The sequence below is a fragment of the Sphingobium sp. TCM1 genome (assembly GCF_001650725.1).
In the GTDB taxonomy this organism is placed as follows: domain Bacteria; phylum Pseudomonadota; class Alphaproteobacteria; order Sphingomonadales; family Sphingomonadaceae; genus Sphingobium.
Map to the genome: position 1 here is coordinate 225,215 of NZ_LXVX01000002.1, position 104,109 is coordinate 329,323.

The 104,109-nt window shown below is 64.3% G+C and carries 114 protein-coding genes, 1 tRNA gene and 1 pseudogene (1 of these 116 running past the window's edge); 62 read left to right on the plus strand and 54 right to left on the minus strand.

Annotated features, from left to right (window positions below; translation table 11 throughout):
• Positions 1 to 142, plus strand: the 3' end of a protein-coding gene (locus A7Q26_RS02215) for an alpha/beta hydrolase (RefSeq protein WP_021319762.1). Its footprint begins 515 nt before the window's first position; the window shows 142 of its 657 coding nt (coding positions 516-657); the start codon falls outside the window, past its left edge; its stop codon occupies positions 140 to 142.
• 152 nt (positions 143 to 294) lie between these two features.
• Here A7Q26_RS02215 and A7Q26_RS02220 read toward each other — a convergent pair whose 3' ends face one another.
• The 4 genes from A7Q26_RS02220 to A7Q26_RS02235 form a co-directional block, all read right to left on the minus strand.
• Positions 295 to 843, minus strand: coding sequence for a hypothetical protein (locus A7Q26_RS02220; protein ID WP_066856269.1), 549 nt, complete (start codon positions 841 to 843; stop codon positions 295 to 297).
• A 158-nt stretch (positions 844 to 1,001) separates the two neighbouring features.
• On the minus strand, positions 1,002 to 1,382 hold the full coding sequence (locus A7Q26_RS02225; RefSeq protein WP_066855909.1) for an STAS/SEC14 domain-containing protein: 381 nt from the start codon (positions 1,380 to 1,382) through the stop codon (positions 1,002 to 1,004).
• A gap of 52 nt (positions 1,383 to 1,434) precedes the next feature.
• A complete protein-coding gene (locus A7Q26_RS02230; RefSeq protein ID WP_066855912.1) occupies positions 1,435 to 1,689 on the minus strand; it encodes a hypothetical protein in 255 nt (84 codons plus the stop codon).
• 81 nt (positions 1,690 to 1,770) lie between these two features.
• Positions 1,771 to 1,980 carry a hypothetical protein gene (locus A7Q26_RS02235; protein ID WP_198162807.1) on the minus strand — a complete coding sequence of 70 codons (210 nt, stop codon included), beginning with the start codon at positions 1,978 to 1,980 and terminating at the stop codon, positions 1,771 to 1,773.
• Between the two features lie 155 nt (positions 1,981 to 2,135).
• Between A7Q26_RS02235 and A7Q26_RS02240 the strand changes: the two genes are divergently transcribed.
• The 3 genes from A7Q26_RS02240 to A7Q26_RS02250 all read left to right on the plus strand — a co-directional run bounded on the left by A7Q26_RS02240 (position 2,136) and on the right by A7Q26_RS02250 (position 5,196).
• On the plus strand, positions 2,136 to 3,245 hold the full coding sequence (locus tag A7Q26_RS02240) for a sensor histidine kinase (protein ID WP_066855918.1): 1,110 nt from the start codon (positions 2,136 to 2,138) through the stop codon (positions 3,243 to 3,245).
• 6 nt (positions 3,246 to 3,251) lie between these two features.
• Positions 3,252 to 3,995 (plus strand): LytR/AlgR family response regulator transcription factor, encoded by a 744-nt coding sequence (locus A7Q26_RS02245; protein ID WP_066855921.1) that lies wholly within the window; start codon positions 3,252 to 3,254, stop codon positions 3,993 to 3,995.
• Positions 3,996 to 4,062: 67 nt separating this feature from the next.
• Positions 4,063 to 5,196, plus strand: coding sequence for an HPP family protein (locus A7Q26_RS02250; protein ID WP_066855924.1), 1,134 nt, complete (start codon positions 4,063 to 4,065; stop codon positions 5,194 to 5,196).
• Here A7Q26_RS02250 and A7Q26_RS02255 read toward each other — a convergent pair.
• A complete protein-coding gene (locus A7Q26_RS02255; RefSeq protein ID WP_066856272.1) occupies positions 5,150 to 5,341 on the minus strand; it encodes a hypothetical protein in 192 nt (63 codons plus the stop codon). The genes A7Q26_RS02250 and A7Q26_RS02255 overlap by 47 nt on opposite strands.
• A gap of 104 nt (positions 5,342 to 5,445) precedes the next feature.
• Between A7Q26_RS02255 and rpiB the strand changes: the two genes are divergently transcribed.
• The 4 genes and pseudogenes from rpiB to A7Q26_RS02275 form a co-directional block, all read left to right on the plus strand.
• A complete protein-coding gene (gene rpiB / locus A7Q26_RS02260) occupies positions 5,446 to 5,883 on the plus strand; it encodes a ribose 5-phosphate isomerase B (protein WP_066855927.1) in 438 nt (145 codons plus the stop codon).
• Positions 5,884 to 5,894: 11 nt separating this feature from the next.
• Positions 5,895 to 7,214 carry a serine hydroxymethyltransferase gene (glyA, locus tag A7Q26_RS02265; RefSeq protein WP_066855930.1) on the plus strand — a complete coding sequence of 440 codons (1,320 nt, stop codon included), beginning with the start codon at positions 5,895 to 5,897 and terminating at the stop codon, positions 7,212 to 7,214.
• A 6-nt stretch (positions 7,215 to 7,220) separates the two neighbouring features.
• Positions 7,221 to 7,682 (plus strand): transcriptional regulator NrdR, encoded by a 462-nt coding sequence (gene nrdR, locus A7Q26_RS02270; protein ID WP_066855933.1) that lies wholly within the window; start codon positions 7,221 to 7,223, stop codon positions 7,680 to 7,682.
• Between the two features lie 14 nt (positions 7,683 to 7,696).
• A pseudogene (locus A7Q26_RS02275) lies at positions 7,697 to 8,404 on the plus strand (RNA methyltransferase); the annotation flags it as partial.
• A gap of 6 nt (positions 8,405 to 8,410) precedes the next feature.
• Here the strand turns inward: A7Q26_RS02275 and A7Q26_RS02280 are convergent.
• Positions 8,411 to 9,172: a competence/damage-inducible protein A gene (locus A7Q26_RS02280; protein ID WP_066856279.1), complete on the minus strand. Its 762-nt coding sequence runs from the start codon at positions 9,170 to 9,172 to the stop codon at positions 8,411 to 8,413.
• Positions 9,173 to 9,251: 79 nt separating this feature from the next.
• Between A7Q26_RS02280 and map the strand changes: the two genes are divergently transcribed.
• The 4 genes from map to A7Q26_RS02300 all read left to right on the plus strand — a co-directional run bounded on the left by map (position 9,252) and on the right by A7Q26_RS02300 (position 13,320).
• Positions 9,252 to 10,082: a type I methionyl aminopeptidase gene (gene map, locus A7Q26_RS02285; protein WP_066855939.1), complete on the plus strand. Its 831-nt coding sequence runs from the start codon at positions 9,252 to 9,254 to the stop codon at positions 10,080 to 10,082.
• Between the two features lie 241 nt (positions 10,083 to 10,323).
• Positions 10,324 to 10,662 (plus strand): P-II family nitrogen regulator, encoded by a 339-nt coding sequence (locus A7Q26_RS02290; RefSeq protein ID WP_006953025.1) that lies wholly within the window; start codon positions 10,324 to 10,326, stop codon positions 10,660 to 10,662.
• A gap of 91 nt (positions 10,663 to 10,753) precedes the next feature.
• Complete coding sequence (gene glnA / locus A7Q26_RS02295) at positions 10,754 to 12,166, plus strand: type I glutamate--ammonia ligase (protein ID WP_066855942.1); 1,413 nt, start codon at positions 10,754 to 10,756, stop codon at positions 12,164 to 12,166.
• Between the two features lie 146 nt (positions 12,167 to 12,312).
• Entirely contained in the window at positions 12,313 to 13,320 is a 1,008-nt protein-coding gene (locus A7Q26_RS02300) for an NAD(P)H-dependent flavin oxidoreductase (protein ID WP_066855945.1), read from the plus strand.
• Between the two features lie 82 nt (positions 13,321 to 13,402).
• On the opposite strand, the gene A7Q26_RS02305 is transcribed toward A7Q26_RS02300, so the two are convergent.
• Positions 13,403 to 14,050 (minus strand): histidine phosphotransferase family protein, encoded by a 648-nt coding sequence (locus tag A7Q26_RS02305; protein WP_066855948.1) that lies wholly within the window; start codon positions 14,048 to 14,050, stop codon positions 13,403 to 13,405.
• A gap of 98 nt (positions 14,051 to 14,148) precedes the next feature.
• Positions 14,149 to 14,550 (minus strand): Mov34/MPN/PAD-1 family protein, encoded by a 402-nt coding sequence (locus A7Q26_RS02310; RefSeq protein WP_066855951.1) that lies wholly within the window; start codon positions 14,548 to 14,550, stop codon positions 14,149 to 14,151.
• 17 nt (positions 14,551 to 14,567) lie between these two features.
• Here A7Q26_RS02310 and A7Q26_RS02315 point away from each other — a divergent pair, with 17 nt between their 5' ends.
• The gene (locus tag A7Q26_RS02315; RefSeq protein ID WP_066855954.1) at positions 14,568 to 15,521 is read left to right on the plus strand and encodes an RluA family pseudouridine synthase; all 954 of its coding nucleotides are present in this window, start codon (positions 14,568 to 14,570) and stop codon (positions 15,519 to 15,521) included.
• A gap of 77 nt (positions 15,522 to 15,598) precedes the next feature.
• The gene (rpoH, locus tag A7Q26_RS02320; protein ID WP_066855957.1) at positions 15,599 to 16,510 is read left to right on the plus strand and encodes an RNA polymerase sigma factor RpoH; all 912 of its coding nucleotides are present in this window, start codon (positions 15,599 to 15,601) and stop codon (positions 16,508 to 16,510) included.
• Between the two features lie 87 nt (positions 16,511 to 16,597).
• Here the strand turns inward: rpoH and A7Q26_RS02325 are convergent, their stop codons facing one another.
• The 4 genes from A7Q26_RS02325 to A7Q26_RS02340 form a co-directional block, all read right to left on the minus strand.
• Complete coding sequence (locus tag A7Q26_RS02325) at positions 16,598 to 17,335, minus strand: peptidase (RefSeq protein WP_066855960.1); 738 nt, start codon at positions 17,333 to 17,335, stop codon at positions 16,598 to 16,600.
• A gap of 70 nt (positions 17,336 to 17,405) precedes the next feature.
• Entirely contained in the window at positions 17,406 to 18,278 is an 873-nt protein-coding gene (locus A7Q26_RS02330; RefSeq protein ID WP_066855963.1) for a transglutaminase family protein, read from the minus strand.
• Between the two features lie 22 nt (positions 18,279 to 18,300).
• A complete protein-coding gene (locus A7Q26_RS02335; RefSeq protein ID WP_066855965.1) occupies positions 18,301 to 19,233 on the minus strand; it encodes an alpha-E domain-containing protein in 933 nt (310 codons plus the stop codon).
• A gap of 133 nt (positions 19,234 to 19,366) precedes the next feature.
• Positions 19,367 to 20,776 carry a circularly permuted type 2 ATP-grasp protein gene (locus tag A7Q26_RS02340; protein WP_066855968.1) on the minus strand — a complete coding sequence of 470 codons (1,410 nt, stop codon included), beginning with the start codon at positions 20,774 to 20,776 and terminating at the stop codon, positions 19,367 to 19,369.
• Between the two features lie 273 nt (positions 20,777 to 21,049).
• Between A7Q26_RS02340 and A7Q26_RS02345 the strand changes: the two genes are divergently transcribed.
• A tRNA-Met gene (locus A7Q26_RS02345) sits at positions 21,050 to 21,126 on the plus strand.
• A 98-nt stretch (positions 21,127 to 21,224) separates the two neighbouring features.
• Positions 21,225 to 22,451, plus strand: a complete 1,227-nt coding sequence (locus tag A7Q26_RS02350; RefSeq protein ID WP_066855971.1) for an NAD(P)/FAD-dependent oxidoreductase — start codon at positions 21,225 to 21,227, stop codon at positions 22,449 to 22,451.
• A 16-nt stretch (positions 22,452 to 22,467) separates the two neighbouring features.
• Here the strand turns inward: A7Q26_RS02350 and A7Q26_RS02355 are convergent, their stop codons facing one another.
• A complete protein-coding gene (locus tag A7Q26_RS02355) occupies positions 22,468 to 22,947 on the minus strand; it encodes a 2'-5' RNA ligase family protein (protein WP_066856282.1) in 480 nt (159 codons plus the stop codon).
• Between the two features lie 165 nt (positions 22,948 to 23,112).
• Here A7Q26_RS02355 and A7Q26_RS02360 point away from each other — a divergent pair, with 165 nt between their 5' ends.
• Entirely contained in the window at positions 23,113 to 23,535 is a 423-nt protein-coding gene (locus tag A7Q26_RS02360) for a sugar transporter (RefSeq protein ID WP_066855974.1), read from the plus strand.
• A gap of 3 nt (positions 23,536 to 23,538) precedes the next feature.
• Here A7Q26_RS02360 and mltG read toward each other — a convergent pair whose 3' ends face one another.
• From mltG to A7Q26_RS02375, 3 genes are all read right to left on the minus strand, one after another.
• On the minus strand, positions 23,539 to 24,537 hold the full coding sequence (gene mltG / locus A7Q26_RS02365; protein WP_066855977.1) for an endolytic transglycosylase MltG: 999 nt from the start codon (positions 24,535 to 24,537) through the stop codon (positions 23,539 to 23,541).
• 220 nt (positions 24,538 to 24,757) lie between these two features.
• Positions 24,758 to 26,017 carry a beta-ketoacyl-ACP synthase II gene (fabF, locus tag A7Q26_RS02370; RefSeq protein WP_066855980.1) on the minus strand — a complete coding sequence of 420 codons (1,260 nt, stop codon included), beginning with the start codon at positions 26,015 to 26,017 and terminating at the stop codon, positions 24,758 to 24,760.
• 179 nt (positions 26,018 to 26,196) lie between these two features.
• Complete coding sequence (locus A7Q26_RS02375; protein ID WP_007689016.1) at positions 26,197 to 26,430, minus strand: acyl carrier protein; 234 nt, start codon at positions 26,428 to 26,430, stop codon at positions 26,197 to 26,199.
• 206 nt (positions 26,431 to 26,636) lie between these two features.
• Between A7Q26_RS02375 and A7Q26_RS02380 the strand changes: the two genes are divergently transcribed.
• Positions 26,637 to 27,890 carry a glycosyltransferase family 87 protein gene (locus A7Q26_RS02380; protein WP_066855983.1) on the plus strand — a complete coding sequence of 418 codons (1,254 nt, stop codon included), beginning with the start codon at positions 26,637 to 26,639 and terminating at the stop codon, positions 27,888 to 27,890.
• Here A7Q26_RS02380 and A7Q26_RS02385 read toward each other — a convergent pair.
• On the minus strand, positions 27,859 to 28,317 hold the full coding sequence (locus A7Q26_RS02385; RefSeq protein ID WP_157102428.1) for a hypothetical protein: 459 nt from the start codon (positions 28,315 to 28,317) through the stop codon (positions 27,859 to 27,861). The genes A7Q26_RS02380 and A7Q26_RS02385 overlap by 32 nt on opposite strands.
• 127 nt (positions 28,318 to 28,444) lie before the next feature.
• Here A7Q26_RS02385 and betI point away from each other — a divergent pair, with 127 nt between their 5' ends.
• From betI to A7Q26_RS02410, 5 genes are all read left to right on the plus strand, one after another.
• Positions 28,445 to 29,083, plus strand: coding sequence for a transcriptional regulator BetI (gene betI, locus A7Q26_RS02390; protein WP_066855990.1), 639 nt, complete (start codon positions 28,445 to 28,447; stop codon positions 29,081 to 29,083).
• 142 nt (positions 29,084 to 29,225) lie between these two features.
• Positions 29,226 to 29,789, plus strand: coding sequence for an alkyl hydroperoxide reductase subunit C (ahpC, locus tag A7Q26_RS02395; protein ID WP_066855993.1), 564 nt, complete (start codon positions 29,226 to 29,228; stop codon positions 29,787 to 29,789).
• Positions 29,790 to 29,963: 174 nt separating this feature from the next.
• Positions 29,964 to 31,547 carry an alkyl hydroperoxide reductase subunit F gene (gene ahpF / locus A7Q26_RS02400; RefSeq protein ID WP_066856285.1) on the plus strand — a complete coding sequence of 528 codons (1,584 nt, stop codon included), beginning with the start codon at positions 29,964 to 29,966 and terminating at the stop codon, positions 31,545 to 31,547.
• Between the two features lie 149 nt (positions 31,548 to 31,696).
• A complete protein-coding gene (locus A7Q26_RS02405; RefSeq protein ID WP_066855996.1) occupies positions 31,697 to 32,845 on the plus strand; it encodes a ribosomal protein uL16 3-hydroxylase in 1,149 nt (382 codons plus the stop codon).
• Between the two features lie 4 nt (positions 32,846 to 32,849).
• Positions 32,850 to 33,401, plus strand: a complete 552-nt coding sequence (locus A7Q26_RS02410; RefSeq protein WP_066855998.1) for a pseudouridine synthase — start codon at positions 32,850 to 32,852, stop codon at positions 33,399 to 33,401.
• A 15-nt stretch (positions 33,402 to 33,416) separates the two neighbouring features.
• Here A7Q26_RS02410 and A7Q26_RS02415 read toward each other — a convergent pair whose 3' ends face one another.
• From A7Q26_RS02415 to glmM, 5 genes are all read right to left on the minus strand, one after another.
• Positions 33,417 to 34,067: a L,D-transpeptidase family protein gene (locus tag A7Q26_RS02415; protein ID WP_066856001.1), complete on the minus strand. Its 651-nt coding sequence runs from the start codon at positions 34,065 to 34,067 to the stop codon at positions 33,417 to 33,419.
• Positions 34,068 to 34,148: 81 nt separating this feature from the next.
• Positions 34,149 to 34,748: a ribonuclease HII gene (locus A7Q26_RS02420; protein WP_066856004.1), complete on the minus strand. Its 600-nt coding sequence runs from the start codon at positions 34,746 to 34,748 to the stop codon at positions 34,149 to 34,151.
• Positions 34,741 to 35,628, minus strand: coding sequence for a bifunctional hydroxymethylpyrimidine kinase/phosphomethylpyrimidine kinase (gene thiD, locus A7Q26_RS02425; RefSeq protein WP_066856007.1), 888 nt, complete (start codon positions 35,626 to 35,628; stop codon positions 34,741 to 34,743). The genes A7Q26_RS02420 and thiD overlap by 8 nt, the downstream gene beginning before the upstream one ends.
• Entirely contained in the window at positions 35,625 to 35,849 is a 225-nt protein-coding gene (locus tag A7Q26_RS02430) for a DUF1272 domain-containing protein (RefSeq protein ID WP_066856010.1), read from the minus strand. Before A7Q26_RS02430 ends, thiD begins: the two co-directional genes overlap by 4 nt.
• Positions 35,849 to 37,189 carry a phosphoglucosamine mutase gene (gene glmM / locus A7Q26_RS02435; protein ID WP_066856014.1) on the minus strand — a complete coding sequence of 447 codons (1,341 nt, stop codon included), beginning with the start codon at positions 37,187 to 37,189 and terminating at the stop codon, positions 35,849 to 35,851. The genes A7Q26_RS02430 and glmM overlap by 1 nt, the downstream gene beginning before the upstream one ends.
• Before the next feature lie 95 nt (positions 37,190 to 37,284).
• Here glmM and A7Q26_RS02440 point away from each other — a divergent pair, with 95 nt between their 5' ends.
• A complete protein-coding gene (locus tag A7Q26_RS02440) occupies positions 37,285 to 38,652 on the plus strand; it encodes an alanine/glycine:cation symporter family protein (RefSeq protein WP_066856017.1) in 1,368 nt (455 codons plus the stop codon).
• A gap of 98 nt (positions 38,653 to 38,750) precedes the next feature.
• Here the strand turns inward: A7Q26_RS02440 and A7Q26_RS02445 are convergent, their stop codons facing one another.
• The 5 genes from A7Q26_RS02445 to A7Q26_RS02465 form a co-directional block, all read right to left on the minus strand.
• Entirely contained in the window at positions 38,751 to 38,933 is a 183-nt protein-coding gene (locus tag A7Q26_RS02445; RefSeq protein WP_066856020.1) for a CsbD family protein, read from the minus strand.
• 402 nt (positions 38,934 to 39,335) lie between these two features.
• Positions 39,336 to 39,869 carry a 30S ribosomal protein S9 gene (rpsI, locus tag A7Q26_RS02450; protein ID WP_084438943.1) on the minus strand — a complete coding sequence of 178 codons (534 nt, stop codon included), beginning with the start codon at positions 39,867 to 39,869 and terminating at the stop codon, positions 39,336 to 39,338.
• The gene (rplM, locus tag A7Q26_RS02455; RefSeq protein ID WP_084438944.1) at positions 39,869 to 40,348 is read right to left on the minus strand and encodes a 50S ribosomal protein L13; all 480 of its coding nucleotides are present in this window, start codon (positions 40,346 to 40,348) and stop codon (positions 39,869 to 39,871) included. Before rplM ends, rpsI begins: the two co-directional genes overlap by 1 nt.
• Positions 40,349 to 40,483: 135 nt before the next feature.
• Positions 40,484 to 41,608 carry a dihydropteroate synthase gene (gene folP / locus A7Q26_RS02460; protein ID WP_066856023.1) on the minus strand — a complete coding sequence of 375 codons (1,125 nt, stop codon included), beginning with the start codon at positions 41,606 to 41,608 and terminating at the stop codon, positions 40,484 to 40,486.
• Positions 41,609 to 41,731: 123 nt separating this feature from the next.
• Entirely contained in the window at positions 41,732 to 42,859 is a 1,128-nt protein-coding gene (locus tag A7Q26_RS02465) for a site-specific DNA-methyltransferase (RefSeq protein ID WP_066856026.1), read from the minus strand.
• A 291-nt stretch (positions 42,860 to 43,150) separates the two neighbouring features.
• Here A7Q26_RS02465 and A7Q26_RS02470 point away from each other — a divergent pair, with 291 nt between their 5' ends.
• Complete coding sequence (locus tag A7Q26_RS02470; RefSeq protein ID WP_066856029.1) at positions 43,151 to 43,486, plus strand: ArsR/SmtB family transcription factor; 336 nt, start codon at positions 43,151 to 43,153, stop codon at positions 43,484 to 43,486.
• Positions 43,487 to 43,549: 63 nt separating this feature from the next.
• Here the strand turns inward: A7Q26_RS02470 and fabG are convergent, their stop codons facing one another.
• Together fabG and fabD are read right to left on the minus strand one after the other, a co-directional pair.
• Entirely contained in the window at positions 43,550 to 44,290 is a 741-nt protein-coding gene (gene fabG / locus A7Q26_RS02475; protein WP_066856032.1) for a 3-oxoacyl-[acyl-carrier-protein] reductase, read from the minus strand.
• Positions 44,291 to 44,308: 18 nt separating this feature from the next.
• Entirely contained in the window at positions 44,309 to 45,244 is a 936-nt protein-coding gene (gene fabD / locus A7Q26_RS02480; protein WP_066856291.1) for an ACP S-malonyltransferase, read from the minus strand.
• Between the two features lie 160 nt (positions 45,245 to 45,404).
• On the opposite strand from fabD, the gene A7Q26_RS02485 reads away from it, so the two are divergent.
• The 7 genes from A7Q26_RS02485 (at position 45,405) to A7Q26_RS02515 (ending at position 51,745) form a co-directional block, all read left to right on the plus strand.
• On the plus strand, positions 45,405 to 46,877 hold the full coding sequence (locus tag A7Q26_RS02485) for an efflux transporter outer membrane subunit (protein ID WP_198162815.1): 1,473 nt from the start codon (positions 45,405 to 45,407) through the stop codon (positions 46,875 to 46,877).
• A complete protein-coding gene (locus A7Q26_RS02490; protein ID WP_066856036.1) occupies positions 46,867 to 48,393 on the plus strand; it encodes an efflux RND transporter periplasmic adaptor subunit in 1,527 nt (508 codons plus the stop codon). The genes A7Q26_RS02485 and A7Q26_RS02490 overlap by 11 nt, the downstream gene beginning before the upstream one ends.
• 5 nt (positions 48,394 to 48,398) lie before the next feature.
• Entirely contained in the window at positions 48,399 to 49,112 is a 714-nt protein-coding gene (locus A7Q26_RS02495) for an ABC transporter ATP-binding protein (RefSeq protein ID WP_066856038.1), read from the plus strand.
• Positions 49,112 to 50,317 (plus strand): ABC transporter permease, encoded by a 1,206-nt coding sequence (locus A7Q26_RS02500; RefSeq protein ID WP_066856041.1) that lies wholly within the window; start codon positions 49,112 to 49,114, stop codon positions 50,315 to 50,317. Before A7Q26_RS02495 ends, A7Q26_RS02500 begins: the two co-directional genes overlap by 1 nt.
• A 112-nt stretch (positions 50,318 to 50,429) precedes the next feature.
• Complete coding sequence (locus tag A7Q26_RS25480) at positions 50,430 to 50,594, plus strand: hypothetical protein (RefSeq protein ID WP_198162808.1); 165 nt, start codon at positions 50,430 to 50,432, stop codon at positions 50,592 to 50,594.
• A 204-nt stretch (positions 50,595 to 50,798) separates the two neighbouring features.
• Positions 50,799 to 51,176, plus strand: a complete 378-nt coding sequence (locus A7Q26_RS02510; protein WP_066856047.1) for an RcnB family protein — start codon at positions 50,799 to 50,801, stop codon at positions 51,174 to 51,176.
• Between the two features lie 149 nt (positions 51,177 to 51,325).
• Positions 51,326 to 51,745 (plus strand): BLUF domain-containing protein, encoded by a 420-nt coding sequence (locus tag A7Q26_RS02515; RefSeq protein WP_232313643.1) that lies wholly within the window; start codon positions 51,326 to 51,328, stop codon positions 51,743 to 51,745.
• On the opposite strand, the gene A7Q26_RS02520 is transcribed toward A7Q26_RS02515, so the two are convergent.
• Positions 51,724 to 53,124 (minus strand): GntP family permease, encoded by a 1,401-nt coding sequence (locus tag A7Q26_RS02520; RefSeq protein ID WP_066856050.1) that lies wholly within the window; start codon positions 53,122 to 53,124, stop codon positions 51,724 to 51,726. The two genes, A7Q26_RS02515 and A7Q26_RS02520, sit on opposite strands and share 22 nt — an antisense overlap.
• A 256-nt stretch (positions 53,125 to 53,380) precedes the next feature.
• On the opposite strand from A7Q26_RS02520, the gene rpsF reads away from it, so the two are divergent.
• From rpsF to A7Q26_RS02565, 9 genes are all read left to right on the plus strand, one after another.
• Positions 53,381 to 53,803, plus strand: a complete 423-nt coding sequence (rpsF, locus tag A7Q26_RS02525) for a 30S ribosomal protein S6 (RefSeq protein ID WP_066856054.1) — start codon at positions 53,381 to 53,383, stop codon at positions 53,801 to 53,803.
• A gap of 13 nt (positions 53,804 to 53,816) precedes the next feature.
• Positions 53,817 to 54,041 carry a 30S ribosomal protein S18 gene (gene rpsR / locus A7Q26_RS02530; RefSeq protein WP_004212076.1) on the plus strand — a complete coding sequence of 75 codons (225 nt, stop codon included), beginning with the start codon at positions 53,817 to 53,819 and terminating at the stop codon, positions 54,039 to 54,041.
• Between the two features lie 13 nt (positions 54,042 to 54,054).
• Positions 54,055 to 54,651, plus strand: coding sequence for a 50S ribosomal protein L9 (gene rplI / locus A7Q26_RS02535; RefSeq protein ID WP_066856057.1), 597 nt, complete (start codon positions 54,055 to 54,057; stop codon positions 54,649 to 54,651).
• Positions 54,652 to 54,847: 196 nt separating this feature from the next.
• Positions 54,848 to 55,915: an extracellular catalytic domain type 1 short-chain-length polyhydroxyalkanoate depolymerase gene (locus A7Q26_RS02540; RefSeq protein WP_066856060.1), complete on the plus strand. Its 1,068-nt coding sequence runs from the start codon at positions 54,848 to 54,850 to the stop codon at positions 55,913 to 55,915.
• A gap of 129 nt (positions 55,916 to 56,044) precedes the next feature.
• Positions 56,045 to 56,377, plus strand: a complete 333-nt coding sequence (locus tag A7Q26_RS02545) for a hypothetical protein (protein WP_066856063.1) — start codon at positions 56,045 to 56,047, stop codon at positions 56,375 to 56,377.
• On the plus strand, positions 56,374 to 56,607 hold the full coding sequence (locus A7Q26_RS02550; protein WP_066856066.1) for a hypothetical protein: 234 nt from the start codon (positions 56,374 to 56,376) through the stop codon (positions 56,605 to 56,607). Before A7Q26_RS02545 ends, A7Q26_RS02550 begins: the two co-directional genes overlap by 4 nt.
• A 103-nt stretch (positions 56,608 to 56,710) precedes the next feature.
• Positions 56,711 to 57,640: a DUF808 domain-containing protein gene (locus tag A7Q26_RS02555; RefSeq protein ID WP_066856069.1), complete on the plus strand. Its 930-nt coding sequence runs from the start codon at positions 56,711 to 56,713 to the stop codon at positions 57,638 to 57,640.
• Between the two features lie 126 nt (positions 57,641 to 57,766).
• The gene (locus A7Q26_RS02560) at positions 57,767 to 59,077 is read left to right on the plus strand and encodes an MATE family efflux transporter (RefSeq protein ID WP_066856300.1); all 1,311 of its coding nucleotides are present in this window, start codon (positions 57,767 to 57,769) and stop codon (positions 59,075 to 59,077) included.
• Positions 59,078 to 59,168: 91 nt separating this feature from the next.
• Positions 59,169 to 59,489 (plus strand): hypothetical protein, encoded by a 321-nt coding sequence (locus tag A7Q26_RS02565; RefSeq protein WP_066856072.1) that lies wholly within the window; start codon positions 59,169 to 59,171, stop codon positions 59,487 to 59,489.
• 44 nt (positions 59,490 to 59,533) lie between these two features.
• Here the strand turns inward: A7Q26_RS02565 and A7Q26_RS02570 are convergent, their stop codons facing one another.
• Genes A7Q26_RS02570 through A7Q26_RS02585 form a run of 4 tightly spaced genes read right to left on the minus strand, consistent with a single transcriptional unit; the run spans position 59,534 to position 62,863 of the window.
• Positions 59,534 to 60,304, minus strand: coding sequence for an ABC transporter permease (locus A7Q26_RS02570; RefSeq protein ID WP_066856075.1), 771 nt, complete (start codon positions 60,302 to 60,304; stop codon positions 59,534 to 59,536).
• Entirely contained in the window at positions 60,301 to 61,233 is a 933-nt protein-coding gene (locus A7Q26_RS02575) for an ABC transporter ATP-binding protein (RefSeq protein ID WP_066856078.1), read from the minus strand. Before A7Q26_RS02575 ends, A7Q26_RS02570 begins: the two co-directional genes overlap by 4 nt.
• 59 nt (positions 61,234 to 61,292) lie before the next feature.
• The gene (locus A7Q26_RS02580; protein ID WP_066856081.1) at positions 61,293 to 61,922 is read right to left on the minus strand and encodes a class I SAM-dependent methyltransferase; all 630 of its coding nucleotides are present in this window, start codon (positions 61,920 to 61,922) and stop codon (positions 61,293 to 61,295) included.
• 38 nt (positions 61,923 to 61,960) lie between these two features.
• On the minus strand, positions 61,961 to 62,863 hold the full coding sequence (locus A7Q26_RS02585; RefSeq protein WP_066856084.1) for a LysR family transcriptional regulator: 903 nt from the start codon (positions 62,861 to 62,863) through the stop codon (positions 61,961 to 61,963).
• 106 nt (positions 62,864 to 62,969) lie between these two features.
• Here A7Q26_RS02585 and A7Q26_RS02590 point away from each other — a divergent pair, with 106 nt between their 5' ends.
• Genes A7Q26_RS02590 through mmsB form a run of 5 tightly spaced genes read left to right on the plus strand, consistent with a single transcriptional unit; the run spans position 62,970 to position 67,862 of the window.
• The gene (locus A7Q26_RS02590) at positions 62,970 to 64,469 is read left to right on the plus strand and encodes a CoA-acylating methylmalonate-semialdehyde dehydrogenase (RefSeq protein WP_066856087.1); all 1,500 of its coding nucleotides are present in this window, start codon (positions 62,970 to 62,972) and stop codon (positions 64,467 to 64,469) included.
• Between the two features lie 4 nt (positions 64,470 to 64,473).
• Positions 64,474 to 64,713 (plus strand): hypothetical protein, encoded by a 240-nt coding sequence (locus tag A7Q26_RS24995; RefSeq protein ID WP_198162809.1) that lies wholly within the window; start codon positions 64,474 to 64,476, stop codon positions 64,711 to 64,713.
• A complete protein-coding gene (locus A7Q26_RS02595) occupies positions 64,710 to 65,852 on the plus strand; it encodes an acyl-CoA dehydrogenase family protein (protein WP_066856091.1) in 1,143 nt (380 codons plus the stop codon). The genes A7Q26_RS24995 and A7Q26_RS02595 overlap by 4 nt, the downstream gene beginning before the upstream one ends.
• 29 nt (positions 65,853 to 65,881) lie before the next feature.
• Positions 65,882 to 66,949: an enoyl-CoA hydratase/isomerase family protein gene (locus A7Q26_RS02600; protein ID WP_066856093.1), complete on the plus strand. Its 1,068-nt coding sequence runs from the start codon at positions 65,882 to 65,884 to the stop codon at positions 66,947 to 66,949.
• A gap of 7 nt (positions 66,950 to 66,956) precedes the next feature.
• Complete coding sequence (gene mmsB, locus A7Q26_RS02605; protein WP_325230173.1) at positions 66,957 to 67,862, plus strand: 3-hydroxyisobutyrate dehydrogenase; 906 nt, start codon at positions 66,957 to 66,959, stop codon at positions 67,860 to 67,862.
• Between the two features lie 143 nt (positions 67,863 to 68,005).
• Here the strand turns inward: mmsB and A7Q26_RS02610 are convergent, their stop codons facing one another.
• From A7Q26_RS02610 to folE, 3 genes are all read right to left on the minus strand, one after another.
• Positions 68,006 to 68,785 (minus strand): enoyl-CoA hydratase-related protein, encoded by a 780-nt coding sequence (locus A7Q26_RS02610; protein ID WP_066856303.1) that lies wholly within the window; start codon positions 68,783 to 68,785, stop codon positions 68,006 to 68,008.
• A gap of 141 nt (positions 68,786 to 68,926) precedes the next feature.
• Entirely contained in the window at positions 68,927 to 69,766 is an 840-nt protein-coding gene (locus A7Q26_RS02615) for an SDR family oxidoreductase (protein ID WP_066856099.1), read from the minus strand.
• Positions 69,763 to 70,368 carry a GTP cyclohydrolase I FolE gene (gene folE / locus A7Q26_RS02620; RefSeq protein WP_066856101.1) on the minus strand — a complete coding sequence of 202 codons (606 nt, stop codon included), beginning with the start codon at positions 70,366 to 70,368 and terminating at the stop codon, positions 69,763 to 69,765. Before folE ends, A7Q26_RS02615 begins: the two co-directional genes overlap by 4 nt.
• Before the next feature lie 149 nt (positions 70,369 to 70,517).
• Between folE and A7Q26_RS02625 the strand changes: the two genes are divergently transcribed.
• A complete protein-coding gene (locus tag A7Q26_RS02625; RefSeq protein ID WP_066856105.1) occupies positions 70,518 to 71,096 on the plus strand; it encodes a nucleotidyltransferase family protein in 579 nt (192 codons plus the stop codon).
• A gap of 3 nt (positions 71,097 to 71,099) precedes the next feature.
• Here the strand turns inward: A7Q26_RS02625 and A7Q26_RS02630 are convergent, their stop codons facing one another.
• Both A7Q26_RS02630 and A7Q26_RS02635 read right to left on the minus strand, forming a co-directional pair.
• Entirely contained in the window at positions 71,100 to 72,770 is a 1,671-nt protein-coding gene (locus A7Q26_RS02630) for an MFS transporter (protein WP_066856108.1), read from the minus strand.
• Between the two features lie 39 nt (positions 72,771 to 72,809).
• Positions 72,810 to 73,544, minus strand: a complete 735-nt coding sequence (locus tag A7Q26_RS02635; protein ID WP_066856306.1) for a metallophosphoesterase family protein — start codon at positions 73,542 to 73,544, stop codon at positions 72,810 to 72,812.
• Between the two features lie 230 nt (positions 73,545 to 73,774).
• On the opposite strand from A7Q26_RS02635, the gene A7Q26_RS02640 reads away from it, so the two are divergent.
• The 5 genes from A7Q26_RS02640 (at position 73,775) to pgl (ending at position 79,497) form a co-directional block, all read left to right on the plus strand.
• On the plus strand, positions 73,775 to 74,983 hold the full coding sequence (locus tag A7Q26_RS02640; RefSeq protein WP_066856111.1) for an acetyl-CoA C-acetyltransferase: 1,209 nt from the start codon (positions 73,775 to 73,777) through the stop codon (positions 74,981 to 74,983).
• Positions 74,984 to 75,064: 81 nt separating this feature from the next.
• A complete protein-coding gene (locus A7Q26_RS02645; RefSeq protein WP_066856114.1) occupies positions 75,065 to 77,242 on the plus strand; it encodes a 3-hydroxyacyl-CoA dehydrogenase NAD-binding domain-containing protein in 2,178 nt (725 codons plus the stop codon).
• Between the two features lie 68 nt (positions 77,243 to 77,310).
• Positions 77,311 to 78,312 carry a UDP-glucose 4-epimerase GalE gene (gene galE / locus A7Q26_RS02650; protein WP_066856117.1) on the plus strand — a complete coding sequence of 334 codons (1,002 nt, stop codon included), beginning with the start codon at positions 77,311 to 77,313 and terminating at the stop codon, positions 78,310 to 78,312.
• A gap of 10 nt (positions 78,313 to 78,322) precedes the next feature.
• Positions 78,323 to 78,799 carry a YbaK/EbsC family protein gene (locus A7Q26_RS02655; protein WP_066856121.1) on the plus strand — a complete coding sequence of 159 codons (477 nt, stop codon included), beginning with the start codon at positions 78,323 to 78,325 and terminating at the stop codon, positions 78,797 to 78,799.
• A 5-nt stretch (positions 78,800 to 78,804) separates the two neighbouring features.
• Complete coding sequence (gene pgl / locus A7Q26_RS02660) at positions 78,805 to 79,497, plus strand: 6-phosphogluconolactonase (RefSeq protein WP_066856125.1); 693 nt, start codon at positions 78,805 to 78,807, stop codon at positions 79,495 to 79,497.
• 139 nt (positions 79,498 to 79,636) lie between these two features.
• On the opposite strand, the gene A7Q26_RS02665 is transcribed toward pgl, so the two are convergent.
• Positions 79,637 to 79,900, minus strand: coding sequence for a hypothetical protein (locus A7Q26_RS02665; RefSeq protein WP_066856309.1), 264 nt, complete (start codon positions 79,898 to 79,900; stop codon positions 79,637 to 79,639).
• 58 nt (positions 79,901 to 79,958) lie between these two features.
• Here A7Q26_RS02665 and A7Q26_RS02670 point away from each other — a divergent pair, with 58 nt between their 5' ends.
• Positions 79,959 to 81,095 (plus strand): aminotransferase class I/II-fold pyridoxal phosphate-dependent enzyme, encoded by a 1,137-nt coding sequence (locus tag A7Q26_RS02670; protein WP_066856128.1) that lies wholly within the window; start codon positions 79,959 to 79,961, stop codon positions 81,093 to 81,095.
• 21 nt (positions 81,096 to 81,116) lie between these two features.
• Here the strand turns inward: A7Q26_RS02670 and A7Q26_RS02675 are convergent, their stop codons facing one another.
• Positions 81,117 to 81,413, minus strand: a complete 297-nt coding sequence (locus A7Q26_RS02675; protein ID WP_066856131.1) for a chorismate mutase — start codon at positions 81,411 to 81,413, stop codon at positions 81,117 to 81,119.
• Between the two features lie 190 nt (positions 81,414 to 81,603).
• Here A7Q26_RS02675 and rpsD point away from each other — a divergent pair, with 190 nt between their 5' ends.
• Positions 81,604 to 82,218 (plus strand): 30S ribosomal protein S4, encoded by a 615-nt coding sequence (gene rpsD / locus A7Q26_RS02680; protein ID WP_066856133.1) that lies wholly within the window; start codon positions 81,604 to 81,606, stop codon positions 82,216 to 82,218.
• 111 nt (positions 82,219 to 82,329) lie between these two features.
• Here the strand turns inward: rpsD and A7Q26_RS02685 are convergent, their stop codons facing one another.
• Positions 82,330 to 84,309, minus strand: coding sequence for an alpha/beta hydrolase family protein (locus tag A7Q26_RS02685; protein ID WP_066856136.1), 1,980 nt, complete (start codon positions 84,307 to 84,309; stop codon positions 82,330 to 82,332).
• A gap of 134 nt (positions 84,310 to 84,443) precedes the next feature.
• Between A7Q26_RS02685 and A7Q26_RS02690 the strand changes: the two genes are divergently transcribed.
• Positions 84,444 to 86,114 (plus strand): M28 family metallopeptidase, encoded by a 1,671-nt coding sequence (locus A7Q26_RS02690; RefSeq protein ID WP_066856138.1) that lies wholly within the window; start codon positions 84,444 to 84,446, stop codon positions 86,112 to 86,114.
• Positions 86,115 to 86,144: 30 nt separating this feature from the next.
• Here the strand turns inward: A7Q26_RS02690 and A7Q26_RS02695 are convergent, their stop codons facing one another.
• Positions 86,145 to 86,588 carry a DUF6265 family protein gene (locus A7Q26_RS02695; RefSeq protein WP_084438945.1) on the minus strand — a complete coding sequence of 148 codons (444 nt, stop codon included), beginning with the start codon at positions 86,586 to 86,588 and terminating at the stop codon, positions 86,145 to 86,147.
• 100 nt (positions 86,589 to 86,688) lie between these two features.
• Here A7Q26_RS02695 and A7Q26_RS02700 point away from each other — a divergent pair, with 100 nt between their 5' ends.
• Both A7Q26_RS02700 and aguB read left to right on the plus strand, forming a co-directional pair.
• On the plus strand, positions 86,689 to 87,687 hold the full coding sequence (locus tag A7Q26_RS02700; protein WP_066856312.1) for an agmatine deiminase family protein: 999 nt from the start codon (positions 86,689 to 86,691) through the stop codon (positions 87,685 to 87,687).
• Between the two features lie 17 nt (positions 87,688 to 87,704).
• On the plus strand, positions 87,705 to 88,553 hold the full coding sequence (gene aguB / locus A7Q26_RS02705) for an N-carbamoylputrescine amidase (protein WP_066856144.1): 849 nt from the start codon (positions 87,705 to 87,707) through the stop codon (positions 88,551 to 88,553).
• Between the two features lie 30 nt (positions 88,554 to 88,583).
• Here aguB and A7Q26_RS02710 read toward each other — a convergent pair whose 3' ends face one another.
• The 8 genes from A7Q26_RS02710 to uvrC all read right to left on the minus strand — a co-directional run bounded on the left by A7Q26_RS02710 (position 88,584) and on the right by uvrC (position 97,625).
• Positions 88,584 to 89,375, minus strand: coding sequence for a LysR family transcriptional regulator (locus A7Q26_RS02710; RefSeq protein WP_066856148.1), 792 nt, complete (start codon positions 89,373 to 89,375; stop codon positions 88,584 to 88,586).
• Positions 89,372 to 89,770: a Co2+/Mg2+ efflux protein ApaG gene (gene apaG / locus A7Q26_RS02715; protein WP_066856315.1), complete on the minus strand. Its 399-nt coding sequence runs from the start codon at positions 89,768 to 89,770 to the stop codon at positions 89,372 to 89,374. The genes A7Q26_RS02710 and apaG overlap by 4 nt, the downstream gene beginning before the upstream one ends.
• Before the next feature lie 37 nt (positions 89,771 to 89,807).
• Positions 89,808 to 91,016, minus strand: coding sequence for a trans-sulfuration enzyme family protein (locus A7Q26_RS02720; protein ID WP_066856151.1), 1,209 nt, complete (start codon positions 91,014 to 91,016; stop codon positions 89,808 to 89,810).
• Positions 91,013 to 92,011, minus strand: a complete 999-nt coding sequence (locus tag A7Q26_RS02725) for a threonine dehydratase (RefSeq protein ID WP_066856155.1) — start codon at positions 92,009 to 92,011, stop codon at positions 91,013 to 91,015. Before A7Q26_RS02725 ends, A7Q26_RS02720 begins: the two co-directional genes overlap by 4 nt.
• 61 nt (positions 92,012 to 92,072) lie before the next feature.
• Positions 92,073 to 93,116 carry a 3-isopropylmalate dehydrogenase gene (gene leuB, locus A7Q26_RS02730; RefSeq protein WP_066856157.1) on the minus strand — a complete coding sequence of 348 codons (1,044 nt, stop codon included), beginning with the start codon at positions 93,114 to 93,116 and terminating at the stop codon, positions 92,073 to 92,075.
• Between the two features lie 63 nt (positions 93,117 to 93,179).
• The gene (recO, locus tag A7Q26_RS02735; RefSeq protein WP_066856160.1) at positions 93,180 to 93,926 is read right to left on the minus strand and encodes a DNA repair protein RecO; all 747 of its coding nucleotides are present in this window, start codon (positions 93,924 to 93,926) and stop codon (positions 93,180 to 93,182) included.
• Between the two features lie 49 nt (positions 93,927 to 93,975).
• Positions 93,976 to 95,547, minus strand: a complete 1,572-nt coding sequence (locus A7Q26_RS02740) for a methyl-accepting chemotaxis protein (protein WP_232313645.1) — start codon at positions 95,545 to 95,547, stop codon at positions 93,976 to 93,978.
• 164 nt (positions 95,548 to 95,711) lie between these two features.
• Positions 95,712 to 97,625 carry an excinuclease ABC subunit UvrC gene (uvrC, locus tag A7Q26_RS02745; protein ID WP_066856163.1) on the minus strand — a complete coding sequence of 638 codons (1,914 nt, stop codon included), beginning with the start codon at positions 97,623 to 97,625 and terminating at the stop codon, positions 95,712 to 95,714.
• 161 nt (positions 97,626 to 97,786) lie between these two features.
• Between uvrC and A7Q26_RS02750 the strand changes: the two genes are divergently transcribed.
• Entirely contained in the window at positions 97,787 to 98,839 is a 1,053-nt protein-coding gene (locus tag A7Q26_RS02750; protein ID WP_066856166.1) for an NAD(P)-dependent alcohol dehydrogenase, read from the plus strand.
• A 98-nt stretch (positions 98,840 to 98,937) separates the two neighbouring features.
• Here A7Q26_RS02750 and A7Q26_RS02755 read toward each other — a convergent pair whose 3' ends face one another.
• Genes A7Q26_RS02755 through epsC form a run of 3 tightly spaced genes read right to left on the minus strand, consistent with a single transcriptional unit; the run spans position 98,938 to position 100,367 of the window.
• A complete protein-coding gene (locus A7Q26_RS02755; protein ID WP_066856170.1) occupies positions 98,938 to 99,267 on the minus strand; it encodes a YnfA family protein in 330 nt (109 codons plus the stop codon).
• Positions 99,268 to 99,315: 48 nt separating this feature from the next.
• Positions 99,316 to 99,654, minus strand: coding sequence for a DUF2794 domain-containing protein (locus tag A7Q26_RS02760; RefSeq protein ID WP_066856173.1), 339 nt, complete (start codon positions 99,652 to 99,654; stop codon positions 99,316 to 99,318).
• Complete coding sequence (epsC, locus tag A7Q26_RS02765) at positions 99,654 to 100,367, minus strand: serine O-acetyltransferase EpsC (protein ID WP_066856176.1); 714 nt, start codon at positions 100,365 to 100,367, stop codon at positions 99,654 to 99,656. Before epsC ends, A7Q26_RS02760 begins: the two co-directional genes overlap by 1 nt.
• Positions 100,368 to 100,544: 177 nt before the next feature.
• Between epsC and A7Q26_RS02770 the strand changes: the two genes are divergently transcribed.
• The 4 genes from A7Q26_RS02770 (at position 100,545) to A7Q26_RS24415 (ending at position 103,952) form a co-directional block, all read left to right on the plus strand.
• On the plus strand, positions 100,545 to 101,318 hold the full coding sequence (locus A7Q26_RS02770; protein WP_066856179.1) for a sulfite exporter TauE/SafE family protein: 774 nt from the start codon (positions 100,545 to 100,547) through the stop codon (positions 101,316 to 101,318).
• 39 nt (positions 101,319 to 101,357) lie between these two features.
• Positions 101,358 to 102,287 (plus strand): hydrogen peroxide-inducible genes activator, encoded by a 930-nt coding sequence (locus A7Q26_RS02775; RefSeq protein ID WP_066856183.1) that lies wholly within the window; start codon positions 101,358 to 101,360, stop codon positions 102,285 to 102,287.
• A 342-nt stretch (positions 102,288 to 102,629) separates the two neighbouring features.
• Entirely contained in the window at positions 102,630 to 103,460 is an 831-nt protein-coding gene (locus tag A7Q26_RS02780; RefSeq protein WP_066856186.1) for a 23S rRNA (adenine(2030)-N(6))-methyltransferase RlmJ, read from the plus strand.
• A 171-nt stretch (positions 103,461 to 103,631) separates the two neighbouring features.
• Entirely contained in the window at positions 103,632 to 103,952 is a 321-nt protein-coding gene (locus A7Q26_RS24415; RefSeq protein WP_084438946.1) for a hypothetical protein, read from the plus strand.
• Positions 103,953 to 104,109: the final 157 nt, after the last annotated feature.

Genomic DNA, 104,109 nt, shown 5'->3' on the forward strand with positions numbered 1-104,109 from the left:
GCGCACCCAGAAGGGCATCACCATCCATCATGACGAAATCCGGGGCGCAAACCATTTCTTCGAGCATGAACTCGATCAACTGATGAAGTCGGTCGACAATTATCTCGACATGCGCCTGTCGCCCGACTCGCCCATCCGCTGAAATGTGAGTTCGAGCGGGTCATGAAGGGGCCGCCCGACCGGGCAGCCCCGTTTTTCATGCCCGCCCCACCCATGCAAAGGGGCGCGATCGGCCTGATGCCATCGCGCCCCTTTTTGCCGGCCATCCTCCCCCGCGGAGAATGGGCTTGCGGTTCAGTTCGCCTTGCTCATGTCGACCTTCTCGACCCATTCAGGATAGAAGGTCGGCTCGCGGTTGGACCAGCCGACCGCCGTCGCCGCTGCCTCGCTGATCGATTGGAGCAGCGCGCGACGCTTGTCGGGATGGAGATGCGGCAGGCTCGCCGCCGCGCAGAAGGCGCCCGGCAACCAAGGCCGCGCACCGGCGCCCAGCAAGCGTTCATAGAGGAAGCGATAGGCGGAGAAACTGCCAAGACGGTCCTGCCCCAGGTCGAAGGCGGAAATGGTCACGAGCGGCGCCATGAACGGCTCCACCTGCTCCAGGCCGCTGTCGTCGGGCACCCGCGCCTTGATCTCGTCGAGCCGGCCGTAAATCCGCGCCTGCGCCCGAATCGAGGCCTCCTCCACCATGTCGCGCGACCACAGCTTCATCGCGTCGCGGCGATGCAGCCCGATGTCCAGCGATCTGCGGATATAGCGTTGGGTAGCGGACGGGAAGCTTGCGAATTCACGCAACTCCGCCAGGGTGACAGCCCCATCCGCCGGTCTTGCACTCGTGCCCATATCCTTGCCCTCCGACTTCAAGTCGTGCGACAGAACATGCGCTCATCATGGTTACTGAAGGCTTAAGCGCCTGTTCCACCGTCATTCACAACGGACCAGATTTCTTTGTGCAGCGCAACATGAAAATCATCCTTTGTGCGACAGGATGATGACAGAAATCAGGCCGGGACGCACCTGTCTTCCGTCAGCCATGCCAACGCGGCGTCAGCGCTGTCGAAAATCCGGAGATAGGACTGCGTCATCTCGCGCCGGACCTGCAACCGGGCGATAGCGCTCGACGTGACAACGGCGATCCGGCGAGCGCGCGGAAATCCATCAAAATGCGTGCGGAACATGGCCAGTGCGTCTTGCGGCTGGACCGCGCTGTCGCTCATGTCCATGCGCAGCAAATAGCCGGGCTGGAAACCTTCGGCCCCGAATCGAGCCTTGCAGGCCTCGGCATAGGGACCGACATCCTCTGCCGAAAAATAGCGATGCCAGGCGACATCCATCAGGCCGAAGTCGTGATCGAAGTGGATGCTGTAATAGGCATTAGGCATGGGGAGGACCTCCGGTCCGCATCCCGATGCCCTGAAATGGTTAGAGAAACCCTTACGCCCCGGTTCGCCGGTCGAGCACAGCACCGATCATGCTGCGCCATACGGCGACATCACCGGCCTGCGCCATCTGGGCATCAGGTTCGCGCAAGGTGTGAAGGATGGCATACGCGTCGTCCACATGGTTGCGCCAGGCCGCATCGACGGCCCCGGCCGCATGGGGATCGCTGCCCTCGCCGTTCAGGCTTAACTGGCGCCCGGCAAGCACGCGAGCGATGCGTTCGACGGCGGGGGTGCAGGATGTGGGCATGGATGTGTCGCTCCTCTCTCGTGCGGCGGCCAGTTCGCTCTTCCGCCTTGGCAAATTAGCATGATTTGCACGCTGGAGCCATCAATCCCGTGGCGTGTAGCCCGACGAGGGCACCGGATCGCCATGATCGCCCGGCTTGGTCGTCGATGGCGGGTCGGATGCGTCCATCGAATCCTTGAGACCTTCTTCCAGCTTCTCCTCCCGGCTGACGGCATGGTCCTGCCGGTCGGTCTCCCGTTCGTCGCCGGCTTCCTCACGGCTGTGCGGGCGGATGTCGGTCTTGTCGTTCATCGGTCTCTCCTGCCACGCCATGGAAATGGCGCACCCGATCAACGGACGGACGTCAGGCCGGTTCCGCCCTGGCCGTTCGACCAACATGCGGAGCGGTTCGACCAGCTACCGGCAGACGGGGCGACAAGCGCCGCGCAGGCGGTTAGACAGGAATCATGATAGTGACTTCCGAAGATGGTGAACGCGGCGTCTCCCCCGCGATCGCGCTCTATTCCATCCTGGGTTTCTGGCTGTTCTACACATTGATTGTGAGCCTGCGCGCGCTGGTCGTCGGCTTCGATGCGCAGATGGAGATGGCCGCGCGCCGTATGGTGGTCGCGGTCATAGGGATCATCGTGACCTGGATCCTCTACCTCGCGCTTCGCCGTTTCGACCGGAAGCCGTTGCTGATCCGGGTCATCGCCGCCTTCTCGCTCGCCATACCCTTCGCCTTCGCCATGGCGGCTGCCAACTACTACATGTTCAACGTCTATGACCCCATGTCGCTCTTTACCGACATGGACATGCACAAGAAGGCCGAGGAAAATTACGTGCTGATCGGCATCGTCGAGGATGCGATGAGCCGCTTCTTCTTCCTGTCGGCCTGGGCGGGCCTCTATCTCGCCCTCTCCTACGCAGCCGAAGCGCGCAGCACCGAACGCCGCGCCGCCCGGCTGGAGCAGGCGGCGCAGCAGGCCGAGCTACGATCGCTGCGCTATCAGGTGAACCCGCATTTCCTGTTCAACACGCTCAATTCGCTGTCGACGCTCGTCATGCGCAACCGCCCGGACGAGGCCGAGCAGATGATCATGTCGCTATCCAACTTCTACCGCACCAGCCTGACCGGCGACCCGCTGGACGATGTCCCGCTGGAAGAGGAAGTGCATCTCCAGAAACTCTATCTGGATATCGAGGCGGTGCGCTTCCCCGAACGGCTCACCACCGTCATCGACATCCCGCCGTCCTTGCTGAGCGCCTGCGTCCCCGGCCTTATCCTTCAGCCGGTGGTGGAAAATGCGATCAAATATGGCGTCTCCCGCACGTCCAGTCCGGTGGAGATCCGCATCACCGCGCGCGAGGACGGCGACCTGATGCACATCAACGTCACCGACAACGGACCCAACCCGCCAAGCGCGGCGGATCGCGGCAGCGGCATCGGCCTCGCCAATGTGCGGGACCGGCTCACCGCACGTTTTGGCGATCGGGGCCGCATCGTTTATGGTCTGCGCGAGGCGGGCGGCTTTTCCGTCCTCCTTACCCTACCCATCATCCGCCGGGGTTGCTGACCGCCCATGTCCATCCGCACCATGATCGTCGATGACGAGCCGCTCGCGATCGAGCGCCTCCAGATGCTCTGCGCCCGCGAACCACGCATCGCGCTGGTCGGCACCGCCACCGATGGCGAGGCGGCGTTGCGCCTGATCGAGGGACTGAAGCCCGATCTGGTCATGCTCGACATCGCCATGCCGCTGCTCGACGGCATCGGCGTAGCGCGCGCCGTGGGGCGGCTCGGTATCCGCCCGGCTGTGATCTTCGTCACCGCCTTCGAAGGCTTCGCGGTCGAAGCATTCGACCTGGCAGCGGTCGACTATATGCTCAAGCCCGTCGCGCACGACCGGCTGACCCGCGCGATCGACCGGGTGGAGGTCGCGTTGCGCAACCAGTTGCCCGACACCGCCGCCGTCTCCAGCGAACCGCAGCCCGAATGGGCCGAGGAATTCTGGGTGCCGCACCGTTCGGAACTGATCCGCATCGCCACCGACCAGATCGACCGGATCGAGGCTGAGCGCGACTATATGCGCCTGCATGTCGGCCAGCACAGCTATCTGCTGCACCAGACGATCAGTTCGCTGGAGGAGCGGCTCGATCCGCAGCAGTTCGTCCGGCTGCATCGCTCGCACATCGTCCGCCGCGATCATATCGCCCGGTTGCGCCACGATGGCAGCGGTGTGTGGTTCGCCGCGCTGGCCGACGGCGGCGAAATCCGCATCGGTCGCACTTTCCTGGCCAATGCGCGGGCGATGACCGGGCGATAGGTCGGCTTGAACGGGACGAGGATTTTCGCGCTTGGCCGGGCGGGTTCGCGCGGTTAGCGCAGCACCCATGTCCGACGCCCCCGAAAAAGACGTCCGCCTGATCTGGAGCCGCTATTACAGCGCCTTCGTCCCTGCTCCGCCCGGCCCAGGCCTTCTCGATCGGCTGAAGGCCGCGAGCGGCGCGATCGGCGGCATCGCCATCACCGGCCTGCTTTGCGGGCTGATGCTGGGCAATGGCCTTGCCCACCCGCTGCTGGTCGCGCCGATGGGCGCGTCCGCCGTGTTGCTGTTCGCCGTGCCCGCCAGCCCCCTCGCCCAGCCGTGGCCAGTGCTTGGCGGCAATGTCATTTCCGCCCTGGTCGGCATCGCCGTGGCCAAGGCCATCGCCGACCCCACGCTGGCCGCCGCGCTGGCGGTTGGCGCGGCGATCGCGGTCATGTCGCTGCTGCGCTGCCTCCACCCGCCCGGCGGCGCGGTGGCCCTGTCGGCCGTCCTGGGGGCGAAGGGCGCGGCGGGCAGCTATATGTTCGCGCTGGTGCCCGTCGGCGTGAACACACTATTGCTGCTGACCGTCGCCATCCTCTTCCACCGGCTGGCCGGTCATAATTATCCCCATGTCGCGCCCAGGACGCCCGCGCCCCATGGCACGAGTGACCCGGCACCGATGCTGCGCGCCGGGCCGTCGGGACAGGATCTCGCCGATGCGATGCAGGACTTCGGCGACACGCTGGACGTGGATGAGGCCGACCTGCGCCAGCTTTTCGCCGACGCCGAATTGCGCGCCGCCGAGCGGCTGCACGGCACGGTGCCCTGCGCCGAAATCATGTCGCGCGACGTGATCCATGTCGCCGCGCAGGAGCCGATCGGACAGGTCCGCATCCTTATGCAGGAGCGCGGTCTTCTCTCGCTGCCCGTGCTGGACGATGCCGGGCGCGTCCAGGGCATCATCGGCGCTCTCGATCTGGGCCAGGAGGGCGCGCAAGCCGGCGACATCGCCCGCCGCCCCTTGCTGGTCCATGCCGACACGCCGGTAGCCCGCCTGATCGGCCCGCTGAGCAGCGGCACCCGCCGCGCGGCCATCGTGGTCGATGCCGACCATCGGTTGCAGGGCCTTATCACCCAGACGGACTTGCTCGCGTCGCTGGCACTGAGGCCTATCGCTGTTCCAGCACCGGCAGATCCGGCCCCGGTATCGCGGTAATGGCGACATTGGCGAACATCACCAGCCCCGCAAGGATCATCAGCACCCCGCGCTTCCGGTCGCGCCTCTTCAGGAGCGTGTAAATGCCGCCGCCGGTCAGCAGCGCGCCCGCGAGCATGAGGATGGATAAGATCGTTCCAGCCATGCAGGATGCCATAGGGACCAAGCTGGACTGTGGCAATTGGCGTTCCTTGCCCCTATGAGGCGCGCAGAAACGAATCACCCTTTCGGTGAAGGGACGCTTCTCACATGAAAATCGCCATCGCATCCGATCATGCCGCCGTCGACTTGAAGGCGGAACTCGCCCAATGGCTGCGCGAGGAAGGGCATGACGTCGACGACCTGGGACCGGCCACCGCCGACCGAGTCGATTACCCCGATTTTGGTTACAAGCTCGCGGCGGCCGTCGCATCGGGCGCGGCCGAGCGCGGCATCGCGCTCTGCGGGTCGGGCATCGGCATCTCGATCGCGGTCAACCGCAATCCGGCGTGCCGCTGCGCACTGGTAAGCGAACCGCTGTCGGCTGCGCTGTCGCGCGAGCATAACGACGCTAATGTCTTGGCGCTCGGCGCTCGTCTGACAGGTGAGGACATGGCCAAGGCGTGCGTCTCCGCCTTTATCAACACCGAGTTCGGCGGCGGTCGCCATGCCGGCCGTGTCGAGAAACTATCCCAGCCCGCGCTCTGAAAGGACTTGAGATGAGCACCGACACCCTGACCCAGCCTGCTTTGTCGGACATCCGTTCGGAAGGCTATTTCACGCGCGGCCTGGCCGATGCGGATCCCGCCGTGTTCGGCGGCGTCCAGCAGGAACTGAAGCGCGAGCAGAACCAGATCGAACTGATCGCGTCGGAAAACATCGTGTCCAAGGCGGTGCTGGAAGCGCAGGGTAGCGTCTTCACCAACAAATATGCCGAGGGCTATCCGGGCAAGCGCTATTATCAGGGCTGCGCTCCGTCCGACGTCGTCGAACAGCTCGCCATCGACCGCGCCAAGCAGCTGTTCGGCTGCAACTTCGTCAACGTCCAGCCGCACTCGGGCGCACAGGCCAATGGCGGCGTGATGCTGGCGCTGGTCAAGCCCGGCGAGACGATCATGGGCCTGTCGCTGGATGCCGGCGGCCACCTGACCCATGGGTCGAAGCCCAGCATGTCGGGCAAATGGTTCAACGCCGTGCAATATGGCGTTCGCGAAGACACCCACCTGATCGACTATGACGCGGTCGAGGCGCAGGCGATCGAATGCCAGCCCAAGCTGATCATCGCGGGCGGCAGCGCCTATCCGCGCCAGATCGATTTCGCCCGCTTCCGTGCGATCGCGGACAAGGTCGGCGCGCTGTTCATGGTCGACATGGCGCACTTCGCGGGTCTGGTCGCCGGCGGCGCCCACCCCTCGCCCTTCGGCTATGCCGACGTGGTGACCACCACCACGCACAAGACCCTGCGCGGTCCGCGCGGCGGCATGATCCTGACCAATGACGAAGCGATCGCGAAGAAGATCAACTCGGCCATCTTCCCCGGCCTTCAGGGCGGCCCGCTGATGCACGTCATCGCCGCCAAGGCGGTGGCCTTCGGCGAAGCGCTCCAGCCGGAGTTCAAGACCTACGCCCAGGCGATCGTCAACAATGCCAAGGCGCTTGCCGGCAAGCTGGAGCAGCGCGGCCTGGCCGTCATCTCCGGCGGCACCGACACCCATCTGGCGCTGATCGACCTGCGCCCCTACGGCATTTCGGGCAAGGATGCCGACGAGGCGCTGGAGCGTAGCTTCATCACCTGCAACAAGAATGGCGTGCCGGGCGACCCGCTGCCCCCGACCAAGACCAGCGGCATCCGCGTCGGATCGCCCGCCGGCACCACCCGCGGCTTCGGCGTGGCGGAGTTCGAGGCGATCGGCGACATGATCGCCGACGTGCTGGAAGGTTTGCGCGACAAGGGCGAACATGGCGATGCCGCCGTGGAAGCCAATGTCCGCGAACGCGTCACTGCGCTTTGCGCCCGCTTCCCCATCTACGAAGGGTAAGCCCGCTTGCGCTGCCCCTTTTGCGCCCATGAAGACAGTCAGGTGAAGGACAGCCGGCCGACGGAGGATGGTGCCGCCATCCGCCGTCGCCGCCAGTGCGAAGCCTGCGGGGCGCGCTTCACCACATTCGAGCGTATCCAGTTGCGTGACATCTGGGTCGTGAAGAGCGAGGGGCGCAAGGAAGCCTTCGACCGCGACAAGCTGGCCCGATCGATCGGCATCGCCTGCCGCAAGCGGCCGATTGATCCCAGCCGCATCGAAAAGCTGATCTCCGGCATCCAGCGCCAGCTGGAAACCAGCGGCGATGGCGAGGTCCCCGCCCGCGCCATCGGCGAAATGGTGATGGAGGGGCTGAAGCGCCTCGACAGCGTAGCCTATATCCGCTTCGCCAGCGTCTACAAGGACTTCACCGACGCGCGGGATTTCGAGGAATTTGCAGGAACCGTGAAGGAAGTCGGGCGGGAGTGAACGCTATGAACAAGCCCCCCGTGATCGTCCTAGTCCGCCCGCAACTGGGCGAGAATATCGGCAAGGCCGCGCGCGCGATGCTGAATTTCGGTTTGACCGAGATGCGGCTCGTTTCCCCCCGCGACGGCTGGCCCAATCCCGACGCCGGCCCGGCCGCTGCGGGGGCCGATGTGGTGCTGGACGGCGCCCAGGTCCATGCGACGCTGGCCGACGCCGTGGCGGACTGCGCCCATGTCTATGCCACCACCGTGCGCAAGCGCGGCGTCACCAAGCCAGTGGTCACACCCGAAGAGGCCGCGCGTGAGATTCATGCGGCGCAAGGCCGCAGCGCCTTCGTCTTCGGACCCGAACGATCGGGCCTGGAAACCGACGATGTCGCGCTCGCGCGCAAGATCCTGACCGTGCCGATCAATCCGGAGTTCGGTTCGCTCAACCTCGCCCAGGCGGTAATCCTGTGCGCCTATGAATGGTCGAAACAGGCCCAGTTGGAACAGCCCACCGTCACCGACCTGCTCGAACCGGCACCGCAGGTGGAACTGGAGGGCATGATCGTCCAGTTCGAGACGCTGCTGGACAATGCCGGCTATTTCTTCCCGCCCGACCGCGCGCCCGCGACCAAAAGGACGTTGCGCAACCTGCTGACCAAGCCGGGCTGGAACCATCTGGAGGTGCGTACCCTGCGTGGCGTGCTGTCAGCGCTCGCAACGCCGCGAACGCGCTGACAGACCTCAGATCCCACCCGGATAGACTGTCCAGCCGCCCTGTTCCAGCGCTGCGGAAAGCGCCGCGACGCAGGCGTCGAGCGTGACCTGGCTGGTCGAACGCACCACGAAATTCGCTCCGGTGCGCCCTTCTCGGAAAAAGGGGTAGCTACCGATCTGGCAGCCTTCATGCGCGCGCTCGGTGGCGGCGAGCAGATCTGCGATCTCGCTTTCCGCAACCCAGCAGCCGATCGTCGCCGACAGCAGGGGCAATCCGCCCTCCAGCGTGCCGGTCAGGCTCTCCAGCATCCCCGCAGTGATATGGGGCACGCCCGCCATGATGAAGATATTGCCGTAGCGGATGCCCGGCGCCCCTGACATTCGATTCTCGATCAGGCTGGCTCCCGCGGGCACCCGCGCCATGCGCAACCGCGCTTCGGTCAGCCCGCCACGCGTCGCATAATAGGCCGACAGGACCGACCTTGCGCCCTCATGGACTTCCACCTCCACGCCCAGCGCCGCCGCGATCGCATCGACGGTGATGTCGTCATGAGTCGGCCCGATGCCGCCGGTGGTGAAGAGATAGTCGTTCCGTGCCCGTAACGCGTTCACCGCTTCGACGATCGCCCCCTCGTCATCGGCCACGACCCGCACCTCGCGCAGCCGGATGCCCTGGACATTCAGCCAGGTCGCGATCTGCGACACATTCTTGTCCTGTGTGCGGCCTGAGAGAATCTCGTCGCCGATCACGATCAGCGCTGCGGTCCATGTGCGGGTCGGATCGGCCATGCAGGGTCCATAGCCCGTGGCGCCGCTCATGCCTAGCGTCCCTCTCGCATTATGCCCGCCAAGCGCCTATAATCGCATCATGACCGAATATATGACGATGACGGCGGATGCGCCGATCTCCCGCTCGACCGCAATCAAGCTGTATGACGAATCCGGTTTCGCCGGGATGCGCAAGGCCGGGCGCCTCGCCGCCGAAATCCTCGATGCGCTGGCGCCTCATGTGGTGCCCGGCGTGACCACTGGCGAACTGGACGACATCGTCCGCCGCATGACGCTCGAGGGCGGCGGCGTGCCCGCCACGCTGGGCTATCGGGGCTATACCCACAGCTGCTGCATCAGCCTCAACAATGTCATCTGCCACGGCATTCCGGGCGATTATAGACTCAGGGATGGTGACATCCTCAACATCGACGTGACGCCGCAGGTCGATGGCTGGCATGGCGACACCAGCCGCATGTACATCGCCGGCGAAGCCTCGATCAAGGCGCGCCGGCTGGTTGAAGTCACCTATGAATGCCTGATGCTGGGCATTGAGCAGGCGAAGCCCGGCAATCATCTGGGCGACATCGGCCATGCCGTACAGCGCCACGCGGAAAAGCACCGCTATGGCGTCGTCCGCGATTTCTGCGGTCATGGCCTGGGCCGCGTCTTCCACGACAGCCCGGAGGTCGTCCATATCGGCCGCCCCGGGACTGGCCCCGAGCTGAAGCCCGGCATGTTCTTCACCATCGAACCGATGATCAACATCGGCAAGCCCGGCGTGAAGATGCTGGACGATGGCTGGACGGCGGTGACGCGCGACCGCACGCTTTCCGCCCAGTTCGAACATAGCATCGGAATCACCGAAACCGGCTGTGAGATCTTCACCAAAAGCCCGGCAGGCCTCGACTGCCCACCCTATGGCGCCTGAGCCTCAAAACGCTGCCCAAAAAACAGGCAATTGGACATGAAATTGCCCGGATTCCGGGCAATATGGACAAAGATTGCTGCATCGCCGAAAGCAGTCCTAGCGATTCGCCATTTGGCACGGTAATTGATTGCCAAGAGAGACGACGCGTGCCTTTCGGGGGGCATGGAGATCGTCGCTTGAGGATGAACTACGCGGGCGATCGCCCGCTTGGCAGCGTGCGTCATGGGTTGGGACTAGAGTGATGAAGAAGATCGAAGCGATCATCAAACCGTTCAAGCTGGATGAGGTGAAGGAAGCGCTGCACGAAGTCGGCGTTTCTGGCATCACCGTCACCGAAGCCAAGGGTTTCGGTCGGCAGAAAGGTCATACCGAGCTGTATCGCGGCGCCGAATATGTCGTCGACTTCCTGCCCAAGGTGAAGCTGGAGGTCGTCGTGGACGACAGCCTCGCCGACCGCGTGGTCGAAGCCATCTGCGCCGCGGCACAGACCGGCCGCATCGGCGATGGCAAGATCTTCATTTCCAACGTCGAGGGCGCGGTACGCATCCGCACCGGAGAGCGCGACAGCGACGCCATCTGATCCGTTTTCTCCTGTCGTCCGTCGATCGGCAGGCATTTTGGCATCCACAACCCCTTCGGGGGGGGTATTTCTGAAAGAAGGGCAATAGCACATGGCCAACACGCCAAAAGACATCCTGAAGATGATCGAGGAAAAGGAGATCGAGTGGGTCGATGTCCGCTTCACCGATCCCAAGGGCAAGTGGCAGCACCTGACCATGGTTTCCAGCGTGCTTGGCGAAGATGAGCTGACCCAGGGCCTGATGTTCGACGGTTCGTCGATCGAAGGTTGGAAGGCGATCAACGAATCGGACATGATCCTCAAGCCCGACCTCGACGCCGTTTACGTCGATCCGTTCAGCGCCACCCCGATGCTGATCATCTTCTGCGACATTGTCGAACCCGACACCGGCGAACTTTACAGCCGCGACCCGCGCTCCTGCGCGAAGCGCGCCGAGGCCTTCGTCAAGTCGGCCGGTTTTGGCGACACCATCTACGTCGGTCCGGAAGCCGAATTCTTCATGTTCGACGATGTGCGCTTCGAGAATGACTATTCGCAGAGCTACTTCAAGATCGACGACATCGAACTGCCGACCAACACCGGCAAGGAATATGAAGGCGGCAACCTGGGCCACCGCCCGCGCGCCAAGGGCGGCTATTTCCCCGTCGCTCCGGTCGATCCCTGCACCGACATCCGCGCCGAAATGGTTTCGACCATGCTCGAAATGGGCCTGCCCTGCGACAAGCATCACCATGAAGTCGCCGCTGCCCAGCACGAACTGGGCCTGACCTTCGGCACGCTGGTCCAGACCGCCGACCGTATGCAGATCTACAAATATGTCGTGCAGATGGTTGCCCAGGCCTATGGCAAGACCGCGACCTTCATGCCGAAGCCGATCGCGCAGGACAATGGTTCGGGCATGCACACCCACATGTCGATCTGGGAAGGCGGCAAGCCGCTCTTCGCCGGTGACGGCTATGCCGGTCTGTCGGACACCTGCCTCTACTTCATCGGGGGCGTCATCAAGCACGCCAAGGCACTGAACGCCTTCACCAACCCGACCACCAACAGCTACAAGCGCCTGGTGCCGGGCTTCGAAGCCCCCGTTCTGCTGGCATATTCGGCGCGCAACCGCTCGGCTTCCTGCCGTATTCCCTACGGCGCGGGCGCCAAGGCGAAGCGCGTGGAATTCCGCTTCCCGGACGCGATGGCCAACCCCTATCTGTGCTACGCCGCCCTGCTGATGGCGGGCCTGGACGGCATCGAGAACAAGATCCATCCGGGCGCCGCGATGGACAAGAATCTCTACGACCTGCCGCCCGAAGAGCTGAGCCAGGTGCCGACCGTCTGCGGTTCGCTGCGTGAAGCCCTGAACAGCCTCGAAGCCGACTATGAGTTCCTGCTGAAGGGCGACGTCTTCACCAAGGATCAGATCGATGCCTATATCGAACTGAAGTGGCCCGAAGTGTATCGCTGGGAAATGGCGCCTTCGCCGGTCGAATTCGACATGTATTACAGCGCCTGAACCCTTTCTCGGGAGCTGTGGAAGAGGCCCGGTCGCGCAAGCGGCCGGGCCTTTTTCCATGGAGAGGCGATTGCGGCGGCAGGCGGCACGTTCCACATTGACGCCATGAACCCGCTCGACTCGCTCGGCCTTTCATCCAGGCGCCGATGGCGGGTGTTTCGACGCCCGCCATGGCCGCCGCAGTCAGCAACGCCGGCGGCCTCGGTTCCATCGCCGTAGGCGCGGTCGATGCGGCGACTGCACGCGAGATGATCGCCGCAGTCCGCGATCGCACGGACCGCCCTTTCAACGTCAACCTTTTCGTACATTCTCCGGCACGGTCCCGACCGGATATTGAAGCGCAGTGGCTGGTCGCGCTCGAACCGCTCTTCGGCCAGTTCGGCGGCAACTCGCCGGCATCATTGCGTGAAATATATCGCAGCTTCGCGGAGGACGACGCGATGCTCGCCATGCTAACCGCAACCCGCCCCGCCGTCGTCAGCTTCCATTTCGGCCTGCCTCAGCCGTGGCGGATCGCGACACTCAAGGCCGCCGGCTGCATCCTGCTCGCCAGCGTCACCAGCCTGGCCGAAGCGCTTGCGGCGCGCGCCGCAGGGGTGGACATGCTGGTCGCGCAGGGATTCGAAGCTGGCGGCCACCGCGGCACCTTCGATCCCGATGCGCCGGACGACCGGCTGGGCGTCATGGCGCTCACTCGGCTGCTGGTCGAGCAGGCGGGATTACCGGTCATTGCAGCGGGCGGCATCATGGACGGACGGGGCGTATGTGCGGCGCTCGATCTCGGCGCAGTTGCGGCGCAGCTCGGCACGGCGTTCATCGGCTGCCCGGAAAGCAGCGCCGATGCCGCCTATCGGGCCGCACTGTTCAGCCCCACCGCACATACGGTCATGACGCGCGCCATTTCCGGCCGCCCCGCCCGCTGCCTGGCCAACCGCTTCACCCGCTGGGGTGCCGACACCGCACGACCTCCACCCGATTATCCCATCGCCTATGATGCAGGAAAGGCGCTCAACCAATTGGCGAGGACGCATGGCGAAAGCGGTTATGGCGCGCATTGGGCCGGACAGGGGGTATCACTCGCTCGCGCACTTCCCGCAGCGCAGGTGGTCGCCACGATCGGAGTCGAGATGGAGCAGGCGTCAGCAGGTCATTGACAGGTCAGTCTTACGACGGGTGTCGCGGCAACGACAGCGCTCGGCTCTTCCGACCGCGCGACAGACGCGCCATCCCACAGGATCAGCCCGGGATCGACGCCCCGAACAACAGCACGGGCTCACCCGGCGGCGACAGGACGATGTCGCCCCCCGCGCTCGCCACTAGCTGCCGGACCATCCAGGCGGCCGCCGTGCGCGACGCCAGCCCCTCGATCGGCAAGGTGCCCGCCAGCGCGGCACGCAGGTCCGGGTCCAGCACGACCTTCGGCCCTTCGGCCCGAACGACGATCTCGGTCACGCCCGGCCGACATTCGACGCCGATGTCCAGCTGGCCGCCGCGCACCAGCGCGTCGCCCGCGATCAGCGCCAGGTTCAGCAATATCTTGGCGGGCAGCTTGCCGAGCATCTGTTCCTCGACGATCCAGCCGACCTTCACCCGACCCGCGCCTGCGAACATGCCCTCGATAGCGACGCGCGCTTCATGCGGCGGCACCGCATCGCCGAAGCCACCCGCCGAGCCGAAAGCCAGGCGGAAGAATTTCAGCTTGTTCGCCGACGTCCGCGCACTGTCACCCAGCAGTTCCAGGCAACGCTCGCGCATTTCCGGGTCATTCTCGTCCGCCATCAGTTCAAGCCCATTATTGAGCGCGCCGACTGGGCTCAGCAGGTCATGGCACAGGCGCGAACAGAGCAGGCTGGCAAATTCGATGCTGTCGGTCGGATTGTTCATGCGGATGGGATCGCCGAATTAAAGGGGGAAAAGGAAGGCTGTATCCGGCTAATGCGCCCCCGCGCCCCCCGATGCAAGCCCGGCTCGCCGCCTTTCGATCACCTTATGTCGAGCATCACCTCTACAAATTGAACATTAACTATCGTACCCGGCCGAGCCCGCCAGAGTCGGGCCTTTTCACTGCCCAGGATCAGCCAGAGGCTGCCGTCCGGCGACGCGCAGGCGACATCGGTCACCGAAGGAATGGCGACACCCGAAGGGTGCGAATGATAATGGCCGACGATGGCAGGACCACCTGTCCGGGCCGACCGATGCGCTGCGATCAATATAGCCGGGTCAAGTTCGAAATGCCGCGCCGGGTCGGGTGCCACATTGGCCGCCGGCTGGAACCCCTCTATCGTTCCCGCCCGACCGAGCAGCAAGCCGCAGACCTCATCCCGGCTCGACCTGCCCAGGGCCACGATTTGTTCCAGCAGCCCCCTTGATATCGCAACCATCATTCCTACATCCCTACCCCATGGTTCCGGGGGATTCCATCATCGAAGCGGCTATCGGCGATGCCCAGCACGGGCTGCGCCTGGATCGTGCGCTCGCGGACCTGCTTCCCGATCTCTCGCGAGAACGGCTCAAGACTCTGATTGGCGAAGGACAGGTGCACGGCCCCCAGGCGGTGAAGATCAGCGCATCGACCAAGGTCGTCGCCGGACAGTTCTTCACCATTACCCTGCCGCCGCCGACGCCGCTCGATACGGTGGCGCAGGCTATCCCGCTGGTGATCGTCCATGAGGATGCCGATCTGATCGTGGTGGATAAGCCTGCCGGCCTCGTCGTCCATCCCGCCGCCGGCAATCTGGACGGAACGCTGGTCAACGCCCTGCTCCATCATTGCGCCGGCCGGCTCTCCGGCATCGGGGGCGTGGCGCGCCCTGGCATAGTTCATCGCATCGACAAGGATACTTCCGGCCTGCTGGTCGTCGCAAAGACCGACAGGGCGCATGAAGGACTGGCCCGCCAATTCAAGGACCACAGTATCGACAGGCTCTATGCCGCCATCGTCTACGGTGTTCCGACGCCGGGCAGTGGCACGGTCGACAGTTGGATCGGCCGATCCGACGCCGATCGAAAGAAGATGGCGGTTCATCGGGAAGGGCGCGGCAAACACGCCGTCACCCATTATCGTACTATAATGCGTCTAAGGGGCGCGACGATGGTGGAATGCAGGCTGGAAACCGGCCGCACCCATCAGGTTCGCGTTCACATGGCGCATCTTGGGCACCCCTTGATCGGCGACCCCGTTTACGGTAGAGAAAGAAAAGGTTTCAAATCAATACTGGAAACGCTGGGTTTCAAAAGGCAGGCATTGCACGCCAAAACACTGGGGTTCATACATCCGGTAACGGACAAGCCCCTTCTGTTTCAAAGTGTGTTGCCAGCCGACATGCAGGAACTGTTAAGCGAGCTTCACGTATAGGATTTGACAAGTTTTGCGACGGCGCCTGTGACGCCTCTTCTGGGTCCCGCCGCGCAATGAAAGGGAAAGGTGAAGACATGGCCAAGAGCAATGTCCCCGCGGTTCCGGCGCTGGGCGGTGAAGCCAGCCTCAACCGCTATCTGTCGGAAATTCGCAAGTTTCCGCTGCTCACCCCTGAGCAGGAATATATGCTGGCGAAGCGTTATGAAGAGCATCAGGATCCTGAGGCCGCGGCGCAGCTCGTGACGTCGCACCTGCGCCTGGTCGCCAAGATTGCCATGGGCTATCGCGGCTACGGCCTGCCGGTCAGCGAACTCATCAGCGAAGGCAATATCGGCCTGATGCAGGGCGTAAAGAAGTTCGAGGCCGATCGCGGCTTCCGCCTGGCGACCTATGCCATGTGGTGGATTCGTGCGTCGATCCAGGAATTCATCCTGCGGTCGTGGAGCCTCGTGAAGATGGGCACCACCGCTGCGCAGAAGAAGCTTTTCTTCAACCTGCGCCGGATGAAGAACAATATCGAGGCGTTCGAGGATGGCGACCTGCGCCCCGAGGACGTTACCAAGATCGCGACCGACCTGGGCGTTACCGAGGAAGACGTGATCTCGATGAACCGGCGCATGGCGATGGGCGGCGACACGTCGCTGAACGTGCCCATGCGCGAGGATGGCGAGGGACAGTGGCAGGACTGGCTGGCCGACTCCGATCCGTTGCAGGATGAACGAGTCGCCGACGAGCAGGAGCGTGTGATGCGCCATGATATGCTGGTCGAGGCGATGGACGACCTCAATGATCGCGAGAAGCACATCCTTGCCGAACGCCGCCTCGCCGAGGAACCCAAGACGCTGGAGGAACTCTCCCAGGTCTATGGTGTCAGCCGCGAGCGCGTTCGTCAGATCGAGGTCCGCGCGTTCGAGAAGCTGCAAAAGGCGATGATGCGCATTGCGGGCGGTCGGCTGGAAAAGATGGCCCGACTCGCCACGGCCTGATCGGAGCAAAGGAAAAAGCAAAAAGCCCCGGAGCATTCCGGGGCTTTTTGCTTTTGAGAGGAGATAAGCGGCTACTCGCGGCTCAACTCAGTCGAGAACGTTCGGCAGATCCTCAAATCCCTTGCGCAATGCCGCACTCCAGCTCTGGGAAATCATCGCGAATTCCTCATTGTCCGCTTCGATGCGCGTGCGAACGCGAAAGTCGAACTTGTCGCGCTCGATCACCGTCAGGTCGAGCGGCATCCCGACAGACAGGTTGGAGCGCAAGGTCGAATCCATCGACACCAGCACCGCCTTGGTCGCATCCTCCAGCGTCGTCTCCCGCTTGATGATGCGATCCAGGATCGGCTTGCCATATTTATGCTCACCGATCTGGAAGAAGGGCGTATCTTCGGTCGCCTCGATGAAATTGCCGGCCGAATAGATCAGGTAAAGGCGTGGCTTTCCGCCCTTGCGCTGGCCAGCGACCATGATCGAGGCGCTGGAGCCGGAGCCGCCCATCTCGATATTCTCCCGATAGCGTTGCTGCATCTTCTGCATAGCCTCGCCCACGATCTGGGCCACGCGGTGCATCGAGTCGCAATTGCAGATGGTTTCGACATCCGGGTCTAGACGGGATTCCTTGATCGCCTTGCTCAGCACCGCCTTCACCCCCTGGGTGATGGACAGATTGCCCGAACACATCAGCGTGATCGCGCGCTCACCAGGGACATGATAGGTGAAGCTCTTTCGGAAGCGCGCGATATTGTCCATACCCGCATTGGTGCGGGTATCGGACAGCATGACCAGTCCCTGGTCCACACGCACGGCCACACAATAAGTCACGGCCCCCCGGCCTCCTGCAATCTGTCTGTCGCGATCGATGAATATTGCATCCGACTCGCGATCGCTTGTTTCAACCCGTCGAGTCGGGTGGCGGGGTGCTTTGCTGCTGTTGCTTCTGCAACTGCCGTTCCTCGACTCCGTCCTCCGCCTGCGCGATCCGGACATCGGCGTCAATCCATATATCGCCCGCCACCGTGACCGAGCCACGGATCGGCGCGGCCTCGTCCGCATCCAGGCCGCTTGCCACGCGCACATAACGTTCGGTTACACAGACGCGGTTCGATGGATCGAAACCGATCCAGCCGAGCGCTGGAACAAAGGCTTCCGCCCAGCCATGGGTCTCATGCAGCAAGTCTCCATCCCCGGCAAGCAGGTAGCCCGAGACATAGCGGGCGGGGATGCCAATCGAACGCGCCGCCGATATGAATATCTGGGCATGATCCTGACACACGCCGGCACCCAGCGCGAAGGCTTCGGCGGCAGTCGTCTCGGACGTGGTGACACCGGCGCGATACTGCACCGCATCGCTGACTGCGGCCGACAAGGCATGGAGCGTCGCAAGCGGCCCATCTTCCTTCGGCACGTCGCGCGCCATCGCCACGATCCCCTCGGACGCACGAGTTAGGCGCGTATCGCGAAGGAAATAGCGCGAATCGACGCGACTGCGCAGATGCCCAACGACGCCATGGCTTTCGCGCGTCTCCACCAGCCCCTCCGCCACGATCACCGCATTGTCGAGCCGATCATGGCGGATCCAGATCGCTTCCTTCTCGCCATAGCTGTTGGGGCGGAAGCCGGTCAGCGGCTGGTCATTCACGCTGACCTGCCATTCCAGCACTTTCTGCGTCGGCGTATCGACCGGCATCAGCTTCAGCCGCATGGCCACCCGCCCCGCCGACGAAGCATAGCGATAGATCGTCTGGTGGCGGACGAGCAGCTTCATGGCCCGACTTCCCCTTCCCTCCTCAGCCGAAATGATAGGTCTGGGCGATCTCGGCGCCCAGTCGATTGGTCATCATCAAGCCGTTCTGCACAGTTTCGTGCAGGCCGCGCCGGAAAATCTCTCCGCTGTCCTGGCTTTCCAGACCCGCGACCAGTTCCTGCACCGTGTCATGGCAGGCCCCGCGCGCATCGTGCCAGCCGGCGAGACGATTGAGCCGATAGGCGAGCTGGTCATAGCAATAGGCGACGCTGCGCGGGAACAGGCGGTTTAGCATCAGGAAGTCGGTGATCTGCCAAGGCGTATAAGTCCCGCCATAGACATGGTGATAGGCGCGCGCGCCAGACAGGGCGTACAGTACCGACGTCCATTGATAATGGTCGCGATTTCCGCCGATCACTTCGGTTTCGGGCAACAGCACATAATATTTGACGTCGAGCAGGCGCAGCGTCATCTGCGCCCGCTCCAGCGCGGAACCGGTGCGCAGGAAATCATGCCCTTCGTTGCGGAGCTGGCCGGAATGGGCGGCGCCGCGGAAGGTCATGACGCGGGTCTTGACCCAGTCGATCAGTGCCGGGAGCTGCTGCCGCGCTTCACTGACATCATAGCTGTCCAGCTTTCGCCAGCCTTCATTCAATGCCTCCCACATATCCTGGGTCAGCATCGTCCGCGCCGACTTGGCGTTGGCCCGCGCCTTCAGGAGGCAGGAGCGGATCGAGCTGGGGTTGTCTGCGTCGAGCATCAGGAACGATACCGCGTCGCTCTCCGTCACGATCGCGCCCTCCGGGAATTGATGTCCCGATCCCGTCGCGCGCACCACCGATCGCCATTCGTCACGATGATGCGCGCCCGGCAATATCGCCATGCGCTGTCCCATGGTCAGCAGCCGCGCTGTGGCTTCGGCGCGCTCCATGTAGCGCGCCATCCAGAACAGATTTTCGGCGGTCCGGCTCAGCATGGGATTGCCTCGATTTCCGTCATCCCTGCGGCGGGAGGGACAGATGTCCCGCTCCTTCCGCCTGGCGCAATGGCGGGAGATGGGTTCCCGCCAGCGCGGGAATGACGATGAAAGGGGTGAGAGAGCGCGCGCATCAATCCTGCAACACCCAGGTATCCTTGACTCCGCCACCCTGGCTGGAATTGACCACCAGCGACCCTTCGGTCAGGGCAACGCGGGTCAGGCCGCCCGGAACCAGGCGGATCTGCTTGCCCACCAGGCAATAGGGACGGAAATCGGCGTGGCGACCGACCACGGCCGCCGGCCCCAGCGTCGGCACGGTCGACAGGTCCAACGTCGGCTGGGCGATGAACTCGCCGGGATTGGCCTTGATCCGCGCGGCATAGGCGGCAACTTCGTCCTTGGTCGATTTGGGGCCGATCAACATCCCGTAACCGCCCGATCCATGGACTTCCTTGGCCACCAGTTCGTGGAGATTTTCCAGCACATAGGCCAGTTCGTCTGGCTTGCCGCACTGCCAGGTCTGGATGTTGTCGAGGATCGGCTTTTCGCCCAGATAGAAGCGGATCATCTCGGGCACATAGATATAGACCGCCTTGTCGTCGGCGATGCCCGATCCGGGCGCCGACGCGAGCGTCACACCGCCATTGCGATAGACGTTGAAAATGCCGGGCACGCCCAGCAGGCTGTCGGGCCGAAAGACGAGCGGATCGATATATTCATCGTCGATGCGGCGATAAATGACGTCGACCGCCTTGGGCCCAAGCGTGGTCTTCATCCACACCCGGTCATCGTCGACGAACAGGTCGGCCGGCTCGACCAGTTCGACGCCCATCAGGTCGGCAAGGAAACTATGCTCATAATAGGCGCTGTTGAGCGAGCCGGGCGTAAGGACCACGACCACCGGGTCGCCCTTGCACGCAGGCGGCGCGACCTCCTTGAGGCTTTTCAGCAATTCGGCGGGATAGTCGTCGACCGGCGCCACCACCCCCTGCGCGAACAGTTCGGGGAACATGCGCGTCATGATCTCGCGATTTTCCAGCATGTAGGAGACGCCGGAGGGCGTGCGGCAATTATCCTCCAGAACCTCGAAACTGCCGGGGCCAGTGCGGACGATGTCGATGCCCACGATATGGCTGTACACCTTCCCCGGTGGCGAGAAGTCCGCCATTTCGGCGAGATAGGCGCTGTTCTTGTAGATGATGTCGGCCGGCATGATGCCGGCCTTCACGATCTCGCCCCGATGATAGACGTCATGCAGGAAAGCGTTGAGCGCCCGCGCCCGCTGCCGGATGCCCTTGTCGAGGATGCGCCATTCCTGCGCGGTGAAGATGCGGGGCAGGAGGTCGAAGGGAATGAGCCGTTCGGGATCGCCGCCCTCGCCATAGACGGCGAAGGTAATGCCGATGCGGCGGAAGATCGCCTCGGCCTCATCCATGCGGCGATTGAGCCCGGCGATGCCCGTTCGTTCCACCCACTTCTGCACTTCGTCGTAACAGGGGCGTATCGAACCATCGGGTTCAAACATTTCATGGAAGGGCAAGTTGTCGATCCTCCCTCGGCCGGACGGCCGGTTGTGCATTGCAATATTAGTGCGCCGCCCCGTGGCGATTGCAAGCCAAAAATGTCGGGATGGAAAAAGCTTTACCGCAGCTTTGCCATGTTGGCGGAAAAGCGCGCGCCCCTTCGTTTCTACACGCGGCAAGCAACCGCGAGGGCAGGGCGCCAAATTTTTCACGCGCCCCGTTGACCGCCCTGCATTGCCTGCGTATAGCGCCGCCTCACCGCAGGGCGAAGCGCCCGGCGAGGCCCATGGGGCGGAGTAGCTCAGCTGGTTAGAGCAGCGGAATCATAATCCGCGTGTCGGGGGTTCAAGTCCCTCCTCCGCTACCATGATTAACACGCGATCCTTCAACATCCTTCTTGCGTCCCCCGGAAAAGCGCGCCAATCAGCGGCGCAAACGGGGCATCGCGAAGAGGATATCGGGCGGATGAGCTATTATGACATTCTGATCGTGGGGGCCGGCCATGCGGGCGCGCAGGCGGCAATTTCGCTGCGACAGCAAGGCTTCGACGGCACGGTCGCCATGATCGGCGACGAGAAGGATCCGCCCTATGAGCGTCCGCCGCTGTCCAAGGAATATTTCGCCGGCGACAAGAGCTTCGACCGTATTCTGATCCGCCCAGCGTCCTTCTGGGACGAGCGCAAGATCGACATGCTGCTGGGCAAGCGAGTGAAGAGCGTCGATCCCGTAGGCAAATTCGTGACCGCAGGCGACGAGGAGATCGGTTATGGCAAGCTGATCTGGTGCACCGGCGGCAGCCCCCGGACTCTGACCTGCAATGGCGCGGACGCGATCAATGTCCATGCGGTGCGCCGCCGCGCCGATGTCGATGCGATGATGGCGAAGATCGACTTGATCCACCATGTCACCATCATCGGCGGCGGCTATATCGGATTGGAGGCTGCCGCCGTCCTCTCCAAGTTCGGCAAGACCGTCGTGCTGCTCGAAGCGCTCGACCGGGTGCTGGCGCGCGTCGCGGGCGAGGAACTGTCGCGCTTCTACGAGGCGGAGCATCGCGCTCATGGCGTCGACCTGCGCACCGGCGCGAAGATGGACTGCATCGAGGTGACGGACGGCAAGGCGACGGCCGTGCTGATGCAGGACGGCGAGCGGATCGCGACCGACATGGTAATCGTCGGCATCGGCATCATACCCGAGACCGGACCGCTGATCGCGGCCGGGGCGGCAGGCGGCAACGGGGTCGATGTCGATGAATATTGCCGCACGTCCCTGCCCGATATCTATGCGGTGGGCGATTGCGCCTCGCACGCCAACCGCTTCGCCGGCGGCGCCCAGATGCGACTGGAATCGGTGCAGAACGCCAATGATCAGGCGAAGGTGGCCGTAGCGCATATCCTGGGCAAGGAAGAAGCCTATGACGCCGTACCCTGGTTCTGGTCGAACCAATATGACCTGAAGCTCCAGACCGTCGGCCTGTCGACCGGCTTCGACCAGACCATTTTGCGCGGGGATCCCGCCAATCGCAGCTTCTCGGTCGTGTATCTGAAAGGCGGCAAGGTGATCGCGCTGGACTGCGTCAATGCGGTCAAGGATTATGTCCAGGGCCGCGCGCATGTCCTGTCCGGGGCTGCGCTCGACGTCGGGCAGCTGGCCGATGCCAGCGTGCCGCTCAAGGAGGTCGGACTAGCCTGACCTGACCGGTCCGCGTTCAGGACTTGCCCCTGAACATCGCCTTCATCGCCAGTTCCCAAGGCCCGCCGCGATAATGCCAGGCGGCGAGGCCGGCGATCGCAAGCGGGCGGACGCGGAAATCCCCGCGAAGCCGGGCGGCCAGCGCCTTCGCCTCCGCCGGCGTGACCTTGTTCTGGACGGTGATATGCAGGCGTGGCCGGGCCTGATCCTGCGGCGTCAACAACCCGGCAAAGGCGTCCGCCAGTTGTTCCCGCATTGCAAGCAGCACCGGACTTTCCACGCGATAGGCAACGCCCCGCCCGAGCAGCATCACCTCCGTCAACCACGCTGGAGGTGCAGCGCCGGCGCAAAGCTGCTTCAATCGCCCCGACAATTCCGCGAGAATTGTCGGGGGCAAATGATGAAAAAGTGTGAGATGGGCGGGCAGCCAATTGCGGTCCGGGGGAAAATATGTGCGGCGCAAACCGTCCGCCCAAGCAAAATCAGTCGCGCCCATCAGGGCGGTGACGATGATCGGCGCGGGGGCAGTCTGTCCAGCCGCCTTCTCCCGATACTCTCCACCCAAAATCACCATCCTGCTATCCTGACGACGTTAAAAACTGTATGATGCCGCTAAGGCGGCCCGGCAAGCGCCGGGTGCCTTTCCTGGGGAGGGAACATCATGCCTGCATCGCGCACCGGGTCGATCGTCGGCGTCCTGCTATTGCTGTGGAACCTGATGGGCGTTGCCGCCTTGTTCATGCAATATGGGCTCGATCCGGCCGAAATCGCCAAGACCGATCCCGCGGCCGCTCGCGCCTTCGCCGCCATGCCGGCCTGGCTGTGGGCGGTTTATGCTCTCGCCGTAGGAGCGGGCACGCTGGGCGCCATATCGCTGCTCATGAAAAAGGCTCTCGCGGCCACCCTCTTTCTCGCTTCGCTGGTCGCCGTTCTGGTGCAGTTTGGCTACACGCTGGGCGCAACCGACCTGATCGCCGAGAAGGGACTGCTGGCTGCGGCCGGCTTCCCGACCCTTGTCATCCTGATCGCCGTCTTTCAGCTCTTCTATTCGCGGTCGCTGGTCGCCAAGGGCATGCTGCGCTAGAGGTCAAAGTTCGCCGCGCGCTCGGCGGATTTCGAACCATTTGCGCACATTTTCATTATGCTGCTGATAGGTGTCGGCGAAGATGTGGCCACCCTTTCCGTCCGCCACGAAATAGAGCGCGTTGGTCTTTGCCGGATGCAGCACGGCGAGAATCGAAAGCCGGCCGGGATTGGCGATCGGCCCCTTTGGCAGGCCGACCATGGCATAGGTGTTATAGTCGTTGACGGCCGCGATTTCCGATTTGCGGATACGGCGCCCGAGGGGCTTGCCCTTTGTGATGGGATAGATGATCGTCGGGTCCGCCTGGAGCATCATATTCTTGCGCAGACGATTGCTGTAGACCCCAGCAACCATTGGCCGTTCGGACGGGACACCGGTCTCCTTCTCCACAATGCTGGCAAGGATGATCGCCTCGCTCGGAGATCGGGCGATCGTGTCGGGCGCGCGTTCGGCCCAGAGCTGAGCGAGCGCCTTGTCCATAGCGCCCTGCATCCGCTTGAGGACAGCCGCACGCGACTCTCCCCTGTCGAAGGCATAGCTGTCGGGCATCACGCTGCCTTCATCGGGCACCTGGATGTCGCCGGTCAGTTGATCGTTCGCCATCAGCCGCTCATAGACCAGTATGGAGGGCATTCCCTCCGGTATGGTGATGAGGCGGGTTAGCGTCTTGCCACCCTGAAGGATGGAGAGGATGTCGCTGTTGCTGGCGCCGGCAGGGATAACGAATTCACCCGCCTTGATCGATTCGCCGCCGCCGAAGACTTTTGCTCGGGTCAGAAAGGCATCGGCGGATCGGACTGCGCCAGCCTGTTTCAGCAGCACCGCAGCCTCGGACAGGCTCGCCCCCTCCGGCACGGTAATGCTGATCTCCTGTTCAGCCGGCCCCTGCTCCGTCCAGCCATGGACGAAGCGAAAGGCGACGAAAGCCGCGACGGCAAGCCCGATCAGCAGGATGATGCCCGCGAGGCGGCCTGTGGGATTGTTTTTGTAACGTCGAGCCATCGTCAGGTCAGCCTACCACACAGACAGAAAAGTTCATTCGGTGGCCGCCCCATAAATCTTCCCCCTGTAAGGGAGGTGGCAGCACGAAGTGCTGACGGAAGGGGGCATCCTATCGAGAAGGCGATCCCCCTCCACCACCGCCTTCGGCGGCCGTCCCCCTCCCCTTTCAGAGGAGGATTTTCGTTAAGATATCCCCGTCGAGGGCTGCTTTCGCCGATCCTCAGATGGCCTTCATGATGAGCGAGGCGTTGGTGCCGCCGAAACCGAACGAGTTGTTCAGCACCGCGCGCACCTTGCGCTCCTTGGCGACATGCGGGACCAGGTCCACGCCCTTGCAGCTTTCGCTCGGTTCATCGAGGTTGAGCGTCGGCGGCACGATCTGGTCGCGCATGGCGAGAATGCAGAAGATGCTCTCCACCGCGCCAGCGCCGCCCAGCAGATGGCCGATCGCCGATTTGGTGGACGACATCGACATGGTGGACAGGTTGTCGCCGAACAGCCGCTTGACCGCGCCCAGTTCCAGTTCGTCGCCCAGCGGGGTCGACGTACCATGAGCGTTCACATAGTCGATGTCCTCAAGGCTGAGGCCCGACTTCTTGAGCGCCATCTGCATCGAGCGGAAACCGCCACTGCCCTCCGGATGGGGGGCCGTGACGTGATAGGCGTCGCCCGACAGGCCGTAGCCGATCACTTCGGCATAGATTTTCGCGCCGCGCTTCTTGGCGTGCTCATATTCCTCCAGCACGACCACGCCCGCGCCTTCGCCCATGACGAAGCCGTCGCGGTTGACGTCATAGGGACGCGACGCCTTTTCGGGAGTGTCGTTGAAGCCGGTGGAGAGCGCGCGCGCCTGGGCGAAGCCCGCGATGCCGATCGGGCAGATCGCGCTTTCCGCGCCGCCCGCCAGCATGACGTCGGCATCGTCCATCGCGATCATCCGCGCGGCGTCGCCGATCGAATGGGCGCCGGTCGAGCAGGCAGTGACGACCGCATGGTTAGGCCCCATCAGACCATATTTGATCGAAACCTGGCCGGAAATCAGGTTGATGAGACGGCCGTGAACGAAGTGCGGCGAGACGCGGCTCGGCCCTTTGTTAGCCAGCACCAGGGATTCGCTCTCGATGCCCGGCAGGCCGCCGATACCCGAACCGATCGAGCAACCAGCGCGCAGCCGTTCTTCTTCCGACATATTGTCGAGGCCAGCGTCGCGCAGCGCTTCGCTGGCGGCCGAGATACCGTAGACGATGAAGGGATCGACCTGACGCTGGATCTTGTGGTCCACGTCCAGCGAAGCATCATAGCCATATTCGTGATCGGCCGGCTTCACTTCGCAGGCGATGCGGCACTTATATTCGCTGGCATCGAACCGCTGGATCGTGGCCGCACCCGATTTGGACGCGATGATATTCTTCCAGCTGGTTTCGACATTTCCGCCCAGCGGGCTCACCATGCCAAGGCCGGTTACGACGACACGACGCATATCCTAGCTCCGAAATTACCGATGGACTTTATGCCGCCCATGTAGCCACTTGAAACGCGCTTGTGAACGGCGCGCCAGATACGAAAAGGCTCCCCACGCTCCGGGATCACCGGACAGGAGGAGCCGTCTCATGATCGTAAGGGCGGCCCTTCCCCCACGGGATCAGGCCGCGTTATGCCTTACTGCTTGCTGTCGATATAGTCGATCGCATCCTTGACGGTGGCGATCTTCTCGGCCGCATCGTCAGGGATTTCGACGCCGAACTCTTCTTCGAACGCCATCACCAGCTCGACGATGTCCAGGCTGTCTGCGCCCAGATCGTCGATGAAGCTTGCATCCTCGGTCACCTTCTCGGCTTCGACGCCCAGATGCTCGACGACGATTTTCTTTACGCGATCCGCGGTCTCACTCATGAGTGGTCCTTCTTACTGGGTATCGTTGGTGGTTCTGAATAACCGTTAAGGCAATGCCCTAGAGCCAAGCCCCGATAGAGGCAAGAGGGAAGGCCGCCAAGCCCCTTCGTTGGGTGATAGCAAGATGACGGCAACAAAAAGCGACGCGCAATAGCGACTAACGGGCCATTTACCGAAATTTCAGCCGCTAGCGCTACGCCATCAGCATGATCGTGCCCTCTGCCATCGACCGGATCGTGACCCGCGCGCGCGCGCGCATCGCTGCGATGTGCGTGGTCGTCGCGACCCTGGGGGCGCTGCTTTATCTGGTCGGAACCGCCCATGGCACGGTGGATTCGCTGGGTCGCCCGCTCGGCACCGATTTCTCGAACGTCTGGACGGCTGGCTGGATGGCCGATCACGGTCAGGCGCCTCTGGCGTGGGATTGGCCGACCCATCACGAAGTGCAGAAGCAGGTCCACAAGGACCCGTCCATTCCATTCTATGGGTGGCACTATCCGCCGCCCTTCCTGATCCTTGCGACCTTGCTCGCCCAATTGCCCTATGTCGCCGCGCTGTTCGTCTGGCAGGGGGCGACGCTGGCGATGGCGCTGTGGCTGGTACGGCGCATCCTCCCGCTGGAACGCGACGCGCTGCTGATCGCGCTGGGCGCGCCGGTGGTTCTCGTGTGCCTTGGCCACGGACAGAATGCGTTTCTGACCGCCACATTGCTGGGCGGCGGTATGATGCTGCTCGACCGCCGCCCCTGGATCGCGGGAATGCTGCTGGGCGCCCTCGTCTACAAGCCGCAGTTCGCGGTACTGATCCCAGTGCTGCTGCTGGCGCGCGGCAATATTCGCGCCTTCGTATCAGCCGGACTGACAGTCGCGGCGCTCTGCCTGCTGACTCTGGCAATCTGGGGTTGGCCGGTCTGGCAGGCCTTCATCGATTCCCTTCCCCTGACCCGCCATATCATCATCGAGGCAGGCGCGACCGGCTGGGAGAAGATCCAGAGCCCTTTCGCAACGATTCGCCAATGGGGCGGCTCCATTCCCTTCGCCTACGCGGTGCAAGCTGTCGTCACCGCGATCGCGATCGTCACGGCCGCGCTGATCGCCCGACGCGGATCGATGGAGCTGCGCGGCGCGGCGGCTCTGAGCGCCGCTCTGCTATGCACGCCCTATGTGCTGGACTATGACCATGTGCTGCTGGGCGTGGCCATCGCCTTCCTGATGGCGGACATGGGCAAACGCGCAACGCTGCGCTGGGAACCCTCCTGGCTTGCCTATGCCTGGATCGCGCCGCTTTATGGCAGGGCGGTCTCGGAATGGACGCATATTCCAGTCAACCTGATTGCCGCGATCGCCGTTCTGGCGCTGACCGCGCGGCGCGCCATGCTGTTCGACCAGATGCGCCTGCCGCTTCATCGTCGCGCCGGATGGCGCGTGCCTAACGGCAGTAGCCTTCCTGTCCCGCCATGACGATAAGGCACTCCTGCTTGCCGGCGAGATATTTCAGCCCCGTCTCGTCGCCCTTGCCCTGACGGATTGCGAGATCCTTGCCGTCGCGCACAAAGCGGATCGTCGATCCGTCCGCCACCCCATCATAGTCATCCTGTCGGTCGAGATTGTCCCGGTTCGCGATCGCATAATGCCCCGGTTTCCCGTCAGGTGACGGCTGAATGTCGAGGAAGAGCCCTTCCGGCCCCGTCCAGCGACCGACCCAATCGTCAGTGGGTAGCCTGGCCACGTCGCTGCCGACGGCGCCAAGCGCATCGACATCGTCGATGGCCTCGACCATTGCAGCATTGTTCGACGCATTGCCGTCATCGGTCGACTTGGCGCACCCCGCCAACAGCAGCAAGATGGACATACCGACCATATAGGGTGCGGACGAAGAAAAGCGCATCATCCATAATCTCCTTTGTCGATCACGGCATCGAACCGATAAGCTGGGGGTTCGATCCCTCTTTCCCAGACGACAGCTTGCCAGCCGCGCCGTCTGCGGCCAAAGGTCTAGCCCAAGGGGAAGGACGATGAACGCAACCAGGGGGAAAGGCAAAACGGTGGTTCGGCCGAGGGCGCGCTTCGTGCGCGAGGCGCCGGACGTGCGGCGACAGGCGCTGATCGAGGCGACGGCGCGTTGCCTTGCCGAAAAAGGCGTGGGCGGAACATCCGTGCGCGCCATCTGTGCCCGTGCAGGTGTCTCGTCGGGACTGCTCACCCATTATTTCGATGGTGTCGACGCGCTCATTCTTGCCACCTATGTGGATGTCGGCACGAAGGTATCGGCCGCACTGGACGCTGCGATCGAAGCGGCGGGGGACGACCCGCGCGACCGGCTGCGGGCCTGTCTTCAGGCCAATTTTCGCGATCCGATACTCGATCCTGACCTCCTTGCGACCTGGATCGCCTTCTGGAGCCTGGTCAAGTCCGATCCCAACATCGCGATCATCCATGCGGAAGTCTATGGCGGAACGCGCGACCAGTTAGAGGATCTGCTTCGGGCCGCGTGCCCCGCCCTCAGTCCCGCGGAGACGCGAATCGCCGCGATCAGCCTGACCGCGCTCGTGGACGGGCTATGGCTTGAACTCTGCCTTGATCGGTCCACCTTTTCTCCGGAAGAGGCGCAGGTCATGGTGGAGGATGCAATGGCCCGCCTGCTCGACCGATAGGCTCAGGCTGTCGATCAAACATCTAGGCGGTGATCGTTTTTCTCACTTAACGCATCCGAGAAAAGCAATTTCCCCCGAATCGACGGCATCCCTACATGGGTCTTCGCAATCGCAACATTCACCGTGAGGAAAAGGACAGCCTATGGCTCTCATCAACACCCCCCTGAAGCCCTTCAAGGCCACTGCCTACAAGCAGGGCAAGTTTGTCGACGTCACGGATGCCGACGTGAAGGGCAAGTGGGCCGTCTTCTTCTTCTACCCGGCCGACTTCACCTTCGTCTGCCCGACCGAACTGGAAGACCTGGCCGACATCTACCCGACCCTCCAGGGCATGGGCGTGGAAGTCTATTCGGTCTCGACCGACACGCACTTCTGCCACAAGGCCTGGCACGACACCTCGCCGGCGATCGGCAAGATCAACTATTATATGCTGGGTGACCAGAACCATGCGCTGTCGACCCAGTTCGACGTTCTGCGCGAGGGCGTCGGCCTGGCCGACCGTGGCACCTTCGTGCTCGACCCCGAAGGCGTAATCCAGCTGGTCGAAATCACCCCAGAGGGCGTGGGCCGTAACGCAGCCGAACTGCTCCGCAAGGTGAAGGCGCTGCAGTATTGGGCCAGCCACCCCGGTGAAGTCTGCCCGGCCAAGTGGGAAGAAGGCGCAGAAACCCTCGCTCCCTCGCTCGACCTCGTCGGCAAGATCTAAAGACCTGCAAAGGCACCTGCCGGACCGGGTCGAGCATAGGCTCCCTGGCCCGGCAGGGTTTTTATCCCGAAATTCATCGCTATCTTGAACGCCGGGCCTTCGGGTCGCACCGTCCCGGCGACGAGATGGTCGTGCGCCCCGGATCGGCGCGCCCAACCCATGGAGATACACAAGATGTTGGACGCAAATCTCAAGGGCCAGCTCAAGGCCTATATGGCGAACATCACGCAGCCCATCGAGTTGGTGGCATCGCTGGATGACGGCGCCAAGTCGCGCGAACTGGAAGGCCTGCTGAACGAGATCGCCGAACTGTCGGACAAGGTTTCGTTGATCCTGGCCGGCCACGACAAGCGCAAGCCCAGCTTCATGATCCGCCGCGCGGGCACCGACATCGGCGTGACCTTCGCCGGCATTCCGATGGGCCATGAGTTCACTTCGCTCGTGCTGGCGCTGCTCCAGGTCGGCGGGCACCCCTCCAAGGCGGCGCAGGATCTGATCCAGCAGGTGAAGGATCTGGACGGCGATTTCGCCTTCGAAACCTATTTCTCGCTGTCATGCCAGAATTGCCCCGACGTGGTGCAGGCGCTCAATCTGATGAGCGTCCTCAATCCCCGGATCAGCCACGTCGCGATAGACGGCGGACTGTTCAAGGACGAAGTCGACGCGCGCAAGGTGATGGCGGTTCCCACCATCTTCCTCAATGGCGAACCCTTCGGTCAGGGCCGCATGGAACTGGAGCAGATCGTTGCCAAGATCGACAGCGGCGCCGAAGCGCGCGCTGCGGAGAAGATCAAGGCGCAGGATCCCTTCGAAGTGCTGGTCATCGGCGGCGGCCCTGCCGGCGCGGCGGCGGCAATCTATTCGGCGCGCAAGGGCATCCGCACGGGCGTCGCGGCGGGGCGGTTCGGCGGCCAGGTGCTCGACACGATGGATATCGAGAATTTCATATCGGTATCGCGCACCGAAGGTCCGAAGCTGGCCTCCGCTCTCGAAGCCCATGTGAAGGATTATGACGTCGAGATCATGAACCTCCAGAAGGCCGCGAAGCTGATCCCTGCCAAGAACGAGGGCGGCTATCATGAGGTCGTGCTGGAAAATGGCGCGTCGCTGAAGGGCCGCACCATCATCCTGTCCACCGGCGCCCGCTGGAGGCAGATGGGCGTGCCGGGCGAAGAAGAATATCGCAACAAGGGCGTCGCCTACTGCCCGCACTGCGATGGCCCGCTGTTCAAAGGCAAGCGCGTGGCGGTGATCGGCGGCGGCAACAGCGGCGTCGAAGCAGCGATCGATCTGGCGGGCATCGTCGCGCATGTGACGCTGATCGAATATGATAGCCAGTTGCGCGCCGATGCCGTGTTGCAGCGGAAATTGGCCAGCCTGCCCAACGTCAAGATCATCACGTCGGCGCTGACGACCAAGGTGGAAGGCAATGGGGAGCGGGTGACGGGCCTGTCCTACAAGGATCGCAATCATGGCAACGACCATGACATCGAACTGGAGGGCATTTTCGTCCAGATCGGCCTGGTGCCCAACACCGAATGGCTGAAGGACAGTATCGCCCTGTCGACCCGTGGCGAGATCGAGATCGACGCGCGTGGCGAAACGAGCCAGCCGGGCATCTTCGCTGCGGGCGACTGCACGACCGTGCCGTACAAGCAGATCGTGATCGCCATGGGAGCCGGCTCGACGGCGGCGCTTTCCGCCTTCGACTACCTCATCCGCCTGCCGGCCAGCGAGGATGCGGCGCAGGCGGCCTGATCGCCAACGCTGAGCGGGGATTCAACGAGGCGGCCGATCCGGTGACGGGTCGGCCGCTTTTCTGTGCTATGGCGTCGTCTTTGACAGCACCCCCACCGGCCGGCAATGCCGTGCGACGCAAGACCCTCTCCCCCGTGCAGCGAGTATCCATGCAGCTTTCAGATTTCGACATCGACCTCTTCCTGCGCGATTATTGGCAGAAAAAGCCGTTGCTGATCCGCAATCCGTGGAAGGCGTGGCACAACCCGCTGGAACCGGACGAACTGGCAGGCTTGGCGTGTGATGACGGGGTGGAATCGCGTCTGATCGTTCAGTCGGGCGAGAGTTGGGCGCTGGAACATGGTCCCTTTTCCGAGGATCATTTCGGCGGCCTTGGCGCGGCGCCCTGGACGTTGCTGGTACAGGCGGTCGACCATTATGCGCCCGATGTCGCGGGCCTGCTCGCGCCTTTCCGCTTCATTCCCAACTGGCGCATTGACGATGTGATGGTCAGCTATGCCAGCGACGGCGGTGGCGTCGGGCCACATTTCGACCAGTATGACGTGTTCCTGATCCAGGGACTGGGCCAGCGCCGCTGGCGCGTGGGCGGCCGGTGCGACGATACCACGCCGCTGCGTCCGCATGATGATCTTCGCCTGCTCGCCGATTTCGCGGCGACGGACGATTGGCTACTGGAACCGGGCGACATCCTTTATGTCCCGCCCGGCTTCGCCCATGACGGCGTGGCCGTGGGCGACGACTGCATGACCTATTCGATCGGCTTTCGCGCCCCATCCCGCCCCGACCTGTTGATGGAATGGGTCGAGCATCTGGTCGATGGAATGGCGGAGGATGACCGTTATGCCGATCCCGACCTCAGCGCCGCCGTCAATCCGGGCGAGATCGCGCCATCTGCCATCGACCGGCTGCACGCGATGACGGTCGAACGGTTGCTGGACCGGGACGCCTTCGCCCACTGGTTCGGCCAGCATAGCAGCACGCCCAAATATGCTGACGCCGACTGGCGGCCTGAGGAGCCTGTAACAGTAGCCGAGTTGCAGGCACTGGCCAGCGAGGGCGCGATCCTGCTGCGCAATCCGGCGAGCCGCTTTGCTTTCCTGCTTCAGGAGGAAGGCCTGCTTCTGTTCGCGGACGGCGCGACCTTCCCGTGTAGCGGCGACGCAGCGGCGTTGGCGCAGCGGATATGCGCGCAGGATCATGTCGTCCTCGACCCGTCGCTGGCCGATGCGATGGAATTGCTGGCGGCGCTGGTCAATCAGGGCAGCCTGATGGTTGATGATGATGAGGAGGAGGATTGACGCCATGGCCAGGCTGATCCTGTTCAACAAGCCGTTCAACGCTCTAAGCCAGTTCACCGACCGCAGCATGGGCGCGGATCGGCTGACGCTGTCCAACTATATCGATGTGCCCGGCGTCTACCCCGCCGGGCGGCTCGACCTGGACAGCGAGGGACTGATGCTGCTGACCGACGATGGTCGGTTGCAGGCGCGGATCGCCGATCCCCGGTTCAAGACCCCCAAGACCTATCTCGTTCAGGTGGAGGGGGATGTGCAGGAAGAGACGCTCGATCGGTTGCGCAAGGGCGTGACGCTGAAGGATGGTCCGACCTTGCCCGCCCGCGCGGAGCGGATCGACGATCCGGCGCTCTGGCCGCGCGATCCGCCGGTGCGCTTTCGCAAGACGGTGCCGGATTGCTGGATCAGCCTGACTATCCGTGAAGGCCGCAACCGGCAGGTGCGCCGGATGACCGCAGCGGTCGGGCATCCGACGTTGCGGCTGGTGCGCTGGCGCATCGGCGACTGGAGCATCGAGGGTTTGCAGCCCGGCGAATGGCGGGAGATGCCGTCGAGCTGAACGGCTTTGAAATGCCTATCGCCGCAGGCGCGGCGTGAAGATGGCGGGGTCGATGTCCAGCATCGGCACGCCATCCTCCTCGGCGTCGGACGGTGGCAGGACGGGAGGTCGCCCGGTTGCCGGACCGAAACTCACCACCGTGCTGCCGGGATCGCCCAGCACCAGCGGGTCGAACTTCAGCGCGGCGCTGAGTCGCGCCTGTGTCACCTCGACCAAAGTGCCGATCTTCGTCAGCGCGAACAATTGCCGCGCGAAGGCATAGGGCAGGCGGATGCAACCATGGCTGGCGGGATAGCCAGGATTATGCCCCGCGTGGAGCGCGATCCCGTCCCAGGTCAGCCGCTGCATGAAGGGCATGGGCGCATTGCTGTAGAGGTTGGAGCGGTGCCATTGGCGCTTTTGCAGGATCGGATAGTCGCCGGTCGGGGTGCGATGCCCCTTCATGCCCGTCGACACGCTGGCCGCGCCGATCAGTCGATCGCCGCTATAGACATGGACCCGCTGCTTCTCGATGCTGATGACCATGTAGAGCGGACCGTCCCCCCCCCCTTGCTCCAGCCAGCGATAACCGCCCGGCGCCAGCGCAATCTCCGTCTCCACGGCCGCCTGAGCCGGCTGCGCCAGCGCGAACAGGGATGCGAGGACGGATAGCAAAGGCTTGTGCATAAGCCTTTCTTAACCATGATCCGCGCCAAAGCCAGCCTGTCCGCACGGTCAGGCGTGGCGGTCCCGGCCTGGGACAGGGGATCAGAGCAGGGTGAGCTGCGCCACCGGCGCAAAGCTGCGGCGGTGGAGCGGGGTCGGGCCATGCTCGCGCAGCGCTGCCAGATGCCTGGCGCTGCCATAGCCCTTGTTGGTTTCCCAGCCATAGTGCGGATGCTCGGCCGCCGCCGCAATCATCATCCGGTCGCGTTCTTCCTTGGCGAGGATAGACGCGGCCGCAATCGACAGGCTTTTGGCGTCGCCCGCCACGATCGCGGTCGAGGCCCAGCGCCATTGCGGGCAACGATTGCCGTCCACCAGCACATGGGCGCAGTCATGGCTCAGCGCCTCGACCGCGCGGGTCATGGCCAGCATCGTCGCCCAGAGGATGTTGATCTCATCGATTTCGGCGACGCTGGCGAGCCCCACGCCCCAGCAGAGGGCGCGCGCCTTGATTTCGGCCTCCAGCGCGGCGCGCTTCGTCGCGCTCAACTGTTTGCTGTCGTTCAGACCGTCCGGACAGTCTTCCGCACGCAGGATGACGGCGGCAGCGACCACCGGTCCCGCCAGCGGTCCCCGACCCGCCTCGTCGACGCCGGCTACGAGGCCGGGGTGATACCGCCGTTCGTGCGCGAAGTCAGGCATGGTCGGAATAGCGCGCAGCGAATGCGGCGGCGTCCCACCCGTTGCCATCCCTTGCGGCGAGCAGGTGATAGAAAGGCGTCATGCCCAATGCATGTCCCATCGGGCCATGCCCCTGCCCCAGCCCCGGCGCGGCAGCCAGCGCGGCCGCAACGAACGCTTCTGCCCGGTCGACCGCATCCGCCAGCGAGAGGCCGCCGCCCAGTCCGGTCGCCACGGCGCTAGCCAATGTGCAACCTGTGCCATGGCTGTTGCGCGTGTCGATCCGTTCAACCGAATATTCGGCGACCATGTCCTCATCAACGAGCAGATCGTGGATCAACGGCCGATCATCCTGTGCCTGCTGCTGCAGATGTCCACCCTTGGCGAGGATGACCGCCCCGGTTCGATCGCGCAGCATCTGTGCAGCGGCCTCCAACCCGTCGAGATCGCTGATCGTCGTGCCGGTCAATGCCTGCAATTCCGGTACATTGGGCGTGATGACGGTGGCGATCCGCATCAGTTGTTCGAAGGCGGCGACGGTCGCATCGTCCGCCAGCAGCGACCCGCTGGTCGCGACCATGACGGGATCGAAGACGATCGGGACATTGTCCAGCTTGGCCAGGCGCTCGGCTAAGGCGGCGGCCGTCTGCGCCGATCCGATCATGCCGATCTTGACCGCGTCGACGCCGATGTCGCCGATGCAGCTTTCCATCTGCGCCAGCACCATATCGGTGGGAACCGGATGAACGCCCTGCACGCCCAGAGTGTTCTGCGCGGTAATCGCGGTGATGGCGGTCATGCCGAACCCACCCAGCAGGGTCACGGTCTTGAGGTCAGCCTGGACGCCCGCGCCGCCCCCGCTGTCGGAGCCGGCGATGATAAGGATACGTGCCGGGCTCATGGCTGGAATTTACGCTCCGTGGACGCGGGGTTGTTCGCAAGCGCTGCCCCGGTGCGGGTCGGGCGGTCCATCAACTCGCCGCCGCAATTGGGGCAGCGGTCGTCCAGCGCTTCGGCGCAGGGCGCGCAGAAGGTGCATTCGAAGGAACAGATGAACGCGCCGGGCTCATCGGCGGGCAGGTCCGCACCGCAGCGTTCGCAGTCGGGGCGCATGTCCAGCATCAGGCCGCCGCCTTCTCAACCGCAGCGCAGATCCGTTCGACCACGTCGCGCACTTGCTCCTCGCGGTCGCCCTCGGCCATGACGCGGATCACCGGTTCGGTGCCGGACGGGCGAATGACCAGCCGCCCCGAGCCATCCAGTTCCGCCTCAGCTTGGGCGATGACGCGCTTCACATCTTCATGCTCCAGCGGCTTGCCGCCGGAGAAGCGGACATTCTTGAGCAATTGCGGCACCGGGTCGAACTGGTGCAGCGTCTCGCTCGCCGGCTTGCCGGAGCGGACCAGTGCCGCCAGCACCTGCAAGGCCGCGACCGTGCCGTCCCCGGTGGTGGCATAGTCCGACAGGATCATGTGGCCCGACTGCTCGCCGCCGACATTGAAACCGCCGTCGCGCATCCGTTCCAGCACATAACGGTCGCCCACCTTGGTGCGCTCCAGCGCGATACCCTTGTCCGACAGGAAGCGCTCCAGGCCCAGATTCGACATGATCGTCGCCACGAGGCCGCCGCCGCGCAGCGTGCCATCGCGCGCGAAATTGGCGGCGATCAGCGCCATGATCTGGTCGCCATCGACGATCTTGCCCTGTTCGTCCACCACGATCAGCCGATCGGCGTCGCCGTCCAGCGCAATGCCGATATCCGCGCCCGATGAGACGACGGTTTCCTGCAACAGCAGTGGCGCGGTCGATCCGCAGCCGTCATTGATGTTGGTGCCGTTGGGCGTGACGCCGATCGCGACGACGGTGGCGCCCAGTTCCCACAGGGCCGAGGGTGCGACCTGATAGGCCGCGCCATTCGCGCAATCCACAACGATCTTCAGGCCATCAAGGCGCAGGTCCGCCGGGAAGCTGGACTTTACCGCATGGATATAGCGGCCACGCGCGTCCTCGACGCGGCGGGCGCGACCGATATCCTTGGACGCAGCGAGCGCGATATCCTGTCCCAGCAGCGCCTCGATCTTCAGCTCATCCTCGTCCGACAGCTTGTAGCCATCCGGGCCGAACAGCTTGATACCATTGTCGAAATAGGGATTGTGGCTGGCCGATATCATGACGCCCAAGTCCGCGCGCATCGAATGGGCAAGGAGCGCTACGGCGGGCGTCGGGATCGGCCCGAACTGCACCACATCCATGCCGACGGCGGTAAAGCCGGCGACCAGCGCATTCTCCACCATATAACCTGACAGCCGTGTATCCTTGCCGATCACGACGCGGTGGCGGTGGCTGCCGCGCTGGAAATGGGTTCCGGCGGCCATGCCGACCTTCATTGCCAGTTCTGCCGTCATCGGCCATTGGTTGGTGCGGCCGCGAATGCCGTCGGTGCCGAAATATTGCCTGCTCACATGTGCCTCGCCGCTTGGGGCCGGAAGAGTCTATCCTCATAGGCCCATAGCAATCTTTGATCGACATTCCACCCGTCGGGCGGCATCGGCGAGTGATGGAAAATTTCAACGCCTTTGTCGACGGCCTGTCGAACGCCGTCTTTTTCAAGGTGCCGCTCCTTGGCGCACAGATTGAACTGATCGTGCTTTACCTGGCGCTGCCGATGTTGTTCTTCACCCTGTGGCTGGGTTTCCCCAATGTAACGCAGGTCGGACGGGCGATCCGAATCCTGCGGACCCAGCCCCATGAGGGCGAAGCGAAGGGCGATGTCAGTCAATGGGCGGCGCTCTCCACTGCCCTGTCGGGTACGATCGGCCTTGGCAATATCGCCGGCGTCGCGGTTGCGCTGACCATGGGCGGTCCCGGCGCGATATTGTGGATGTTCATCATCGGCTGGTTTGCCATGACGGTGAAAATGGCGGAGGTGACGCTGGGCCTCAAATATCGCGTCTTCGACGCACAGGGCCATGTCCATGGCGGGCCGATGTATGTGCTGAAAGCCGTCGGCGCGGCGCGGGGATGGCCGAAGATCGGGCTGGCGCTTGGCGGCGCTTATGCCTTCTTCGCCCTATTCGGAGCGATCCCGATGGTCCAGGTGAACCAGAGCTTCGCTCAGGTGAAGGTCGTGACGGGCCTGACCAACGGTTGGGCCTATGGCGTCTTCCTGGCCGGAGCCGTCGCGCTGGTGACGCTGGGCGGGGCCGCATGGCTGGGCGAGGTGGCCAAGCGACTGACCCCGCTCAAGGTCGCGGTCTATCTGCTGGGGGTGGCGGCGATCCTGGTCCTGAACGCCGGCGAGATACCGGCAGCACTCACGCTGATTTGGAATGGGGCTTGGAGCGGCGATGCGGCAACGGGCGGTGCGATCGGCGCTTTCGTCGCCGGGATGCGACGCGCGGTGTTCGCCAGCGAGGCGGGCGTGGGATCGGCGGTGATGGCGCACAGCCTGGCGCGGGCGAAGCATCCGGTGTCGGAAGGCCTAGTCGCGCTGCTGGAGCCGCTGCTCGGCACGATGATCGTCTGCGCGTTCGGCGGCTTGGCGCTGGTGGTTGCGGGAACGTGGAATACGGGACTGGAAGGCATCGCCATTACCTCGGCCGCTTTTGCGAAAGTGTCGCCTTGGTTCCCCTGGCTGCTGGCGGTGGTGGTGTTCCTCTTCGCCTATTCAACCTTGGTCGCCTGGGGCTTTTACGGCTTGCAGGCCTGGGGCTATCTGTTCGGCAATGGGCCAAGGGCGCAGTGGACCTACAAGATCCTCTATGTCGTCGCCCTGCCCCCGGCCGCTGCGATCGACCTGGGCCGGGTGGTCGGCATCGTCGATAGCAGTTTCTTCCTGATGGCGATTCCCAATGTCATCGCGCTTTACCTCTGCGCGGGCGAACTGCGGAGGGATGTCCGCGATTACCTGTCGAAGGAGGCTTGACCCCGCGCCTTCACTGCCCGTGCATATTTGAAGGCCAACCATGCAAAAAGGCCCCGCACCTTTCGGGGCGAGGCCTTCTTCACGTCCGAAGACTCACATCAGATCTTGTCGCCGAGTGCGCCCTTGACCGAACCGGCAATGTCCTGCGCCGTGCCCTTGGCCTTCTGCGCCTTTCCTTCGGCTTCCAGGTTCGGGTCGTTGTTATTGCGGCCCACGGCTTCCTTGACGCTGCCCGCAGCCTTGTTGCCCGCCGCCTTCACCTTGTCGGTCAGTTCACCCATGAAACATCTCCTGTGGTTGCAGTTGGAGGATCAACCAACCATCAGGAGCAAAGGTTGCCGCCGGAACGCAGACGCAACGAGTTATCCCTCGCCGCGCGAGCCGCACGGGCGTTCACCCCTTGCCAGAGCGGCGGGGCGGACGGCCTTTGTCGAACAATGTTGCCAGCGGCGCTACATGTTGCTCGACATCATGCTCCGCTGGGACAGGGAGCATCGGTTGCTGAGCTTCGCCACCAATTTCCTATTACCGCAATAGAATAGCCTCGATGGTCCCGGCCCCGCCCGGCCCACCCATATTCACGTGGAAAGCCCAACGCGATAACCTGCCCCGGTCTGACCCAGGCAACGAAAAAGGGGCCGGAAAACCAGCCCCTTCTCCAAATACGCCTATCGCGAAGTGTATTAGCGCTTCGAGAACTGGAAGCTGCGGCGGGCCTTCGCCTTGCCGTACTTCTTACGCTCGACGACGCGGCTGTCGCGGGTCAGGAAGCCTTCGGCCTTGACCGCGCTGCGCAGCGCCGGCTCATACTTCGACAGAGCCTGGGCGATGCCGTGCTTGACCGCACCGGCCTGGCCCGACAGACCGCCGCCCTTGACGGTGGCGATCACGTCATACTGGCCTTCACGCTCGGTCACGCCGAAGGGCTGGTTGATGACCAGACGCAGAGTCGGGCGGGCGAAATAGACTTCCTGATCGCGGCCATTGACCGTGATCTTGCCGGTGCCGGGCTTGACCCACACGCGGGCGACGGCGTCCTTGCGGCGGCCGGTGGCGTATGCGCGGCCGAGGCTGTCGATTTCCTGCGGACGCAGCGGCGCCGAGGGCTGAACCGGAGCGGCGGGCGCTTCGCCTTCGACGGCGACCGGCGCGGCGGCGACGGGAGTGTTGGCGGCGATCGCCGCGAGGTCGGACAGAGACTGGCGGTTATCGGACATTATGCACCCACCTTGTTCTTGCGGTTGCGCGACGCGAAGTCGAGCACTTCGGGGTTCTGGGCTTCATGGGCGTGCTCGGCGCCGGCGAAGATGCGCAGGTTGCGCATCTGCTGGCGGCCCAGCGGACCACGGGGGATCATGCGCTCGACGGCCTTTTCCAGGACGCGCTCGGGGAAACGACCTTCCAGGATCTTCTGGGGAGTGGTTTCCTTGATGCCGCCGGCATAGCCGGTATGCTTGTAATAGACCTTGTCGGTCAGCTTGCGGCCCGTGAACTTCACCTTGCCGGCGTTGATGATGATGACATTGTCACCGCAATCGACGTGGGGGGTGAAGCTGGTCTTGTGCTTGCCGCGCAGGATATTCGCTACGGTCGAAGCGAGACGACCCACGACGAGGCCTTCGGCGTCGATCAGGATCCACTTCTTTTCGACCGTTGCCGGGGTTGCCGGCTTGGTGGTCTTCATCAGCGCCTTCATGGTGCCAATACTCCAGAAAGAAAAAATGAAACCGGACGCCGTTGCCGACGCCCGGAAGTGGGGCGCTAATGACGGCGGAAGCGCCAGAAGTCAAGAGATGGGCGGCTTTCCTGACGGGTAAAATAATACCCGCGACTAAATCACACTCAATCCCGCATCCGCCAGACCGCGCCAGAGGTGCAGCGCCTGCACGCTCTCCTTAACGTCATGGACGCGCACCATCTGCGCTCCAAGCTGGGCCGCGCGGAAGGCGAGCGCCACCGATCCACCCAGCCGTTCATGCGCAGGCGCTTCGTTGGAGAGCGCACCGATGAGCCGTTTGCGACTACCCGCGAACAGCAAGGGCACGCCCAGCGCCTGGAAGGTCGCGAGCCCGTTCACCAGCGCCAGATTGTCGGTCAGGCTCTTGCCGAAGCCGAGGCCTGGATCGACCATGATCTTTTCGCGCGGGATGCCTGCGTCGAGGCAGGCGGCGATCCGCGCCTCCAGATAGTCGTAGACGTCGGCGACGACATCGCCATAGCCGGCAGGATTGTCGTGCGGGTCGTCACCGGCCGAGGGAGCGTGCATCAGGATCACCGGGCAACCCGCCGCGACAGCCACTTCCATGGCGCGGGGATCATGCAGCAGCGCGCTCACATCGTTGATGACATGCGCGCCGGCGGCCAGAGCCGCCTCCATCACCGCAGCCTTGCGCGTGTCGATCGACATGGCGACGCCGGAAGCAGCGAGCCGCTCCACCACCGGCACGATGCGGGCAATCTCGTCCCCTTCCCAGAGGAGAGGCGCCTTGGGCCGGGTGGATTCGCCGCCGATGTCGATCAGCGCCGCACCGGCCGCCGCCATGGCGAAGCCGGCATCCGCGGCGCCTTGCGGATCGGCCATATGCTTGCCGCCGTCGGAAAAGCTGTCAGGCGTGATGTTGAGGATCGCCATCACCTGCGGCGCGTCGAAGCGGATCGTGCGATCGCCAAGGGCGAGCGGCGGGCGCTGGGCGGAGACATTGGCGGCGAGCGCCTGCGCGCGCTGGGCCAGCCTGTCTGGCAAGGCGATGATCGCATCGGCAAAGTCGGCGACCGGAATCGTAACCCGCGCGATACGCTGCGCGCCACGGAGCGCAGTCAGTTCATAGGCCTGGAACCAGATCAGCCCATTGCCCATCCGCGCCGCCGCGCTATCGTTCAGGCCGATCGGGGTCGGCACATACCAGGTCGGCTTGAGATAGAGGCGCGCATCGGCGGGGATGGTCGAGAGGGTCATTTTTCCGGTTCCGTTCGCCCTGAGCCTGTCGAACCGAAGGTCGGCGAAGCCAACGGCTTTTCTTTCAAAAAGAAAGTGCTGGGCTTCGACAGGCTCAGCCCGAACGGAGGTAGGCCTTCTTAATCAGGGTTCGTTGGCGAGCAGATAAGTCTGGCGCAGTGCGTCGATGGGTTTGAGGCCTGATTCCGCTTCATAATGCCAGAAGGTCCAGCCGTTGCAGCTGGGCGCACCCTGCAATGTGGCGCCCATCTTGTGGATGGAGCCGGTGTCCGTTCCCACGGCGAGCGATCCGTCAGCGCGCACCTGCGCCTGCCAGCGGCGCTTGGCGTCAGTCAGGATCGCGCCAGGCTTGAGATAGCCGGTCTCGACCAAGGTGCCGAAGGCGACCTTGGGCTGGCTCTTGGCGCTCTGCATGATCGTGAGCGCGGATTCGTCCAGCGGCAGCGCGTCGGCAATGCGCTCCAGCGCGACCTCGATATAGCTTTCCTCGCGCTCGATGCCGATCCACTTGCGGCCGAGGCGCTTGGCGACCGCGCCGGTCGTTCCGGTGCCGAAGAAGGGATCGAGCACCACGTCGCCCGGCTTGGTGCAGGACAGCATCACGCGATAGAGCAGCGATTCCGGCTTCTGGGTCGGATGCGCCTTGGTGCCGTTGCGCTTCAACCGCTCCTGCCCGCTACAGATCGGCAGCACCCAGTCGGAGCGCATCTGCAACTCGTCGTTTAACGTCTTCATCGCCTTGTAGTTGAACGTATATTTGGCGTCCTCGCCCTGACTCGCCCAGATCAGCGTCTCATGCGCGTTGGTGAAGCGCGTGCCCTTGAAATTGGGCATCGGATTAGCCTTGCGCCAGATGATGTCGTTGAGGATCCAGAAGCCTTCATCCTGCAACGCCGCGCCGACGCGGAAGATATTGTGATAGCTGCCAATAACCCAGATGGTGCCGTTCGGCTTCAGGATGCGGCGTGCCTCCCGCATCCACGCCTTGGTGAAGCGGTCATAGGCGCCCAGCGTGTCGAACTTGTCCCAGTCATTGTCGACTGCATCAACGCGCCCGCCTTCGGGCCGGAACAGGTCGCCACCTAGTTGGAGATTATAGGGCGGGTCCGCAAAGATCATGTCGATGCAATTGTCAGGCAACGAGGCCATCTGCGCGATGCAGTCGCCACGCAGCAGGCGATCGGCCTCGATCTCGACCGATTCGATCACCTTCTTCCGCCGCGGCGATGCGACGCGTGTCATGACACCCATAAATGCTGAACCCCCTTCTATCTTGAGACGCACCGATGAGTCCTCCGGAGTCCGCCGTCAAGTGTAGGGGACTCGCGGATTCAAGGCGAGTCGCAAGGCGAGAAAGCGAGAACGAAAGGAGCACCCACAAGATGTTGAGTCAGGCGAGTGCGCGCGGACTCAAGATGACGCGGTGTGACTCAAAAGACTCAGCCCTCTGGAGTGGCTGACTTTTTTTGGTTAACGATGCTGCAAGGCGTTCCAGCGCAGCAAGGCTTGCCCCACTCATAACCATCTGGTTATGACGTAACCATGACCGAAATATTGCAAGATGAGCGCGGATCCAGCATCGACGCGCAGTTCAAGGCCTTGTCGGACGGCACGCGCCGCGCCCTGCTGGAATATCTCGTGCGTGAAGGCGAACAAAGCGTCCATGCCCTGACGGCAGTGGCGGGCGTATCCCAACCCATGGTGTCCCGCCACCTGGGCAAGCTCAAGCGAGCGAAGCTCGTGACAGCCCGCCGGGCGGGCCGCGAAACCTATTATTCCGCACGGTCCAAGGGGCTGGCGCCGGTGGTGCAATGGATGGCGGTCTACGGCGCGCTCTGGTCGCAGCGCTTCACCGCTCTGGAGGGAATGGAGGCATAGCCCCGCCTTCCAGGCGCTTCGAGCGAGTCCGTAAGTCCCTCCGGACCCGCTCGAAGCGAGGGATCAGATCATCGCCATGCCGCCATTGACGTGAAGCGTCTGACCGGTGACGTAGCCGGCCTCGCGGCTCGCCAGATAGACGACCGCCGCGCCGATATCGTCACCGTCGCCCAGGTCGCCGGCCGGGATCTTCGCCAGGATCGCACCCTTCTGCGCATCATTGAGCGCATCGGTCATGGCCGAGCGGATGAAGCCGGGCGCGACGCAGTTGACGGTGATGCCGCGGCTCGCCAGTTCCTGGCCCAGCGATTTGGACATGCCGATGATGCCCGCCTTCGACGCGCAATAATTGGCCTGGCCGGGATTGCCGGTCACGCCGACCACCGACGTGATGGAGATGATGCGGCCGAAACGCGCCTTCATCATCGGCTTGGCGGCGGCGCGGACGAGGCGGAAGGCGGCTTCCAGATTGACCTGGATGACCTGGCTCCATTCCTCATCCTTCATGCGAAGGATCAGGTTGTCTCGCGTGATGCCGGCATTGTTGACGAGGATGTCGATCTTGCCGCCCAGCGCTTCCACCGCCTGCGGCACCAGCGCATCGACCGAGGCCGGGTCGGACAGGTTGCAGACGATCGTCTTGTGGTCGCCGCCCAGATCGGCCGCGAAAGCCTTGAGCTTGTCCTCATTGCTGCCCGACAGGGCGAGCCTCGCGCCGCGCGCTGCAAGTGCCTTGGCGATCGACGAACCGATGCCACCCGAGGCGCCGGTCACCAGCGCGGTCATTCCTGTGAGGTCGAACATATTATATTCCTTATCCAGTCAGAACGCCGCCAGCGCGGCCTCGATATCGTCCATCGTCACGATGCTGCGGACGGTGGCGTCGGGCGCGATGCGCTTGATCATCGGGCCAAGCACCTTGCCGCCGACTTCGACGAATTCGGTGACACCCGCATCCCACATCGCCGCGACCGATTCACGCCAACGCACGCGCCCCGTCACCTGCTCGACCAGACGCATCTTGATCTCTTCGGGATCGGCGATCGGCGCGGCGAGGACGTTGGCATAGACCGGCAACAGCGGCGCGCTGATGGCGGCCTTGGCCAGAGCCTCCTCCATCGCTTGGGCAGCGGGCTGCATCAGCGGACAGTGGAAGGGCGCGGACACCGGCAGCAGGACGCCGCGCTTGATGCCATGGTCCTTGACCAGCGCTACCGCGCGCTCGATCGCGCCGCGATGGCCGGAAATCACGACCTGCGAGGGATCGTTGTCATTCGCGACGGTGCAGACTTCGCCTTCGGCTGCGGCGTCGGCCAGTGCCTGCGCCTTTTCGATGTCGGCACCGAGCAGCGCCGCCATCGCACCCTCGCCCACCGGCACGGCGGCCTGCATCGCCTGGCCACGCAGTTTCAGAAGGCGTGCGGTGGTGCCGATGTCGAACGCATCGACAGCGCAGAGTGCGCTATATTCGCCCAGACTGTGCCCGGCGACATAATCGCCCTTGTCGGCCAGCGAGAAGCCGGCTTCCTTCTGCATTACCCGCAAGGTCGCGATGGCATTGGCCATGATCGCCGGCTGAGCGTTTTCAGTCAGGGTCAGGTCGCTTTCCGGCCCTTCCACCATGAGGCGGAACAAATTTTGCGACAGGGCGTCATCGACCTCCTGAAACAGCTCCCTTGCCGCCGGGCTGGCGTCGGCCAGCACCCTGCCCATGCCCACCGACTGGCTGCCCTGCCCCGGAAAAACAAATGCCCGCATCATCAACTCCCAGCCCAAGCGCCCGGCCAAAAAGCGCTGAAATCCAAAACCGTTACACTTTGAGACATAAATGTCATTGAGACGTACATATCCCTGCGGCAGGCAGGGCATGGACGTCCGCCGTCCCGTATGGGGGCGGCGCGTGGCGGCCCCTTTAACGATGACGGAGTGCAAGGAAAAGGTGCGATATCGCATAACCTGGATCAGCGGGACGGCCCTGATGCTGTCCGCCTGCGCCGCCGGACCCGATTATCGCGCTCCGCAGACGGCCGCGCTGGGGGTGCCCGCCGCCTATAGCCAAGGCGATGGCGCGGCGTTGAACGACGCAGATCTCGCCCGATGGTGGACGCGCCTGAATGATCCTACGCTCAGCAGCCTGATCGACCGCGCGATCACCGGCAATCTGGATATAGTGCAGGCGCAGGCGCGCCTCCGCCAAGCGCGCGAAAACCTGCGCCAGGCCAATGCCAGCTTCCTGCCACAGGTCAGCGGATCAGCCAGCGGCGGCAAGAATTATCGCAGCCAGGCTGGCGGCACGCGTACCGACAGCAGTGGCAACGTCATCAGCCTGGGTTCCAGCAACTGGTCCAGCAGCTATTCGGTCGGCGCCAATGCCAGCTGGCAGATCGATCTGTTCGGCGAACTGTCTCGCACGGCGGAGGCGGCGCGCGCCGACCTCAGCGCGTCGGGCTACGACCTGGCCGCCGTGCGGATGACGATCATATCCGAACTCGTCACCAATTATGTGCAGGTGCGGCTCGCGCAGGAGCAGTTGAAGGTCGCGCGGGAGACGCAGGCGATCCAGCAGAATAATTACAGCATCGCCAACTGGCGGTTACAAGCCGGCCTCGTCTCCTCACTGGACGAGCAGCAGGCCAGGGCGCAACTGGCCCAGACCAGCGCCAGCATCCCGCAACTGGAAGCGAGCCTGACGAGCAGCCTCAACCGCATCGCCGTGCTGACCGGCCAAGCGCCGGGCGAAGCGACCCGCGCGCTGCAAGCCCCTGCCCCGATCCCCATCGCGTCGACCGACATCGCGACCGGCATACCCGCCGACACGCTACGCCAGCGGCCGGACGTGCGCGGGGCCGAGCGCGCGCTGGCCGCCGCGACCGCGCAGATCGGCGTGGCGCAGGCGCAGCTGTACCCGTCGCTCGGCATCAGCGGCAACATCGGCACCACGTCCAACGCTTTCAGCGACCTGTTCAGCCTGATTACCGGCGGCGTCTTCGCCAACGTGGCGCAGACCATATTTGATGGCGGCCGCCTCGCTTCGCAGGTCCGCTCGCAAAAGGCGGCGACCGACGCCGCCTTCGCCGCCTACAAGCAAAGCGTCCTCACTGCGCTGGAGGATGTCGAGAATGCCATGGCTTCCCTGTCGAGCGCCCGCGCGCGCAAGACCGCCTTTGCCACCGCCCTCGAAGCTTCGAACAATGCCGCAATCCTGGCGCGCAGCCAGTATCAGGCCGGGCTGACCGACTTCCAGACGCTGTTGACCAGCGAATCCACCCTTTTGAACGCGCGCAACAGCCTTGCTTCCGCGCAATCCGATGAGATCCTCGCCATCGCCCAGCTCTACAACGCGCTGGGCGGCGGCTGGCAGAGCATGGAAAACCGCCCCAATGAGCAATGACGTGACCAAGGATCAGGATCTGGACGAGTTTCTGGGCGCCAAGCCGCAGAAGCCGTGGCGCAAATGGGCAGTCCGGGGCGGCGTCGCCGCGCTGTTGTTGATCGTCATCCTGCTGCTCGCCTGGCGCTTTTCCGGCGACGACCAGCCCGATTATGCGACGCGCGAGGTGCGCAAGGGTGACCTGACCGTCACCGTTTCCGCCACCGGCAACCTCAAGCCGATCAACCAGGTCGATGTCGGTTCCGAACAGTCGGGCAAGATCACGCAGGTGTTCGTCGACGTGAACGACCGGGTCACGCGCGGCCAGCGGCTGGCCGAACTCGACACCCGCCGGCTGGTCGACACGGTGAACCAGAACCGGGCGCAGGTCGCGTCGAGCCAGGCGAGCGTCGCGCAGGCGCAGGCGCAGGTCGCTCTGGCGAAGGCGACGCTCGACCGGCAGGAAAATGTCTTCAGGCTGTCGGGCGGCCGCGTGCCGGCGAAAACCGAACTGGATTCGGCCCGCGCCGACTATCAGGGCGCGATCGCCAATCTGCGATCGGCGCAGGCGCAGGTGAACGTGTCGCGCGCGCAACTGTCGACCGCACAGACCAACCTGTCGATCGCGCAGATCGTGTCGCCCGTAAACGGCGTGGTGCTATCCCGCGACATCGAGCCGGGCCAGACCGTCGCGGCGTCGCTCAACGCACCCGTACTCTTCACACTGGCAGAAGATCTCACCCAGATGGAAGTCGAGGTGTTGGTGGACGAAGCCGATGTCGGACAGGTAAAGGAAGGCCAGACCGCCAATTTCGCCGTCGATGCCTTCCCCGGCCGCACCTTCCCCGCGAAGGTCACACGGGTCAATGTCGGGTCGAATGCATCGAGCAGCAGTTCCTCCTCGTCCAGCACCACCACGACCAGCACCAGCGGCACCGTGGTCGCCTACACGGCCGTGCTGTCGGTCGACAACAAGGACGAAACGCTGCGCCCCGGCATGACCGCGACAGCCGACATCGTAACGCAGGAACTGAATGACGTGCTGCTCGTCCCGAACAGCGCGCTGCGCTTCAAGCCGAGTAGCCAAGCACAAGGCGGCGGCATCACCAGCGTGCTGCCCGGCCCCGGCCGGATGCGACGGGGCGGCGCCAACCGCCAGGTCAGCTTCGGCGCGGGCAGCAGCCAGACTGTCTATGTCTTGGGCGAGGACGGCAAACCCAAGGCGGTACAGGTGATCGTGGGCGCCAGCGACGGATCGCGCACAGTCATCACCGGCGGCGACCTGAAAGCCGGTGCGCGCGTCATCACGGGCCAGCTTGCCAAAGGCCAGCAGGCGCCGGCAGAAGACCAGAATAGCGACACGAAAAACCGTCAGGACGCGCGCGATCGGCAGCGCAACCCTTCGGCGGACGGCACGCCGGCGAGCGTCGGAAAGCTGGGCAATTCGGGCGACGCCGCGACCGCACCGGCCGCGCCGCTACAAGGCCAGGCTGCTCCGTCACAGACGCGCGGCACCGGCCGTCCGAGCGGAACCTGAGCCTCATGGCCTCCATCCTTTCTGACGATCCGATCATCTCCCTGCGCGGCGTGACCAAAGTCTATGGCGAGGGCCCAACGGCCTTCCAGGCGCTGAAGGGCATCGACCTCGATATCGCGCAGGGCGATTTCGTCGCCGTGATGGGGCCCTCAGGCTCGGGCAAATCGACGACGATGAACATTCTCGGCTGCCTGGACGTGCCGTCTGGCGGAGAGTTTCTGTTCAAGGGCCGCCATGTCGAGACCCTGGACCGCGACCAGCGCGCGCTGCTGCGCCGCCGCTACCTCGGCTTCGTGTTCCAGGGCTTCAACCTGCTGTCGCGCACCACGGCGCTGGAGAATGTCGAGTTGCCCCTTCTCTATCGCGGCGAAGACAAGCAGACCCGTTACGACATGGGCATGGCGGCGCTCGACAAGGTGGGCTTGCGCGACTGGTGGGATCATACGCCCGCCGAGCTGTCAGGCGGCCAGCAGCAGCGCGTCGCCATAGCCCGCGCCATCGTGACCCAGCCCGACGTGTTGCTGGCGGACGAGCCAACCGGCAACCTCGATTCGGAGCGCTCGATCGAGATCATGGAATTGCTGACCGACCTCAACCGCAACAGCGGCATCACCGTCCTGATGGTGACGCACGAACCGGACATGGCGGCCTTTGCGCGCACCATCGTCCATTTCAAGGACGGCCATGTTGAACGGGTCGAGGAAAGGTCGAAGGCGTAATGCTAGGCACCACCATCATCCTCGCCTTTCGCGCGATCAACCGGCACAAGCTACGCAGTTTCCTGACCACGCTGGGTATCATCATCGGCGTGGCCGCGGTCGTGACCATGGTGACGCTGGGCAATGGCGCGACGGCGGCCGTGCGCGAACAGATCAGCTCGCTGGGTGCAAATGTCCTCCAGCTGCGTCCCGGACAGGGCTTCGGCCGCGGTGGCGGTGGTCCGCGCCCGCCCGACTTCAAGCCGGGCGACCTGGCCGCGATCGAGAACCAGCTGACGGGCGTGCGCGCTGTCGCGCCGGTGGTGCAGTCGAGCGGCACCGCCATCTATGAAGGGAATAACTGGTCGACCACGGTCTATGGCACGACGTCCGCCTATTCCGAGGTGCAGCAGTGGAAGGTGGCGGACGGACGCCTCTTCCTCCCTGATGAAGAAGAAGCCGGGAAATCCGTCTGCATCATCGGCAATACGGTCCGCACCAACCTGTTCCAGGGTGCCGAGCCGACGGGAAAGCGGATGCGGATCAAAGGCGTCAGTTGCCAGGTCGTGGGTGTGCTGGCGACGCGTGGCCAGGGCGGCTTCGGCGACCAGGACGATGTCGTCGTCATGCCGATCAAGTTCGTCCAGCGGCGCTTCACCGGCGACCGCGACATCAGCCAGATCATGGTCGCTGTCGACGACGCCTATGATACCAGCACCGTCCAGGCCAGTCTGGAAGAACTGATGCGCGAACGGCGCAAGATCAAGGCGGGCGATCAGGATAATTTCAACGTCTTCGACACCAAGCAGATCAGCGACACGCTGACCGGCACCACCACCATATTGACCCAGATCGTCGGGGCGGTAGCGGCGATCTCTCTGCTGGTCGGCGGCATCGGCATCATGAACATCATGCTGGTGTCGGTGACCGAGCGCACGCGGGAAATCGGCATCCGTCTCGCCATCGGCGCTGTCGCGCGCGAAGTTCTGATGCAGTTTCTGGTCGAGGCGATCGTTCTGTCGTGCCTTGGCGGGCTGATCGGCCTGTTCCTGGCGCTGATCGCGTCCCTCGCCATCGCCCCACTGATGCAGGTGCCGTTTCTGTTCGACGTGAAGGTCAACCTGATCGCTTTCCTCTTCTCGGCGGCTATCGGCGTGGTGTTCGGCTATTTCCCGGCGCGGCGCGCGGCGGCGCTCAACCCGATCGACGCGCTGCGGCACGAATAGGCAGGATCGTTACATTTTCGTACATTCCCCGCCGTTCAAGGCATATTCATGCGACATTCCGCGCGCATCTTCCTTTCCACGGCGCAACAGGGCGTCGTGGAAAGGTACATTCATGAAGACCATCGTTCTAAGCCTCGCTGGCAGCGCCCTGATCCTGGGCCTCAGCCTCTCTCCCTTCGCTACTTCCGCCAGCGCACGCACCATCAGGACGGGAGCCGGGCTGCCCCTGCTCGCGCGGGCCGAAGTGATCGCCACGCCCTTGCCCGATTGCCGATGATCGGCCCGACCCTGCCCCCCTTCCCTTGCCCCGAAGATGCCCCTTCGAGGCTTTCTGTTGAGAGAAGCCATCCGGTCGGGAATCGGGTCTCGTTACATTTTCTGACAAACTATGTCCGCCACTGACACATTCACGCGACAAGCCTCTCCTAACTCTGTCTTCGACGCCACGGAATGGCGCCCGAAACAAGGCAAAGGAGCAAATATGTTCAGGAAGATCATCATGGCCCTGGCCACCACCACCCTGGTCGCCAGCCCCCTCATCACCGCCCAGGCGCAGGCCGCCCCGGAGCATCGCCAGGAAACCAGCCGCACCGTCATCAAGCAGAAGCCCAATGGCAGCACCGTCGTGAAGCAGCAGACCGTCGTCCGCAAGGCGACCCCGGCGCCGCGCCGCTGGGCCAAGGGTCAGCGCTTCGACCGGCGCTATGCCACCAATTATCGGGTCGTGAACAATTATCGCGACTATCGCCTGTCCGCCCCGCCGCGCGGCTATCAGTGGGTCCGCTCCGGCAATGACGCCGTGTTGATCGCGATCACCAGCGGTCTGATCGGCGCCGTCGTCGGCAGCGCCATCCGCTGAACCTGGATACTTCGCGGAGCCGGAACGTCGCACGATGCCCCAGGGGATTCCCCCCCCTGGGGCATTTTTATGATCAAGGTTAAAAACCGGATCTTAAATGATGGAAGGCCATAGGGACGATGCCGGGGGGCACGCATTCGGGAACCTTCATGTCTTTTTACCAGATCATGTATATCAGCAGTGCCAGCGGCACAGTGACCCCTTCTCAATGTGCGACCATCGCCAGACTGGCGGCCGCTAGCAACCGTTCGGTCGATGTCACGGGACTGTTGCTGTTCAACGGCAAGCGCTTTCTTCAGGTCCTGGAAGGACCGAAGGCCGCAGTCGAGCGCATCTATGATCGCATCAGGCAAGACGATCGCCACTGCGCCATGGTCAAGCTGCGTGAAATGACCATCGAGGCCCGGGAATTCGGTGAATGGGGAATGGCCTATGACGACTCGGCCAATCCCACCGCGAGCCTGAAGGACAAGGTCGTCGCGCTTCTCGACAGAGCCGGTCCCTCAACCCGCGCGGATTTCATCGGTTCAGCCGGAATGTATCGGGATCAGACCCAGCCTGTCATATAAAAGACGGCGATCACTATGAATACGGTCAGCGTCTTGATGATCGTCAGGGCGAAGATGTCCTTATAGGCTTGTCGATGAGTGAGGCCCGTCACCGCCAGCAGCGTGATGACGGCGCCATTATGCGGCAGGCTGTCCATCCCGCCCGACGCCATTGACGCAACGCGGTGCAGCACCTCGCGCGGGATGCCCGCAGCATCGCCCGCCGCCACGAACTGTTCCGCCATCGCGGCAAGCGCGATCGACAACCCGCCCGACGCCGATCCGGTGATGCCGGCCAGCGAGGTGACAGTGATCGCTTCATTAAGCAGGGGGTTAGGGATCGCGCGCAGCGCTTCCTTGACGAGGAGGAAGCCTGGCAGCGCCGCGATTACTGCGCCGAACCCATATTCCACTGCCGTGTTCATCCCCGCCAGCAGCGCCCCGCCAACCGCCGCCTTCGACCCTTCGGCAAAGCGCCTGGACACCGTCCGGAACGCAAAGAGCAGAATCGTGCCGATCCCCAGCAGCAGCGCCCCCTCGACCGCCCAGAGCGCAGAGACCTGCGCCAGCTTGACCGCCACCGGTTCGACCATGCCCGGCAGCGACAGCGTAACCTCCTCCCACGTCAGCCAGCGCGGGATGGCCAGCGTCAGCAGAAGATTGCCCACGCCAACGACGATCAGCGGCAGCAGCGCGACCAGCGGATGGACGGGCGCGCCGTCGTTCACCGTCTCCGGTTCGTTGACCAGCGTTTCGGGCGCGCCATAGCCCTCGCCCGTCGCCATCAGGCTGCGTCGCCGCCACGCCAGATAGGTCAGCCCAGCCGCCATGATGCAAGCCGAACCGATCAGGCCCAGTACCGGCGCCGCCCAGGCGGTGGTGCCGAAGAAGCTGGTCGGAATGATATTCTGGATCTGCGGCGTGCCCGGCAGCGCGTCCATGGTGAAGGTCAGCGCACCAAGGCCTATGGTCGCCGGCACCAGTCGCTTGGGGATGTCGGCGCGGCGGAACATCTCGGCCGCGAAGGGATAGACGGCGAACACGGCGACGAAGACCGACACGCCGCCGTAGGTCAACAGCGCGGTCACGATCATGATCGCCGGGATTGCCCGGCTGGCGCCGATGAAGCCGATCACCGCGATCACGATCGCGCGGGAAAAGCCGGAAATCTCCACCAGCTTGCCGAACAGCGCGCCCAGCAGGAATACCGGGAAATAGAGCTTCAGGAAACTCGCGACCCTTTCCATGAACAGGCCGGAAAAGGCGGCGGGCACGGCGGTCGGGTCGGTCAGGAACACCGCCAGCATGGCGAGCAGCGGCGCCATGACGATGACGCTCATGCCGCGATAGGCGGCGATCATCAGCAATATCAGCGACAGGGCGGCGATCGCTACGGCCATGAACTCTCCTAGACTATTTTCTATCGCCCGATTTAAGAAGAAAAACAGGGCTGCGACAAGCAGGGGCCGCGCGGCATTATTGCCCGCCCGCGACGCACCGATGCGGCCTTGCTTTCCTCACGCTTTTCCGCCATAGGGGCGCCTTCGCATCGGCTCCGGGGTGACTCGGCGTCACCGCGAGGCATTGAGACGACAGCCGGAGGGGCGTTCCACATGGGGTGGACGTCAGCGATCGGCCAACAGATGAGGCTTACCCATGGCTCTTTACGAGCATGTGTTCCTTGCGCGCCAGGATCTGGCACAGGCGCAGGTGGACGCCCTGGCGGAAACCGCCACCAAGATCGTCGAGGAAAATGAAGGCAAGGTGACCAAGGTCGAGACCTGGGGCCTGCGTTCGCTCGCGTACAAGATCGCCAAGAACCGCAAGGCTCACTATGTGATGCTGAACATCGATGCCCCGGCCGGCGTCGTTGCGGAACTGGAGCGCCAGACCCAGATCAACGAAGACATCATCCGCTACATGACCGTCAAGGTCGACGAGCTGGAAGCTGGCCCTTCGGTCATGATGCGCAAGCAGGAGCGCGCCGAGCGTGGTCCGCGCGGCGATCGCGGTGACCGTGGCCCGCGCGAAGATCGTGGCCCGCGCCGCGAGCGCGAAGAAGCCGCTGCTGGCGAATAAGGAGATCTGAAACATGGCACGCCCGTTTTTCCGCCGCCGCAAGAGCTGCCCCTTCGCCGCCAAGGATGCGCCGAAGATCGATTACAAGGACGTCCGTCTGCTCCAGGGCTTCGTGTCCGAGCGCGGCAAGATCGTCCCCAGCCGCATCACGGCTGTGTCCGCCAAGAAGCAGCGTGAACTGGCCCAGGCCATCAAGCGCGCCCGTCACCTGGGCCTGCTGCCCTACATCGTGAAGTAAGGGAGAAAGACCCATGGAAATCATTCTCCTCGAACGCATCGAGAAGCTGGGCGCCATCGGCGACGTCGTGACCGTCAAGGACGGTTACGCGCGCAACTATCTGCTGCCCAACAAGAAGGCGCTGCGCTCCAACAACGCCAACAAGAAGGTCTTCGAGGCCAACCGCGCGAAGATCGAAGCCGACAACGCCGCTCGCCGCTCGGATGCCGAAAAGGCTGCCGAAGGCGTCAACGGCAAGCAGATCGTCCTGATCCGCCAGTCGTCGAACGCCGGCCACCTTTATGGTTCGGTCGCCGTCCGTGACGTCGTCGAAGCGCTTCACGCCGAAGGCATCACCAACGTCACCAAGGCGATGGTCGTGCTGGAACGCCCGATCAAGACCCTGGGCGTCTTCGACGTCAAGGTTGCGCTGCACCCGGAAGTCGCCGTCACCATCACGGTGAACGTCGCCCGCTCGCCTGAGGAAGCCGAGTTGCAGGCGCAGGGCGTCGACGTGATGGCCGACCTGTTCGAAAAGGACGAGGCGGGCTTCACCGAAGACTATGACCCCAATGCGGAACCCGGTGAAATCGCCGCCGTGACCGAAGAAGCCCCGGCCGAAGACGCCTGAGCTTCCTGAACGGAACCGACAGGAAAGCCGCCCCTCTCAGGGCGGCTTTTTTGTTGGGTGGCGGTTTGCGAGAAGGCGCACGTCATCTCGACAAAGAAATGCTGCATCGCAGGATCATTGCGGCGCGCGACCCGTTATCCTGTTCTGGCGCGCCGCATGGTGCGGCCCACCGGCCGATCGCCAGCAGGGGGTTTCGATGAAAAATCCGTTCACTTCCGCGCTCAAGGCCGCGCGACTGATCAGCAAGGGCCGCACCATGTCGGCCGCGCTCGTCATGCAGCGCGCGCTGATGCCACCCATCCAGCCAGCAAAACGATCAGCCCCGCGCAAGGCCGCGACGGCAAAAGCCGCAAGAGCGCCAGTGCGGCGCCCGCCTGCGCGCCCCTTGCCCGGCAGCTTTATCGACGGCGTCCTCGACAGCAAGCACGGATCGCTCCGTTACAAGCTCTACACCCCCAGAGGATCAACCCGCCGTCGCCTCCCGATCGTCGTGATGCTGCACGGCTGTTCTCAGTCGGCCGGCGATTTTGCGGCGGGAACACGGATGAACAGCCTTGCCGACGAACTGGGCGTCATCATCCTGTATCCCGAGCAATCCGCGTCGGCCAATGTTGGCCGCTGCTGGAACTGGCACAGGCCGGATAACCAGGTGCGGGGTCGCGGCGAACCAGCCATGATCGCCGGCTTGACCCGTCATGCGATCGCGCTGTGCCGGGCCGACCCGTCGCGCGTCTACATAGCGGGGATTTCTGCGGGCGGAGTGGCGGCGGCGATCATCGGTCAGGCCTATTCCAATCTCTTCGTGGCCGTCGGAGTGCATTCGGGCTTGGCCTGCGGAGCGGTCGATAGCCTCGGCAGTGCTCTGGCCGCGATGCGGGGCCGGGCGCCATTGATCCGGGCCGCGCGTGAGGTGCGCCCCCGGCCGACCATCGTCTTCCATGGCGATTGCGACAAGGTCGTGCATCCCTCCAACGCGGACAGCTTTCGCGCACAGCTCGAAAGATCGACCCTCGGTCCCATCGTCACCCGCACGCGCCAGGGTCAATCCGCAGGCGGACGCGCTTTCACCCGGACGGAGCATCGCACTGCCCGAGGCGACGTCATGCTGGAAAGCTGGACCATCCATGGCAGCGGCCATGCCTGGTCAGGCGGCGCGCGCTCCGGTTCCTATACGGATCCGGCTGGGCCGGATGCTTCGCGGGAAATGCTACGATTTTTCCTGGCGCACAGACGCAGGCCAGCGACCGGCGACGCCAGCCGCTAAATATTGCCGGAATTCCTGGCGCGTCCAAGCGGGACCGCTAAATACCCGCCGCGTGCGCTTGTCGACGAATTTCGATGCGATATCGTTATGATATGCGGAACGGCCGCCCCATCCGTGCGTTCGATACTCATGGAAAACCGATCCCTGATCGAACGTCTGGCGCGCCAACTCTCCGCCAACGACCCGTCCGACTGGCCAGCCAGGGTCGAGGATGCGGCCAGCATTCTCGCCCTTCTCAAGGAGCCGGACGACGCCATGCGCGAGGCGGGCGACGTCATGGTATGGGGCGCGATGATCGACGCGGCGCTCCGCACGCGCTGGAGCGTCGCGCCATCGGTCAGCCAGGAGGAGCCGGCCATCGGATCGGATGAGGAAGGCGAGATCCGCCTGACCCCGGACGCAGTCGGTAATGACCGCGCCGAGTGGATTCATCTTCATCAAGGGCAGGAGAAACCATCATGAAGGGGCTGCTGAAACTGGCCATCGTCACGGGCCTTGGCGCGATTGCGCTCAAGGGGTGGCGCGAATGGATGGGCGACGGACGGGTGCCGGACGATCGAGGGCCGGTCGGTTCGTCCGGCGTCGTGCGCGATGCGGGACCGCAGCACGGGATAACGTCCCAGGAATGGGACAAGGTCGACGAACAGTCCGATGAGAGCTTCCCGGCCAGCGATCCGCCGGGCAATTACTGACACTGCTTCGCGCTCTTCACCCGCATTGCCCCGACGCTGTGCCCTCTCTATGAGACGGGCGCAGGGACGGCGCCGCCGCCTGCAACAGGGGGAATGAACGACTATGCCTTCGGGTCTGATTGCGCTGCTCGACGACGTGGCGGGCATTGCCAAGCTGGCCGCGACATCGCTGGACGATGTCGCGGGGGCCGCTGGCAAGGCCGGGTCGAAGGCTGCCGGTGTCGTGATCGACGATGCTGCCGTGACGCCCAAATATGTCATGGGCCTGACCCCCGACCGCGAATTGCCGATCATCTGGAAGATCGCCAAGGGATCGCTGCGCAACAAGCTGGTGTTTCTACTGCCTGCGGCGCTGCTGCTGTCCGCCTTCGCTCCCTGGCTGTTACCGCCGCTGCTGATGCTGGGCGGCGCCTTCCTCTGTTTCGAGGCGGTGGAGAAACTGCTGGAAGCGATTCAGGGTGGACATGATCTGGCGGAAGAGGCGCTCGAGACCCACAGTTCGGTCGATCTGGAAAATCAGAAGGTGTCAGGCGCGATCCGCACCGACTTCATCCTGTCGGGAGAGATCATGGCGATCGCCCTCGGCACGGTCGCGACCGAACCGGTGTGGGAACAGGCGATCATTCTTGTCGTGGTTGCCCTGCTTATCACGGCCGGCGTCTATGGCGTGGTCGGCCTGATCGTGAAGATGGACGACATCGGTCTGCACCTGACCGAACGTGACAATGCCGGATCGAAGGCGCTGGGCCGTGGCCTCGTCAAGGCGATGCCGGTCCTCATGTCAATTCTAGGCGTGGTCGGCACGGCGGCAATGCTATGGGTCGGTGGCGGCCTCATCGTCCATGGCCTGCACGAATTCCACGTCGACGCCATTCCCGGCACGATCCACCATCTGGCCGAAGGCGCCGCGGGAGCAATTCCGGCAATCGGGGGCTTCCTGGACTGGCTGGTAAATGCCCTCGGCGGCGCGATCGTCGGGCTGATAGTGGGCGGGATCATCGTCGGCGCCCTGCACCTTTTCAAGAAACATTGAGGCAAATAGGGCAAGGCTGGCGAGTCTGATCGCCGGCGCAGCACCATTTCTGACGGGACCATCGACGTGACCCACCCCTCCCCCTGGCGGATCGAGGCCGGCGCGCTGATCGCGCTGGCGCTGCCGATGATCGCGGGCAATATCGCCTGGTCGGCGATCGCCGCGACCGATCTGTTGCTGCTCGGTCGCCGGGGTGCGGAGAGCGTGGCGGCGGGTGCGCTCGCCATCAATCTGTTCCACGCGTTGCTGATCTTCGGCATGGGCCTCGTCACCGCCGCCTCGCCGCTGATTGCAAGCGAACGCGGACGCCGCCGCCATAGCGTGCGCGACGTGCGCCGCACGGTCCACCAGACGTTGCGCGCTGCGGTCTTCTTCGTCCTGCCTGCCTGGGTCCTCCTGTGGGAATGCGAGACGATCCTGCTTGCCATGGGACAGCAGGCGGACCTGGCGCAGGGCGCAGGCCAGTTGATGCGCGGGCTGCAATGGGCGCTGCTCCCCTTCCTGTGCTTCACGACATTGCGCAATTTCATTGCCGCGCTGGAACGACCGGTCTGGGGGCTGCTCATCATGCTCGCCGCCATCCCCGTCAATGTCGTTATGGGGTGGGCCTTGATCTTCGGTCATCTGGGCCTGCCCGCACTCGGGCTGTTCGGCGCGGGGCTGGCAAGCACCATCTCCTCCAGCTTCCTCTTCCTGGGGCTGCTGGCGGTCATCCTGGTAGACCGACGCTTCCGCCGCTACAGCCTGATGGGGCGCTTCTGGACTCGCGATCGCGAACGGCACCGGGAGGTCTGGGCGCTGGGCCTGCCCATCGCGATCACATTGGGATTCGAAACCACGGTGTTCAACGCCTCCGCCTTTCTCATGGGCCTCATAAGCCGCGATTCGCTCGCCGCCCATGCCGTCGCCATCCAGATTGCCGCCCTGGTCTTCATGGTGCCGATGGGCATCGGGCAGGCCGCGACGGTGCGTGTCGGCATCGCCTATGGCCGCAAGGATCGCGCTGCAATCGGGCGGGCCGGATGGCTGGCGCTGATGATCGGCACCGGCTTCGCCTGCTGTGCCGCCGCCCTGCTGATCCTGATGCCACGCAGCCTGGTGTCGGCCTTCCTTGACCTCACCGATCCCGCCAATGCCCAGACGGTGCGCCTTGCCGTCAGCTTCCTCGCCGTCGCCGCGCTGTTCCAGTTGGTCGATGCGGCGCAGGCGGTCGGCGCTGGCGTGCTGCGCGGGGTGCAGGACACCAAGGTGCCGATGATTTTCGCCCTCCTTGGATATTGGGTGGTCGGCATCGGTGTCGGCACGCTGCTCGCCTTCCCCTTCCGCATGGAGGGCGTCGGCATCTGGCTGGGTCTGGCGAGCGGCCTAGGCGCAGTGGCACTGCTGCTCATCACCCGCTGGAGCCTGCGCGAAAGGCTCGGACTGCTGCCCGCCTGATCGTTTCGTCGCGGCGATTGCACGGCAGGAACATGGTGCAGCGCACAAAGCAATTGAAAGAATCGCAAAAATCGGTCAGGGAAAACCGATCATGCAAGCCCCGACCGAGATTTTTGAAGCGATCGCGCTCCAGAAGTGCCTGAAGGTGACCTACAACAAGATGGTGGTCACGCTCGCGCCGCACATCCTCTATACCCGTCATGACGAGATGTACATCGACGCGGTGACCACGGATCGCGACGGCCGCCCGCCCCGCGAACTGAAGCTCGGCACCTTCAAGCTGGCGGGATTGTCCGACCTCCAGGTTCTGGATGAGACGTTCGAGGCGATGTACGGCCTCTACAATGACGGCGACGACAAATATAAGGGCGTGACCCTGTTCGCCGTAGCCCCGGAAAGCCAGGCGGCCTAATCCGCCCCGAGGACGGGGGCGCGACAAGCGCCCCGCCCTACCCCTCACTTCTTCAGCCGATACCCTGTCCGGAACATCCAGCCGATGATGGCGAGACAGACCGCCAGCATCCCTGCGACGAAGATCAGGCTGAATTCGATTCCCACGTCGCCCCGGCCGAAGAAGGTCCAGCGGAAGCCCGAGATCAGATAGACGATCGGGTTGAACAGCGTGATGGTGCGCCAGGGTTCTCCCAGCATCTGGACCGAATAGAAAGCGCCGCCCAGAAAGGTCATCGGCATGATGAGCAGAAGCGGGATCACCTGCAACTGCTCGAAGCTCTGCGCCCATATGCCCAGGATGAAGCCGAACAGGCAGAAGCTGACCGCGATCAGCACCATGAAGGCGACCATGGCGAAGGGATGCGCCACCGGCACATCGACGAAGAGATGGGCGGTCAGGAATATGATGCTCCCCACGATCAGCGACTTGGTCGCCGCCGCGCCGACATAGGCGATGATCGTCTCGGTCGCCGATACGGGCGCGGAGAGCAGTTCATAGATGGTGCCGGTGAATTTGGGCATGTAGATGCCGAAACTGGCGTTGAAGATGCTTTCGGTGAACATCGACATCATGATGAGGCCGGGCACGATGAAGGCGGCATAGGGAATGCCGTCCACCTCCGTCATGCGCGACCCGATCGCGCCGCCGAACACGACGAAATAGAGCGAGGTGGTGATGACCGGCACGAGCAGTCCCGTCAGCAGCGTGCGGCGGAAGCGGTGCAGTTCGAAACGATAGATGGCTGCGATGGCGCGCAGATTCTGGAGGCTCATGCGGCCTTCTCCTGATGGACCAGACTGACGAAGATATCCTCCAGACTGCTCTGTCGCGTATTGAGATCCTTGTAGCCGATGCCGAGGTCGCCCATCCGACGCAGCAGTGACGACACACCCGTCCGTTCCGCCTGGGTATCAAACACATATTCGATCTCATGGCCATCGGCGCCCAGCGCCACGCCCCATTCCGCGAGTTCGGGCGGAACAACGCCGATCGGTTCGGCCAGCACCACGGTCAGCGTTTTCTTGCCCAGCTTCTTCATGAGGGCGGTCTTGTCCTCGACCAGCATCAGTTCACCCTTGTTGATGACACCCACCCGGTCGGCCATTTCCTCCGCCTCCTCGATATAGTGGGTGGTCAGGATGATGGTGACGCCGGTCTGGCGCAGCTCGCCGATCAGCGTCCACATGTCCCGGCGCAGTTCCACGTCGACGCCGGCGGTCGGCTCATCGAGAAACAGGACGCGCGGTTCGTGGCTCAGCGCCTTGGCGATCATCACCCGGCGCTTCATGCCGCCCGACAATTCCAGGATCTTGCTGTTGCGCTTGTCCCACAGCGATAGGTCGCGCAGCACCTTCTCGACATAGGCGTCATCGCGCGGCTTTCCGAACAGACCGCGACTGAAGTTCACAGTGTCGATGACGCGCTCGAACTGGTCGGTGGACAGTTCCTGCGGCACCAGGCCGATCGCCCCGCGCGCACCGCGATAGTCGCGCACGATGTCATGTCCGGCCACGATCACGCTGCCGCCGGTCGCCCGCGCAATGCCGCATATGATGGAGATCATGGTCGTCTTGCCCGCGCCGTTCGGCCCGAGCAGCGCGAAAATCTCGCCTTCCTCGATAGTCAGGTCGACGCCCTTGAGAGCTTCGAAGCCCGACGCATAGCGCTTCGTCAGGCCGTTGATTTCAATGATGGATGCCATGGATGGCTCTGCCCCTTTTGCGTTGCCGCAAAGATAGGAGGCAGATTGCGAAGCGCAACCTATTCGCCGCGCCGGAAGAAGCGGAAGACCGTGGCGGGCGGAAAGTTGCGTACCGTTTGCCCGGCACGGACGACGTCCAGGTCCAGCGCGTCCAATATGTCGCGGCTCACCGGAGGGCGCATCGAGTAGGTGAATTGCACGAAGCTGCCGCCCGGCCGCAACATGCGAAAGGATTCGGACAAAATGTCGGCGTGCATGTGACGGTCCATCGCCAGGAGCGGCAGGCCGCTGACCACCGTCTGATATTCGCCGGCCGCGCCCGCCGTCGCGGTGGACACGATCTGCGCCGGCGTTTCCAGAACCGATACATGCGGGAAATGACGGCGAAGGCCGCGCGCAAAGGCAGGGTTGATCTCCACCACCTCCAGCTTTTCGGGCGGAAGGCCGGTTTCCAGGATGGCGCGGGTAAATACCCCGGTGCCACCGCCCAGTTCGAGCACGCGGCCGTCCTGCGGATCAATCTGCGCGACCATCAAGCGAGCTAGATAGCGGCTCGACGGCACTACCGACGCGGTCTGTCGTGGCTTTTTCACCCAGGCGGCGAGAAAATCCAGATATTCGGTCGCGCGCGTGCGAAACTCGCCATTCGGCAGGGCGACCACCCGACTGCGCTTGTGCTTATGCTGCATGGGCGAAATGCGACCGCTCTCTAACCATCACGACTCCCTTAGCGAGGTGAACGGGCCGCGTCGATTGGCTTTAACGTTTCAATACGTTCTTGCAGCCAGTCGGCGACCGCACCGATCCGCGCCAGCCGCCGCAGGTCGCCATGCATGACCAGCCAGAAGCTGCGGGTGATCTCCACTCGGTCGGCCATCAACGGCATCAGGCCAGGATCGCGACGACCGATGAAATCGGGCAGGACGCCGATCCCCGCGCCTTCCGCGATCATGCGTTGTTGCATGATGATGCTGGTCGACCGCAAATTGGCCTCCAGACCCGCCTCCACCTCGTCCAGATAGTCCAGTTCGGGGGAAAAGATGAATTCCGGCACATAGCCGATCAGTGCGTGGTCCCGCAGGTCGGCGGGCTTGCCGGGCCGTCCGACCCGCTCAAGATAGGCCGGCGAGGCATAGAGGTGCAGCCGATAATCGCCCAGCCGCCGCACCGTCAGCCGCCCGCGCTGAGGCCGCGCCAGCATCACCGCCATGTCGGCCTCCCGTTTCGAGGGATTGAGAAAACCCGATGCGGTGATGAGGTCCAGCCTGATCCCCGGATGTCGACGGTTGAAATCCCCCATGCCCGGTGCCAGCACCCAGGTACCGAAACCCTCCGCCACCGACAGCCGCACCTGTCCGCTGAGCTTGCGCTCCTGCCCGCTCATCTGCTCGACCGCCGCCAGCGCGGCGCTTTCGGCCGCCTCGGCATGACCCAGCAATTCCTGCCCACGCGCGGTCAGCAACCGTTCGCCCGCCCCGACCTCGAACAATTCGGTGTCGAGCGCCTTTTCCAGCCGTGCCAACCGCCGCGCGATCGTGGTCGCGTCGATCCCCAGCGCCCGCGCCGCCGGCGCGACCTTGCGCGCGCGGGCCACCGCCAGAAACACCCGCAAGTCGTCCCAATCGAACATGGCACCCCTGTGCTGCATTATTGCAGCGACATCATGCAATAGTCCCCTGTTGCTTGCAATATCGCAAGAACGCTACAAGAGGGCAACCTTAGGAGAGGATAGCCCGATGCGTGAGATTTCGCACAAGCTCGCTGTCGCTCATGCCGCCGCGCCGACGCGCTACAGCGACGTGTTCGATCCCAACAATGGCAGCGTCCAGGCGCGCGTAACACTCGGCGACGCGGCCTTGCTCGACGTTGCAGTGGCCGCGGCGAAGAAGGCACAGCCCGCCTGGGCGATGGTCAACCCGCAGCGCCGCGCCCGCGTAATGTTCAACTTCAAGGCCCTGGTCGAGAAGAATATGGACGAACTGGCGCATCTGCTCAGCTCCGAACATGGCAAGGTGATCGCGGATTCGAAGGGTGACATCCAGCGCGGGCTGGAAGTCATCGAATTCTGCTGCGGCATCCCGCACGTTCTGAAAGGCGAATATACCCAAGGCGCCGGCCCCGGCATCGACGTCTACAGCTTCCGCCAGCCGATCGGCATCGGCGCGGGCATCACGCCCTTCAACTTTCCTGGCATGATCCCGCTCTGGATGTCGGGCGTCGCGATCGCGACGGGCAACGCCTTCATCCTCAAGCCCTCGGAACGCGACCCGTCGGTGCCCGTCAGGCTCGCCGAACTCTTCCTGGAGGCGGGGCTGCCCGAAGGCATCTTGCAGGTCGTGCAGGGCGACAAGGAAATGGTCGACGCCATCCTCGACCATCCGGATATCGGCGCGATCAGCTTCGTCGGATCGTCCGACATCGCCCATTATGTCTACAAGCGGGGCGTCGACAACGGCAAGCGCGTGCAGGCCATGGGCGGCGCCAAGAATCACGGCATCGTCATGCCCGATGCGGACCTCGACCAGGTGGTGAACGACCTCTCCGGCGCCGCCTTCGGATCGGCGGGCGAGCGCTGCATGGCGCTGCCCGTGGTGACTCCTGTCGGCGAGAAGACGGCCATCGCCCTGCGCGAGAAGCTGATCCCCGCGATCGAGGCGCTACGCGTGGGCGTTTCGACCGATCCCGACGCCCATTATGGCCCCGTCGTCACCGCCGCGCACAAGGCGAAGATCGAAAGCTATATCCAGATGGGTGTGGACGAAGGCGCGGAACTGGTGGTCGACGGTCGCGGCTTCACGCTCCAGGGCCATGAGGACGGCTTTTTTGTCGGCCCGACCCTGTTCGATCATGTGACGCCGATCATGCGCTCCTATCAGGAGGAGATTTTCGGTCCCGTGCTCCAGATGGTGCGGGCGGAGAGCTTCGAGGAGGCGCTCGCATTGCCGAGCCAGCATCAATATGGCAACGGTGTCGCCATCTTCACGCGCAACGGCCACGCCGCCCGTGAATTTGCCGCCCGCGTCAATGTCGGCATGGTCGGCATCAACGTGCCGATCCCGGTACCAGTGGCCTATCACACGTTCGGCGGCTGGAAGCGCTCGGCCTTTGGGGACACCAACCAGCACGGAATGGAAGGCGTGAAGTTCTGGACCAAGGTCAAGACAATCACCCAGCGCTGGCCCGACGGGGGAGTGGGCGACGCAGCCAACGCTTTCGTCATTCCGACCATGGGGTAAGGGCTTGGAGGGAGAGGCTCCGCCTCTCCCTGCCTGGTCATTGCGACGTGAACCCATCGACGACACCGGAGCGATGCTGATGCGGGCGCGCCATCAAATCGGACATAATATTGATATAGATGACGCCATGGCGGCGGCTGGCCAGAGTATCGACGCCCGGTTGACGATCCATTCCAACGCCGCGCTAATGGACGCTGGCTTTCGTCACCATGACGGAATTTTTTTCATGGAAATGTCAGCATGACCCAATATGATCTGACCGACGACCAGCGCGCGATCCAGGAAATGGCGCAGCGCTTTACCGCGGACGCCATCACGCCCCACGCCGCCGAATGGGACGAGAAGCATATCTTCCCCCGCGACGCGATCCGCGCCGCCGCCGAACTCGGCTTTGGCGGCATATACGTGTCGGAGGAAGCAGGCGGGATCGGCCTCGGTCGCCTCGAAGCCGCACTCATCATGGAGGCGATGGCCTATGGCTGCCCCTCGACCAGCGCCTTCATCTCGATCCACAATATGGGCGCCTGGATGATCGACCGCTTCGGATCGCAGGCGGTGAAGGACAAATATCTGCCCGACCTGATCCCCATGGCGCGCATGGCGAGCTATTGCCTGACCGAGGCCGGCGCCGGATCGGACGCTGCCGCGCTCAAGACCCGCGCGGTGAGAGACGGCAACCATTATGTCGTCACCGGCTCCAAACAGTTCATTTCCGGCGGCGGGGAGAATGACGTCTATGTGGTGATGGTCCGCACCGGCGAGGATGGTCCCAAGGGAATCTCTTGTCTCGTCATCGAGAAGGACATGGCGGGTGTTAGCTTCGGCGCACAGGAGCGCAAGCTGGGCTGGCATTCGCAGCCCACCGCGCAGGTCAATTTCGACGGCGTGCGGGTGCCGGTGGCCAATCTGGTCGGCGGCGAGGGCGAAGGCTTCCGCATTGCGATGATGGGGCTGGATGGTGGGCGGCTCAATATCGGCGCCTGTTCGCTGGGCGGCGCACAGCGCTGCATCGACGAAACGGTCCAGTATACCAAGGATCGCAGACAGTTCGGCGTCGCCGTGGCCGATTTCCAGAACACCCAGTTCACCCTGGCCGACATGCAGACCGAATTGGAGGCCGCCCGCACCCTGCTCTATGCCGCCGCGGTCAAGGTGACGGACAATGCGCCCGACAAGACCCGCTTCGCTGCCATGGCCAAGCGCTTCGCCACCGACACCGGATCCTCTGTGGTCGACCGCGCGCTGCAACTCCATGGCGGCTACGGCTATCTGATGGACTATCCGATCGAGCGCTTCTGGCGCGACCTGCGGGTCCATTCGATCCTGGAAGGCACCAATCAGGTCATGCGGATGATCGTCGCGCGCGATATGCTGCGGCAATAGTCGCCTTTCCACGGATGTGAGGAGCAGATATGACGGACCAGGTTCTGACCTTGATCGAAAATGGCGTCGGCCGCATCCGGCTCAACCGGCCCAAGGCGATCCACGCGCTGACGCCGGAGATGTGCGCGGCAATCAATGACGCGCTGCTCGACTGGGCGCAGGATGACGCGATCATCGCGGTGATGATCGATCATGCCGACGGACGCGGCTTTTGCGCCGGCGGCGACATCGCGTTGATCGCCAACAGCGCCAGGACGGATTGCGTCGAGGCGGAACGCTTCTTCAGCCTCGAATATCGGATGAACCATCTGCTGTTCGTCTATGAAAAGCCGATCGTCGCCTTCATCGACGGAATCGTCATGGGGGGTGGCGTCGGCATCTCCTTGCCCGCCCGTTTCCGCGTCGCGACCGAGCGCACGACCTTCGCCATGCCCGAAACCGGCATCGGCCTGTTTCCGGACGTTGGGGGCGGCTGGTTCCTGCCGCGCCTGCCCGGCCGCGTCGGCGCCTGGCTGGCGGCGACCGGGGCGCGCATCGACGGGGCGGACTGCGCCGCGATCGGCATCGCCTCCCATTATATCCCCTCCGACCGGCTGGACGCCGTCAAGGCGCGCATCCTGGCCGATCCGCTGGGTCTGGGCGAGATATTGGACGAGAATGTCGCACCGCCCCCGGCATCGAAACTGGAGGCGCACCGCGCGGAGATCGACCGGCTGTTCGCATCCGACAAGGCGGAGGACATCGTCGCCGCCCTGCGCGCCGATGGCGGCGAATGGGCCGCGAGACAGTTGACGGTGCTCGCCACCAAATCGCCCCAGACGATCAAGGTCGCGTTGCGCCAGTTGGTCGAGGGCGCGAGCAAGGCCAGCTTCGCCGACAATATGACAATGGAGTTCGGCCTTGCCTGCGCCATCATCCGCCGCCCCGATTTCGTCGAGGGCGTGCGTGCGGTGATCTTCGACAAGGATAATGCGCCGATCTGGACTCCGCCGACATTGGAGGAGGTCAGCGATACGATGATCGAGGAGATCTTCGCGCCGCTGCCGCCGGAAAAGCAATGGACGCCGCTGCCCGAACTGGCAACCACCCGCGCCTGACACAGAATTGAGAGAGGAAGCCCGGACCATGACCCAGACGATCGCCTTCATCGGCCTTGGCAATATGGGCGGCGGTATGGCCGCCAATCTGCTGAAGAATGGCTATGCCGTGCGCGCCTTCGACCTGTCGGAAGAGGCTCTAGCCAAGGCGGAAAGCCATGGCGCGGTGCGTGCGGCGAGCGCCGCCGAGGCCGTCTCCGGCGCCGATGCGGTGGTGACGATGCTGCCGGCTGGCAAGCATGTCGAAAGCGTCTATGGCGGCGAGGTGTTCGGCGCGGCCAGACCCGGAGCGCTCTTCCTCGACTGTTCGACCATCGACGTCGCCACAGCGCGCCGCGTGATCGAGGCGGCGAGTGTTCAGGGCTTCGAGATGGTCGATGCGCCAGTATCGGGCGGGATCGCGGCAGCCAATGGCGGGACGCTGACCTTCATGGTGGGCGGTGCGGACGCGGCCTTCGCCAGGGCCAGGCCGATCCTCTCCGCCATGGGCAAGGCCGTGATCCATGCCGGCGGCGCAGGCAACGGCCAGGCGGCCAAGATCTGCAACAATATGCTGCTGGGCGCGACCATGGTCGCCACTTGCGAGAGCTTCGCCATGGCGAAGAAGCTGGGTCTCGATCCCCAGACCTTCTACGATATATCGAGCGTGTCGTCGGGGCAGAGCTGGTCGATGACAAGCTATTGCCCGGTCCCCGGCGTGGGTCCACAGACCCCCGCCGACAATGGCTATCAGGGCGGCTTTGCCGTCGGCCTGATGCTCAAGGATCTGAAGCTGGCGACGGAAGCCGCCGCGTCGGTCGGCGCCTCGGTGCCGATGGGCAATGCCGCCGAAGCGCTGTATCAGTTGCTCGCCAACCAGGGAGAGGCCGCGCGCGACTTTTCGCTGATGATCGAGATGCTGGAGGGGAAATAGGCAGACATCTTCCGTTCGCTTCGAGCGGAGTCGAGAAGCGGCCAGCGCTGCGCTTCAGTTTCTCGACACGCTCGAAAGCAACGGAAGTCTAAACCGCTCTCCTGTTCCCGCAAGTGGCGGCGTGATTAAGCCGGTGGCCTAGCCTATCGGCCCTTCCAGACGCCGGGCCGCTTTTCGACGAAGGCGGTCATGCCTTCCTTCTTGTCCTCGGTCGCGGTCAGGATCTGGAACATGCGGCGTTCGGTCAGCAGCCCCTGCGCCAGACCGGTCTCGAAGGCGATGTTGACCATCTCCTTGTTCATCATCGCCGCCATGGGCGGCATCGCGGCGATGGCCGCCGCGGTCTTGAGCGCATCCTCCAGCAAATCCGCGGCTGGAACGACCCGGCTGACCAGCCCGGCGCGTTCCGCCTCGGCCGCATCCATCATCCGGCCGGTCAGGCACATTTCCATGGCCTTGGCCTTGCCCACGGCGCGGGTCAGGCGCTGCGATCCGCCCATGCCTGGCGCCACGCCCAGCTTGATTTCGGGCTGGCCGAATTTCGCCGTGTCACCCGCGATGATGAAGTCGGCCATCATCGCCAGTTCGCAGCCGCCGCCCAGCGCAAAGCCCTGCACCGCCGCGATCCACGGCTTGCGGGTCGCGACGACGCCGGTCTGCCAGCCCGAGAAGAAGTCCTGCAGGAAGAAGTCGGCCGCGTCCTTCTCCACCATTTCCTTGATGTCGGCACCCGCCGCGAACGCTTTTTCGCCGCTGCCGGTCAGGACGGCGCAACGCTGGGTCGGGTCTGCATCATAGGCGGCGAAGGCGGCACTCAGGTCGGCCAGCACATGGCTGTTCAGCGCATTCAAGGCCTGCGGCCGGTTGAGCGTAATCAGCGTTACTGCATCGCGCTGTTCGACCAGGATCGTTTCATAGGTCATCGCCATCTCCCTTTGGCGTTCTCGAATCAGCAGGCCCCGCCGGCTGACCCGGAAAACGCGAACAACAAACTAGTTTGACCACCGCTCTATTGGGGCCGCGCGCGCTTCGCCATCCCCCACCCCCTCGCATTTGTGCCAATGCTAGCGGCAAAGATGCATGAAGTCGCGATCATAGCTTTTGAGATGCGCCCCGCCGTCCACATAGAGTGTCTGCCCGGTGATAGCGCTGGCATTCACCAGATAGAGTACCGCCTGGGCAATTTCCTCCGCCTGGGGCAAACGGCCGAGCGGCATCATGTTCCCCAGTCGCTCCATCTGCGCCTCGTCATAATCGGGCGTCGCGATCGTCAGCCCCGGTGCGACGGCGTTGACCCGAACCCTGGGCGCCAGGCTATGGGCGCTGGTGCGCGTCAGCCCGGCCAGCGCCAGTTTGGACAGGGTGTAGGCGAGTTGGTCGGCGTGGGGATGGTCGATCCGCTGGTCGAGGATATTGACGATGCAGCGATCTCCCACGCCCGCCGGCACGGTCGCGAACGCCTTGGTCAGCATGGTCGGCGCGGCGCAGTTAACCGCATAATGGCGCATCAGGTCGTCTGCCGTCACATCCTCCAGCCTGTCCTGACCGAATATGGCGGCGCTGTTGACCAATATGTCGGGCGGGCGGCCGAAGCGCTCCGCCACCATCGCCACCAACTCCTCCGCTCCTTCGGGATCGGCGAAATCGACGACGAAGCCGTCCCACTCGGTCCCCTCCTCCTCCAGCGTCAGCGCCAGATGGGAATCGAGCCGCGTGTCGTGACTGCCATGGATCGCGAGCGAATGGCCGGCCTTCGCCAGCGCGGCGGCGATGATGCCGCCCAGCCGTCGATGCCCGCCGGTGACGAGTGCCAGCCTCTTCTGCGCCAGCGGCGCACCGATGGGCTTTGCATCGACCCTCGCCCTGCCGAGCGGACGATAGGCAGGCTCTTCCGCTTCGCTCATGAGGCGATGAGCTTCAGCACTTCCTCCCGCGACTTTTCATCATCGCGGAACACGCCCAGCATCCGGCTGGTCTTCATGACGACATTGGGAGTCCGCACGCCGCGCCCTGTCATGCAGCCATGGGTCGCCTCGATCACCACGGCGACACCCTGGGGCTTGAGATTTTCCCAGATGCAGTTGGCGACTTCGGAGGTCAGCCGTTCCTGTACCTGCAGCCGGTTGGAATAGGCGTGGAGGACACGGGCGAGCTTGGAAATGCCCACGACATAGGCGCCGGGCAGATAGGCGATATGGGCCTTCCCCACGATCGGCGCCATATGATGTTCGCAATGCGACTGAAAGGGAATGTCCTTGAGCAGCACGATGTCATCATAGCCGCCCACTTCGTGGAAGATGCGCGAAAGATGATAGGCCGGATCGTCGCCATAACCCCGGCAATATTCGCGCCAGGCGCGCGCGACGCGCTCGGGGGTTTCCAGCAGGCCTTCGCGTTCGGGCGTATCGCCTGCCCAGCGGATCAGCGTGCGGATGGCGTCGCTGACTTCGGCCGGCACCGGCTCCTTGCCTTCGCCGACGGTTTCGGCATCGAGGTCACATGCCATGAACGGGGCCACTCCTTATCCTGTCGGCCCCGCATATGGCGTTTCGTGCCGCCGATGGCCAGTCCCTTTCGGGCCGCTGGACACAAGATCGCCCCGGTGGCACATCAGGCATGATCGGGAACGCAAAAGAATAATGTCCTTCACCAGCCATGCGCACTGAACGTATCGCCGCCGTCCTGCTGGCAGCCGGCAACTCGTCCCGGTTCGGCGAGGAGGACAAGCTGATGGCGGAGCTGCGCGGCAAGCCGGTAGTGGCGCACACGCTGGAAACAGTGGCGTCCATGGCCTTTGCCGAGCTGGTGGCAGTCGTAAGGCCGATCGAGCTGGCGCCGGTCATCCACCGCAAGCTCGACCGGCGCGGCTACACCATCCTGGTCAACGACCAGCCCGAAGAAGGCATATCGGGCAGCATCGTGCGCGCCGTCGAGCATGTGATGCCCAACAACCGGATACGCGGCATCCTCATCTGCCTGGCCGACATGCCCGATGTCCCGCCCAGCCATTATAATCGCATCTGCCTGGCGGCGGAGGACATCCGGTCGGTGGTCGCCAGCACCGACGCCTTCTCCTCCTCGCCGCCGGCCTTTATCGGGCGCAGGCATTTCCCGGAGCTGCTGGCACTGAAGGGCGATCAGGGTGCGCGGGCGCTGCTCAGCCACGGTATCCAGATCGAGACGACCGGCGCGGTCCTGCGCGATATCGATACGCCCGACGACCTGGCAGGCTGAGGTTCAGCTCAATCGGGTGGGATCGGTCAGACCGTCGCCCATTTCCCGCGCATCCGGCGCGCGACTGATCGGCAGCGATCCCGTCTGCCGTTCCAGCCGGCGATGCACGACCGGCGCATCGGGACCGGCGTGCAGCGCATGAATGGCGTCGCTGTTGGCAATATCGGCCACCGTGCGCCGCTGGTTGTGGCGCACATAGTCCAGCCAGGTCGACACATGATAGCGCTCGATCCAGAGATCGGATTCGCCCAGGTCGCGCAGCAGCTGCCAGCCATGGGCTCCATCCCGGCGGCGGATGCGGCGGCGCTCGCTCATCGCGGTCAGGAAGGGGACGATCGATCCAGGCGGGATGCGATATTCGATGGTGATGACGATGGGACCACTGCGCGGCTCGACCGGGACGGCGGTATCCGGCTCGTGCCAGTCGTCGCGCGGATCGAGATTGTCGTTGCCAGTCTGCGGCAGCGGCCGCCACAGGCCCAGCAGGGCCGCGAAGAACTGGGCAGCGGCTGCGGCATAAAGGCCGGTGACGACGCCCTGATGCTCCGCCACCCAGCCGAACAGCCAGGCGCCGCCCGCCATGCCGCCAAAGGCGATCATCTGATAGAGCGCGACCGCGCGCGCCACCACCCAGCGCGGCGCGGACATCTGCACCGACACGTTGAAGGTGGACAGCGCCAGCACCCAGCCGGCGCCCGCCAGCATATAGCCCAGGATCGCCAGCGCCAGCCAGCTGCTCACCCCGGTGAGCGCCGTGCCCAGCGCCAGCGACAAGGCGGCGGAGCGCACGATCCTTTCGATCGAAAAATGCGCGCGCAGGTGACGGCTGGAGAGCGCCCCCAGCACCGCTCCCACGCCGAAGGCGCCGCTGGTCAGGCCGAAGGTCAGCGCACCGCCCCCCAGCAGGTCGCGGGCGACCAGCGGCATCAGCGCCGACACCGCGCTGGCGCCGATGCCGAAGGCGCCCGCGCGCAACAGCACGCGCTTGATCTTCGGCGAGGCGGCGACATAGCCCACGCCCGCCACCATCGCCACGCCCAGTCGCTCGCGCGGCAGCAGCTTGGGCGGCAGGTCCGGCCGCCAGCGCGCCAGCACGACGAGCAGGCCGATATAGGTCAGCGCATTGGTGAGGAATGCAGCCGCCGCCCCGGCCGCAGCGACGATGACGCCGCCCAGCGCCGGCCCGACGCTACGGGCGAGGTTGAAGCCCATCGAATTCATCGCCACCGCGCTCGGCAGGATGGCGCGCGGCACCATGTCACCGACTGACGCCTGCCAGGCCGGTCCGTTGATCGCGGTCGCACAGCCCAGGGCGAAGGTGAAGCCCAGCAGGAGCCAAGGCGTCATCAGCCCCGACCACGCAGTGGCCGCGAGCGCCGCGGAGGTCAGCAGCATCGCGCACTGGCAGGCGATCATCACCTTGCGCCGGTCAAGATTGTCGGCGACCGCGCCGGCCCAGAGCGAGAGCAGCATGATCGGCAGCGTGGTCGCCGCCGGCACCAGCGCGATCAGCAATGGCGATGCGGAGAGCGAGGTCATCATCCACGCCGCGCCGACCGACTGGATCAGGCCGCCGAAATTGGAAGCGAGACTGGCGGTCCAGATGGCGCGGAAAGTTGGGATGGAAAACGGAGACGGCGGCTTTTGGGTCGGGGCTTCGGTCACACTGTCCATGGGCCGGATATAGGCCGCCTCCGCCGGGGCGCAACGCTTCTATGCCCTGCCGGTGCGCAACGCCCTTGCCCAGTCGGCGCGGCCGCGCGCCCCGGCCACCTGCGCTGCCGCCTCCCAGTCATAGGCGACCGCCACGATCTCCGCTGTCCAGCCGGATGCGTCCCGCGCCACGATCGCATAGCGGGCGTGGGGCGACCCCGTCTCCACGCGGTGCGGCACGGGCTGGTCGTCCCGATAGGCGGGCAATCCCACGCTGCCGGGATTGACCACCAGCCCGCCGCCCGGCCGGCGGTGGATGCGCGGGACGTGGGTGTGGCCGCACAGGATCAGCGGGGCAGCGATTCCCCCTGCCCGCGCCTCCACCTCGTCCGCCGTCGCGGCGCGCAGCACGGTGCCGTCGATCGTTTCCAGGAAATAGACGAGGTCGCTGTCGGGCGTGCCATGGACCATCACTATCTCGTCGGTCAGCCAAAGCCGTTCGGGCAAGCCGGCGATCCAGTCGCGATGATGCCGCTGCAGGAGCGAATCGGCATGGCGATCCGACAGCCCCATCCGCTCCGGTGCGAGCGTCAGCAACTGCCGCTCATGATTGCCCCGGATGGTCGGCAGGTTCATGGCCATCAGTCGGTCGGCGGTTTCGCACGGGAACAGTGGACCCGAAAGGATATCGCCCAGATTGACGATGCGATCGACGCCCCGCCGCCCGATGTCCGCCAGCACGGCGTCAAGTGCCGCCAGATTGCCATGGATATCGGAGAGGACGGCGATACGCATGAGATTGAATGGCATGGAGATTCGCGCGACGAAAGGGGGTAAATATAGACGGCGATCTGGACAGTTCATCGCGTGTCGCGTCGCCGCCTTGCGATTGCCGTTACGGCAGCGCCGTCACGGCTCAGGGCTGGAATTGAGACTTGCACTTTACGTAAACGTAAATACATTCACGGCAGCATCCTATGGTTGGGCAAAGCGCCGGAACGACCCCACGGAGAGGGACAAAAGACATGGAAGCCTATATCTACGACGCCGTCAGGACGCCCCGTGGCCGGGGCAAGGCCGACGGGTCGCTGCACGAGATCACCCCTATCCAACTGGCGACACAGGTACTCGAAGCGGTGCGCGACCGCAGCCGGATCGACACTGCAGATGTCGATGACGTCATTCTGGGCTGCGTCAGCCCGGTGGGCGAACAGGGGGCGGACATAGCCCGCGCAGCCGTTCTGAACGCCGATTATGCGCAGACCGTGCCGGGCGTACAGATCAACCGCTTCTGCGCATCTGGCCTTGAAGCCGTCAACATGGCTGCTGCCAAGGTGTATTCCGGCGAAGCGATGTTCGCGATCGGCGGCGGCGTCGAATCGATGAGCCGCGTGCCGATGGCGTCGGACGGCGGCGCGATCGCGATGGACCCGGCAGTCGCCTACAAGACCTATTTCGCGCCGCAGGGCATTGGCGCGGATGTCATCGCAACCAAGTTCGGCATCAGCCGCGACGATGCCGACGCCTATGCGATCGAAAGCCAGAAGCGCGCCAAGCAGGCCTGGGACGAAGGGCGCTTCGCCAAGTCGATCGTGCCGGTGAAGGACGTGATCGGCCAGGTCGTGCTCGATCATGACGAGCATATGCGCCCCGATGCGACCATGCAGTCGCTGGGGGCGCTGAAGCCCAGTTTCACCGCACTGGGCGAGGAGATGCCGGGCTTCGACACCGTCGCCCTGCTGCGCTATCCCGAGCTGGAAAGGGTCAACCATATCCACCACGCCGGCAACAGCAGCGGCATCGTCGATGGCGCGGCCGCCGTGCTGGTCGGCAACAGGGAGATGGGCGAGAAATATGGGCTGAAGCCCCGCGCCCGGATCAGGGCGATGGCCTCGATCGGGTCGGAGCCCCTGATCATGCTGACCGGGCCGGAATTCGTCGCGGGCAAGCTGCTCGCCCGTGCGGGCATGAGCGCCGCCGACATCGACCTGTGGGAACTGAACGAGGCGTTCGCCTCGGTGGTGCTGCGCTATATGCAGGCGATGGACCTGGATCATAGCAAGATCAACGTCAATGGCGGCGCGATCGCCATGGGCCATCCGCTGGGCGCGACCGGGGCGATGGTGCTGGGCACCGCGCTCGACGAACTGGAGCGTAGCGGCAAGGGCACCGCGCTCATCAACCTGTGCGTCGGCGCGGGCATGGGCACCGGCATCATCATCGAGCGCTTGTAAAAATAAGAGACGAGCCCTTCGACATTCGAACGAGACATGTGGCTCGTTCGAACAGGGCGAACGGAATTGAGAGGCAGCATCATGCAGACCATCGCATTCGACATCGATGCCGACGGCATCGCCACCCTGACCATCGACGTTCCGGACCAGTCGATGAACGTCATCGGCCCCGATTTTCTCTCCGATCTCGACGCCGCGATCACGCGCATCGCGTCGGAGGACGCCATCAAGGGCGCGGTCATCGCGTCGGGCAAGGACAGCGGCTTCATGGCCGGCATGGACCTTAAATATTTCGGATCGATGCTGGCGAGCGAGGGCGGGCAGCGCCCTGCCCCGGCGGCAATCTTCGACAAGGTTTTCGTGCTGAACAATCTGTTCCGCCGGCTCGAAACCGGCGGCAAGCCGGTCGCCTGCGCGATCGAGGGCACCTGCGTGGGCGGCGGGTTCGAGCTGGCGCTGGCCTGCCATCGCCGTTTCGTCGGCGACAGCCCCAAGACCCAGCTGGGCCTGCCCGAAATATTGATCGGCCTGTTCCCCGGCGGCGGCGGGTCGCAGCGGCTGCCGCGCCTGATGGGGGTGCAGGCCGCGCTGATGTACATGCTTCAGGGCAAGCTGTTCCGTCCGGCCGAGGCCGCGATGCTCAAGGTGGTCGATCAGGTGGTGCCGCAGGGCACGGCCGTCGCGGCGGCGAGGGAATGGGTGAAGGCCAATCCCAATGCCGGCACCCAGCCATGGGACGTGAAGAGCTTTAAGGTGCCCGGCGGCGCCGGCGGCTTCAACCCGGCCTTCGTCCAGACGATGGCGGGCGCGCTGCCGATGACGCTCAAGCAGACCCAGCGCAACATGAATGCGCCGATCGCTTTGCTGTCCGCCGTCTATGAAGGCATCACCCTGCCGATGGACCGGGCAATCCGGATCGAGAGCAAATATTTTGCCAAGGTCGCCGCCGATCCACAGGCGAGCAACATGATCCGCACCCTGTTCGTCAACAAGCAGGCCGCCGAACGCGGCGCGCGCCGCCCCAAGGACGAACCGAAGGCGCCGACCAGGAAACTTGCCATGCTGGGCGCGGGCATGATGGGGGCCGGGATCGCCACCGTCGCGGCGCAGGCGGGGATCGAGGTCGTGCTGTTCGACCGCGATCAGGCCTATGCCGAGAAGGGCAAGGCGCATGTCGAGGAGGTGCTGAAGAAGCGCCTCGGCAAGGGCATGACCCCGGAGAAAATGGCGGAGACGCTGGCCCGCGTGACGCCGACCACCGACTATGCCGCGCTCGCCGGAGCGGATTTCGTGATCGAGGCGGTGTTCGAGGATGTCGCGATCAAGGCGGAAGTCACGAAGAAGGTCGAGGAGGTGCTGGGCGCAGACACCATCTTCGGCTCCAACACTTCCACCCTGCCCATCACGAAGCTGGCGCGGGCATGGAGCAGGCCCGAGAATTTCATCGGCGTCCACTTCTTCTCACCCGTCGAGAAGATGCCGCTGGTGGAGATCATCCTGGGCGAAAAGACCGGCCCCGCCGCCATCGCCAAGGCGCTGGACTTCGTCGCCCAGATCAAGAAGACGCCGATCGTCGTGCATGACAGCCGCGGTTTCTACACCTCGCGCAGCTTCGGCACCTATGTGCAGGAAGGCGCGGAACTGGTGGGCGAAGGCGTCAACCCGGCGCTGATCGAAAATGCCGGCAAGCAATTGGGGATGCCGACCGGGCCGCTGGCCGTCAGCGACGAGGTGTCGATCGAACTGGGCGTCAAGATCATGACCGCCGCGAAGAAGGAACTGGGCGACGCCTATGTCCCGCAGGGGTCGGACGACATCATGGTCAGGATGGTCGAGGCCGGGCGGCTGGGCCGCAAGAACGGCAAGGGCTGGTACGACTATCCCGAAGGCGGCAAGAAGCATCTGTCCCCGGTGCTGGAGGAGATGTTCCCCCGCGCAGCCGAGCAGCCCGATGTCGAGGCGGTCAAGGAACGGCTGCTCTATCGCCAGCTGATCGAATGCGCCCGCTGTTTCGAGGAAGGCGTGCTGGAGACGCCGGAGGATGGCGACATCGGCGCGATCTTCGGGTGGGGCTTCGCGCCCTACACCGGCGGCCCGTTCAGCCATATGGACACGGTCGGCATCGCCCATGTCGTGGCCGTACTGGACCGGCTGGCGGCGGCGCATGGTCCCCGCTTCGCACCCACAGCACAGCTGCGGGAGATGGCGGCCAACGGCGCGACCTTCTATCGCCCCGTTCCGTCCCGCGCCGCAGCATGATCGATTTGTAAATCGTAACGCTTCTGTATTAGGTCTCCCCGGACATCTCCGGGGAGACCTTTTTTCTTATGAGCAAGCCTACGGTCCTGGTTACGGGCGGCGCCGGCTATATTGGCAGCCATGCGGTGCTGGCGCTGAAGGACGCCGGTTATGGCGTGGTCGTGATCGACAATCTGGTCACGGGCTTTCGCTGGGCGGTGCCCGACGGCGTCGCCTTCGTGCAGGGGGACATTGCCGACCAGCCGCTGGTGCAGGCGACATTGCGCGATCATGATGTGAAGGCGATCATGCATTTCGCCGGGTCGGTCGTGGTGCCGGAATCGGTCGAGAACCCGCTCAAATATTATCACAACAACAGCGCCAAGACCCGCGACCTGATCGAGAGCGCGGTCGCAACGGGCGTGCCGCATTTCATCTTCTCCTCCACCGCCGCGACCTATGGCATCCCCGAGGAAAGCCCGGTCCGGGAAACGACGCCGCAGCGGCCGATCAATCCCTATGGCATGTCGAAGCTGATGACAGAATATATGCTGCGCGACGTGGCCGCGGCGCATCCGATCAACTTCTGTGCGCTGCGATACTTCAATGTTGCGGGGGCGGACCCCGCAGGCCGCACCGGGCAGTCGACGGCGGGCGCGACGCACCTCATCAAGGTCGCGGTCGAGGCGGCGCTGGGCAAGCGCAGCCATGTATCGGTGTTCGGCACCGATTTCGACACGCCCGACGGCACCGGCGTGCGCGACTATATCCATGTCACCGACCTCGCGGCCGCCCATGTGCTGGCGCTGGAGGCGCTGATCGCGAAGCCCGATCAGAATTACCTGCTCAACTGCGGCTATGGCCGCGGCTTCTCCGTGCTGGAGGTGCTGGACGCCGTCGATCGCGTCACCAACATGACCATCGACCGCAAGCTGGAAGGCCGTCGCGCCGGCGACCCGGATTCGCTGATTTCGGACAATCGCGCGATCATGGCGGAATTCCCCTGGGAACCCCGCTATGCCGACCTGGAGCAGATCGTCACCCACGCCCTCGCCTGGGAACGCAAGCTCGGCGAATTGCAGGGCGCATGAGGCGGACGGCATGAGTGAGGCGAGCGTTCGCGCCTTCTTTGGAGAAAAAGCGCCCGATGTGGCGATCATCGACCAGGGCGTCAGCACCGCGACGGTGATCGAGGCGGCCGCCGCGCTGGGCGTGGAGCCGGCGCGGATCGCCAAGACATTGTCGCTGCGCGTGGGGGAGAGGATCGTGCTTGTCTGCGCGCGGGGCGACGCGCGGCTGTCCAATGGCAAGGCCAAGGCCGCGCTGGGCGCCAGGCCCCGGATGCTGGGCGGGCACGAGGTGGAAGAAATTACCGGCCATCCGGTCGGCGGCGTGTGCCCCTTTGGCTTGGCGACGCCCCTGCCCGTCTATTGCGACGTGTCGCTCAAGGACTTCGCCACCGTGTTCCCGGCGGCGGGATCCCGCACCACGTCCGTCGAACTGACGCCCGACCGGCTCGCTGCCTTGACCGGAGCGCAATGGATCGACATCTGCACCCTTCCCGAAACCGTCGAGTGAGAGCCATGCCGACCGAACATCTTTTCGCCACCGGGGCCGAGGCCGCCGCCGACATCGCAACGCGCATCGCCACGATCCTGGCCGACGCCGTCGCGACGCGCGGGTTGGCCGGCATCGCCGTGTCGGGTGGCCGATCTCCCCGGCCGGTTCTGGAGGCGCTGAGCGCGGCCGATCTCGACTGGAGCAGGGTCGTCGTGACCCTGGTCGACGAACGCTGGGTCGCCCCCGACAGCCCGGACAGCAACGAGCGGCTGGTACGCGAGACATTATTGCAGGGACCGGCGGCAGCGGCGCGGTTCGTGCCGATGAAGAATGACGCGGGGGACGCCTATGCGGGCCAGCCCGCGGTCGAGGCGGCCTTTGCCGAACTGCCCTGGCCGCTCGACGTCATCCTGCTGGGCATGGGCGATGACGGCCATACGGCCTCGCTCTTCCCCGAAGGCAAGGAACTGACGGACGGATTGGCGAGCAAGGCGCTGACCATAGCAGCCACGCCCCCGGCTGCCCCGCACCAGCGAATGTCGCTGACGGCGCACGGCATTCTTCGGAGCCGCCATGTCTTCCTCCAGATCGGCGGCGCGGGCAAGAAAGCGGTCTATGATCGCGCGCTGGCGGGCGGTGCCGTGGAGGAATTGCCGATCCGGCTGGCGCTGTTGCAGGACAAGGTACCGGTCGAGGTCTGGATCGCGGAAGGCTAACTCTTGTTCCCCTGAAACGGGAGGGAGACCACGAAGTGGTAAAGGGGTTTCCCGCTAACGACAGGGCGCCCCCCCTCCGTCAGGCGCTACGCGCCTGCACCCCTCCTTACGGGAAGGATTTTTGAAAGCTTAGCCCCCTTCACCCTCGCACCTCATGCTTCGAGATCAGGTAACGCCATACCCCAACGGCGTTGATGACCAGCAACGCCACATTCTGCCACCCTATCCCTTCGCTGTCCTTGTCGAGAAAGCCCCAGCCGATCAGGGCGAGCGATGAGGTCACGAACAGGACGAAGGCCCAGCCGGTGATGCGGCGACCGAGGTTCAGCGAAACGATCAGCGCGGCGAGCGTAGCCGCTCCCGCGCCATAATATTGCAAGGCAGTCAGCAGAGTGGGGCTCATGCCGGTTGCAACGCTGCGGCCATGGACATGGTTGCGCCCCGGCTCTAGGCACGCGGCCATGGTTGCCGAAATCGATCCCTTCCACGCCATCGCCATCAGCCGCGAGGCCCACGCACTTGAAGCACAAGGCCGCTCCATCCTGCACATGGAGTTCGGCCAGCCATCGACCGGGGCACCCGCCGCCGCCATCGCCGTGGCGCATCAGGTACTCGACACCGAACCCATGGGCTATTGGGAAAGCACCGCGCTGAAAGAACGGATCGCGCGGCATTATGCCGAGCGGCATGGCGTCGCCATCGACCCGGAACAGATATTGCTGACGTGCGGCGCGTCGCCCGGACTGGTGCTGGCGCTGACCAGCCTGTTCGCGCCCGGTGCCCGCGTCGCCACCGCGCGGCCCGGCTATGTCGCCTATCGCAACAATTTGAAGGCGCTCTATCTGGAGCCGGTCGAAATCGCCTGTGGCCCGGCGGAACGCTATCAGATCAGCGCCGATGCGCTGGTCGCGCTCGATCCCCCGCCAGAAGGGCTGATCCTCGCCAGCCCGGCCAATCCCACCGGCACCATCATCCCGGCGGACGAACTGGCGGCCATTGCCAGGGTCTGCGCGGATCGCGGCATCCGTATCATTTCCGATGAAATCTATCATGGCCTCAGCTTCGGCGAAGCAGCGCGCTCGATCCTGAAGTTCGCGGCTGACGCGATCGTCGTGAACAGCTTTTCCAAATATTACAGCATGGCTGGCTGGCGGCTGGGCTGGATCGTCGTGCCGCCCGACCTGATCGACGTGGCGCGGGCACGGATGGGCAACCTGTTCCTGACGCCGCCGGTGCTGGCGCAGCGCGCAGGACTGACCGCCTTCGACTGCGCCGAGGAACTGGATGGGCATGTCGCAACCTATCGGCGAAATAGACAGTTGCTGCTCGACGCGCTGCCCGCGCTCGGCCTCGCCAGCATCGCGCCGCCCGACGGCGCCTTCTACATCTATGCCGACATCAGCCATCTGACCAATGACAGCCTGAGCTTCTGCCAGAAGCTGCTGCGCGAAACCGGGGTGGCCACCGCGCCGGGGATCGATTTCGATCCGGTCGACGGCCACCGCTTCATCCGCTTCAGCTTCGCCGTGTCGACCGATCGGATCGAGGATGCGATCGCGCGGATGATCCCCTGGTTCCAGGCGCAGGGCGGGCGTTAAGCCCGGCCCTCTCCGCAGCGTTCAGCCCCGCGTCCGGTCGAACTCGGCCAGCTCATAGGCGATGGACGCTTCGACCAGTTGCTCCCACAGGTCGGCTATGACATCGCCGGGCGCGCCGAGCCGTTCGGCCTCCGCCCGGGCATTGGCGATCACCTGCGCCTTGCGCGCTTCGTCGCGGACGGCACCGCGATCGGGCTTGATCCGCGCGGCGGCGCGCATATGGGCGAAACGCAGGTCGAGCAGGGCGACGAGCTGGCGGTCGATCTCGTCGACACCGGCGCGCACCTGCGCCATGCTGCTATAGCTATCGGGGTTCATGGGGGACGGAATTAGGCCGCCCGCCCTGCCCTGTCGAGGCTTGACATGCCCGACCCTTGCGGTCATAGGCCCGCCTTCGCGATTGGCCCCGCATCCCGGTGAAGCGGCGGCCCTGCCCCTGAGCGCATCCACGCAATACGGACGTAGGCGATACCGGGGTAACGTCGTTAGCAGTTGTAAGGAATTATCTATGTCGAAGCGCACAAGCGCCAAGTACAAGCTCGACCGCCGCATGGGCGAGAATATCTGGGGTCGCCCGAAGAGCCCGGTCAACAAGCGTGAATATGGTCCCGGTCAGCACGGCCAGCGCCGCAAGGGCAAGATGTCGGACTATGGCATTCAGCTGCGCGCCAAGCAGAAGCTGAAGGGCTATTATGGCGACATCACCGAAAAGCAGTTCAAGAAGAACTATTTCGAAGCCAGCCGCATGAAGGGCGATACCGGCCAGAACCTGATCGGCCTGCTGGAGCGCCGCCTGGACGCCGTCGTCTACCGCGCCAAGTTCGCGCCGACCATCTTCTCGGCCCGCCAGATCGTCTCGCACGGCCACATCTATGTGAATGGCGTGAAGTGCAACATCGCGTCGCGTCTGGTGAAGCCGGGCGACGAAATCACCCTGGGCAAGAAGGCGCAGGAAATGGCGCTGGTCCTGGAAGCACAGAGCCTGCCCGAGCGCGACATTCCCGACTATGTGTCGCCGGACGGCGCCACCAAGGTCACCTATGTCCGCGTTCCGACGCTGGACGAAGTGCCCTACCCGGTGAAGATGGAACCGAACCTGGTCGTCGAATTCTATTCGCGCTGATCGGTCCTTCCGGACAGAATTACAGAAAAGGGCGGCCCGCAAGGAGCCGCCCTTTTTCTTTGCCTGAAAGGGGATCGAAAGGGAGAGGGTCGCCCCTCCCCCCATCGCCGGTCATTTTCCTGCGGCCAGCAGAAAGTCGGCGCTTTTCTGGAGCAGGTCGGCGCGCGCGTCGCTGTCGTTCAGATTATGGGTCAGCCCATCATAGGTGACGAGCTGGCTGCGCTTGCCCGCGCCCTCCAGCTTGCCCTGCATGATCCGCGCCTGGCTGATGTCGACATTATTGTCGTCGGTGCCGTGGAACATCAGCACGGGGGCGCGAAATTCGGCCACGTGATTGGAAGGCGAGGCGTCTTCGGCTTCCTGCCCGGTTCCCATGCGCTGCTGCTGGAGCAGGTAGTTACTATAATATTGCGAGCGGCGCATCCGGTCGGCAAAATCCGTCACCGGCGCGATGGCGACGACGGCCTTGAACAAGGCAGGATCGACCGCCTGCGCCTGTAGCGCGGCATAGCCGCCATAGGACCAGCCGGCGATGGTCAGCTTCGCCGGATCGGCGATGCCCTGCGCCACCAGCCATCGCCCGGCGTCAACCACGTCACCGATCGCCGTGCGCCACGACCGATAGCCGTTTTGCATCAGCCATTTCTCGCCGAAGCCGGCAGACCCGCGAAACTGCGGCTGGATGACGGCGAAGCCGCGCGCGGCATAATATTGCACCATCCAGTCGAAGCCCCATTCGTCGCGGGATTCCGGGCCGCCATGGGGCATGACGACGGCCGGCAGGCCCTTCACCGTTTCCTTGCCCGGCGGCAGGGTGAGGTAAGCGGGGATCATCGTCCCGTCGGCCGCCTTGTAATGGACCGACTGCATCGTCGCGAGTGCCTGACCGGCCAGTTCGGGACGGTCGGGCATCACCGGCGACAATTTGCGCGCGGCACGATCGAACAGATAATATTGTCCCGGATCGACATCGCTGCCGGCCCAGACCAGCACCCGCTGCCCGTCGGCGCTCATGTCGCCGATATGCACGACCTTGCCGCCCAGCGCCTTGCCGAGTGACTTGGTCAGGGCTGCGACCTGTTCGTCGAAATAGACCACCTGGCGATGGTCGGTCACATAACTTGCGCCCACTACGCGCTGGTCGCGGCCGACCCGGACCAGCCCGGTCACGTCCACTTGCGGATGGGCGAATATGACCTTCCTTTCCAGTCCTGGATCGAGCTCGACCGTTACCAGCGCGTCGCGTCCATCCGTCTTCTCATAGCCATAGGCGACATTCTTCGCCGGATCGACGGCGACGGGATAGAAGCCGCTATTGTCCTGGACATCATAGCTCGACAGGTCGCTCCAGCCGGTCTTGCCCTGCGGCCGATAGAGGAATTTGTACGTTCCCTTGTCGTAGCCCGACCCCTTGACTTCGCGCAGGCCCATGATCCGCACCGCGCCGTGACCGTCGGCGACATAGTCGATCGCCTGCGTTTCGGGCTGCTCGATCCGCTTGGATGCGCCCGATCGCGTGTCGATACGATCGACGCCCAGGCCGCGCAGCTTGGAATTGACCAGACTGCCGATCTTGGCTTCCGGGACGTAGGCGCGGGTCATCAATACCGAACCATCTTCCCCCGGCAGAAAATCGAGAATCTCGCCGCCCCTCAGGTCGAAGCCGATCGCATTCTGGCCCTGACGACGGCTGAGCGAACGGACGCCGCCGCCGACCGCGTCCACCGCGAAGATGCTGTTGAACCCATAGACATCATCGCCGAGGCGGCTGGCTCCGCCGATCTGGCAGGCCAGGCGATCATTGGAAACCCAGTTGCAGCGATAGAGATATTCCGGCCGTCCGGTGGTATAGGCCACCGCCTTGGGCACCGCGCCTTCGACTGCATCCAGCACATAGGCTTTGCTGGTCCGTCCCGCGTCCGCCGCGATCAGCGCGATCTTCTGGCCGTCGGGCGAGAGGCTGGCGGAGATCACCGTCTCGCGCGCGCCAAATGCCTTGGCCAGCGCATCGGGCTGCCCCTGCGCCAGCGCGCCCGGTGCGACGCCCGCCGCAAAAAGCCCGAGCACGGCCGCCCTGGAATATCGTGCCATCCCCCCAAAATCCCCCTGAAAAACCCGTCAGATCAGATGGCTAGGCCAAGCCATCGGCAAAGGCAACGGCCTTGCTTGCCCTTGCCGCCGCGCGGTGGCATCACCTGTGCATTCGTAAAACAAAGGTCATTCCCATGCGCAGTTCCATCGCGGCGATCGCCGCCATCCTCGCCCTGTCCGCGCCCGGCGATTCGATCGCCGCAGCGGCAAAATCCACCTCCGCCAGAATGGCGGAACCGTCGATCGAGACGATGAAGCGGCTGGTGCAGGAGCTGTCCTCCGACGCCTATGAAGGGCGCGCGCCCGGCAGCGCGGGCGAGGAGAAGACGCTGGCCCTGCTGGCTGCGGAGTTCGGTAAGCTGGGCCTGAAGCCCGGCAACAACGGCAGCTGGTTCCAGGACGTGCCGCTGGTCGAAATCAATGCGAAGAATGTCTCCGCGCTCAGCTTCACGGGCGGGAAGGCGCCCGTCACCGCCGCCCATGGTCCGGAGATGGTGATCGGCACCTATCGCACCAACCAGCCGCACATCGAGGTGAAGGACAGCCCTGTCGTCTTCGTCGGCTATGGCATCAACGCCCCGGAAAAGGGCTGGAACGACTATGCCGGGCTGGACGTGAAGGGCAAGACGGTCGTCATCCTGGTCAATGATCCCGATTATGAGACGCAGGGGCTGACCGGGCCGTTCAACGGCCGCGCCATGACCTATTATGGCCGCTGGACCTACAAATATGAGGAAGCCGCGCGGCAGGGCGCCGCAGCCGCGATCATCATCCATGACACGGTGCCCGCAGCCTATGGCTGGAACGTCGTCCAGTCGAGCTGGACCGGCGCGCAGCATGTCGCCGACAGCGCCGACGGCAATGCCGGGCAGAGCCAGGCGATCGGCTGGATCCAGAAGGAGAAGGCGGCGGCCCTCTTCGCCAGCGCGGGCCTGGACCTCGACGCGCAGATGGCGGCGGCGAAGAAGCCGGGCTTCAAGCCGGTGCCGCTGACCGGCGTGAAGGCCAGCGTCTCCTTCGACAATGACCTGCGCAAGCATAAGTCCAAGAATGTCGTCGCCCTGCTCCCCGGCAAGACGCGCCCGGACGAATTTGTGCTCTATTCCGCCCATTGGGATCATCTGGGCCGATGCCAGGCCGCGCCCGACGGCGACGACATCTGCAACGGCGCGGTGGACAATGCGACCGGCACCGCCGCGCTGGTGGCGCTGGCGGAAGCGAATGTGAAGGCCGGTCCGACCGACCGTAGCCAGGTCTTCCTGGCAGTGACGGCCGAGGAGTCCGGGCTGCTGGGTTCGGCCTATTATGGCAACAACCCGGTCTTCCCCTTCGCGAAGACGGTTGGCGGCGTCAACATGGACGCGCTCAGCGTCGCGGGACTTGCCAGGAATGTCGTGGTGATCGGCAAGGGCAAGTCGCAGCTCGACGCCTATCTCGACCGCGCGCTGACCGCGCAGGGCCGGGTCGCGACTCTCGAACCGACGCCGGAGAAGGGCTATTATTACCGCTCCGACCATTTCAGCTTCGCCAAGCATGGCCTGCCGATGCTCTATTTCGAGGGCGGCGAGGATCTGGTGAAGGGCGGCACCGCGGCGGGCCTGGCCGCAGCGGAGGATTATACCAAGAACCGCTACCATGGCCCCAAGGACGAATATGATCCCAATTGGGACTGGAGCGGCGTGCTGGCCGACCTGAAAATCTATTATTCGGTGGGTCGTGATCTGGCGAAGACGACCGACTGGCCCAACTGGGTGGAAGGCGACGAATTCCGCGCCATCCGCGACAAGGACCGGGCAGCGAAATAAGCAGCCGACCGAACCGTCATGCGCCGATGGCTATTGTCCCATCGGCGCATAGGTCCATGCCTGCGTCCCGCTGCCGTCCAGCTTCGACACTTCCGCCTTGAGCAGCGGCCCTTCGCGCCAATATCGGATGCGCTGGGGATAGTCGTGGGCGGCATTGGCGAAGACGATTTCGCTCGCGCCCTGCGATTCCATCGGGAAACGGGAAACCGACACACCCCTGGGCGATGCGTAGAAGGCGATCGTGCCGTCGGGATCGCGCTCGATCCGGGTCTGCTCCCAGAATTCCAATGCCTCCCCCTTGCCGGTCCGCGCGGCGCCCAGCAGGATGCCGCCCCGCGCCGATGACCAGAACTCCTCGGCCCAGCTTTCGCCCTGTTTCTCGATCCATGCCCCCGCCATCCAGCCGGGCAATTCGCCCGCTGACGCCGCGGGCGACCCGGCCATCAGCATCAGCGCAACCGCAACGTTCCGCATGATCGTCTCTCCCCTGTCCATGGCGCGCGCGCCACGCTATGGAGCGCGCGACCCGCAGCGTATCACGGATCGGCCCGCAGGCCGAGCAAGGACGATATTCATGACTTTCCGTATGCCCGCCGAATGGGCGCCGCACGAATGGACCTGGATCGGCTTTCCGACCAACCCCGCCGAATGGCCCGGCGCCTTCGACGAAGCGCGCGCGCAGATCGCCGCCTTCGCCAGCGCGCTTCATGCCGATGGCAGGGGTGAGGAGGTGCGGCTGGTCGTGGACAACGAAGTGGACGCCTCCGCAGCGCGCGCACTGGTCACGGAAGCCGTCCAGATCGTTGTCCAGCATCTGGGCGACGTGTGGCTGCGCGATACCGCGCCGATCGCGGTGCTGAACCGCGCTGGCGCCGGGGAGCATGGGCGTGCACTGGTCGATTTCGGCTTCAACGGCTGGGGCGGCAAATACCGGATGCCCGGCGACGAGGATATCGGCGCGCGGCTCGCCGCGACGACGGGCCTGCCCACATCGACCCAGCATTGGGTGTTTGAGGGCGGCGCGATCGACACCGACGGCACTGGCCTGTTCGTCACGACCGAGCAATGCCTGCTCAATCCCAACCGCAACCCGGACCTGGATCGCGGGAAGATCGAGACGCTGCTGGCGGGCAGCCTAGGCCTGTCCGACATGCTCTGGCTCGGTGACGGCCTGCTCAATGACCATACCGACGGCCATGTCGACAATCTCGCCCGCTTCGTGGCGCCCGGCACGCTGGCGCTGCCGATCGCCACCACGCCGGATGATCCGAACGCCGCCCTCTATGCCGACGCCCGCGCCCGTGCGCGCGCCTTTGGCATCGAGGTGGTCGACATCCCCTCGCCCGGCCTTGTGCTGGTGGACGGAGAGGCGATCCCCGCCAGCTACATGAATTTCTATGTCGGCAACGCGGCCGTCATCGTGCCCATCTATGGCCAGCCCAACGATCAGGCCGCGCTCGACGCCTTCCGCCCCTTCTTCCCCGGCCGGGAGATTGTAGGATTGCGCAGCGATGCCATATTGTCGGGCGGCGGCAGCTTCCATTGTTGCAGCCAGCAGATGCCTTCGCTTTGACAGGGTCCGAAACCAGCATGACCAAAGTTACCGTCGCCGCGCTCCAGCTCAGCTTTTCGGACGACATGGGCGAGAATATCGCCAAGGTCGCGGACCATGTGCGCAAGGCCGCGATGCGGGGCGCAAAGATCATCCTGCCGCCCGAACTGTTCGAAGGCCCCTATTTCTGCCGTGTCGAGGACGAAGCCCTGTTCGCCAACGCCCAGCCGACCGACGCGCATCCCGCCGTGCAGGAAATGCGCAAGCTGGCGAAGGAATTGGGCGTCTATATCCCGACCAGCTTCTTCGAGCGTGACGGTCATCATTATTACAACTCGCTCGCCATGATCGATGACGCGGGCGAGATCATGGGCGTCTACCGCAAGAGCCACATCCCCGATGGTCCCGGCTATGAGGAGAAATATTATTTCCGTCCCGGCAATAGCGGGTTCAAGGTGTGGGATACGAAATATGGCACCGTGGGCGTCGGCATCTGCTGGGACCAATGGTATCCCGAAACCGCGCGCTGCATGGCGCTGATGGGAGCGGAAATCCTGTTCTACCCGACCGCGATCGGCTCTGAACCCTATGACGCCGAACTCGACACCAGCCGCATGTGGCGCCGAGCGATGATCGGCCATGCGGTCAGCAACTGTATGCCGGTGATCGCCGCGAACCGCATCGGTGACGAGGACGGACAGCTGTTCTACGGCCACAGCTTCATCAGCGATGAATGGGGCGACTATCTGGCCGAAGCCGATGCGAAGGACAGCGGTGCGCTGGTTGCGACGCTGGACCTCGCCAAGGCGAAGATCCACCGCGCCGGCATGGGCTTCTTCCGCGACCGCCGGCCGGAGCTTTACGGACGGATCGCGCAGGATATCTGAAGGCGGCGGTGGCGCGCCTCCATCCCCGATTCAGGCGGTCAGCGCCTCGACCAGCGCCTTGACCTTCTTCTGCCGCCATTGGGGCAAGGGCGCGATCAGCCAGTAGGCGAGCAGCGTCGGTGTCGGGTCGCCCACCTGCCGCACCCGTCCCGACGCCAGATCGGCCTGCGCCAGCAACAGCGGCACTCGCGCCCGGCCGAAGCCATTGGCCGCCGCCTCGATGGCGAGGCCACCGTCGGCCACGCGAATCGTCGCGGGCTTGTCGCCGGCAGGGCAGCCGGGCCAGTCGATGCGATGATCGGGGCCGCCCGATGCCGCCTCGACCATGACATAGGCGGCCTCGCCGATCTTGATGCCCTCATGCTCGCCCGCTCCGTCGGTCAGGCGCAGGGCGATGTCCAGATTGGCTTCGGTGAAGTCCAGCGCGTCGTCGGCCGCGATCAGCTGGAAGGTCAGGTCGGGCTGGCCCACGGCATAGGCGGCAAGGCGCGGCTGGAGCCATTTGGCGCTGATGTCGCGCGGCGCGGCGATCGTCAGCGCATGGCTGGACTGGCCCGCCTGCATCGCCCGGACCGCTTCCTCGAACTCCAGGAAACCGGCGCGGAGCGCGTCGAGGCCGGCCTCCGTCTCGGGCGTCAGTTCCAGCCCCTTGGGCGTGCGGCGGAAGAGGACAACGCCCAGCATGTCCTCCAGCGCGCGGATCTGCTGGCCCACGGCCGCCGGTGTCACTGCCAGTTCGTCCGCTGCGCGGGTGAAGGACAAATGCCGAGCCGCCGCATCCAGCACGCGCAGGCCGTTGAGCGGCAAATGCGTCCGCTTCATTCGGCCACCGCCGGCGCGATGAGGGCGAAATGGGGAATGGCGACGTCGAACGTCTCGCCGCCGATGCCGATCATGCGATAGCTGCCCTGCATCGAGCCGGTCGGCGTGTTGAGCGGGCAACCCGAAACATAGTCATAGCTTTTCCCCGGCTGCACCACCGGCTGTTCGCCCACCACGCCGTCGCCATCGACCCTATGCTGGCCGCCGCGTCCGTCGGTGATGACCCAGTGACGGGTCAGCAGCTGCACCGGCTGATCGCCTTGGTTTTCGATGCGGATATGATAGGCCCAGAACCAGCGGCCCCGGTCCGGCTCCGACTGTTCGGGCAGGAATGTAACAGCGACGTGGACGGTGATGTCGCGCGTCGTCGCATGAAAGGGGAAGAGCGCCAGCACGGTCATGTCTCAGGAATGCGCCCTGCCCCCGCGTCCGTCAACGGCCTATCGCGCGCAGCGCCCGGTCGAAATCGGCGATGACATCGTCCGGGTCTTCCAGCCCGACATTCAGGCGCAGCATATCTTCGGTGATGCCGACCTCCAGGCGCGCGGCTTCCGCCATGCCATAATGGGTGGTCGAGGCCGGATGCGTCATCAGCGAACGCGAATCGCCGATATTGTTGCTGATGTCGACCAGTTCGAGCGCATTGAGCAGGCCATGCGCCTCGGCCCGGCCACCGCCGACATAGAGCGAGAAGATCGGCCCTGCCATTTCCATCTGCCGCATGGCGAGCGCGTGCTGCGGATGGCTCTCCAGCCCAGGATAAAGCACCTTGGGCAGGCGCGTTTCCAGGAAGGCGGCGACCTTCAGCGCATTTTCGCTCTGGCGACGGATGCGCAGGTCGAGCGTCTCCAGACCTTTCAGCACCACCCAGGCGTTGAAGGCGCTGAGCGTCGGCCCGGTGTTGCGGTGGAAGGGCAGCAGCACATTGTCGATCCACTCGCGCGTGCCGCAGATGGCCCCGGCCAGCACCCGCCCCTGCCCGTCCATCATCTTGGTCGCGCTATAGGCAACCACATCCGCGCCAAATTCCATCGGCCGCTGGAGCGCGGGCGAGGCGAAGGCATTATCGACCACGGTGGTGATGCCATGAGCTTTCGCAATCGCGCAGACGGCGGCGATGTCCACCACGTCCATCGTCGGATTGGCCGGCGTTTCGAAGAAGAAGACCTTGGTATTGGGCTGCACCGCAGCTTCCCAGGCGTCGGTGTCGCGCGCGTCGATCGTGGTGGTCGCGATGCCGAATTTGGGCAGCAGCGTGTCGGTCAGCCAGCGGCACGATCCGAAGGCCGCCTTGGCCGCGACGACATGGTCGCCCGCCGACAACTGGCACAGCAAGGCCGCGGTCATCGCCGCCATGCCGGTCGCCGTGGCGCGGCACGCCTCCGCCCCTTCCAACAGGGCGATGCGCTGTTCCAGCATCTCCACGGTCGGGTTCTGGAGGCGGCTGTAGGTCATGCCGACCTGCTCGCCGGCGAAGCGCGCGGCGGCATCCTCTGCCCGGTCGTAGCAATAGCCGCTGGTCAGGAAGAGCGCTTCGGACGTTTCGCCATATTCGCTGCGCGCCGTGCCGCCCCGGACCGCCAGCGTCGCCGGCTTCCAGTTCTTCGTGATCTCCCGATCCTGCCCGCTCTTCCGCTTCATATTGCTTTCCGCATATCCATCGTGACGCGCGGGGTGGCCCCGCTCAATATCTCGGCCATCTGGCTCCTGTCGCCATTACCGCCCGACAGGATTACCGCAACCTTCTTGCCGCGCATTCGCTCTTTTTCCTGGCACAGCGCCGCCAGAGCGACCGCGCCCGCCCCTTCGGCCAGGTTGTGCGTATCCTCCCAATAGATGCGGATCGCCTGCGCCACTTCATCATCGGTGACGGCGACGAAGCGGTCGGCGCGCGGCCCGAAATAGTCGAGCGCCGCCTGGACCGGGGTGCAGACAGCCACCCCATCGGCAAAGGTGTAGGCGGTCGGGCTGGAAATCAGCCGCCCCGCCTCGAAGCTGCGCTTGGCCGCGTCGACATGGGCGGAGACGACGCCGACGATCTTCGTGCCGAGGCCCAGCGCATCGCGCGCCGCGATCGTCCCGCAAAGGCCCGATCCGCAGCCGACCGGCACATAGACGGTGTCGAGATCGGGCACCGCGTCGAACAGTTCCAGGCCATAGCTCGCCACGCCCCGCACCAGTTCGCCATGATAGGCGGGGACCATATAGAGTCCCTCCTCCTGCGACAGGCGCAGCGCCTCCGCCTTCGCACTGTCGAAATCATGGCCATGTTCGATCAGGGTCGCGCCGAACGCGCGCATCGCGGCGTTCTTTTCCAGCGCATTGCCGTGCGGCACGACGATCGTGACATGCAGCCCGGCCGCCCGCGCCGCGCGCACCTGCGCCTGCCCATGATTGCCGCGCGTCGCGGTGATGATGCCGGTCACGTCCGGGTGGGCGGTCCGCAGCCAGTCGATATAGGTGATCGCGCCGCGCACCTTGAACGCGCCGGTGGGCGTGTGGTTCTCATGCTTCACCCAGACGTCGCAGCCGGTGCGGCCGGCCAGCAGCGGCCAGGCATATTGCGGGGTCGGCGGCACCTGATCGCGGATCAGGGCAGCGGCGGAACGGAGCGAGGCGAGCGAGAGATCGGTCATCGCCCGCCCTTATGGCTGGCGGGCAACGACGCCAATAACCGTTGCCCGCATATTGGCCCTTTCAGAGCGCGGCGAGCACCACGTCGCCCATCGCCACCGTGTCCATCGTGCCGCCCAGATCGGGCGAGCGCGCGCCGTCGCGCAGCGCCTTCGCCACCGCCGCCTCGATCCGGTCGGCCTGTTCGGGCAGGTTCAGCGAGTAGCGCAGCATCATCGCGGCGGACAGGATGGTCGCCAGCGGATTGGCCTTGCCGGTGCCGGCAATGTCGGGGGCGGAGCCGTGGATCGGCTCGTACAGCCCCTGGCCGCTGCCGTTCAGCGTCGCCGACGCCAGCATCCCGATGGAGCCGACGCACATGCTCGCCTGATCCGAGAGGATGTCGCCGAACAGATTTCCGGTCACGATCACGTCGAACTGGCCGGGGTTGCGGACCAGCTGCATCGCGGCATTGTCGACATACATATGGGTCAGGGCGACGTCGGGATAGTCGGCCGACACTTCGATCACCACGTCGCGCCAGAGCTGGCTGGTTTCCAGAACATTGGCCTTGTCCACCGAGCAGAGCTTGCCGCGCCGGGCGCGCGCGGCCTGGAAACCGGCATGGGCGATGCGCCGCACTTCGGCTTCGTTATAGGACATGACGTCATAGCCTTCGCGCAGGCCGTCGGCGGTGGTGCGGAATCCCTTTTCGCCGAAATAGACGTCGCCATTGGTTTCGCGCACGATCAGCAGGTCGATGGAGCCGGCGACTTCGGGCTTGAGCGCGCTTTCATGCGCCAGTTCGGGAAAGACCTTCGCCGGGCGCAGGTTGGAAAACAGGCCCAGTGCCTTGCGCAGGCCCAATATCGCCTGTTCGGGGCGCAGATGGCGTTCCAGCGAGTCGCAATCGGGATCGCCGACCGCGCCGAACAGGATGGCGTCCGCGCGCCTGGCAATCTCCAGCGTCTCGGGCGGCAGCGGATGGCCGACCGCCTTGTAGGCCGCGCCGCCGACGAGGCCATCCTCATAGGTCAGGCCGGGAATAGCCAGCGCATCGAGTACGCGCTTTGCCTGCGCCACGATTTCGGGACCGATGCCGTCTCCGGGGAACAGGGCGATCAACATGGCGAGACTCCTTATATTGCGTGGCTGATATTGCGTGGCTGGCCCTTATGAAGACAGAAGGTTTCACGCAACCGCCCTTTTGAGCCGTTCGACCAGTCTTTCCCGCGCGGCCAGCACATCGGCGCGCCGGTCGGTCAGCACCGACCGCTCCAGGAAGAAGCCGGTGAGGCGCAGCCCGTCCACTATCTGCGTCCAGTCGCCCCCTGACTCATGCGGGCCGCCCGCCAGCAGGAAGGGCGGCAGCGGCAGCAGCCGGCTTTCATAGCCGACTGCCGCCGCCCGGCTGACCGCCGCCGCGCTGCGCGGACTGACGAACGCCAGATCCTCCGCATCGCCCATCGCGGCGCAGCGGGTGAGGTCGAGACCAAAGCCCAGTTCGGCGAGCAGCAGCAATTCGTAGCGCACCAGCGCCACCGCCCAGCCCCGCGCCGCCGGCGCCGCCTCGATCGCGCCCAGCACGCCCTCCAGCGCCTGAAAAAGCGCGGGATAGGGCGTCATTTCGGGCAGGGTCGCGGCAGTCAGTGCGCAACTCCAGTCGATCGCCGCGGCGGGGAGCGGCTCGGCATGGAGCGGCGCGCGGCTATGCTCCAGTTCGACGGTCAGCCCGGCCAGTTGTTCTTCGGTGCGGGCGCGAAATTCCGCCTTCACCACATTGCCCGGCAGCAATACCGGCCGCATCGCGCGCGACCGGCCCCCGCGCACATAGCCCGGCATCAGGCCATGATCGGGCGTCAGCAACCGCGCGATCGCGCCATGCTCGCCATGATGCCGCACGGCACAGACAAGGGCGGAGGTGTTGAGCATGGCCACGCCATCGGCTTAGCGAGATGCTTTCGCGCCGACTAGCCTCACCAGCGAGTCACGCGGCACGCAGTTCCTGCAAGACCTTGCGCACAGTGTCCTGCAATTCCACGGAACGGCTGGACAGGGCGCCGGCAGCCGTATCGGTCCGACCCATCGCGTCATGCGCCTCCGTCAACGCGCCGCTCAGCGCTTCGGCCTGCGCCGCCGCGTCGGCGATATGCCGCGCCATTTCCTCGGTCGCAGCGGCGATTTCGCTGGTCGCGCGAATCTGCTCGGCGACCTGATCGGCGATGGTAGCGGCGGAGGCATCCGCTGTTTCGGCCGATCTGGCGGCGATGTCGATCGCCTCCGATACGCTGCGCGCCGCTTGCCTGATATCCTCGAGATAGGCGTCGATCTGACGGGTCGCCTGCGCCGTCTGGGACGCCAGGCTCTTCATTTCCGACGCGACCACGGCAAAGCCACGCGTGTCGGCGTTGCTGCGGGTTGCTTCGATGCCGGCGTTGAAAGACAGGGTACGGCTTTGCGCGGCGATGGACGAAATCAGCGCGACGATCGAACTGGCAGCGTCGACAGTGGTCGAAAGCGCCTTCACTTCGGGATTGAGCGCGCGCGCCGCCACGGCACCGCCGTGCGCGCTCTCCCGCGTGCGGGCGGCGCTGCTTCCGACATGGTTGATCGACGCTGCGAGCCGTTCTGTGTCGTGCGCCACTGCACGGACGTCCCCTTCGGCCCTGGCATGGGCAGCACGCAGTTCCGCCGACTGGCTGGTGGTGCGGTCGAGCAGTCTGAAAAGCCATTGCTTGCTGGTGGAGAGCTGACGCGACAATTGACCGAGGTCGCCGACGACGGCGCCCAGCCGCGCCTCCAGCGCGTCGGCAACCAGCCGTCGGCGTTCGGCCGCTTCCTCCGCGCGTCGCGCCGTCTCCTCCACGGCCCGCTGCCGATCGGCTGCAATCTGTGCCTTCTCGAGCGCCGCCAGCGCCTCTTCGGCGCGGCCCTTGGCGTCATCCGCTTCACCCCGCAATTGCTCACTGACAATCCGGGCCTGCGCCTGCGCTCGGATCAATTGGGTCAACTGATCGATGATCCAAAGCAGCATCACCGTCTGTAAAAGAACGATCAGCGCATGGAGGAATACGCGGGGCAGATTTCCAGCGTCGGCAAAAACCCAGCCTGGTTGCAGATAGGCAAGCGCCAGATGATGTACCGCGGTGGCGCCGGCTGCAACCAGCAGGGCGCGACGATCGAGCAGCGCCGTCAACATCGCCAGCGCCGCGAAGAACGCCATATGCAGGTCCATCTGCCAGATATGGCCACGCAGCAGGAAGACGTGGAGCGCGGGGAAAGCCATCGCCGTAAGCGCCAGGGTCATCCGGGCGGATGGCGATACGTCGCCGCGCAGGACCATTGCGGTCGGGATCAGCGCGAGGAGCGCGGCGACGAGCGGCGCAGCAAAGGCGTCGGCAACATCCCGTCCCATCGCTACCAGACCTAGGACAGCAATGTTCAGCCAGAACAGCAGCACCAGCATCCGCGCGCCCGCCCGCCGCATGGCACGCAGCGAATCATCCGCATCGGGCAGGACGCCGCTGGTGTCGGGGCTGCGCAGCGTATGGAGCCGCAAGCGATCCCCAAGGCGAGCGCGCCGGAAAATATGCGTAGCTTCGTCCCACCTCATGATCGCCAGTCCCGTCCAGCTCAAGATGCGACCATGAAGCTGACAGAAAAGCATTAATAGGTCCTTAGCCGTAACGAACCCGCTTTCATGCGTGTCAGGCTGACCTTCGATCACCCATGGAAATAATCATAGACCTGTTGCGCCACGGCCTTCGACACGCCGGGCGCGCGTTGCAGGTCTTCCAGGGCGGCGTCGCGCACCGCGCGGGCGGTCCCGAAATGCATCAACAGCGCCTTTTTCCGGGCGGGGCCGATGCCGGGGACTTCGTCCAGCGAACTGACGGTGATCGCCTTGCTGCGCTTGGCGCGGTGGGCGCCGATGGCGAAGCGGTGGGCTTCGTCGCGCAGGCGCTGGAGGTAGAAGAGGACGGGATGGTTGAGCGGGAAGGTGATTTCGCGGCCGTCCATCAGGTGGAATATCTCCCGCCCCTCGCGGCCATGATGCGGCCCCTTGGCGACGCCGATCATGCAGACATCCTCTATCCCCATTTCCTCCAGCATGGTGCGGGCGGCCGATAGCTGGCCCTTGCCGCCGTCGATCAGCACCAGGTCGGGCCATTCGCCGCTGTCGCGATCCGGGTCTTCCTTCTGCGCGCGCCCGAAGCGCCGCTCGAACATTTCGCGCATCATCGCGAAATCGTCGTTCGAGATGGCCGGGTCTTTCATATTGAACTTGCGATAGGCGGATTTGCGGAAGCCCTCCGGCCCCGCAACCACCATCGCGCCCAGCGCGTGCGCGCCCTGGATATGGCTGTTGTCGTAGATTTCGATGCGGTCGGGCACGCCGTCCAGCCCGAACGCCTCGACCATCTCGTCGAGTATGCGGCCCTGGCTGGTGGTTTCGGCGAGCCGGCGGTCGAGCGCTTCCACCGCGTTGCGCTGCGCCTGCTTGATAAGGCGGGTGCGCTCGCCGCGCTGGGGCACCTCGATCCGCACCTTGCCGCCCGCCCGCTCGGCCAGCGCCTGCGCCATCAGTTCGCACTCGGCGGGCTGGCGATCGGTCAGGATCAGTCGCGGTGGCGGCACTTCCTCATAGAATTGCGCCATGAAGCTTTCCAGCACCTCCTCCGTCGCGACATCGGCGGTATGGACCGGGAAGAAGCTGCGGTGCCCCCAATTCTGGCCGCCGCGAATGAAGAAGGCCTGGATGCACATCGCCCCGCCCTTTTCCGCCAGCGCGAAAATGTCGGCGTCGCCCAGCCCTTCGGCATTGATCGCCTGTGACCCCTGAATGAAGGTCAATGCCTTCAGCCGGTCGCGGATCACCGCCGCCTGCTCGAAATCCAGCGATTCCGCCGCCTGCTCCATGGCGGCGCCCAGCTTCTTCTGCACGGCGGTCGACTTGCCGCCGAGGAAATCCTGCGCGTCCTTGACCAGTTCGGCATAACCCGCCGCGTCGATGCGATCGACGCAGGGCGCGGAGCAGCGCTTGATCTGGTAGAGAAGGCAGGGCCGCGAGCGGTTGGCGAAGAAGCTGTCGGTGCAGGACCGGAGCAGGAACAGCTTTTGCAGCGCGTTGATCGTCCGCGTCACCGACCCGGCGCTGGCGAAGGGACCATAATAGCGGCCCTGATATTTGCGCGCGCCACGATGCTTCTGGACGCGGGGGAAGGCATGATCCTCCCGCAGCAGGATGAAGGGGAAGCTTTTGTCATCGCGCAGCAGGACATTATAGGGCGGGCGGTAGCGCTTGATGAGCTGCGCCTCCAGCAGCAGCGCTTCGGCCTCGCTGTTGGTGGTGACGATGGTCATGCTGCGCGTCTGGGCGACCATGCGCTGGAGCCGGCGCGGCAGGCGGTCGACCTGGGTGTAATTGGCGACGCGGTTCCTGAGCGCCCGCGCCTTCCCCACATAGAGCACGTCGCCGCGCGCATCGTGCATCCGGTAGACGCCGGGGCGGATCGGCAGCGTCTTGAGCGTGGTGCGGATCGCCTCCACCCCGGCGTCGATGTCCGGCTGGCTGCCGGTGACGGTGAAGCTCGCCTTGTCTTCGTTGAAACGGTCGGGGGATTGGGGGCCGGACATGGCGCCTGAGATAGCGCACCCGGCTTCTTTCGCAATGGCCGGGTTGATCGACCCATTCCCGACCCTATCTATACCGCACCGTACAAAAAGATGCGGACTTTCCACCCCCATTGCCGCGAGCCTCGCTGGCATCTCCAAATCATTCAAAAGAGGGACACTCCATGAGCGTGAAAGCCTATGGTGCCTATGCGGCCGATAAACCCCTGGAAGCGATCGACATCGAAAGGCGCGCGGTCGGCGCGCATGATGTGCAGATCGCCATCGCCTATTGCGGCGTTTGCCATTCGGACCTGCATCAGGTCCGCTCCGAATGGGACGGCACCCGCTATCCCTGCGTTCCTGGTCACGAGATCGTCGGCCATGTCACCGCCGTTGGCGACCATGTGTCGAAGTTCAAGGTCGGCGACACGGTCGGGGTCGGCTGCATGGTCGATAGCTGCCAGCATTGTTCGGCCTGCGACGAAGGGCTGGAGCAATATTGCGAAAAGGGTTTCGTCGGCACCTATAACGGCCCGACCGCCGATGCGCCCGGCCATACGCTGGGCGGCTATTCGCAGAGCATCACGGTCAAGGACGATTTCGTCCTGAAGATCAGCCATGCGCCAGAGCAGCTTGCCGCAGTCGCGCCCCTGCTGTGCGCGGGCATCACCACATGGTCGCCGCTGCGCCACTGGAAGGTCGGGCCGGGGCAGAAGGTCGGCATCGTCGGCATCGGCGGGCTTGGCCATATGGGCATCAAGCTGGCCCACGCCCTGGGCGCGCATGTTGTAGCCTTCACCACGTCCGATTCCAAGCGCCAGGACGCGCTGGAACTGGGCGCGGACGACGTCGTGGTGTCGCGCAATGCGGAGGAGATGGCCGTTCATGCCAACAGCTTCGACTTCATCCTGAACACGGTCGCCGCCAGCCATGATCTCGACACCTTCACCGCGCTTCTGAAGCGGGATGGCACGATGACGCTGGTGGGCGTGCCGGAACATGCACACCCCTCCCCCAATGTCGCGGCGCTGATCTTCAAGCGCCGGACGATCGCCGGGTCGCTGATCGGCGGCATCGCCGAGACGCAGGAGATGCTCGATTTCTGCGCGGAGAAGGGCATCACGGCCGAGATCGAGATGATCGCGATCCAGGAGATCGAGACCGCCTATGCGCGGATGCAGAAGAGCGACGTCAAATATCGCTTCGTAATCGACAACGCCACGCTGGCGGCGTGACTTGGCCGGTCTGAGGCGTTTTCCGGCTCGGCAGCGATTGCACTTGCCCTGAAAACGCGTCGAGGGCGGGCGGCTCGACCAGCGTCACCCGCTCCGCCCTATCCGGTGCGGTGCGGGGCGAGGAAGATCACCGCCGCGCCGATCAGGCACAGGGCCACGCCCGCGACGTCCCAACGGTCTGGCCGCACGCCCTCCACCAGCCAGAGCCACATCAAGGCCGACAGGATGTAGACGCCGCCATAGGCCGCATAGGCGCGCCCGGCCTGCGACATGTCGACCAGCGTCAGCAGCCAGGCGAACAGCATGAGCGAGGCGGAGCCGGGGATCAGCCACAGCGCGGACCGGCCCGACCGCAGCCACGCCCAGAAGGCGAAGCATCCGGCAATTTCCGCAAGGGCGGCGACGACATAGACGAGGGCAGAGGTCATCACCCGGCTCTATCAAGTGGGCATCGCGCCGTCTTTCCTAAACCGGCGTTAATCCTCGACGATCCTCAGCAGCTTGCGTTCGACCGGGGCCAGCACATTCTGGAGATCCTGCCCGCGCTTCAGGATATGGCCGCCCTCGCCGACCAGCGCCCACATGCCCTGGCGATGGCGCAGCGCGGGGCGTTTCTCGATGCGATATTCGGGGCGCTCGGCGGAGCGGCGAAAAGCGCTGAAGATCGCCGCCTCCCGCCCCATGTCCATGGCATAGTCGCGCCAGTGACCGGCCGACACCATCCGGCCATAAAGATCCATGATACGCTGCAGTTCCAGCCGGTCGAAGCCCACCTGTCCGGGCGAAGCCGCAGGGAACGGCGTCACATTGGTCATCAGGCCCGGCCACGCTCCCTGAACAGCACGCCGGGTTCGGGAACGTCCGGCTGCTGCCGCTCGGCCACCAGTTCGGCGATCCGCTTCTGCAACTGCTCTACCTCGCACTGGAGCATTTCCAGCTTCTGCTTTTCCGGGTCGAAGCAGTCCGAACAGGGCGTGCCATAGGGCATGAAGTCACGCTGATAGGCGGTGACATCGACCAGCATCTGCCGCGCCGGAATGCCGACCATCGTGGCCCCTTCGGGCACGTCCTTGGTCACGACCGCATTGGCGCCGACCCGCGCACGCGCGCCGACCTGCACCGGCCCCAGCACCTGCGCGCCCGACCCGACGATTACGCCGTCGCTCAGCGTCGGATGCCGCTTGCCGGCGATGCCGTTGGCGGGGTCCGTGCCGCCCAGCGTGACATTCTGGTAGAGGGTCACGTCATTGCCGATCTCGGCTGTCTCCCCGATCACGGTGAAGCCATGGTCGATGAAGAAGCGCTTGCCGATCTTCGCGCCGGGATGAATGTCGTTGCCGGTCAGGAAGCGCGACAGATGGTTCACCGCGCGTGCCAGAAAGAAGAGGCGGGCGCCGTACAGGCGGTGCGCGACGCGGTGGAAAGCCAGCGACCATACGCCGGGATAGAGCAGGATTTCCGCGCGGGACCGGGGCGCGGGATCGCGCGCCTTCACCGAATCGAGATAAGCGACAAGATTGCGCAGCATGTCCGCGTCCCTGAAAATTCTTCCCTGACCGCGTCCTACATAAGGCCATGCCCGGATTTTTTCCAGAGCAGCAGGCCGATGCGGCGAAATGCCGCTTTCGGGTTATAAAGGGAAACTTGCTTTGCAATATGATATATGCCTATCAATGAGGTAGACAATCAAACCAAAGGACGACGGATGATTGACGCCTTCATCGCCAATTTCGGCGACATTCTGCCCTTCATCCTGATTGGTTTCGGCGCCCAGATGATCGACGGCGCACTCGGCATGGCCTATGGAGTTATTTCCAGCACGCTGCTGCTGGCGCTCGGCGTGCCGCCCAGCCGCGCGTCCGCCAGCGTCCATGCCGCCGAAACCTTCACTACCGGCGTGTCGGCGGTCAGCCATATCCTGCACCGCAATGTCGACTGGAAGCTGTTTGCCCGGCTCATCATTCCCGGCGTGATCGGCGGCGTCGCGGGCGCCTATCTGCTGTCGAACATCGACGGATCGGTCATCAAGCCCTTCGTCCAATTCTATCTCGCCGCGATCGGCGTCTATCTCATCTGGCGGGGCTTCCACCTGCCGCCCAAGCCGCGCGATCCCAAATGGGTGACGCCGCTGGGCCTCGTGGGCGGCTTCATGGATGCCACCGGCGGTGGCGGCTGGGGACCGATCGTGACGTCCAACCTGCTGCTCCAGGGGTCCAGCCCGCGCCATACGATCGGCACAGTCAACACGGTGGAGTTCATCCTGACCACCTCGATCAGCCTGACCTTCCTGTTCCATCTGGGCTGGGAAACCTTCACCACCTACACGGTCGGCCTGCTGATTGGCGGCGTCGTCGCCGCGCCCTTCGGCGCGATGCTCGCCCGGCGCGTCTCGCCCCGCGTCCTCTTCACGGCGGTCGGCATCATCCTGACGATCACGTCGCTGTTCGGCGTCGCCAAATATCTTGGATATATCGGATAATGCGCTTATATCCGGCTTTCTGATCGAGGAAGCCGATAAATGTCCAGTTACCTGCCCACGCTGAAACAGCTGCAATATCTGGTAGCGCTCAAGGAGCAGGGCCATTTCGGCAAGGCCGCTGACAGTTGTTTCGTCACCCAGTCGACGTTGTCGGCCGGCATCCGTGAACTGGAGTCGCTGATCGGTGTCACGCTGGTCGAGCGCACCCGCCGCGTGGTGCGTTTCACCGCGCTGGGCGACCGGATCGTGGAAAAGGCGCACCGTGTCCTGCGCGAGGCGGAGGAACTGACCGCGATCGCCGAAGCCTCCGGCAAGCCGCTGACCGGCGAATTGCGGATGAGCGTGATCCCGACCATCGCCCCCTTCCTGCTGCCGCGGCTGCTGCCCAGGCTGCGCGGGGAACGGCCCGAACTCAAACTCTATCTGCGCGAGGAAACGACGCAGGCGGCGATCGAATCGCTCCGCCACGGCAATGTCGACTGCGTGCTGCTGGCCCTGCCCTTCCCCATGGGCGAACTGGACAGCGAGATATTGTTCCAGGACCGGCTCTATGTCGCCTTCCCGCATGACGACCCGACCAATCCACCCGACTGGATCGGCCCCAACATGATCGATGAGAGCAAGCTGCTGCTGCTGGAGGATGGCCACTGCCTGAAGGATCATGCGCTGGCGGCGTGCAACCGGCCGGACCTGCGCGCCAGCGCGACGATGATGGGCACTTCGCTCCACACGCTGATCCAGATGGTAGACAATGGGCTGGGCGTGACGATGATCCCGGAAATGGCAATCGCCGGCGGCATATTGGAGCATACGCGCATCGCCGCCCGGCCGCTGAAATCGGAGCGGTCTTCGCGCGACATCGCGCTGGTATGGCGCAAGAACAGCCCGCGGGAGAAGGAATTTCACATGCTGGCGGGCATATTGCGCGACGCTGCGGCAACGAGTTGCCGGCTGCCGGAAGCGGCCTGAAGACCATCCCGTTCGTTCGAAGGGAAGGGCGAAAGGGTCGGGAAACTGGCGGCTCGCAGTGACGGAAATGGGTGGCGAGGCGACTGTCTGCTTTCAGTGAGGCAAGTGGCAATATCTGACACTGTACGGTGAAAATCACCTGGCGATATACGCGCGGCGGCCGACCGACGGCTAATGGCCACTTGCTATCAATACCCATGCCACAACCAGATGGACAGCTATCTGCTTTTACTGGCCAGCCAGCCGCCGTCGCAAAATCGGCCAATAGCGGCACTGCCATAGCTTCGCCTTGCAGAAGGTCCAGCAACTCGTAAAGGCAGATCATCAGGATTTTGAAGCACAATGAATTATCGCCATTCCTTCCATGCTGGCAATAGCGCCGATGTCGTAAAGCACAGCCTGTTGATCACCCTGGTGCGGACCTTGCAACACAAGCCGGGTCCACTGACCCTGATTGACACCCATGCCGGCTGCGGGCTGTACGACCTTGGCGGCGACGAGGCCCAACGTACCGGCGAAGCCATGCAAGGCGTACTGCGGGCCGTTGCAGACCCGAACCCTTTGCTGGACGACTACCGCGCCGCCGTGCAGGCGGTGAATGCGAGTGGCGAACCGCGCCTTTACCCCGGCTCGCCGCAGATCCTTGCGCAGCTTTTGCGCCCGCAGGATGTCCTGATCCTCAACGAAAAGCACCCGGAAGACGCTTACACACTGCGCGGCGTGATGCGGGGCACCAGTGCGGCCGTGCATCAACGCGACGCTTACGAACTTTGGCTGGCTATGGTGCCGCCCCGCACCGCGCGCGGCGTGGTGGTGGTCGATCCACCCTACGAGCAGACGGACGAACGCGCGCGCATCACCGCCACACTCGCCGCCGCTCACCGTAAATGGGCGCATGGTGTGACGGTGATCTGGTTTCCGCTGAAAGACCGCGCCACGCATTGGCAGTGGACGCAAAAGTTACGCAAGCTCGGCATCCCGAAATTTCTGCGGGTTGAGCATTGGCTATATGATAGCGAGCAACCCGGCATCTATAACGGCGCAGGCCTCTTCATTATCAATCCGCCCTATGCTTTCACGCAGGCCCTCCCGCCAATGTTGGAAGCATTACGCGCGGCGTTAGCGCCCGAAGGGCATAAGGGGGAGATCATATCCGATTGGTTGGAGGATTAAGACAAATCCTCCCCCCTTCTCCCAGAAGGGGGATTGCCGCACTTGGCCTATGCGGCGTTGGCGACGGACTCAATCATATGGTCTGTTCGCACAGTATGGCGACTGAGGACATCGAGAAAAGCCTGCGATACCATGGATGGAGTATCGCTGCCGACATGCTAAGGGGATGACATGTTTCAAGCACCCGGCCGCAGCGGCACTGTAGAGATTGACGGTTTCAAATATGATTGGGAACTCCTGAGCGAACCTCAATTATCCTCTTCCGATGGCTGGAAAGGCATGACCGTCTCTCTGCGCCAGAGAGACATGCCGCGCCAGGCCGTGCTGGAATTTCCGGCACCCAAGCGCCTGATGAGAGGATTGCCGAAAGGGCGTTTGCACATCAACGATGCGATTGCTTCGCGAGGAGTGCGGGCCGCACTGTCGGCAGGATGGGAACCTGCATCTCGAGGCAAACCGACGGTTTTCATGGTTGATGCCAACGGTGACTAAGGGGGCGTAAATCGCGCAACCCGGCCACCGCAGATATACATGGAGCCGGTGGGTATCGTGCCATTCGTCCGCTCATCCATCCGGGAAGCGGTCGGTCGGCACGTTAGAGACGGAGTTTCGGCGTCGAACGTCTGCAATTGGTCCAGGCCGTGTGAAA

Coding starts and splice junctions, on each gene's coding strand:
- uvrC (WP_066856163.1), bottom strand. CDS start 97,625: ATGTCCGGCCCCCAATCCCCCGACCGTTTCAACGAAGACAAGGCGAGC.
- A7Q26_RS02780 (WP_066856186.1), top strand. CDS start 102,630: ATGAATTATCGCCATTCCTTCCATGCTGGCAATAGCGCCGATGTCGTA.
- A7Q26_RS02550 (WP_066856066.1), top strand. CDS start 56,374: ATGAAGGGGCTGCTGAAACTGGCCATCGTCACGGGCCTTGGCGCGATT.
- A7Q26_RS02635 (WP_066856306.1), bottom strand. CDS start 73,544: ATGCGTATCGCCGTCCTCTCCGATATCCATGGCAATCTGGCGGCACTT.
- A7Q26_RS02290 (WP_006953025.1), top strand. CDS start 10,324: ATGAAGAAGATCGAAGCGATCATCAAACCGTTCAAGCTGGATGAGGTG.
- A7Q26_RS02335 (WP_066855965.1), bottom strand. CDS start 19,233: ATGCTGAGCCGGACCGCCGAAAATCTGTTCTGGATGGCGCGCTACATG.
- A7Q26_RS02225 (WP_066855909.1), bottom strand. CDS start 1,382: ATGCCTAATGCCTATTACAGCATCCACTTCGATCACGACTTCGGCCTG.
- A7Q26_RS02640 (WP_066856111.1), top strand. CDS start 73,775: ATGGAAGCCTATATCTACGACGCCGTCAGGACGCCCCGTGGCCGGGGC.
- A7Q26_RS02685 (WP_066856136.1), bottom strand. CDS start 84,309: ATGGCACGATATTCCAGGGCGGCCGTGCTCGGGCTTTTTGCGGCGGGC.
- rpiB (WP_066855927.1), top strand. CDS start 5,446: ATGAAAATCGCCATCGCATCCGATCATGCCGCCGTCGACTTGAAGGCG.
- leuB (WP_066856157.1), bottom strand. CDS start 93,116: ATGTTGATCGCCCTGTTCCCCGGAGACGGCATCGGTCCCGAAATCGTG.
- A7Q26_RS02630 (WP_066856108.1), bottom strand. CDS start 72,770: ATGGACAGTGTGACCGAAGCCCCGACCCAAAAGCCGCCGTCTCCGTTT.
- A7Q26_RS02495 (WP_066856038.1), top strand. CDS start 48,399: ATGGCCTCCATCCTTTCTGACGATCCGATCATCTCCCTGCGCGGCGTG.
- mltG (WP_066855977.1), bottom strand. CDS start 24,537: ATGGCTCGACGTTACAAAAACAATCCCACAGGCCGCCTCGCGGGCATC.
- A7Q26_RS02675 (WP_066856131.1), bottom strand. CDS start 81,413: ATGAACCCCGATAGCTATAGCAGCATGGCGCAGGTGCGCGCCGGTGTC.
- A7Q26_RS02470 (WP_066856029.1), top strand. CDS start 43,151: ATGACCGAAATATTGCAAGATGAGCGCGGATCCAGCATCGACGCGCAG.
- A7Q26_RS02490 (WP_066856036.1), top strand. CDS start 46,867: ATGAGCAATGACGTGACCAAGGATCAGGATCTGGACGAGTTTCTGGGC.
- folE (WP_066856101.1), bottom strand. CDS start 70,368: ATGGCATGTGACCTCGATGCCGAAACCGTCGGCGAAGGCAAGGAGCCG.
- A7Q26_RS02220 (WP_066856269.1), bottom strand. CDS start 843: ATGGGCACGAGTGCAAGACCGGCGGATGGGGCTGTCACCCTGGCGGAG.
- A7Q26_RS02330 (WP_066855963.1), bottom strand. CDS start 18,278: ATGAAGCTGCTCGTCCGCCACCAGACGATCTATCGCTATGCTTCGTCG.
- A7Q26_RS02440 (WP_066856017.1), top strand. CDS start 37,285: ATGGAAAATTTCAACGCCTTTGTCGACGGCCTGTCGAACGCCGTCTTT.
- A7Q26_RS02725 (WP_066856155.1), bottom strand. CDS start 92,011: ATGACCGATCTCTCGCTCGCCTCGCTCCGTTCCGCCGCTGCCCTGATC.
- A7Q26_RS02755 (WP_066856170.1), bottom strand. CDS start 99,267: ATGACCTCTGCCCTCGTCTATGTCGTCGCCGCCCTTGCGGAAATTGCC.
- A7Q26_RS02540 (WP_066856060.1), top strand. CDS start 54,848: ATGAAAAATCCGTTCACTTCCGCGCTCAAGGCCGCGCGACTGATCAGC.
- A7Q26_RS02420 (WP_066856004.1), bottom strand. CDS start 34,748: ATGCCTGACTTCGCGCACGAACGGCGGTATCACCCCGGCCTCGTAGCC.
- A7Q26_RS24415 (WP_084438946.1), top strand. CDS start 103,632: ATGTTTCAAGCACCCGGCCGCAGCGGCACTGTAGAGATTGACGGTTTC.
- A7Q26_RS02350 (WP_066855971.1), top strand. CDS start 21,225: ATGAGCTATTATGACATTCTGATCGTGGGGGCCGGCCATGCGGGCGCG.
- rpsR (WP_004212076.1), top strand. CDS start 53,817: ATGGCACGCCCGTTTTTCCGCCGCCGCAAGAGCTGCCCCTTCGCCGCC.
- A7Q26_RS02645 (WP_066856114.1), top strand. CDS start 75,065: ATGCAGACCATCGCATTCGACATCGATGCCGACGGCATCGCCACCCTG.
- galE (WP_066856117.1), top strand. CDS start 77,311: ATGAGCAAGCCTACGGTCCTGGTTACGGGCGGCGCCGGCTATATTGGC.
- A7Q26_RS02410 (WP_066855998.1), top strand. CDS start 32,850: ATGGCCAGGCTGATCCTGTTCAACAAGCCGTTCAACGCTCTAAGCCAG.
- A7Q26_RS02600 (WP_066856093.1), top strand. CDS start 65,882: ATGACGGACCAGGTTCTGACCTTGATCGAAAATGGCGTCGGCCGCATC.
- A7Q26_RS02585 (WP_066856084.1), bottom strand. CDS start 62,863: ATGTTCGATTGGGACGACTTGCGGGTGTTTCTGGCGGTGGCCCGCGCG.
- rpsD (WP_066856133.1), top strand. CDS start 81,604: ATGTCGAAGCGCACAAGCGCCAAGTACAAGCTCGACCGCCGCATGGGC.
- A7Q26_RS02250 (WP_066855924.1), top strand. CDS start 4,063: ATGTCCGACGCCCCCGAAAAAGACGTCCGCCTGATCTGGAGCCGCTAT.
- rpsI (WP_084438943.1), bottom strand. CDS start 39,869: ATGTCCGATAACCGCCAGTCTCTGTCCGACCTCGCGGCGATCGCCGCC.
- A7Q26_RS02580 (WP_066856081.1), bottom strand. CDS start 61,922: ATGCAGCATAAGCACAAGCGCAGTCGGGTGGTCGCCCTGCCGAATGGC.
- A7Q26_RS02690 (WP_066856138.1), top strand. CDS start 84,444: ATGCGCAGTTCCATCGCGGCGATCGCCGCCATCCTCGCCCTGTCCGCG.
- map (WP_066855939.1), top strand. CDS start 9,252: ATGACCGAATATATGACGATGACGGCGGATGCGCCGATCTCCCGCTCG.
- A7Q26_RS02590 (WP_066856087.1), top strand. CDS start 62,970: ATGCGTGAGATTTCGCACAAGCTCGCTGTCGCTCATGCCGCCGCGCCG.
- A7Q26_RS02560 (WP_066856300.1), top strand. CDS start 57,767: ATGATCGCGGGCAATATCGCCTGGTCGGCGATCGCCGCGACCGATCTG.
- glyA (WP_066855930.1), top strand. CDS start 5,895: ATGAGCACCGACACCCTGACCCAGCCTGCTTTGTCGGACATCCGTTCG.
- A7Q26_RS02565 (WP_066856072.1), top strand. CDS start 59,169: ATGCAAGCCCCGACCGAGATTTTTGAAGCGATCGCGCTCCAGAAGTGC.
- fabG (WP_066856032.1), bottom strand. CDS start 44,290: ATGTTCGACCTCACAGGAATGACCGCGCTGGTGACCGGCGCCTCGGGT.
- A7Q26_RS02655 (WP_066856121.1), top strand. CDS start 78,323: ATGAGTGAGGCGAGCGTTCGCGCCTTCTTTGGAGAAAAAGCGCCCGAT.
- A7Q26_RS02315 (WP_066855954.1), top strand. CDS start 14,568: ATGGTTCCGGGGGATTCCATCATCGAAGCGGCTATCGGCGATGCCCAG.
- A7Q26_RS02760 (WP_066856173.1), bottom strand. CDS start 99,654: ATGACCAATGTGACGCCGTTCCCTGCGGCTTCGCCCGGACAGGTGGGC.
- A7Q26_RS02465 (WP_066856026.1), bottom strand. CDS start 42,859: ATGGGTGTCATGACACGCGTCGCATCGCCGCGGCGGAAGAAGGTGATC.
- A7Q26_RS02665 (WP_066856309.1), bottom strand. CDS start 79,900: ATGAGCCCCACTCTGCTGACTGCCTTGCAATATTATGGCGCGGGAGCG.
- A7Q26_RS02375 (WP_007689016.1), bottom strand. CDS start 26,430: ATGAGTGAGACCGCGGATCGCGTAAAGAAAATCGTCGTCGAGCATCTG.
- A7Q26_RS02485 (WP_198162815.1), top strand. CDS start 45,405: ATGACGGAGTGCAAGGAAAAGGTGCGATATCGCATAACCTGGATCAGC.
- A7Q26_RS02415 (WP_066856001.1), bottom strand. CDS start 34,067: ATGCACAAGCCTTTGCTATCCGTCCTCGCATCCCTGTTCGCGCTGGCG.
- A7Q26_RS02625 (WP_066856105.1), top strand. CDS start 70,518: ATGCGCACTGAACGTATCGCCGCCGTCCTGCTGGCAGCCGGCAACTCG.
- A7Q26_RS02300 (WP_066855945.1), top strand. CDS start 12,313: ATGGCGGGTGTTTCGACGCCCGCCATGGCCGCCGCAGTCAGCAACGCC.
- folP (WP_066856023.1), bottom strand. CDS start 41,608: ATGACCCTCTCGACCATCCCCGCCGATGCGCGCCTCTATCTCAAGCCG.
- A7Q26_RS02695 (WP_084438945.1), bottom strand. CDS start 86,588: ATGCGGAACGTTGCGGTTGCGCTGATGCTGATGGCCGGGTCGCCCGCG.
- A7Q26_RS02255 (WP_066856272.1), bottom strand. CDS start 5,341: ATGGCTGGAACGATCTTATCCATCCTCATGCTCGCGGGCGCGCTGCTG.
- ahpC (WP_066855993.1), top strand. CDS start 29,226: ATGGCTCTCATCAACACCCCCCTGAAGCCCTTCAAGGCCACTGCCTAC.
- A7Q26_RS02750 (WP_066856166.1), top strand. CDS start 97,787: ATGAGCGTGAAAGCCTATGGTGCCTATGCGGCCGATAAACCCCTGGAA.
- A7Q26_RS02575 (WP_066856078.1), bottom strand. CDS start 61,233: ATGGCATCCATCATTGAAATCAACGGCCTGACGAAGCGCTATGCGTCG.
- A7Q26_RS02240 (WP_066855918.1), top strand. CDS start 2,136: ATGATAGTGACTTCCGAAGATGGTGAACGCGGCGTCTCCCCCGCGATC.
- A7Q26_RS02710 (WP_066856148.1), bottom strand. CDS start 89,375: ATGAAGCGGACGCATTTGCCGCTCAACGGCCTGCGCGTGCTGGATGCG.
- glnA (WP_066855942.1), top strand. CDS start 10,754: ATGGCCAACACGCCAAAAGACATCCTGAAGATGATCGAGGAAAAGGAG.
- A7Q26_RS02610 (WP_066856303.1), bottom strand. CDS start 68,785: ATGACCTATGAAACGATCCTGGTCGAACAGCGCGATGCAGTAACGCTG.
- epsC (WP_066856176.1), bottom strand. CDS start 100,367: ATGCTGCGCAATCTTGTCGCTTATCTCGATTCGGTGAAGGCGCGCGAT.
- rplI (WP_066856057.1), top strand. CDS start 54,055: ATGGAAATCATTCTCCTCGAACGCATCGAGAAGCTGGGCGCCATCGGC.
- A7Q26_RS02720 (WP_066856151.1), bottom strand. CDS start 91,016: ATGAAGCGGAAGAGCGGGCAGGATCGGGAGATCACGAAGAACTGGAAG.
- A7Q26_RS02545 (WP_066856063.1), top strand. CDS start 56,045: ATGGAAAACCGATCCCTGATCGAACGTCTGGCGCGCCAACTCTCCGCC.
- A7Q26_RS02510 (WP_066856047.1), top strand. CDS start 50,799: ATGTTCAGGAAGATCATCATGGCCCTGGCCACCACCACCCTGGTCGCC.
- betI (WP_066855990.1), top strand. CDS start 28,445: ATGAACGCAACCAGGGGGAAAGGCAAAACGGTGGTTCGGCCGAGGGCG.
- A7Q26_RS02385 (WP_157102428.1), bottom strand. CDS start 28,317: ATGCGCTTTTCTTCGTCCGCACCCTATATGGTCGGTATGTCCATCTTG.
- A7Q26_RS02235 (WP_198162807.1), bottom strand. CDS start 1,980: ATGAACGACAAGACCGACATCCGCCCGCACAGCCGTGAGGAAGCCGGC.
- A7Q26_RS02595 (WP_066856091.1), top strand. CDS start 64,710: ATGACCCAATATGATCTGACCGACGACCAGCGCGCGATCCAGGAAATG.
- A7Q26_RS02775 (WP_066856183.1), top strand. CDS start 101,358: ATGTCCAGTTACCTGCCCACGCTGAAACAGCTGCAATATCTGGTAGCG.
- A7Q26_RS02445 (WP_066856020.1), bottom strand. CDS start 38,933: ATGGGTGAACTGACCGACAAGGTGAAGGCGGCGGGCAACAAGGCTGCG.
- thiD (WP_066856007.1), bottom strand. CDS start 35,628: ATGAGCCCGGCACGTATCCTTATCATCGCCGGCTCCGACAGCGGGGGC.
- aguB (WP_066856144.1), top strand. CDS start 87,705: ATGACCAAAGTTACCGTCGCCGCGCTCCAGCTCAGCTTTTCGGACGAC.
- pgl (WP_066856125.1), top strand. CDS start 78,805: ATGCCGACCGAACATCTTTTCGCCACCGGGGCCGAGGCCGCCGCCGAC.
- A7Q26_RS02770 (WP_066856179.1), top strand. CDS start 100,545: ATGATTGACGCCTTCATCGCCAATTTCGGCGACATTCTGCCCTTCATC.
- ahpF (WP_066856285.1), top strand. CDS start 29,964: ATGTTGGACGCAAATCTCAAGGGCCAGCTCAAGGCCTATATGGCGAAC.
- A7Q26_RS02380 (WP_066855983.1), top strand. CDS start 26,637: ATGATCGTGCCCTCTGCCATCGACCGGATCGTGACCCGCGCGCGCGCG.
- A7Q26_RS02520 (WP_066856050.1), bottom strand. CDS start 53,124: ATGGCCGTAGCGATCGCCGCCCTGTCGCTGATATTGCTGATGATCGCC.
- A7Q26_RS02500 (WP_066856041.1), top strand. CDS start 49,112: ATGCTAGGCACCACCATCATCCTCGCCTTTCGCGCGATCAACCGGCAC.
- A7Q26_RS02280 (WP_066856279.1), bottom strand. CDS start 9,172: ATGGCCGATCCGACCCGCACATGGACCGCAGCGCTGATCGTGATCGGC.
- A7Q26_RS02245 (WP_066855921.1), top strand. CDS start 3,252: ATGTCCATCCGCACCATGATCGTCGATGACGAGCCGCTCGCGATCGAG.
- rpoH (WP_066855957.1), top strand. CDS start 15,599: ATGGCCAAGAGCAATGTCCCCGCGGTTCCGGCGCTGGGCGGTGAAGCC.
- A7Q26_RS02360 (WP_066855974.1), top strand. CDS start 23,113: ATGCCTGCATCGCGCACCGGGTCGATCGTCGGCGTCCTGCTATTGCTG.
- fabD (WP_066856291.1), bottom strand. CDS start 45,244: ATGCGGGCATTTGTTTTTCCGGGGCAGGGCAGCCAGTCGGTGGGCATG.
- A7Q26_RS25480 (WP_198162808.1), top strand. CDS start 50,430: ATGAAGACCATCGTTCTAAGCCTCGCTGGCAGCGCCCTGATCCTGGGC.
- A7Q26_RS02570 (WP_066856075.1), bottom strand. CDS start 60,304: ATGAGCCTCCAGAATCTGCGCGCCATCGCAGCCATCTATCGTTTCGAA.
- A7Q26_RS02305 (WP_066855948.1), bottom strand. CDS start 14,050: ATGAACAATCCGACCGACAGCATCGAATTTGCCAGCCTGCTCTGTTCG.
- A7Q26_RS02310 (WP_066855951.1), bottom strand. CDS start 14,550: ATGATGGTTGCGATATCAAGGGGGCTGCTGGAACAAATCGTGGCCCTG.
- A7Q26_RS02515 (WP_232313643.1), top strand. CDS start 51,326: ATGTCTTTTTACCAGATCATGTATATCAGCAGTGCCAGCGGCACAGTG.
- A7Q26_RS02670 (WP_066856128.1), top strand. CDS start 79,959: ATGGTTGCCGAAATCGATCCCTTCCACGCCATCGCCATCAGCCGCGAG.
- A7Q26_RS02430 (WP_066856010.1), bottom strand. CDS start 35,849: ATGCTGGACATGCGCCCCGACTGCGAACGCTGCGGTGCGGACCTGCCC.
- fabF (WP_066855980.1), bottom strand. CDS start 26,017: ATGCGTCGTGTCGTCGTAACCGGCCTTGGCATGGTGAGCCCGCTGGGC.
- A7Q26_RS02555 (WP_066856069.1), top strand. CDS start 56,711: ATGCCTTCGGGTCTGATTGCGCTGCTCGACGACGTGGCGGGCATTGCC.
- A7Q26_RS02405 (WP_066855996.1), top strand. CDS start 31,697: ATGCAGCTTTCAGATTTCGACATCGACCTCTTCCTGCGCGATTATTGG.
- A7Q26_RS02230 (WP_066855912.1), bottom strand. CDS start 1,689: ATGCCCACATCCTGCACCCCCGCCGTCGAACGCATCGCTCGCGTGCTT.
- A7Q26_RS02615 (WP_066856099.1), bottom strand. CDS start 69,766: ATGAGCGAAGCGGAAGAGCCTGCCTATCGTCCGCTCGGCAGGGCGAGG.
- A7Q26_RS02355 (WP_066856282.1), bottom strand. CDS start 22,947: ATGGGCGCGACTGATTTTGCTTGGGCGGACGGTTTGCGCCGCACATAT.
- rpsF (WP_066856054.1), top strand. CDS start 53,381: ATGGCTCTTTACGAGCATGTGTTCCTTGCGCGCCAGGATCTGGCACAG.
- A7Q26_RS02700 (WP_066856312.1), top strand. CDS start 86,689: ATGACTTTCCGTATGCCCGCCGAATGGGCGCCGCACGAATGGACCTGG.
- rplM (WP_084438944.1), bottom strand. CDS start 40,348: ATGAAGGCGCTGATGAAGACCACCAAGCCGGCAACCCCGGCAACGGTC.